This window comes from Paenibacillus pinisoli (assembly GCF_003605435.1).
Lineage (GTDB): Bacteria > Bacillota > Bacilli > Paenibacillales > Paenibacillaceae > Pristimantibacillus > Pristimantibacillus pinisoli.
Genome location: NZ_QXQB01000005.1, coordinates 1 through 115,343 on the forward strand (window position 1 = coordinate 1; position 115,343 = coordinate 115,343).

Genomic DNA, 115,343 nt, shown 5'->3' on the forward strand with positions numbered 1-115,343 from the left:
AGTTGGAATACAATCGCATCCGTATTCATTCTTCAATCGGTTACTTAACTCCACATTTGCGCGAAAAAAGGTACTATGAGCAACAACAGGTCGCTTAATTGGTGTCTACTTTCTTGACAGAAGTCCATTCCTCCCAGCACACATACTGTAACCCGAGTTTCCCGGCATACAGCACCAATTCCACCCAGACACACGCTCTAAGACGAGTTTCTCGTCTCACACGAGACAGTCTTAAAAGTCATCGTTAGATGACGGAGAGACGCACCTTCAAACGATTAACGGTGCGCGGCACAACTTTTTCGACCTTGGCGATTCTTCCAAGTATTTAACGTTGACTACAACACAACCACCAGACTCCGTTTTTTTTACGTTGATGAAGCACAACTAAGTGCTCTTGGGAGAGTTTCCTTATTTTTTGCAAACTCAAAGGAAATGGAAAAAGAAAGTCGAATTATAAGAGCAAGTTTCTATATCACCTTGTAAGCCAAATGACTATAAATGGAGGCGTTAAAGATGATCATGCGAAGCACCGATATCCAAATAGCGAGGGCAAGCGGGCAAGTGCTTAATGTGGAACGCCTCCAAATTAATGTATATAAAGATAAGACTATCCGTCCTTTGGTCCACGAGGTTTCATTCTCAATTGCACAGGGTGAGACTTTTGCGCTGGTAGGTGAAAGCGGCAGCGGAAAAAGTATGACGGCAAGCGCGATTGCAGGTTTGTTGCCTAAGTCGATCCGCGTGGCAAGCGGACATATCTTTTTTCATGGCGAAGAGGTGCAGTCATGGCCGGAGAAAACCAGGGCGAAGCTGAGGGGAACGCAAATCGGATGGATCTTTCAGAACTATCAGGGAAGCTTTACTCCGTTCTTTACCATTGGCGGGCAATTGAACGAGATGGTTCGCTCACACCGTGATCTCTCGCGGCGCGCTGCAAAGGATATGGTGTATTACTGGCTGGATCAAGCGGCATTGCCAGCGGAACGCATCTATGGGAGTTACCCGTTCCAGCTTAGCGGCGGGCAGCGCCAGAGGGCGGCGATCGCTGCGGCTTTGATGCTGGAGCCTTCACTAGTGATTGCAGATGAACCGACTACGGCATTAGACGTTCTGACAGGCGACCGGATATTGGAGTTGATTTCTCGCCTTCAAAGCCGGACAGGATGCTCCGTTCTATTTATTTCCCATGATCTGCGGCATGTATTGAAGCATTCAAGCCGAATCGGAGTGATGAGGGAAGGAAGAATCGTAGAGCAGGGAGACACTGCACAGATCCGGAGCAGTCCCCAACATCCCTATACAAAGATGCTGCTGGACGCTTGTCCAAGACTGGATGCACCCCCTCTATATTCATAAACAAACGTAAGCAGCGAGCTAAAATGAGCATTGAATTTGGACAAGGAGGGGTGAGGTTCATGCATTCTTTGTTAGAGGTAGACCGGTTATCCAAGTCATATGCGGGTACTGGCGGAGCAGTCAAGGCTGTGCAAAATGTGTCTTTTATAATCCGAGAAGGAGAATGTCTGGGGCTGGCAGGCGAGAGCGGCTGCGGCAAGAGCACCGTAGCCAGGCTGATACTGGCACTCGATCGACCGGATCAGGGAGATATTAGAATGGAGGGAAGCTCGCTATTCGCAATAAGCCCGAAGGAGCTTAGAAGGAAGCGGCGGTTGATTCAAGCCGTATTCCAAGACCCTTCCGCATCGCTTAATGACCGTCTGCCGGTCTGGCGCTCGGTGATGGAGCCTCTTGACAACTTTCCGGAAGAAACACCTCCTTTCCTATCGGATGTAAAGGGCAACAGGCGCAGCACGGCTGCCCGCTTGTTCGAAATGGTCGAGCTGGGACCGGAATATTTGGACCGGTATCCGCATGAGCTAAGCGGAGGCCAGCGCCAACGGGTGGCCATCGCTAGAGGAATTAGCCTCAGGCCTAAGCTGCTTGTCTGCGATGAGACAACCACTAGTCTGGATGTGACCGTTCAATCCCAAGTTCTCCGCATGTTGAAGCAGCTTCAAAGGGAGCTGTCCCTCTCCTTTCTGTTCATCTCTCATGATATTGCCGTTATTGAACAAATGAGCGATCGAATCATGGTCATGAAGGATGGCGCGGTTGTAGAGCAATTCCCCAAGGAGAAGATGTGGGACCGCAATCGTGCCTCCTATACCCGTCTTCTCATTTCCTCTGCATGCTTTTGACAAGCGGGACATGATAACTCTAATTAGTCTGGTTCACTCCTAGGGTGAGTCAGATTTTTTTGCGTTGACATGCTACTGAAATGACTCTTTCGAGTCATTTCATCCCCATTGAATTGGTGTATAATTCCGTTTGTAAAATGGATTTTTTGTGCTATTTTACCGAAAAACTGATGAAATGGAGGGAAAATGTTTGAAGCAGAAGTACGCTTTATTGCTTGCCCTGCAATCTTTTGAGTATGAGATTCATAGGTTAAAGGCTTATTCGGAAGAATGCTCGGAATGTTATGAGCTGCTGCAGCACAAGCTTGATGCCTTATGCAGCTTTATGACCTCCGACGAAAGCGAAGCATTGTGGGGAGAGTGGGGACACCGCGAAGAAATCAGGCTGCATGGCGAGAAGCTGCGTTCCGCTTCCAACCAAGCGCTCTGCAGGCTGGAGAAGTATCAGTCTTGCCAAGTGCTTGAGCAGAAAATGAATGTAAGCGAATATCTGTCGATACTCTCGGCTAACGTCCGACAAGAGCTTGGAATGTTCGGCATGGAAAGTACATCGCGGATTTTGTTTATCGGCTCGGGCGCTTTTCCAGTATCGGCTTTGACCATGGCTCGAGAGAGCGGTGCCGAGGTTTTTTGCCTGGATACGGATGAAGAAGCGGTGGCGCTAGGGCAAAGAGTGGCGGAGAAGGCAGGGCTTGGCAGCAAGTTAATGTTCTCCGGAAGCTACGAGTCCGGCATTATCTTCCTGGAGAAGGCAACCCATGTGGTCGTGGCATCCCTGGTCGGCAATAAGCCACAGCTGCTGGCAGAACTGAAGGATGCCGCCCGTGCGGAGACCAAAATCATTGTAAGGTACGGCAATGGATTGAAGTCGATCTTTAATTTCCCGCTGGAGCTGGATCTGTCCGATGAGTGGGAGATTACTTCCATTGTTGAGAGCAAGAGAATCTATGATACGGTTATGCTTCAGCGAAGAGGAATCAAGGAAGCGGAGGCGATGCAGCGATGAGCCAGAGATTGAACACGCCGTTCGGCAATACGCTAGTCATTGGCGCAGGGCCAGCGGGCATTCATGTAGCCATAGACTGGAGCAGACGTTCCGCATTAATAGGTTTGTTGAATCGTACAGGCACCCACGCTGACAAGGTTGCTAGAGAGCTCCACGAGCAAGGCTGCCGAATTGCTGTCGACATGCAGGTGCCAAGAGCAAGTCATCTGTCTGGCGAAGCGCAGTTGTTCCGCTTTTACAATGGATACGCGGGTATAGAGGATATATGGAATACGATTGTGTTTTGTACGCCAGGGGACAGCTACTTGGAAGCGATTCGGGAGCTGATGCTGGCAGGGATGCGGCAAGTCCGGACGATTATTCTCATCTCTCCTGGAATCGGCTCCAATCTTCTTGTGCAAAGCGTGCTTAACAGACAAGCCACATCGATTGAATTGATAAGCTTCTCCACTTATTATGCTTCATCTAGGTTTCCCTCCGATCAATCTACTGTGCTCAAAACAGTTGTAAACGGTCTCAAGCGCAAAGTATCTATCTCGTCTAATCATGCGAATAGCTCCGTTCTTCCTCTCATCCAAGCATTTCTTGAATCGCAACATATACGTTGCGAGATCGTTCCTACTCCGCTGGAAGCGGAAAGCAGAAGCATTACGACCTACGTGCATCCGCCCTTTTTTATGAATGAATTCTCGTTATACGAAGTGTTCGGACAGCACAGCTCTCGCAAATTTCTGTATAAGCTTTACCCTGAAGGACCGATTAGCCAGCATACGATTCGAACCATGGTTCTGCTCTGGAAGGAAATTTCCGTTTTGCTTCGCTTGTTGGGTGTACAGCCGCTGAATCTGTTGAAATTTCTGAATGACGATAATTACCCTGTCCATGAAGAAACGTTGTCGAGGGAGGATATCGAGACATTCCCCGTTGCAGATGAGATTAAACAGCAATATTTGCTGTATATTCGCTACTCGTCCATCTTAATCGATCCCTTCTCCGAACCGGATGAAGGAGGGAGGTATGCCGATTTTTCCGCCATTGCCTACCAACAAGCAAGAAAAAAGGACGGATATTGGACCATTCCGCGCATTCCTTATGAGGACTATAAGCGGCTGAAGCTGCTGCATGCTGTAGGGGAGAGGTTAGGGTTTCCAATGCTGCATGCGCTTTCACTAATTGAGATATTCGAGCATAAGCTCCATGCATTTATTGAGCAAGCAGGCAGAGACCATATACATCCTGATCTTTTCAGGGATGAAACCGAAGAGCATGCAGAGGCGATTACAGCTTTACATTCCAGACAGAATGGAAGAAAAATTGGGAATGAATGAGAAATCGGAGGGCTAGCTATGAATAGTCAACCCCAGATACAAGGCAGAAATTCGTTGTCACTTATGTTGATATGCCTGATTATGCTGATGGCTGGATGCAGTACCGATAAAGACGCGTCAGCTGGACAGGACGGCAGCAAAAAAGCAACCATCATACACAGCTTGCCGAATGAGACGATGGACCCGCATAACGAATGGATCGCATTAAGGGCAGGCGTAACCGAAACGCTTGTGCGGCTGAATGAGAGGATGGAGGTGGCACCTTGGCTGGCATCAAGCTGGGAAGCGAAGGATGAGCTGACCTGGAGCTTTACGCTGCGCGAGGGGATCACCTTCCATGATGGCACAAAGCTGGATGCGGCGGCGGCAAAAGCTTCCTTCGAGCGCGGAATTGCCGATAGCGGGGCGCTTGCAGCCGGTCTCAGGCTTGCATCCATTGAAGCAAGCGGACAGGAGCTGATCTTCAAGACGAAGGAGCCTCACCCAGCCTTCCCGACAGAGCTCGTCCATCCGACGGCAAGCATCATAAGCGTAACGGCAGAGAAGGAAGCAGGCAAGGAAGCGTTCAACAAGGCGCCTGTCGGAACCGGACCGTTCAAGGTCGTTCAGTTTATTCCAGGGCAAGAAATATCGCTTGAACGTTATGAAGGTTACTGGGACGGTATTGCGAAGCTGAATACAGTCAAATTTCAATTCAACGCAGACGCCAACGTTCGGACACTGGCCTTCCAGTCCAAACAAGCGGATATCGTCTACCATCTGGCTCCGGAAGCGCTAGCTGCGATTGAAGCGGATCCGCAGCTGGCGGTGCAATCGGTAACGAGCCTTCGCACGCATTATTTCACTTACAATCCGAAGAGCTCAAACGTTGCCGATGTTAAAGTAAGGAAGGCGATCGATATGCTGATCGACCGCGATACGATTGTACAGAATATTATGCTTGGACATGCTCTGCCAGCCAACGGCCCTTTCAACCCAAACCTTCCATTCGGCAATCAGGGCGAGTATCAGAAGCTGAATCAGAGTGAAGCGCTAAGGCTGCTGGAGAGCGCAGGATACAAACCGAATGCAGACGGAAAGCTTACGAAGAACGGTCAGCCGCTCGTTCTGAAGCTGGTTGCTTTCTCCGGCATCAATCCCGAGCTGCCGCTTATCCCGCTCATTGTGCAGTCCGAAGCGGCAAAAGCCGGGATCGCCATCGAAATTGTTTCCGCTGAATTCCCGGATGTGTATATTTTGGATCATTCGGACTGGGACCTGTCAACCTCCAGCTATTTGACCTCACCGCGCGGAGACGGAGGATCATTCCTGAATGCCGCTTACCTTCCCGGGGGTTCGTCAAATGCAGCAAACGTTCAAGTTAACGGACTTGAGCCCGTTCTTAAGGAGCTTAATGCAACCGGCGAGGTTGAGAAGCGCAACCAGCTTACGCGCGAAGCGGTGCGAATAATCAATGAAGCAAAAGTGCATTCATTTATTATTAATCCGAATATCCTGGTCGGGGTGAATAGCAGAATTACAGATTGGAGCCCGGGAGCAGAGGAGTTCTATATTGTGACCAATCAGCTGGATGTGAAGTGAAATGCTGAAGCACGCAGCAACCAGGCTGCTTCAGCTCATGCTGATGCTCGTTGTACTCAGCATGATTACGTTTATTCTAATGAAGCTGGCTCCGGGAGATCCTGTTCGAACTATTCTGAAGGCGGATGAGGGGGCTGTAACAGAAGAGGATCAGCGTGAAGTCCGCGAGAAACTAGGTCTCGATATGCCGTTATACCAGCAATACGGCGTGTGGCTTGCAGGCGTTGCGCAGCTCGACCTGGGAAAGTCGTATACGACGAATCGGGATGTATGGCATTTGCTGATCGAACGCCTTCCCGCAACAGTGAGGCTGATGGCTGGCTCGGTTCTGGCTCTAATCATAATAGCGCTGCCTCTTGGAATGCTGGCGGCCAAATTTCAGAATCGCCTGCCTGATCATATCAGCAGGATGTTTGCACTGCTAGGCTCATCCATGCCAAGCTTCTGGCTAGGCTTGCTGCTCATCTATCTGTTCTCCTACAAGCTGAACTGGCTGCCGATGATGGGCGGAGGAACGATCGCCCACTTGATTCTTCCCTCCATCACCCTGGGTTTTGTCATGGCGCCTGAATATATCCGTCTGCTGCGCGCGGGCTTGCTGGACACGCTGTCTCAGGAATATATCCGGGCTGCCAGAGCAAGGGGGATCGCAGAGTGGCGAATCCTGTTCAGACATGCGCTGCAGGCAGCCTTACTGCCTGTCGTGTCGATAATGGGCATGAGCATGGGGGCATTGATGGCTGGCTCTGTCGTTACGGAATCGCTGTTCGGATGGCCCGGGCTTGGCAGTATGGCAATGGAGGCTATAACCCAACGGAACTATCCCGTCATTCAAGGCTATATTCTGCTCACAGGCCTGTTTATTGGCTTGGCCAACTGGATGTCGGATATTGGGCTTGGGTTGCTTGATCCCCGGATACGTCATGGGAAGGGGCAGGGCTTATGAAGAACGTCATCATGCCAGATTCGGCACCTGCCGGTGAGAAACGGAGTAGGAACTGGCGCATGATGCAACGGAGTCCGATGTTGTGCGCAGGAGCGGGTATTGGTGCCGTCGTGCTGCTGGTTGCATTGTTCAGTCCATGGCTGGTGCTGAACGATCCGCTGCTGATCCAGATGTCGGAGCGGCTGCAATCGCCGAGCTTGACTTACCCTCTAGGCACAGATCATCTGGGGCGATGTATATTCTCCAGATTGATGGCGGGTACCTCCGCGACGCTAGGATTATCTCTACTGGCTAGCTTCATCGTAGTGGCAATCGGCGTGCCAGTGGGGCTTATTGCAGGGTTTGCGAGCAGGCGGGCTGACGCCTTCCTCATGCGTCTGGCCGATGGGGCGGGAGCGCTTCCGGAGTTTTTGCTTGCCATTGCAGTCGCAGGCTTTCTGGGACCGGGTCTGACGAATGTGATTATCGCCATTGCAGCCGTGAAGTGGATCGGTTATGCACGGCTAGTCCGGGGAATCGTGCTAACCGAACGCAACAAGGATTATATACTGGCTTCCATCGTATCCGGCAGCGGTAAGTGGACGATAGTAAGGCTGCATTTGCTAAGGCAGGTCTATTCTCCGGCCGCAATTATGGCGGCAGCAGACGTAGGCAAGACGATCCTGCTCATCTCGGCCCTTTCGTATCTCGGGCTTGGCGCGCAGCCGCCTTCGCCAGAATGGGGAGCGATGCTCAGCGATGGCCGCCCATACTTCCAGACAGCCCCGGAGCTGATGGTCTATCCCGGGCTTTGCATCCTGATTGTTGTGCTTGCCTGCAACCTGTTAAGCGACGGATTGCGCGATGCGCTTGATATCAGATCCAGATCATGAGGTTGAAATATATGCAGAATCATCTGCAAGGATAATAGAGGTAGCCATGAAAAACGGTGTACTAATGGCATTGCTGTCCGCCTTTGTATTCAGCGTCATGAACGCGCTGGTCAAGGAGGTCAGCGGAACGATTCCCGCTGCTGAAATTGCTTTTTTCCGCGGATTAATCGGGACGATTCTGGTTGTTGCCTTGATGCGGCACCAACAGATCGCATTCTCCAGGAAAGGCATTCCTATGCTGGTCTTTCGCGGGATGATGGGAGGTCTTTATATGCTGGCATTTTTCTTCACGCTAGCTAAGCTGCCCTTAACCGATGCCAGCATACTGGCACAGCTCGCCCCTATCTTTGTCATTCTGCTGTCGGCTCTGTTTTTGAAGGAAAAGCTGAGCGCGAGAGCGAAGGCGATGCTTCTGATCATCTTTCTGGGCGCTTTCATCCTGCTGAAGCCTGGAGCCTACTCCAGTTATTCCGCTTACGCGCTTGTCGGCCTGCTCAGCGCATTGTTCTCCGCAGCAGCGAGCATTTCGATTCGCTATTTAAGCCAGAAGCATTCGGCTTACGAGATTGTATTCTATTTTACAGTGACATCTTCGCTTGTCGCTCTCCCGTTTGTGCATCTATTTGTGATGCCAGACACTCGGGAGCTTGTGCTGCTCTTGCTGATCGGCATTGTTTCATTGATCGGACAATTGTTTTTGACCAAAGCGTTCACCCATGAAAGCGCCGTTGTCGTCCAGGTAGTCAGTTACTTTGGGTTGATGCTTAACGCCATGTTCGGATATTTGTTTTGGAGCGAGACGCCTGATGCTGCGACAATTATAGGCGGCATCTTGATTGTCGCCGGCTGTATCGCTTTGACAGCTGCGAAGTCAGGAGGCGCCAAAGCCGCGGCAGCAAAACGATTTATAATACCACGCAAGGAGGAGCAGGAGGATGAAGAAAGAACCATTTTATGACGTATGGTGGCAGGAAGGCGATCAGAGCATGGAGGAAACTCATTTGCCCCATTGGAGGAAAGTGCTCCGGTTTATTCCCGAACAGGATTTGCGCGATTGCAGCGTGCTTGATTTTGGATGCAATCAGGGGGGCTTTCTGAGACTGCTGCATGAGCTTAGACCATTCCGGGAAGCAGTCGGCACCGACCTGGCGACCCGCTCCATTGAGCTGGCGAATAGCAGGAAAGGCGATCTGCCGATTGATTATCTACTGACGGATAGCCCGGACCAATTCGGACCGCGTTTTGATATCGCGTTCAGCTTGGCGGTTATCTATTTGCTTCCTGATTTGGAGGAGCATGCGCGGAAGATGAAGGCGGCTTTGAAATCAGGAGGCGTCTATTATGCCACATATGCGGATTACCCCAATAACTCCAGCTTCCCTATGATCAAGGAACGGATTAATGCCAACTCGGCAGTTCCGATGCAAGAGCATACGCTGGACGATATTGCGGCAGCTTTCTTCGGGCAAGGATTCAAGGTTGGCGTAAGACGAATGCCCCCTGCAGAGTTTGTGGAGTTGTCGCCGGAATCGGTCTGGTATCGGAATGTGGCAGATCATCTGCAATTTGCTCATGAACAGGCGTATTTATTTCAATTCACCGCGCCGTAAATGTTGAGGAGCATCCTGGGACATTCTGCATCCGTCATTTATTTTCCATCTAGCCTAACGTTTAATGGGGAGGGCAGGGCATGGACAGGACACATTATTTGTCGCAGACACCTGGGCTATATATCTATGAATCTATGATATTATACTGATGTATTGGCGATTGTTTCTTGGTAATTTCCGAGAAACAATCGCCTTTTCCTAAAGTGAGGCATCAACATATATACTTGCTAGTATTATCCAAGCTGCTTTGGCACGAGTTAATATGATTAACCTAGTTGCAGCGAACCATTGAGCCACACAGATTTGATCGACAACGTATCGGATATCGTAGTGGTCGGATCACCGTTTACGAGAATAAGATCAGCGCGCGCACCTTCGGCAATGCGTCCGCGATCATGAAGGCCAAAGCAACGGGCAGGCTTGGCAGTAGCCGACTGAAGAGCTTCGATCGGAGTGAACCCGGCCTTCACCAGCAGTTGCATTTCATGGTGGACGCTGGCTCCATGAGCAAGGCCGCCAAGGTTCGGTACGGGAACCGGTGCGACATCTGTGCCTACCAGAATATCAACTCCGGCACGGTGAAGGTCCATCACATTCTTATAGCTGTTTTCCATATTGCCTTGCGGAAACGTATTGAAGCTGGAGTTCAAGATCCCGATCCAGTCCGAGCTTAATTTGGAGTGAACACGCGGATCATTGGCCAATTCCGATGCCGGATTTCCAATAATCGATGAATTTAATACCAGACACGGTATAACAAAAGCGCCTGAATCCGCTATGGATTTCACTAAATCGGACGTGAAATCGGGTCTGTCGATAAACAAGTGGCCCAAACCGTCGACTCCATAATCGATAGCTTCTTGCGATGTAAGAGCCGTCAAGACGTGGGCGATAACCAGCTTATCGCACTTGTGGGCTTCTGCCACGGCTGCTTTTAGAATCTCGCCGTGCAGGACAGGCAAGCCCGGTGCACCCATGACCGTTCCTTCTTCAATCATGATTTTAATATAGTCGGCTCCATTCTCCAATTGGGTATGCACATGTTTAATCGCTTCTTGTACCGTCGTCACTTGCGGTATCTCTTCGTGATCGTGAGCGTAGGCGGCCAACATGGCTTCCCGGTCTTCCTCCGATAACTTCGCAAGTTCCTTTAATACAAACTCCGGTATTTCATCTCCATCAGGCAGTAATTCATCCGGGTGTCCGCCTGGAGCGGTGATCGCCGTGCCAGCAGAACGGACGTCTGCGACGTCATTCACATTTTTCAACTGAATCTCGCGGCCTCTTTTAGTAAAATCGCCGTTCATTTCGAGTTCTGTTGTCACGCCGAATTGTAAGGCATCTCGCAGCCCGCCGATAGAGGTATGGACATGCGCATCTATGAGACCAGGCATTAAAGTTGCATTTTCTCCATCAATAATCGTTGCATCGGCCGGAAGCTCTCCGCCTACTGAAATAATGGATTCCCCTTTAATGACAACATGTCTGTGTGGAATCATTTGCTCTCCATCGAAGATACGTACATTCGTAATCGCAGTTACTTGTTCTAACGCAGCATGTTGAGTTATTTTATCCATCAGAATTCCTCCCAAGTGTTTGTCATCCAACAATTCGGAGTATAACTATTAGAAAACTAACTGTCAAGAAGCTAATATTTATTTGACATGACTATTGGATCGCTGTATAGTTAATTTGCATACAATTAGGCTTCTAACAATCGGAGGAGGGATGATCATGCAAGCCCGGAAGGATACGCCTTATCTGGATTTGTTCCAAATTATCGGTCTTAAGTTAAAGAAAAGAGCAGACGAGAGTATAAAGGAACTAGGGTTAAACGCTCAACAAGGGAAAGTAATCGACTACATTTACCAGAATCAAAATAATCATATTATTCAAAAGGATCTTGCCGATCGTTTTCATCTGCGTGGAGCCAGCATTACAACCATGCTTCAAGGTCTAGAGCAGAAAGGGTTCATCGAGCGCAAAATCCCGGCTAATAATGAACGTCAAAAAAATATATATGTATTGCCAAAAGCCGTTGAATTGATTGAAGAGTTTCAAGACTCATTCCAAAAGGTAGAGGAAGAAATCGTCCAAGTCCTTACCGAAGAGGAGAGGCAAGTCTTAAAGAGCTTGTTGATCAAAATCAATGAGCGCATATGAAGAAATTTGAAGTTAGATGAACGCTATAACTGAAGACATGCCAAAGCTCCTATAAGCACTAGGAGTTTTTTATTTGCTTTAATACTATAAAATGCTCTTTATATATCTTGACGTGTATATACACATATATGTATATTATGAACATGAGAACATCAGCCATGCAGTTAACGTTGCTCACTCTTGCCGAGCCAAATCGATTCAACATTGTTGAGTTGCTTAAAAAAGGACCCAAATCGGTAGGGGAAATCGTCCAAGCCCTAGGCATCAGCCAGCCGCATGTATCCCGCCATTTACGCATATTGAGCGAGGCAGGGATGGTGCGCTCACGCAGCAAAGCGCAGCTGCGAATCTACAGTCTCGAAGCGGCGCCGTTCCAAGAACTGGATGAATGGTTTGATTCCTTCAGCATTCTATGGGAAGAACGTCTCGACAGCTTTGAGGAGTATATGCTGGATTACAAGAAGAAGGAGGATCTATAACAGGTATCAACAGCTTGAAAACTACCTGAAAAGGATGACTGCAGATGAAAAGAAAAACAACCATTCGTAAAAACCGAGAGCGTAGAGAGCTCACTGTCGAACGGAACGTTGCATTACCTGCTCAGCTTGCATGGGAAGGCTGGACAGAACCCAAACATATAACAAAATGGTGGGGACCGAAAGGATGGACGACAACCGTATATGAAATGGATGTGCGGCCAGGCGGAGTGTGGCGATACAGCTTAAAAGCGGATGACAATAGCGGAGAAGAGGCTTACTGTAGAGCCCTCTATGATGAAGTAGAAGCGCCGCACAAACTGGTATATACAGACACTTTTGCCGACAGTGAGTGGAATATGGTACCGGATAGCGAAATGTACACGACCGTATTGTTCGAGGGGAAAAGCGGGTGTACAAGGATTAGCATCGTCACACAATTTGCTACCGCCGAACAATTGGACCATGCAGAAGCAATGGGGATGATTGAAGGATTTACGGATGCCTACGACAGACTGGAAGAATACTTAGAAAATCTAATGGGAGGCAATGCTACGATGGAGACTGTTACTTCAAAGGATGGAACAAAGATTGCTTATACCAAACAAGGGACTGGACCCGCGCTCATCTTGATTTCTTCGGCAGCCGCTGACCATCAAGATGCTTCGCAGTTAGCCGAGCACTTGTCAGCTCATTATACCGTATACAATTACGATCGTCGTGGCCGTGGCCGCAGTTCGGATACCGCTCCTTACGCAGTCGCAAGAGAAGTGGAGGATATCGATGCACTGATTGAAGGCGCAGGGGGACAGGCTTGCCTGTTCGGCAGCTCTTCCGGAGCTGTATTGGCACTTGAGGCAGCAAGCTTGCTTGGGAATCGAGTCGCAAAGCTCTATTTGTACGAGCCGCCGTTCATTATCAACGATAGCCGCAAGCCCGTGCCAAGTGACTATGTGGAACAATTGAATTCATTGATCAAAACCGGGAATAGATCGGAAGCCGTCGAATACTTCGCCTCTGAGGCTCTAGGTATTCCAGCTGAATACATCGGTTACATGAAGGCGGACCCTTCTTGGAGCAAGATGGAGTCTCTGGCACATACGCTTGCTTATGATGGACAGATTATGGGAACAACCCAGTCCGGGAACCCGCTTCCAGCCAACAGATGGAGCATTGACGTTCCAATATTGATTGTGACGGGGGAAAACAGCGAGCCTCTCTTCCATGACGCAGCACGTGCGCTTGTCGAGATGCTGCCACAGGCAACTGTACGTTCACTTGCCGGTCAAGACCATTCTGCTGTTATGATGGCTCCTAATGTATTGGCAAAGGCTGTAGTTGATTTTAAATCATAAGAGATATTGCCCGCGATGGTGAGAGTCTCGACAACAGGAGGGTTGAATAGTGGCTAAGCAGATAATCATTGCAAAACCTTTAACGGCGACTGCTTCCAGATTTGCGCTTGTGTCGATCTTATCAGGAGCCTTGTTCATTTTACTCCTTAGTATTCTTCATTTGCTGCAGCCTGAATTTGATCCGACATGGCGTTTTATTAGCGAATATGCCCTAGGCAATTTTGGTTGGATGATGCACTTGGCTTTTGGGTTGTTGGCTATTGCTCAAATTAGCGTGGCGATTACGATTTTTCCGCATATTCGTACGGTCACGGGATACATTGGACTTGTCATTCTAGGAATCAGTGCAATAGGTGTAATAATCGCGGGCATTTTCGTGACCGATCCCATCTCCATTAGTCCGGATGAAGCAACTTTTAGCGGCAGCATGCACTCTATTGGAGCGATGCTGGATTATACGCCGGCAGCCGCATTGTTAATCACTCTTTCATTATGCCGCCTTGATGCTTGGAAACCTATGAAGAAAGTGCTGCTCACAAGCTCGGTTATTGCAATCGTCGCCATGCTCGTATTTGTGCTTCAAATTCCGCAAGATGGGCAATTCGGGCCTGAGGTTCTGGCTGGATTGTATGGACGTTTCTTAATCCTGGCCGACATTGCGTGGCTGATCATTGTGGGGATCCATGCTGCCAAGCTGGGAGCTTCCAATAAGCAATAAGTGAGGATACAGATTGGATCGTATCTTCATAATTTCTTCAGAATTACTACAATAAGCAACTAAGAATTCTATACTAACATGAACTCATCAAACTTATTGCGAGGGTGTGATGAGCATGATTAGTGATTTTATTGTACAGTTGTTCAATCATTATGGTTATTTCATTTTCTTTCTTGCATTTTGCCTAGGACCTTTTGGCATCCCAGTCCCTAATGAGATCACTCTTTTAACAGGGGGATTTTTAAGCAACAACGAGAATTTGAATCCATGGATGTTGTATGGCTCTATTTTTATTGGTTATATTACAGCTATAACAATAGCTTATTTCTTGGGTAGACTTTTTGGAGAGAAGTTTAACGGTAAATTTCAATCGAACCGTTATTTTAAAAAAACAGAAGCAATCTCTTATAACTATGGGAATATCGCAATGTGTCTGGGTTTATTAATTCCGGTTGTCCGATATATTCTGCCCGTATTCATTGGAATCAATCGTTTTTCTTTTAAAAGATTCGCATTGATTTCTTATTCCTGTGCGTTCATTTGGACTGCTTTGATGTTTTCTCTTGGCAGATATTTCGGTCCAGCGGTATATAATTTTTTTAAATCAATGGATCCGAAGCTGCCCATGCTTGCTATCATTTTATTGAGCTGTTTTTTTATAATAAACAAACGAGCAAGGGATTATTTGAAACGAGTTCTTTCACGATCACAGACTTCCGATTAGGAATTTTGGAATAGCGGCAGCCAGGACAGTAGTATCTCGTCCTTTGGCTGTCGCTGTTTCTATTTTGGGGTTATGTGTATCGCCAAAGATTCGTTTTATTCGGAGCGATTCTTCGTCGAACATCTTACTCCATGACTTATTATATTTCGTTACTACAACGTGCATTTTCCAGGAACCTCCTCAACGTCAGTACTTCATATTGTTTAAATTTCCTATCAGAAATTTCGGTCCACGGATAAATATAGCTCTCTTGCAGTCTGAAGAAATAATTTCACTCCGTGTGAAGCCTCTTTTATTGAAGGTACCGCCAAATGAATGTCTCTAAAGGGCTCGGGATCAATGGTCCGGATACGGACATTAGGCGGAAGAGTGGATAGCGACAAAGAGGTTTTCGATACAATCGAGACGCCTAACCCTTCTTGAATCATGCCCAACGCCGTGTTGATATTGTGGCCGTTATATTTGGCATGCAAAGTGGCTCCGTATTGCTTGAACAGCTCGGAAATAGGCGTTACAAATCCGCCTTTGCACACAATCATAGGTTCATTGTCCAAATCTGTAATATGAATGGTTTGTTTGCTTTGCAATGGATGATCATCCCGATGGATCAGACATAATTCATCTCGGAAGAACGGGATCGTGTCAAGTTCGTTGCCCGGCGGAATGATCCAGCCGACATCGATTATTCTGGAATACAGCCAATTCTTAATCTCGTCGATATTCCCTTCGTAAAGTTCGAATGTAAGGCCAGGATGCTTATCCGCAATCCTCCGCAATATTTTTGGCAAAAAGTGTGCGGACACAATCGGGAATACCCCGACACGAATGGTGCCGACTTCAAACCCTTTTTCAGCAGTTACTTCTTGTTCCACCTTATTGTACCCGTTCAAAATCTCTCTGAATATGGCAAGCAGGCGCTTGCCAATATCGGTGAGAATAACGCCGCTTTTTCGTTCCCGTATCAAGAGAGTGACTCCTAATTCCGCTTCAAGCGTTGAGATAGCGCGGCTTACGGCAGGCTGTGTCATGTTTAATTGCTCTCCAGCTTTAGTAAAGCTGCCAGTCTCGACGATTTTGACAAACAACATCAATTGCGAATGTGTCATAACAATTATGTTATCTCCTTCATAATAAACATGCATTTTATTTATCTATTGTTCTACTGTACCATTGTAAACACATCATTGAAAGGAGCTTGAATATACATGCAGCTTTCGAGAACACAAACCTTTTTTCTATTAACCTTTTTAGTTGCCATGTGGGGGGTGAACTGGCCGCTTTCCAAATATGCGCTCGAATTCGCGACGCCGTTGCTTTTCGCCGGCTTGAGAATCACGATTGGAGGTCTCATTTTGCTGTTTTTCGCTTTACCACGTTATAGAAATCTGAATCTGAAGCGTACTTGGCATATTTACCTAATCTCCGGGTTGCTGAATATCATTCTCTTTTTTGGATTTCAAACGTTCGGGCTGAGTATGATGCCTGCCGGTTTATTCTCAACGATCGTGTTCATGCAGCCCGTTCTGCTCGGAATCGGAGGTTGGCTGTGGTTAGGAGAATCCATGAACGGCTTCAAAATCACCGGCTTGATATTAGGCTTCATAGGAGTCGCCGTTATCAGCCTAAACGATGGCTCAGGCCATATTTCGACCATTGGAATCTTGCTCGGTTTGGCAAGTACGATTACATGGACATTCGGTACGATTTATATGAAGAAAACATCTGCCAAAGTAGATGCGCTCTGGTTGACCACTCTTCAGATGATCTTTGGCGGAATTGTATTATTGATTGCGGGAACAACCGTTGAAAATTGGACGGATATCGTGTGGAACCAGACGTTCATCTCGATGTTGTCGGTTATTGCAATCTTCTGCACGGCCTTGGCCTGGCTCGTTTTCTTTCTGCTTGTCAGATCGGGCGAAGCCGGCAAAATCGGATCGTTTAATTTTCTGGTGCCGCTTATTGCAATCGTGATCAGCGTTCTCTTTTTAGGAGAAACGATTACTGCCAAGATGGTGGTGGGGCTCATTCTAATTATTATTGGTATTGCACTGGTAAACCTCAAAATGAAATCACTCCAAAAGCGGGGCAAGCATAGGGCACATCCATTATGATCTGATTCACTTTGCGGCTCCTCATTATATAGAAGCATGAAGGCGATGGAGGAGCTTTATGCAGAACAGAAGATTAAGTGAATAACTTGATCCAGACAAGACGGCAGCCGGCTGATAGATAACCGGTTGTCGTTTCTGTCTAGTTAAACGCGAATCGAAATACTTGATCCTTATAACTAAATGAGGTATATTGTTTTTACATTGACATTACAGCAGGTCAAAAAAAGGAGGAGCCATGTCACCACGTACCAAAGAACAAAATGATGCGATCCGTGAGATGCGAATGAATCAAATTATGCGAGCGGCTGCAGAAGTCTATTTGGAGAAGGGCATTCAATTGGAGGTACGCGATGTTGCCGTCAAGGCAGAGCTCGGCTACGGAACCGTATATCATTACTATAAAAATAAGCTCATGCTATTGGAAGATTTATTATGGGATGCCCTGAATCGTACGGAGTCGGCAGTGCTGCCCGTTATACAAGGGGACGGAGGCGGCTTGCTTAAAGCGGAATCGTTCTCGAAGCTGCTCCTGCAGTCTTGCATTCAGGATCCCTCCGTATTTATTTTGCTTAAAACCGTTGCGGATAACTTTCATCACTTCCCGGGCAACCGGTTCAGCAAGTTGTTTGCCGAATTTCAGCAGCGGGTCTATTTGCCGTTTGCAGGGATGATTCGTGAGGGAACTGATACCCGATTATCGGAGCAAAGGGCTAATCTGATATTTGGTTCGCTTGTAGGCTACGCAGCATTGAACATCCACCACAATATGCGGAGCGAGATGGATGCGGACGGAATCGTCGATATGATTTTTTCGGGCATACGGTCAAAGGAGAGTAAAGGAAATGGTCATACTTAAATCAAAAGAAGAAATTGAACAAATGAGGATAGCCGGCCAAATTGTTGCCGCTTTCCATCATGCCATAGCAGATATGATCCGACCTGGTGCCACAACGCACGATATTGAGGCGTTCGCGGTGCAGTTCCTGAAGGAGAATGGCGCCAAGGCTTATACGATAGGGTACAACGGCTATCCGTATGCGACATGTGCGTCCGTCAATGATGTCATTGCGCATGGTTTTCCAAGCCGGGAGCCTCTCAAGGAGGGGGACATCGTCACAATTGATATTGTAGCGGAAGCGGGCGGCTGGATCGGGGATTCAGCTTGGAGTTATGCGGTAGGCGAGGTGTCGGAGGAAGCAAAGAAATTGATGCGGGTAACGAAGGAATGCCTGTATCTTGGGATCGAAAAAGCCGTCCCTGGCAACCGGATCGGCGATGTGATGCACGCAGTTCAAGCCCATGCTGAGCGTAACGGATTCTCAGTGGTGCGCGACCTGCTCGCTCATGGCGTGGGAAGGGAGATGCACGAGGAGCCTAATTTCCCTCATGTCGGGAAGCCGGGCAAAGGGTTCCGTCTGAAGGAAGGGATGGTTTTTACAATCGAGCCGATGCTTAATGCCGGAGGAGCGATGATGACGATTGATGCCGACGGGTGGACCGCCAGAACAGCTGACGGCTCGTTGTCCGCACAGTACGAGCATACCATCGCCATTACTGCGGACGGCCCGGTTATATTGACTGCCCAATAGATTATCGCGCTGCTATCATTCATCCCGAATACGAAGGCGGTAGCCTACTCCAGGCTCCGTAATAATCCATCTCGGCTGCGCAGAATCTTCCTCCAGCTTCTTGCGCAGATGGCCGATATACACCCGAATATAGTGATTGTCGGTCGACTGATGCTGCTCGCCCCACACCTGCTGCAATAGCTGTCTTTGGGTTACGACCTTTCCTTCGCTAATCGCAAGTACCCGGAGAAGGTCATATTCCGTTGGCGTGAGCTTGATCCGTTCACCGTGCCATTCGACGCTCCGTTGTACGAGATCTATGGTTAAACCTCCGATTCGAAGGATGGGGTCATGCTGTGAAGAGCCTGCATGCCGCAAAGCTGCCCGAATTCGTGCCAGGAGCTCACCCATGGCGAAGGGCTTTGTTACATAGTCATCGGCACCGTTATCGAGCGCCATAATTTTATCGTCCTCTCTATCCTTGGCCGTAAGCACAATGATAGGAACATTCGACCAATTCCTGAGCAGGCTCAATACTTCCATGCCGCTTATGCCTGGCAGACCTAGATCGAGAATAACCAGATCCGGGCAAAGCGAAGAGGCTTGCTGTACGCCTTCCTCACCGGTAGAGGCTTCGTGAATGGCATACTGATGGGCCTGCAACGTTACTTTCAGCAGCTTTCGAATTTGAGGCTCGTCATCAATGATTAATATCGAGGTTTGCATTGCATTCATACCCGATGTCCCCCCATTCAAGAGTTAAGAATGTTTTGATTGCTATATGATTGGAGAGGGAACGAAAGCGTCATGATCGTGCCTCTCGGGGAATTGCGGCTTCCTTTTATGCTGCCGCCGTGAAGCTCCATAATGCTTTTGCAAATCGCGAGTCCTAATCCCGTCCCCGTCACATGCTTGGTGGCTTGAGAGCGATAGAACTTTTCGAATATCCGCTCGTACTCTTCGTTATCGAGTCCGATGCCTTGGTCCGCGACAACGATGTCAAGGCTTGATGGGTGAACATGAACATGGATGCGGATCTCGCTATGATCAGGACTGTATTTGATGGCATTGCTGATTACGTTAACGAATACTTGCTCCAGAAGCGTCTCATCACCTACGAGCAGCGGAGTATGATCAGGCAATTGCACCTGAATGACCCGATGCTGCTGGAAGTCCTTCATTTGAGCCAAGGCTACCCCAATAAGATCCTCTGCATCGCACCAATTTTTGCGCAGATGAGGCATTCCGCTTTCCAATTTCGCCATGTTAAGGAGATTCATGACGAGCCGATTCATCCGGAGAGCGCCTTCCCGAATCGTCAAGAGTAATTCGGAGCGGTCTTCCGGAGTGAAAATAGGATCATTCTCCATGAGCCCGGTTGCCGACCCGATTATGGCAGCCAGCGGCGTCCTCAGTTCATGAGAGACGGAGTCCAAGATGGCGGCACGAAGCCGTTCCGACTCTGCACTCAATTGAGCAATTCTTGCTTCATCTGCAAGCTTGACCCGATCAATGGCACTGGCTGCAAGACCGCAGATCGCTTCCAGCATATTCTGCTGTTCCATCGTAAGCCCGCGCTTTAATTTCTCTAGATGCACTCCCAGTACGCCGAGCACACGGCTTTCGGTTCGGAGCGGCAAATAATAACCGGGAGCTTCTCTTAAGGTGCGGCTCCCATAACCAACCGCCTCGCCATAATCGAATGCTAGCTTAGCCATTGCCTTCTCCGCTTCGCCATGCCCCCATTTTTCTTGACTGTCTGAACCTTGAAACAATGCTAATTGATTTTTGTGATCCGGCAAATAGATAGCGATATCGGTGCCGCTGACTCTCGAGACGTGACTCAATATATTTTTTAACAAGGAGGGGACGTCCGTCATATCGCTAATCTGCCGGCTAAGCTCGTAAAGGGCGGCAGTATGCGCCTCCTTTTGCTTGGAGTACTGCAGCTGACGCTTCAGTCTTGCGGACAAGGATGCCGTCAATATTGCAACGGCCAAATAAACCCCGAACGAAATCAAATATCGCAGATCTTCGACTGCAAAACTCAGCACCGGGCTCACAAAGAAGAAATCGAAGCAAAGCGATCCAAGAGCAGCAGCGTAGACGGCGGAACCCATGTTCCACAACACGGAGCTTAACAGTACGGGCACCAAAAAAAGCAGAGCAATATTCACTAGGTCGAGCGATAAGCCAATCGAGTAGAATATCGCTGTCATAATGCCGATAAGAATCGTTACGCTGCCATACGGCATCGCCTTCATACCCGCCTGTTTGATCGTACTCATGTCATGCGCACCTCGTAATCCGGAGTTCATTATCTCTCCTATAATCTAAACCAACTCGTTGTAAAAAAGATATAAAAGAAATCTGCCTCGATGTAAAAATTGCATAAAAATCGCGTATGGTCTCTTATTTAAGAGAATTAAGAAGAAAACAAGGCATTAATCCTTGAAATCAATGAAAATTAGTCATGAATGGCTGGTTTTCATCTCAATTTGGGTTTGGTTCATTTTACAGTGCATGAATCCGGGAGTAAGATACATTCAGGAATTGAACCCTAATCGGATTCAAAACCATGGTTTGCCGACAAGATGGGGAGTCGCTGGCGATAAGGAATTGTGTGGGAGCAATCAGCCATATAGCCAACGAATGATCTACTGAAAGCTGGCGATCAGAAGCCGCAGCGCCTCTCACCGCTTCGGACGAATGTATGAATGAGAACGTTCATAACGACGCTTAATCCTTCAACAGAAGGAACGGGGGAACCAATAGAAGCCGCAAGCCGGCTTCACGGGGTGAATCGCACGGTCATGTCCAAGGCCGGCGTAGGGCGACTCTCGCGCCCGAATCCGACAGCTAACCTCGTAAGCGTACGATGAGGCAACACTTGTCGCTAGCCTGTCAATGACGACTACGTCATGAAGAAGAAGCTGCGGAAGAGGTTCCTCTTTTCCATGGCTTCTTTTTGTTGCCTTCTTTCCAAATACGGAGGAGGAGCATATGAAAAACGGTCATGTTTTGGTAGCGGCATCTACGGAGGCTGGCAGAAATTTTATTCGGCTCTTGCTTTACAGACAAGTGCCGGTAGCGGCATTAACCAATAACAAGCGGGAGGAGCGGCTGCTTCAGGGTATCGGAGTGAAAGAGATTATGCGTGTAGATACGCTCTTCAACAAAACTGAAATAAGGCCGGCATTTCCCGTTGATCGGGTATTCATTTTTGAAGTCAGCCTGCCGCTTACTTGTGCCTACCTTCAGGTTGTATCCCGCTGGTGCTGCCGGTCCGTGACGGTCGTAACGACGATGTGGCATCCTCAGGTCATTTACAAAAAACTTGGCGCTTCTATAGTCTTGCTCACGCAAACCGGCGAGGTTGGCTTTCTGCTCGATCCTCAATTCAATGATAGAGGAGGAATGCCATGATGATGGAGATTTGGATGGTACTGATCCTGGCTGCAGCTTTTTTGCTCGTAGCCGGATTTATTATCTGGTGCGGCAAAACGGCAGAAGACAGGGAGGCGTAACCATATGTTGTTTGTTCTGATTTTGACAGGCGTATTGCTGCTTTACCTGATATACGCCTTGCTTCACCCGGAAAAGTTTTAGTTGGAGCCGCTTATGGCTTAGGAGGAACGGAAATGGACATCTTGCAAATCGTGATCGTTATTGGCTTACTGGTGCTGATCGCCAGACCGCTTGGACATTATATGCACCGCGTGTTTTCGAATGAGCCGAGTCGTACGGACCGCCTGTTTGGGTGGTGCGAAAAACCGATTTTTGCACTTATCGGGTTAAAGCAGCGCACAGGCATGAGCTGGAAGAGATATGCGTGCAGCTTTCTTGTCACCAACTTCGTGCTTGTCGCTCTCGGCTATATCTTGTTGCGGCTGCAAAGCGGCTTGCCGCTTAATCCCAACGGCATCCCCAATATGGAGACGACGCTCGCGCTTAATACGATCATCAGTTTTATGACGAACACCAACTTGCAGCATTACAGCGGCGAGAGCGGACTAACCTATTTCACGCAGATGGCTGTCATTACCATGATGATGTTTACGTCCGCTGCCAGCGGGTTTTCGGTTGCGGCGGCATTTGTAAGGGGGATAACAAGCAAAGGAAATACGCTGGGCAATTTCTTCGAGGATTTCGTCAAGGCTCATACACGGATATTCCTTCCGCTCGCGACGATCGTCACGCTAGTGCTCGTAGCGCTTCAGGTCCCGCAAACGCTGGATCCTACGCTGACTGTTACTACGCTGCAAGGCGCAACGCAGCAAATCGCGATAGGGCCCGTCGCATCGCTCGAGTCCATCAAGCACCTTGGGACGAACGGCGGCGGATTTTTCGGCGTGAACTCGGCACACCCGTTCGAGAACCCGAATGCGATGACGAATATTATTCAGATTTTATCGATGTGGTCATTGCCCGCAGCGCTCCCATTCATGTATGGCCGATTCGCGAAAAGCGGCAAGCAAGCCTGGGTTATTTTCTCCGCGATGATGCTCTTGTTCTTGGTATTCCTTACCGTAGCGTATACGGCAGAGAGGAGCGGAAATCCGTTATTGAACGACATCGGAATCGATGCTTCGCAAGGCAGTATGGAGGGCAAGGAAGTTCGATTTGGCATTGCCGGTTCCGCCTTGTTCACGACTGTGACCACGGCTGCGACGACCGGTTCGGTCAACAATATGCATGATACGCTGACGCCGCTCGGCGGTATGGTGCCGCTTGTGGAGATGATGCTGAATGTCGTATTTGGCGGCAAAGGCGTAGGGCTAATGAATATGCTGATTTACGCTATTCTCGCCGTATTCATATGCGGTCTAATGGTTGGACGGACTCCGGAGTTTCTGGGCCGCAAGATCGAGCCGCGCGAGATGAAGCTGATCGCCATTGCGATTCTGGCCCATCCGTTCATTATTCTGGCTCCAACGGCGTTAACGTTCGTCAGCGATCTTGGCATGGGCTCCATCTCGAACTCCGGCTTCCATGGCATCACGCAAGTTCTGTACGAATATGTGTCCGCGGCCGCCAATAACGGTTCCGGCTTCGAAGGACTTGCGGACAATACGCCGTTCTGGAATATATCTACCGGTCTCGTCATGTTTTTCGGTCGGTACATCTCCATCATTGCCATGCTGGCCGTCGCAGGATCGTTGGCGCGGAAGCAATGGGTTCCGGAGACAATCGGCACATTCCGCACGGATAACGCGCTGTTTACGTTTCTATTGATCGGAACCGTAGTCTTAATTGGCGCCTTGACGTTTTTGCCGGTTCTTGCACTGGGCCCAATCGCTGAATACTTGACGATCCGTTAATAAGAAGAGAGGTCATGCAGCCATGAACAATAAACGCAGTAAAAGCTTATTCTCCGGTACGCTTGTCGCTCAAGCTCTGAAAGCGAGCATAATCAAGCTCAATCCGGCAGTGATGATCAAAAATCCCGTCATGTTCGTTGTTGAGCTTGGAGCAGCTATTGTGCTGCTGATGACGGTATTCCCCGGATATTTTAATGCGGAGGAGACAGTCGGATTTAACCTTGCGGTGTTTTTCATCCTGTTGTTTACAGTGCTGTTTGCGAACTTCGCCGAAGCGTTGGCGGAGGGCAGAGGCAAGGCGCAAGCCGATACGTTAAAGCGGACAAAGGAAGAGATAACGGCCAACAAGATTATCGGCAGCAGCGTCAAGACCGTCGCCTCGAGCGAGCTCCGCAAGGGCGATGTCGTCGTCGTCTCGCAAGGCGAGATGATTCCCGGGGATGGCGAAGTGATCGATGGGTTAGCATCCGTCGACGAATCCGCTATAACCGGCGAGTCCGCTCCGGTGATCAAAGAAGCAGGCGGTGATTTCAACTCCGTTACAGGGGGGACCCGCGTCATTAGCGATAGCATCAAGGTCCGGATTACAAGTGACCCCGGCGAGACGTTCATCGACCGAATGATCGCGTTGGTCGAGGGGGCGAGGCGTCAGAAGACACCGAATGAAATCGCCCTTAATACGCTTCTGATCAGCCTTACGATTATATTTCTAATCGTTGTCGTAACGCTGCGGCCGATTGCGGCTTATGTTGGGATTGAGCTGGAGGTTCCGGTACTAATCGCCCTGCTTGTCTGTTTGATTCCAACTACGATAGGGGGGCTGCTCTCCGCCATCGGTATCGCCGGCATGGATCGGGTCACTCAATTCAACGTGCTGGCGATGTCAGGAAAAGCGGTGGAAGCGGCTGGCGACATCAATACCATGATTTTGGATAAGACCGGAACAATAACTTACGGGAACCGAATGGCCAGCGATATCGTGCCGGTCGGCGGAGCAAGCCTTGAGGAGACTGCTGCATGGGCAGCGATCTCCTCCTTGCAAGACGAGACGCCGGAAGGCCGTTCCGTTGTGGAATGGATAAAGCAAAACGGCATATCGTATGACTTGTCTATTGGCGAGGACGGCAGCTTCGTCGAATTTAAAGCAGAAACACGCATGAGCGGCATTGACTTAAGGGACGGGCGCAAAGTGCGTAAAGGAGCGGTCGACTCTGTACGGAAATGGGTATTGGCGCAAGGCGGAGCCATTCCGCATGACTTGGAGCGTCAAGCGAATCGTATCGCCTCGGATGGAGGCACCCCGCTCGCTGTAGCCGCCGATAACCGAATAGTCGGAGTCATTTATTTGAAGGATACGGTGAAGCCTGGCATGAGGGAGCGGTTCAGCCTGCTTCGCGAGATGGGAATCAAGACCATCATGTGCACCGGGGACAATCCTCTGACGGCAGCTACGATCGCTAGAGAAGCCGGAGTAGACGGCTTTATCGCAGAGAGCAAGCCGGAAGATAAAATCGCCGTTATTCGCCGCGAGCAGGCGGAAGGAAAGCTGGTTGCGATGACGGGGGACGGTACGAACGATGCGCCGGCGCTGGCTCAGGCCGATGTGGGGCTGGCGATGAACAGCGGCACGACGGCAGCCAAGGAAGCAGCGAATATGGTCGATTTGGACTCTGATCCATCCAAGATTATCGAAGTCGTAGCGATTGGCAAGCAGCTCCTCATGACGCGAGGCGCCTTGACGACCTTCAGTATCGCCAACGACATTGCAAAATATTTTGCAATTATTCCTGCGATGTTCATGCTGGCCATTCCAGAAATGGAAGCCTTGAACATTATGAGTCTCGGATCACCGTTGTCAGCAGTGCTATCGGCGCTTATCTTCAATGCCATCATCATTCCTATGCTCATTCCGCTAGCGATGAAAGGTGTCGCTTACCGCCCGATGAACGCATCGCGCTTGCTTAGCCGCAATTTGATTATTTATGGACTTGGAGGGGTTATAGCCCCATTCATCGGTATCAAGCTGATCGACTTGATTGTCCATGTATGGATTTGAACATAGTACAAAGGAAAGAAGGAATCAGCCATGAGTACAACGGTTCAAGAAGGAACGGAGGGACGGTCCAGAGCAGAAGTCGTATGGATCGCCTTGCGTGCCGGCGTGTTGTTCATTGTATTGTGCGGATTGGTATATCCGCTTGTTAGCACAGGACTCGCGCAGTTGGTATTTCCCCATCAGGCTAACGGAAGCTTGTTAAAGGATAGCGACGGGAGGATTGTAGGCTCCGAATTGATCGGGCAGTCTTTTAGCGCTGACCCGGGAGCCTTTCATGGACGAGTTTCGAGCATCGATTATATGGCTGAAGCATCGGGTTCCAACAATTTTGCGCCCTCCAATCCCGATCTGATTGCGCGTATGGAAGCATCGATAGCCGATTGGCAGGCCAATAATCCGGATATCCCTGTCTCTGAGCTGCCGATTGCCCTTATTACCAACTCAGGATCAGGATTGGATCCGCATATTACGCCGCAATCGGCTTTTGTGCAGATTCCTAGAATCAGCAAAGTTACAGGAATCCCGGAGGTTGAGCTGGCATCGCTAGTGAATGAACACACGGAGAAACGGGAATGGGGCATTTTCGGAGAAACACGTGTGAACGTGCTGAAGCTGAATCTGGCAATGATAGAAAAACAACGAGCTTAGAGTGCTTTAAAGCCCTGTCCGCCAAAAGAAGCGGACGGGGCAATTCCATTTCATGACTATAGCACGTACAGGAGCAAGAAGGGAGGAGAGGGAGCTTGAACACTTTTCGCCGAAAGACAGCAGAGGAAGTGTTGCATTCGATTTCCAAGTGGCATCGAGGCAGGCTTATCATCCTCATCGGGGCCGTAAGCGGATCCGGCAAGACATACCATATGCTGCGCGAAGGGCAGGCTTTGAAAAAGCAGGGAATCGATGTCGTTATTTGCGCCGTGACTACCAGGCAAAGACCGGAGACGGTGGAGCAGATTGGAGATTTGGAACGAATTCCAAGCATCCACTGGTTCGACCATAGCGTAGAGCGAAAAGATTTAAATCTGGATGCCTTAATCGAGCGTAATCCCGAGGTCGTTCTCGTGGACGATTTGGCGCATTCCAATCGGGAGAGTGCCCGCTTTCCTGCTAGATGGGATGATATTCAATATTTGCTGAGCCATGGCATTAGCGTCTTCACAACGGTTAATGTCTTTGAGCTGGAGGGGGCTAATGAATTAGCAAAAGCATACGCAGGCATAGAAACAAAAGAAGCCGTGCCTGTGAACGTGCTGGAGTGGGCGGATGAGGTTCGGCTTATCGACGTTACGCCAGAAACTATTCTTAAGCGATACGCCGACGGCCACCTGCGCGGCAATCCGGGCCAATTCGTGTTCGAACGTGGCAATCTTGGTATTCTGCGAGAATTAGCGCTGCGGCTTGTGGCTGAAGGCGTGAATGATTCGCTGGACAAACACCGGGAAGAAACAGGGCTTATAGGCCCTTCTGGCGTGAGCGAGCGTATTCTTGTATCGGCCCAGTATCATTGGAATGGCTCGATCCACATCCGCCGCGGGCAGCAGATCGCCAAGCGGTTGGGAGGCGACTTGCTAATCGTTGCATTCGTAAATCGCAAGCAGGCGTTGACCAAGGAAGCTGAAGCATTCAAGCGATCGATATTGAAACTGGCAGAGAAAGTCGGAGGAGAGTTCCTGGAGCTGCCCCTTATCTCGCGTCGGGCTCTTCCAGGCAAGCTAATTCGATACGCGTTGGAACAGAACGTCACGCGCATCGTGATGGGACATTCCAAGCAGTCCCGATGGCAGGAGTTCCGGCACGGCTCCATCGTCAACGATATTTTGCGGACAACCAAAAATATCGATATTTTTCTTGTCGCCGATCGAATCGAACATGATGGGGAACGCATCTTGCCTGCGAAAGTGACTGAACCTGCAACCAACGACATGTACAAAAGGCCTTCATTTCCGGAAGCGGAACAGATGATTAGCCGGATTCGCAGAGGGAAATTAAAGGTTTACATCGGTGCCGCTCCAGGAGTAGGGAAGACTTATGCGATGCTTCGGGAAGGCAATTATCTGCTCAAGAAAGGGATCGATGTTGTTATAGGCCTTCTGGAGACGCACGGCCGTCAGGAGACGGCAGATCAGATCGGGCAATTGTCGGCCATAGAGCGTCGAATGATTGACTACCGCGGAACCGCTCTTAAGGAGATGGATACGGAGGCGATTATCAGACGTAATCCCGAGGTCGTGTTAATTGATGAATTGGCCCATACCAATGTGCCTGGCAGCAAGCACAAAAAAAGGTATGAGGACGTATTGGAAGTTCTGAACGCCGGTATCTCAGTCATTACTACGGTTAATGTGCAGCATTTGGAAAGCCTGAATGACGCGGTCGAACAAATTACTGGGATACGGGTTAAGGAGACGGTACCGGATGCGATCTTGCGTATGGCTGACGAGGCAGAACTGATCGACGCGACGGCGCAGACGCTCAGGCAGCGGATGAGGGATGGGAAGGTTTATGCCAGAGAGAAGATTCAGCAAGCGCTCGGACACTTCTTCAAGACGGGCAATCTCATAGCCCTGCGCGAGCTTGCGCTGCGCGAGATAGCGGATGATGTCGATGAAAGGCTGGAATCTTGGGAGCAGCGCTCCTCGCTGCGAGGTCCGTGGCGGAGGCAGGAGATGATATTCGTCTGCGTGAACCTCGGTCCAAACGCGGAGCGGCTCATTCGGCGGGGATTTCGTATTGCTTATCGGCTCAAGGCGCCATGGGTTGTAACCTATGTATGTGGTCATAACCGGCAGACCGGAGAGGAGAAGAAGGTCGAAGCCTTGGAGACACTGACCGGCCGATTGGGAGGCAAATTTGAAGTCATAAGCGAAACGAGCCCCCGTGACATCGCAGGAGCTATTCGTTCCAAAGCGAAGGAGTATCAGGCCACTCAGATTATTATAGGCCAATCAAAACGTTCCCGGTGGCTCCGACTGAGACAGGGATCTGTTGTATCCAGATTATTGCGTTTGGCGCGGGATACGGATGTGCTGGTTGTAGCTCATTTTGACCCCCATGTGGGGATGGAGTAGTAAGGGATCAAACGAGAGTCATACACCAGGAATGACGGCTTAAACTCTGCCCGAGTAAACCGTCATTTCCTGTTCATGTGAGCTCTAATCTAAAACAAACTGATATAGTTTGTTGCACGTTCCATTAATAGCTTTCGTGTCTCCAGACAGTTAAAGATGGAAGTCCGGTCGGTTAACCGTTGCAGTGCGCTATGGACTAATTGTTGATGAGAGCTGTGTCCCCGTAATTGATGTGCCAGCCAGATCGTGTCATGAGGCGTCTTGTCATCTAGAATTTTTCTGAAAATATATGACCAAATCACCCAATCGTTAGGTTTATTCTGCGCATCCAGGATGATCATGCCGGCTAACGGACCGGCATCGGTTATTAACAATAGATTGACCTCATAGCCAAGGTTACCCTTTTCTCTCCCTGGTACAATGAATAGCTCCAAGCTTCTGGTTTTGACAAACGTAATGGGGCTTAGGTTTGTTGCGATCGGCAACGGTTCGGTCATCTGAACAGGCATCTTAGAAACTCTCTCCTTTTGCGCTTACGAGGTTAGCTGCCGGATTCGGACATGAGAGTCGCCCTACCGGAACAATTGCGGGTCCCGGATTCACCCCATGAACTAGACAAGGAACGTTCAAGTTGGTTCCCCCGCTGCTTCCTTTCAGAAGCATTCAGCGAATAGTTATCGCCAACGTTGGCTTAGAACCAATATTAGGCTGTTCCGGTTATTCTGTAAAATGCCGCGAAGCTTAATAAACCTTTCATGAAGTCAAAAGGATCATTGGCCGTGAAGTATGAGCTTAAAAACTACTCATTTTGAGTTTAAGCTCAATCATGCTCTTGAAATCAGATATATCTGGAATAATTATCAACCATGTTAAGCAGATAACTTCTAAACTCGTCAAGATAGGATTTAGGTTCTGTAATGATCAGATTAGTGCCGAAGCCTGCTAAAAATTGAAAGCCAATGCTGTTTTGAGGAATACGAAAGGCAGCCAAGAAATAGTCAGAGCTATAGCTTTTAATACTCTTTCGACCGAACCTTTCAATAAATTGATCTTTGATATTAGGTGAAATCAACGCTTTGACCGCAATTAATTGCGGCTGATAACCGGATTCTTTTTGTTCTAATTCATAATCTCTGGGGCGGAATGTGGCTTCATCTCTTTTGAGGTTGTCGATCCTGGATAATTTAAACGTCCGAAATTCCTGACGATGCAGGCAGAACCCCTTTAAATACCAGCTTGTTTCGCTAAAATGAAGTTGATAGGGCTCGACCATTCTATTTGTTATAGTGCCATCTTTATCTATGTAATCAAATGAAATGATCTTGCTCTCTACTATTGATTTTTGGCACAGTTTTAAAGTTTCAAGAATTTCCGAACGGCCCTCCCAGGCATAAAATGACAGTTGGATTGAGCCTTTCAGAGACAATGGGTTCACCATGGCCTCCATTTTTTTGATCGTTAATTCAACTTCTTCGCTGATTAGAATTTTTTCTAATCCGCTGAGGGCAATCAATATATTTTCCACGTCGGAACTGTTTAAAAGACGCTTGTCAACCTTGTATTCATCCATAATACCGTATCCGCCGTTCACTCCATGGACAGAGTAGATGGGAATGTTGGATAAACTCAGTGTCTCCATATCGCGAAGAATCGTTCGTTTGGACACGCCAAATAACTGAGTGAATTCTTTAGTTGAAACGAGATCCTTTTTCAGCAAAATCATAATAATGGAGATGAGTCTCTCTACTTTGTCCATCGGTATCACTCTTTCTTACCTATTTGTAATGGTGACACACAGTTGTCACCACTCATATATTATACTTCTTTTATACCAAAAAGGAGGAATTAATATATGCCAGCAATTGTGTATTTGAATTTTGATGGAACTGCGGAACAAGCGATTGATTTTTATGCGGAGGCTCTAAGTGCGAAAGAAGTTAAAAAGGTTAAATTTAAGGATATCCCGTAAGACCCTAATTTTCCATTGCCGGAAAATGAATTAAATATGATCATGGAGTCTTCAATCGAATTTGCAGGCGAAAAAATCATGATGTCGGATATTTTGCCTTCCATGATAGCAGCAACAGGAGAAGTGGTGAAAGGAAATAATGCCATAATCAGTTTAATCAATGAGGATCGGCAGACACTAGCAGAGTACTTTGCACGTTTGTCCGTTGGCGGACAAGTTATGATGCCGTTGTCTGATGTGCCTTGGTCATCGTGCTTTGGAATGCTGGTTGATAAGTTCGGAGTTTCCTGGAAATTTAATAGTGATGCTGATAAGTTTCTTGATAACGTCATTTCAAACAAACAATAATCATTCAAAAAATGGTCTTGCAGTTAAAGGCCATTTTTTTAATGTTCTTATTATCTGGATTATACTTTGCTGCTTCAATAATGAGAGAAGAGGGGAGAGAGGCGCTTCCTGACATGGATCCGGAATCCTTTGGGATTGATGCGGTGATTGAGCAGAGATTAAGAGAGGAACAGCAAGTATATGAGAACTTCATGGCTTTTCCAGATCTATATAAAAGGGTTCGAATTGACACCATACAAAGCGTCAAAAAACAGCCAGAATTATTTAAGAGCAGATGATTAGGCGGTTTAGTTAGCAATACAAACAATGGAATATCTGTTTTTCGGAACTTACGAATATGCCATTTGACAAACCTACCTACCAGAAGGTAGACTAATGATATGAAAAATTTATCTACTACCTCTGATAACATTTTGTCTTGTGCACGATCTCTGATCGTCGCTGGCGGCTACAACGGTTTCAGTTATGCCGACATCGCTGATGTGGTTGGGATCCGCAAGGCGAGCATCCATCACCATTTCCCAAGTAAAGTTGATCTGGTCCGAACGCTGGTTGAGCGATACCGGAAAGAAGCAGAAGCGGGGTTCGAGCGGATCGAACTTCAGGTATCCGATCCGCTTGAACAGCTTCGAAGCTATGTCGGTTATTGGGAAGCCTGCATCGCGGACGCCAGCGCTCCGATTTGTATCTGTGCGCTGTTGGCAGGCCAGCTCCCCGTCCTGCCCGAGGAAGTCAGACTTGAGGTCCAAGCGCATTTCCGCTACCTGTCGGCTTGGTTGACATCCGTGCTGGAGAGCGGCGCGCAGCAGGGGCAACTTCAACTTACGACCACCCCTCGTGCCGAGGCCGAAGCGTTCATGGCAACGGTTCACGGCGCGATGCTTTCGGCGCGGGCTTATAACGATCCGAAGATATTCGGACTCGTGACAGGACCGCACTTGGAGCGACTCCGTTCTCATCATAATTGAGAGGACATGAGGTCAACATGGTTTCTTAGCTTGAATCATCTGGAGAGGAGGCTACATAATTTGATCATGAAGTCCAGCCAGGCGAGTTACCAGATCACTGCTTATCGACACGGGATACCAGGTATATTCGCAGTGAACCGACAGGAACTTGCACGGCGTCATGGTCTTTGAAATTCGGCACCACAACCTATCGACCTCACTGGACCGATCAGAGTTGCTGCCAGCTGCTAGTTCTGGCCTGCGCTAACCACAAACTACATTTGTCCTGGAAGGAGACTATTTATGTTCGGAATTTCAACACTCGGCTGGGTACATACGTTCAGCAGCTTGCCCGCCATTCCGCTGGCTATCTATATGTTTGCCCGCCACGGTCGAATTGTGCCTCGATCAAAGCCTGGTGTTGTCTACTTCATTTCAATGCTGATTGGCGCTGTCACGGTATTTCCCATCGCAAAGCAGTCAGTCAGTTATGTCATTGGCGCGGCAACGCTCCTGTTTTTACTCGCCGGCTATGGCATGAGGCGTATCTCGAGCATTGGAGGTGCGGGCAAGTACCTCGAAACGATCTTCCTCAGCCTGACGGCGTTTCTGCTGTTTGTACCGACCGTTACCGAAACTCTGACCCGTGTTCCAAACGGAAACCCCATAGTCACCGATCTGAATTCACCAATTCTCCTCGCCGCTCAAGCCGGTCTCCTTGTCATTCTGATCATTGGTTTATCAGCCCAAATCATCCATTTGCGCAGGCAAGACAGGCTCGCAATAGTCGATTCTGCACTCACTTCGCCTGCTGAATAATGCAGGGGAGCCAACAATGCAGTGGCGTTCAATAACTTTCATCAAGTGGAGGAATATTACATGTCATTAACACAAGCTCTAGCCGAAGCCAGACAGGAGTTTATCACGCATACCCCTTTGGAGATTCAATCCGAGATGTTCCGACAGATCCGAGAGCAACAGGAATCCGGCATTGTATACGGACGGCAGGAGGGGCAGAAGGCCAAGGATTTTACACTCAAGAATGCTTTGGGAGAAACAGTTAACCTTTATGATGAACTGTCCAAAGGACCCGTAGTCCTGACTTTCTACCGAGGTGGCTGGTGCCCGTTCTGCAACACACAGCTTAAGGCCTATCAGAAGATTCTGCCTAATATCGAAGCCCTTGGGGGCCAGTTGATCGCCGTCAGCCCGCAAAGCCCGGACAACACACTTTCACAGCAGGAGAAAGAAGAGTTGACCTTCCAAGTCCTTAGCGATACCAACGGTCTCGTAGCCGCTTTGTATAACATCCTTTACGATGTTCCGGATTATATCCAGGCCATTATGAAACAAATTGGCATGGACCTAGCGGAATACAATGCGACGAGCAGCTATATCTTGCCAATTCCCTCCACTTTTATGATTGACGAATCCGGTATTATCCGTTCAGCCTATGTGAATCCGGACTTTATGCAGCGGTTGGATCCGGAGATTATTCTCAATGAATTGAAAAAAATTTAGTTTTTAGTCTTAACGTAAATATTCATTTAATTACATAGGATGAAATGATTGAAAGGGACTGTCCCAATAGCGAATTGTTGTGCCACTCACTGCATTGTTAATCGTAAGCAGAGGCATTCCTCAGTCATCTAACGATACCTATTCGGACAGTATCGTGTGAGCTGAAAGGCAATCTTCGCTACATGCCGAGAATCTCGGCTTAGAGCACATCGCAGTGCGGAAATCAAAGCTGCATGCCGAGAAACTCGGCTTAGAGCGCGTCGCCGTGCGGAAAGCAGAGCTGCATGCCGAGAAACTCGGCTTAGCGCGCGTCGCCGTGCGTAAAACAGAGCTGCATGCCGAGATATTCGGCTTAGCGCCGGCGTGGAGCCGCTTTTGCAAGCGGTGAACGCGGCGGGCGGTCCGGCCGCGCTAGCGCAGGAGCCGGTTTGCAATCCGCGGCATGATCCGCCTCATCCGAAAGAACCTTGCCGCCCTGCCGACATCACCGGGTACTCGCGGATTCGTTAACAGCTGTATGCATACTTCAGGGTCCGCTTTGGAAGATCAAGAGGAGTCAAGCGATAAATTATAATAAGAAAAGAGGCATCAGGAGAGTTATCCTGATGCCTCTTCTCTAAGGTTCTAAGCAGGCTTGATGGTAACCGTAAAGTTTTTCTTTTGATTAGCGGGGGTATTTACCTTGCAAATATAGAAAGTGTTAGAGCTAACATAGGCTAGCCTGGAGCCATTTCTGACCTCAGAAAATTTCAATTCATCATTGCCGCCTTTGTCGATTGCCATGCTGAATGTAATATCATTGTTAGCTACGCCGTCAACCGTCACCTCAATGTCCATGGAGGAGCAGGAGCTAAACCATTTCGTTGAAAAATTTCCGCTTGCGCGGCTCCTTTGATCTGTTAATACCGTATAACTAGAAACTACGACTGCAATAGGTCTGCTCATTTTTTGTTCCTCCTACTCAATATTTAAATCTATTTAGCCCACGTATGGATTAATGGTAACTTTAAAATTTTTGTTCGGCGGACACTGTTTGACTATAATATATAGTGAATTGCTCTCGATATACGATAATTGTGTGTTGTTGCGCACATTATCAGCTCTTACAGGATCGCCGCCGCTTTTGTCTTCCGCGATTTTGAATACGATTGAATCATCAATCTTACCGTCTACCGTAACCTCCACGACCATTTGATGAGCACCTCCAAACCATACAGTCGAGAAGTTGCCGCTTGCACGACTGCCTTGGCCCGGTAGAGGCTTGGGCTCTGATACAATGATGCCTATAGGTCTATCTGCCATAAATAATCCTCCTTCTACTTGTGGTTAATACACTTCGAGTGTATTCGCCGTAATAACCAGATATTACATAAAATGGATCGTTTTCGAAGTGGCAGACAGGGCTGACCAGTCATAGACCAGATTCAATTAGAAGAATTGTACTAGTAGCTGATAATAATGTCTATGGCGATAAAGGCAATGACAAAGAAAAGCAAATGTTCTTGTTCCAATTAGAAGATAGCAAGTGGAAGCTGCAAGGAATAACAGATAGATGGTAGAAAAATAAAATTGATTTAATTGTATCGTGTTATAGAAGGTGATGTTTCTTTTGCATTTTTTGTACAAGAACTGCAAAGCAGCAGTTTATTTTTCTGTTAGACTTTAATTTGGAAGGAGGAGCATTAGTGGATTGGCTGGATCGAATGAATGCTGCGATCGACTATATTGAGAACAATCTGGCTGGGGAAATAGATTATAGGCAAGTCGCACAAGCTGCTTGCTGCCCGAATTATCATTTTCAACGAATGTTTGCGTTTTTATCAGAGGTAACGCTTTCCGATTACATCAGAAGAAGACGGCTGACACTTGCAGCCTTTGAGCTGCAGCAAAGCAACAAAAGCGTGATTGAGATTGCATCGATTTATGGCTATACGTCCCATGCTTCATTTACGCGAGCATTTCGTGAGCTGCATGGGATTGCGCCGACATCAGCTCGAAAATCAGGAGTCAACCTGAAAGCTTATCCACGTATGTCTTTCCACATTTCGATTAAGGGGAGGACAGAAATGAACTACAGAATTGAAAAAAATCCGGGATTTTTAGCAGCAGGCTTCAGGAATTGCGTAAATACGGATCATGCGCACAATTCCATACCTAAGATCTGGCAAGAAGCGCGAAGGAACGGCATGGGTGACAAATTACTTGGTCTAATGGATGAAAGCTCAGAAAAAGCGCCTAATGGCATATTGGGCATTTTATCCGGAGGTGATTGGGGGGAGAATGATACTTTTTTCTATTACTTGGCGGTACCCTATGAGGGAGAAGCTCCTGCGGATATGGAAAAGCTGACATTCCCGGAAAGCCAATGGGTTGTATTCGAAGCCGAAAATCCTGCCGACCTCATAAGCGCTTGGAAGTGTTTATATACGGATTGGGTTCCTACATCAGACTATGCGCTGGCAGACTTGCCAGCAGTGGAATGCTTCTATCCACCGGGACACGACCCTCAAAATGAACTATGGGTTCCTATAATGGCGAAAGGAAAGTGACAATGGCTAATTTAAAAAAAATTGAATTTGTTGATTTTGGTCCGTACAAGATGGTCGGCAAAGAAATTAGAACCAAGATTGAAGGCTTTAATCCTATTTTTCCATCCAAATATCCAACGATTCCATCGTTGTGGCAGCAGTGCTTTTCCGATGGCACATTTGATAAGCTTGAAAACATGACAGATTATTGTCCCGTCGAAACACCGGACGGTTACGAGGGCTATATAAGAGATTTCAACAAAGAGGATGGAACATTTACATACGTTGCAGGTTTTTTTATGAAAGCAGATACTCCTGTGCCTGATGGGTATGCAGCATATGACATACCAGCGTGTACCATTGCAAAAGCCTGGATCGAAGGCGAAGAGCATGAGATCTACCCGAATGCAGATCAATTAACGATGGAAGCCATTCATCAGCATGGATATGAACCGGATTGGCAAAATTATTTTAAATGTGAAGTTTATACGGAGCAAAGATTTGGAATGCCCCAAAGAAGCGGGCAAAAGGTACTGATACTTGATATTTATATACCGGTTAAGCAAGATTAGCTATAAACGAAGACATTAGTTTAACAAACGACACAAGAGCTCTCCAGAAGCGGAGGGTTCTTTTTTTATCTCGATTTGCGAAACAGGCATTTTACAGAGGATTCTTATCCCTATCAATCTATTGTTAAACTTCATAATCTATTTTATCACAGATATGGAGGTTGATAGAGTTGGCAAATCGAGATGTAAGATTGGAGCTGTTTAGGGATAATAACTTTTCAGGGAGAAGGATTCAATTTAGACGCGGCGGAGTAGCTATCAGAGACTTAAACGCATTTGTTTTCAATGATGAGCTTTCTAGCTTTAGATTACGCAATGTTGTAAATAGAAGACAAGTCACGCTTGTATTATTCTCAGATATTAATTTCCGAGGCTCTTTCCGTGTTTTCCGCGGTAATCAGAGCGTAGCAAGTCTGGGGGATTTTAACGATTTAACTTCTTCCCTTGTTCTCGTGGGGCGTAGACTGACGAATGCTCAGATTAACGAGATTCGCCGTACGGGCATACCGCCAAGAGATATTGTAGTCATTCGCCCATAAATTTGTTGCCAAGCGTCAACGGTTGTTGGCTCCCTTAAGGCAACACGTTCGTGTTCAAACAAAAAGCGATTCCTGACAGCTGCTGTCGGAATCGCTTTTTTTCACGAAAACCATCGGTCACAACAAAGACGGAGGGCCGACATCGTGCAAGACGCGTCGATCCAAGCGTCATAACGATCCAGCCAATGGCGCGTTGCAGATTAAGCCGGAATATTGCCAGATGCCGAAAAATGAAAACCTGCCTGAGGAAATTAATCAAACCCTTGAAGAGCTATGGTTGTTACTTGAAACAAAAGAAAGAGATTATTTGAATTTTCAATTAAATAATCAGCAATATTCTTTGTTAACATTAATTATTCGGCACCCATCCTCCACTCCTACAGAATTAGCAGAAAAAATGAAGATTACCAAAAGCGCTGTCAGTCAACAGTTGGTTAAACTTGAGCTGGAAGGATACATTTACAGAAAGCAACATTCAGAAGACAAGCGTACATTTTCAGTTGAATTAGGAGAAAAAGGATTACTATATAAAAATGAAATGGATAGATTTATGCAGCAAATTTCCGAGAAATATTATGCAATTTTAACACCCGACGAATTAACAAACTTATTATCCGCCCTTCAAAAGTTAACAAAAGTAATGGATAAATCTTGGAAAAGGAATTGATGATTTTTTTTAAGATTGTTTAATGACTACATAGATTTTATAAATACGAAATGCTCAAATATTGAATCAGTTCATAGTGAAGAGGCTCAGGTTTCAACCGATATCATGATCGATTCAACCTTGAGGCCGAACGAATGCGCTAATTTGATATTAGATTTTATTAGGTCAAATCGTGAATGCTCTGCATTTAAGAAGTTAGCATTGGACAGAGCTCACCATTGTGTTGTGCCTAACCAGGTTCTAAGATTTACAATATTAGTATAGCACTTCGACACAAGAATACAAAAGCTCTTGATATACTACAAATTAACATCATTTACATCTATTACCTTTTAGATTATGCTAGATTGCATCATCCTATTTATGCAATTGGTGATAACAAATCCTTTAGGAGGTAGTAGTATGTCTTGTATCAAAAAGAAGTTTCTCTCTCTAGCTCTTCTATTTTCTCTCTTAGCTACAACGTTGTTGACTACTCCCGCTCAAGCAGCCGCATGTGTTCTCACTCCTATGACTGATCCGCTGGCACTTCGTATGGAGGCAGGAGAGACGCTTATTTGGGACAACGTTACAGCTGATCTGCTAGCAGCAAAGAGCCGCTACGAGAGCCTGCTGAAAGAGAAAGGGTGGAAGATCGAATATACTTCCGCTTACCGCCCTTATCAATATCAAAAGCACTTCTGGGAGATCACTCAAAACCCGACTGGATGCAAAGCAGAAATGCAAAAGCATAGTCTAACCGGGTTAGCAGCAGCGCCTTCCATGGATGCTCCTCACACTGCCGGCAAAGCTTTTGATGCAATCGTTAAAAATGCTAGTGGAACTCCGCTTAATGGCAGAGACTTTGTAAGCAGCTCGCTGGTTACTGTTGCTGGGCAAGCTGGTCTTTCCCTGCCGCATCCAACAGACGACGGAGTACATCATACAGTGTCAACGAATGGATCTGTATTAAGTGTGGGAAGCACAGGGCCAGCGGTCTCCACCTTACAAACAAACTTGAATAAGGTTGGTTACACAGTAGCAGTGGATGGAATCTTTGGTACTGGCACTGAAACGATTGTGAAACAATTCCAGTCCGCTCATGGTCTAACAGCAGATGGAAAAGTAGGATCGGCGACTTCAACCAAACTCAGTACTTTGGCCACTGCAACGACTACTCTTCAAAATGGCAGTACTGGCGACGAAGTTAAGGTCCTGCAACGACTGCTGACTAAAAAAGGTTATCCGGTCACGGCCGATGGAGTGTTTGGTTCTGGTACACTAGCTGAGGTTAAAAAGTTCCAGCAGGCAAAAGGTCTAACGGTGGACGGTATCGTGGGTTCAGCGACTTGGAGCAAGTTACGAGCATAGCACAGGAATACGAGTTTACGTTAATAATAAACCAAAAAACAGGAATGGCGATGCAGGATTTAACTCCCTGAGCATCGCCATTCCTGTTTTATGCTGTTTTTAATCAATCAAGCGATCCCATAGAAAAAACAAGAAGGCGATGGTGTTTTAACCCCTAATTGTGGATGCTGGCCATCACATGCCAGCTGCCGGGAGCGGACAACGTATAGAAATATTGACCTGCTGCCGTTCCTGTAACGATAGGGATTAGAGGCGCGCCTGATGCGCCAGGATAGGTGTATTGCTGTGAGGATAGGGAAATGGTTTTTGATCCGACCCATATGTTCGTGCAGGATGAGGTTGTGGTACATTCCTTTTTGTATACGTTGACGGTAAGGGTGTCGTAATATTGGCCGGTGTTGACGATTACGCCGTTGCCGAAATAGATGGTACCGCCACTGAGATTGTAGATCGGGCTTGTATACGAAAAAGCAGCGGAAGCCGATGGAACAAATGAAACCAACAGGGCGACCATCAGCAGGACGGAGATATAAGCTCTTTTCATCACATTACCTCGATCAGCACTCACTTGCTGTTGCATCATCATTTACGATTCCTCCTTAGAATTGACTAACGGTTCAGCGAATGGATTCCAATTCGAATCATCTTGCAAATACATGATAATTCAACAAGTTCCAGATTCTCTTCTCCTTTCCAAAGAGTTTGAAGCTCATTGTCCAACCCACAATGGATAGGGAAGAGTCTTATCTATGCTGAAAGAGTGAAAGGAGGACGCTTACATAGATTCTATTTTATGTATGCTATTTACTCAATAGGAATGCAGACATATTTTTACCTTTAGAGAAAGTAAGGAGCACGGTATATCGTTATCATACTCATAGAAAACAGCGCCTGGTCATAAAAACCAAGCGCTTTCCTCTGAATCGCTATTCTGCACATGAATGGATTAACGCAATTTCAATTTCGCTAAGTCATGTTGTAGTACATTATTTCCTTCCTGCGGGTCAAATGAAATATCGCTAAGTCCAAACACATTTGTAACAACATCTTTATCTTTGGGATGAATGATTCTTACTTCATAAGCAAATGTCGCAGGAGGAAGCTCAAATGATCTAAATGTTCTGTATTGATTAGGTGGTATCGTTTGAGTTGTAGGATCAACCATCGGTAATAAAACAGGTGAGCCGGATGACCAGTCAAACATTTGAACAGTTACGGACCGGGAATCATTAGGATCGGCATTCAACGCCTCAACAGTAAGAAATTTCGTACTCGAGTGCCTTCTTAATACACCCGTTGATAATATTTTACTTTTGTGACTCATAAAATCCCCCCTTTCATTTTCGATTAAGGACAAGTTTCAATACACTACTATATGATTCCAAAAAGAAAGTGATATGGGACAAATAGAGGAATTATTTATAAATAGGTAATTTTCAGTACACGCTTACGCCGCTATGGCAACGGCTGTAGGATTCGGGGCGTTGTTTGCGGTACAATAGATGTCCTTTATTCGCGGTTCGTATCTTTGAATTTCTGATAGTGCGCCCAAACCTATTAAAATATGGTATACTATACCATATTTATTCATTGATGGAGGAACCTATGAAGCTGTTGATTGTAGAGGACGATATTGGGATATCTTATACAATTGCAAGAGTTATGCAGGATGAGGGGCACAAGGTTACGGAGTGTTATAACGGAGAAGAGGGCTTGCATCACGCATTGTACGGCGAGTTCGATTTAATTATATTAGATATTATGCTGCCAAAGGTTGATGGATTTACGTTCATCCAAGAGCTGAGGAAACAAAGAGTGGATACTCCGATTCTTTGTCTGACGGCAAAAGACGGATTGAACGACCGGATAAAGGGCCTAACCATCGGAGCGGACGATTATGTGGTGAAGCCTTTCGAGATTCCAGAGCTGATCGTCAGAGCTAAAGTGCTGCTGCGCCGTTACGGCAAGGTTAATCTAGAAGAGCAGATTAGCTACGGTCCGATTGTTATTCAAGTTAGAAATCGGGTCATCACGGTTATGGGGGAAGAGCTGACTTTAACAGAAAAGGAATATGAGCTGCTTGAGTACCTGCTTATGAATAAAGAACAAATTGTGACGAAGGAGCAAATCTATAACCGGATTTGGGGACTAGATTCGGAAGCAGGAATTGGCATCGTGGAGCTTTATGTCCATTATCTTCGGAAGAAGCTGACTTCTTGGCATGCCGATCAATATATCCAAACCGTAAGAGGTTTGGGCTACATACTCAGAATAAAAGGGTAGTTTTTCAAAGGGAAATCAAAGCTTCATCTTATATATTCTTCTTACACTCTATAGAGGGGAGATTCATGCATGAGCTTTGTAAAACAGATGGTTAAGAACACCAGATTGACAATTTTTTTGACAGCAGGATTACTTGTTTTGCTGATTGCAGGCGGTTCGTTTTGGTGGGCTGATCAGCAGCAGTCAAAGGACTTCGCCGCCCTGATGCAAAAGATAGCGGTTGCCAGCCTGATTGAGGACCCCGAGTCACAGCTTTATTTTGGTGTAGAAGACATAAATGGTCTTGAATGGGATCCCACTAAGCTTTCCGTGTACTCAGATGACTATTACCAACAAAGAAACAATGATATCGAACAATTTTTACAAGAATTGAATACATATGAGGCTGCCAAGCTGTCCTCGAAAGACAAACTTACCTATGATATCGTCAAATGGCAACTCATCACGTCACAACAATTGAATCAAAACTCGGATATGGACACAGACGGATATCTTTCCTTAATCAATTTCTCGCCGGTTTTCGCTAACAATTATCCGATTCGTAACCAAGCTGATGCCGAAAATTATATTGTTGCACTGAATGGATTTTCGGACAAGGTCGCACGTATCATCGACAGGGTTCAGGACAAACGAGAGAAAGGGTTCATTCCCACTTCTGAATTTTTGAAGGAAATACGCACGAGCTACAATAATTTGAAGAACACGAAACCGGAGCAATCGGTTTTGTACACTTCATATGTAGAGAAATTGTCGGAGATAAAGATTCAGCCGTCCAAAGAACAGGAACTGAAAAAGGAGCTATTACAGACTTTAAGCGATCATGTACTGCCTTCTTATGTCAAACTTGCCGATTTGATCGAAAACGATTTTCTGAAACAAGCATCCTTGGGTCAGGGACTTTGGAGTCAGCCGGGCGGCGACGAATATTATTCTGCCCAACTTAGATATTATACGAGCACAGACTTTAGTCCTCTGGAAATTCACGAGATCGCCAAACGCAGAGCAGAAGAGAATGTAATGGGGGAAAGAGGCCCTGTCTCGTGGAACACAGTAAAAGGAGATGAATTACTGCAAACCGTTATCGACAGTATGTCGGAAGTAAAGCCCATATTATCTGATTGGTTTGAAGAAGCGCTTATTCCGGGCAATCCAGTGGATGCACAGTTATATCCGGCACCGCTATCTAATGTAGGCGCGTTTTATATCCGCCCATCTCTTAATGGCGATAGGAATGGAAGGTTTTTCTTTCCGCCCGACACACGGTCTTTTGAAGAGGACGCTAAAATGTTTGCGTTGCATGAGGGCGTTCCAGGTCACCATTTTCAATATTCCATTCAATATAACCAATCGGAAATTCCATTAGTCCGGAAAATGGCTAGTTTACCCGGATTCACAGAAGGATGGGCCACCTATGTGGAAACTTTAGGCGTAGAGATGGGTTTGCTTAATCAGAAGACGGTTCAAGAACATCTGCTATACTTTCATATTGGAACCGTTATCGACACGGGCATTAATGGGTTGAAATGGACAAGAGAACAAGCTAATGATTACCTGATAAGCATGACCGGAAGGAAATCTGATGCCTTTATTGACAACGTCATTGCTTTTCCTGGACAGACAACGAGCTATGCCATCGGATATGATCAATTTCTATCCCTTCGAGAGAAAGCGGAAAGCGAGCTCGGGGATCGTTTCGACATTAAAACTTTTCATTCCGTTCTTCTTCGAGACGGCAGTATGCCATTTCCGATATTGGAGCAGCAAGTGAATCAGTATATCAAGTCCGCCAAATAAAAGGAGAAGAGTCCCCAATATGATCAAACGCACGCTAGTACGAATGACGATATGGAACAGCGCGGTCGTATTTTGCCTGCTCATCATACTGGGGGGAGCGTTATACGGGCTGGCGCGTCATCGGATCTATTCCGACATTGACCGTCATCTAGTGTTTAATATGGACAACTTGTATCAATATACGCTACCCAACGGGGAACATGTCCTTAACGTTAACTGGGATGATCCGGAACGATTTTTCATGACATTTTATTGGGATTCCAACGATACCTTGCTTCAAAGCATCTATTATAAATCGCCATATGACAAATTAGCTTTCAAACTTCGGAAAAAACAAGGGCAGTTGGAACCGGAGTCGATACGTGTGGGTAAGAGAACCTTTCGATTCGTGAGCAGACCCTATCTAGGCAATCTGCCAATGCTCGAAAAACTGTCTGATAAGGCGCCTTTGAAAACACTTCAGGCAATGACGGAAATTTCTACAGAGATCCATTATTTGAAACTGTTATTAATGAGTATTAGTACCGGAATTGGTATCGGCGCGTTATTATCTGTCATCGCAGGTTACGCATTGGCTAGACGGGCGCTTATTCCGATTCAGAAGGCTTGGGACAAGCAGCAGCAATTTGTTGCAGATGCCTCTCACGAGCTGAGGAGCCCGCTTTCGGTCATCCGGGGTCAAACCCAAATATTGTTACGCCATCCTGTTCATACGATCGAGGAAGAAAGCGCTCCAATATCAGCTATTCTGAAAGAAACCAAAAGAATGAGAAACATGGTAGACGGGCTGCTGCTTCTGGCAAGAGGAGATTCACATGAGGAAGTCATCTTATGCCAGTCTGTGCGAATTGACGGCATCCTTAAAGAGATTGCCAAAAAAATGGAGCCGGTAATGGAGTACAAGAAGCTGCGGTTAGGGCTTCATGTCGAAGGCTCGGAATTGCTCATAAATGGAGATGAGGATCGTCTCATCCAGTTGTTCATGATTTTGCTGGACAATGCCATTAAATTTACGCAGGCGGATGGGCAAATTGATCTTGAGTGCCTTAGGCAGGGGAAATCCGTTCTTGTAACCGTCAAGGACAACGGAGCGGGTATTCCGGAACATGATTTGCCGCTCGTATTTAATCGTTTTTACAAGGGAGATGCCTCTAGAAATAGAGGGTATCATGGAGCGGGTCTAGGGCTATCGATCGCGCATTGGATCATTGATCAACATCAAGGTTCTGTCCACATTAGCAGCTCGGTAGGGCATGGTACGACGGTTATGATTCGTTTTCCGGCGATGAGCTAAATAATAATAGAGTAGATAGGATACCGCGGCAGCCGACCAGACCATCGGCTGCCGTTTTCATTTAGCCAATGGGTAAATAAGTCGACAATCGATTGCGATGAATCTTACCTCACTGAACCGAAGAATTATAATATCTATTTTCATATCTTTTTATAGGAATATAGTACTAATTTTATTTATAGGAATTTAGTACCAATTTAATAGAATAGAGAAAGCACCCTTTAAAGTAAAGGATGGTAATTTTATAAAAATCAATAATTTTTCTTCAAAAATATAAAAAGTGGATACTACTTACCGATATAGTAAGTGTGACAATAAAATACATCTATATGGATCGCGTGAATCGATAGTCTTATATAAATAGTTCATTCGCAGGCTTTCTAATCATGATATGGACGGTATGTTAGGCTATTATTGCTACATATATGATTATATGATCATAAATAATATAAAAAGATGGTTGAAAAGCAGCGCAAAGAAGCGTGCTCTACATCCTACATATTGGAGTTGGCTGTCCCATTGAAGGGGGTGATTAAAAAGAGGGACCCAGTTAGTTCTGCAAGGCAAAAGCAATAACATCATGAATTTAGGAGGAGAAATATGCGTACTCAATTGAAAAAATGGTCCGTTTTGTTGTTGACGACAATCATGTGCTTTTCGATTTATGGGGCATCCGCCGGTGCAGCTAATCGACCTACGACGATGGCGCCGAACGGTATCGTTACAACACCTCATTATTTAGCTTCTGCGGCAGCGCTCGAAGTGCTTCAGAATGGCGGCAATGCGGTTGATGCAGCGATTGCTGCACAGGCGACGCTCGCGGTCGTATATCCGCAATACACAGGTATAGGCGGGGATGCATTCTGGCTTATCTACAACGCGAAGACGAAAGAGATTAAAGCGTTGAATGCAAGCGGTCGTTCCGGTGAGAAGACAACCATTGAATTTTATAAAAATCAGGGCTTTGATAAAATTCCTTCCCGCGGTTACTTGGCAGCTAACACAGTTCCAGGGACAGTATCAGGCTGGGGCGAAGCTTACAGCTATGCTGAAAAAACGATGAAATCGTCCATGGACTGGTATGATTTGTTGAAACGCGCAATCCAGTATGCGGAGAAAGGCTATCCTGTAACCCCTAACCAAGAAAGATGGACAAACACGGCTATCGATCCAACGGATCAAGAGTTAAAGGATTTGGGACGGTTCGAAACGTTCCGTAAAATTTTCTTGAAGAAGGACGGCACGCCTTTCAAAGCAGGTGAGATGATGGTGCAAAAAGATTTGGCCAAGACGTTGAAACGTATTGCCATTAACGGCGCCAGTGAATTTTATGAAGGTGAAACGGGCAAGAAGATTGCCGCTGACATTCAAGCAAATGGCGGCTCCCTGACCCATAAGGATTTTATTAATCACAAAGCGGATTGGGTTAAACCAATCTCTGTCGACTATCGCGGCTACCAAGCTTACAACGTTCCACCGAATTCTCAAGGCATGGCTTCCTTGTCTATCTTGAACATTTTGAACAACTTTGACTTGAAGAAAATGGGCGAGGGCACAGCTGACTACTACCACGTTATGGTGGAAGCTACGAAGCAAGCATTTGCTGATCGCGACAAGTGGCTCACTGATCCAGACTTCGTAAAAATTCCGGTTGATGAGTTGTTGTCTAAAGAGCATGGCAAAAAATTGGCGGCACGCATTGATATGAAGAAAGCTGCAACAAACGTAAAGCCGCTTGATCCTAAAGGCGACACCGTATGGCTAGGTATCGTTGATAAAGATGGCAACGCCGTATCCGTTATTCAAAGTCATTACTTTGACTGGGGTGCAGGTGTAGTTGCGAAAGACACAGGCGTTCTATTGCAAAACCGCGGCAGCTTCTTCTCCTTAGATAAAACTAACATTAACCACTTGGAGCCTAAGAAGCGCACATTCCATACGCTCAATCCTGCAATGCTGATGAAAGACGGCAAGCCGTATATGTTATATGGCACACAAGGCGGCGAGGGACAGCCACAGACGCAAGCAGCGTTAGTTACACGCTTTGTCGACTTTGGCATGACGGTTCAAGATGCCATTGAAGCTCCTAGATGGTTGCATGGCCGCAACTGGGGAGAGACTGCTAACGGATTAAGAATGGAAGGCCGTATTCCTCAATCCGTTATGGATGAATTGATTCGCCGCGGCCATCCTGTGCAGAAGATTGACGACTACACAGACCAGGTTGGTCAATCCGGTATGGTTGTAATAGATCCAATCACAAAAGTTAAGTTTGCTGGCGCTGACCCGCGTGGTGAAGGTGCCGCTTTAGGCTATTAATCACTTTAAGGTTTAATGAATTCACTATAGGGATGAAGAGGTTGTCAAAAAGGCAATAAGGGGTAGATTGCCTTGGCGACCTCTTCACCATGCTCAAATTTGCTTGAATCGATTTTACGCTATTTATTTGTTCACAACATGGAGGTATGAGGTAATGAAAAAGCAGGCAGAACCGAAAGAGAAGGATGCATCCACATTTGCTTTAGCGGGCAAGGTGTTTAAGGGGAAGCTTAATAATCGACTTATAGCTTGGTTTCTTATTGTTTCCCTGATTCCCCTTGTTCTCACCTCAATATTCATATATAGCACAGCATCCTCCAAATTGATTGAGAAACAAAGTGATGCCTATGTTTCGCTGGTGAAAAGCAGAGCGGATATGATGGATCAGTTCTTGAAAGAACGTATGAGCGAAATGCGGATACTCGCTTCTACATCTGATATTCGCACAGATGATAACACGAAGAAGATGACATTTATCCAAAGCTTAAAAGAGAACGCCCCGCACTATGACGGTAACACATTTATCGGTATGGACGGGATTGTGAAAGCAGACACATTTGAAGGGAGTGTCGGCATTGATCTAGGCATGCGTCCTTTCTATCAAAATGCAATGGAAGGAAAAGAAACCTTTACAGAAGTTCTGTTAGCTAAGACGACTGGACAACGCTCGATCATTGTAGCCGTACCTGTAAAGCAGGCGGATGGTAAAGTGACGGGTGCCTTAACTGGACTTGTCAATTTCGAAGAATTCACGAATGAGATTTTTCAGAGCTTGTACATTGATAATGGGGTTGGGTATCCGATCGTCGTAGACAATCAAGGGATGATTCAACTCCACAATGATAAAGAACTAATCGGAAAGACGGCGGAAGAAGCGAATTTGGCGTCCGGATTAGTGCAAATTTTGGGTCAAAACAAGTCTGAAGCAACGTCTTTTGACTACTCGGATGCCGGAAAAAAATATATGGTTGCATATGCTTCAGTCCCTACCGCAGGATACAACATCTATATGCACCTTCCCGAAGATTCGATTACAGCAGCCGTTTCTTCTATTAAATGGACGGTGTTCTTTATCGTACTTGCCGTCAGTTTAGTTGTCATCCTTCTGGCCTACTTTATCGCACAGCAGATTACGCGTCCGATCGTTGCGGTTGCGGAAGCGGCGGAAAGAGTATCTAACGGTGATCTGAATCAAGCGGAATTAGCCGTGAAGTCGAAGGATGAGGTCGGCAAGCTGACGAGTGCAGTAAATACGATGATTCGTACGCTGCGCCAGTTTATTCAACAAGTCAGCCGTACATCTGAGAATGTAGCGGTATCTGCAGAGGAGCTGTCTGCTAATGCGGAGCATACGAGCAAGGCGACAGAGCATATTGCCATATCGATTCAAGAGGTGGCAGACGGTTCTGAGCAGCAGGTACATAACGTGGAGCAAAGCGTGCGCTCAATCCACCAGGTTGCCGAAGGGGTACAGCAAATATCAAACAATGCTCAGAGCGTTGCTCTTTCTGCTTTGAATGCCTCGGAAAGTGCTGAAATGGGTAACCGCAGGCTACAATCGGTTATGCAGCAAATGCAATCGATTCAAAGTACGGTTAATACGATCAATGGTACTGTTAATCAGCTTGGACAGCGCTCGGCTGCCATCGACAATATCGTACAGGTCATCTCTGGTATTGCGGCTCAAACCAACTTGTTGGCGCTTAATGCTGCGATTGAGGCGGCGCGTGCCGGCGAGCATGGACGCGGCTTTGCAGTCGTAGCAGGCGAGGTGCGCAAGCTATCTGAGCAATCGGCTCAATCGACGAATCAGATCGCCGAGCTGCTCGCTTCCATTCAAAGCGAGACCGCTCTTGCGATTGATTCAATAGAAGAAGGCACGCGTGAAGTTGCGATTGGAATGGAAGTCGTGAACCAAGCAGGCGCTGCGTTTACTGAGATCTTAGATTCTGTTCAGCAAGTAGCTGCACAAATTCAAGAGGTAACGTCTTATTCCATCCAGATGAACAGCAACACTGAACACGCTGTTGATCAGGTCAATGTGATTACCGAAATTGCAGGACGTTCTGCAGAGGGTACGCAAAATGTATCGGCTGCAACTGAGGAGCAATTGGCGGCAATGGAGCAGGTCAGTGCTTCGGCAACATCATTGGCACAGATGGCAGAGGATTTACAATCTTACTTGCGTCAATTTAAAGTGTAATAGAACAATTAAAATAACCAGTCGCCTGTTGAATACAGACGACTGGCCGCACTTGTTCCCTGTCTCACAAACGGGGTGCATACCCTTATAAGTCACTCAATCGAGTGGCTTTTTATTTATGAGCTTTCTCCATATCGGAAGATATTGTTACCTGATTTCCTTCCGTCCACACATTCGCCTGTAATACTTCTTTAAAGAAGTCAGCAGGCACATACATGGTTCCCTCTTTTATGATAGGGGCAGCACCTAGAGGCTTCGCCTGCTTGTTCACGTTATATTGATCCTTCCCAACCTGTACAAGCGTCGAGATTGGTGACTTCGGCTTAGTCAGCTCTGCCGACCTGTTCTCGGCATTCCAAGTAATCGTGAACCCGAGGCCTTCCGACAGTTCACGAAGCGGCAGCATGATCCGGTTGCCGGTTTCGTTCATAAACCCTGGTTGGAGAGCTTTTTTGCCGTTGATGACGATGGCAATGGCATCGCCAGGCTTTGCGCCTTCTTCGGCCTTCGACTCCTCCAGCGGGATCCGGAACTCCGGTGTCCCTGTCGAGCCTGGTGCGATCGCGTATTTCGGGAATACAACTACAGCCTGCTTGTTTTCAACATAAAAGCTTTGTTCTTCGTGAATGCCCTTGAATTCATCTGCAAAATAGGCATCCTGTTGCTCATTAATCGTTTTCGAGATTTGCTCATCAATCTTCTTTTTATAATCGGCTCCAAATAAGTCCTGCAGCGTAACACGCGCGGCTTCCTGAACATTGCGCACGTTGTAAGTGTCCACACGCGGCATGCTCGTGCCATCGGCAGCACCTTCAGTTGTGACGACTAACGAAACGATGCCTTCCTCGGTTCCATTGGATTTCAATTCATAATGAATGGTCAACTCATACGGATGGTATGTAAACCCATCCTCATTCGCTTTCTGAGCAGCTGCTAACGCTTCTTTTTCCCAATGCTTCAAGTCTTTGTGAGCGTGAGACAAGATAATATCGTTGAGCTGGTCTTGATATCGAGTATCCTGCATGCTTGATAATTGGGGAACGCGTATATCCGTTTTTAGGTAGGTTGTGCTCGAAGTTAGGATTTCTTCTTTAACCGTAACGGGATTCGTGATCTTCGCTGAGATTGGGACAGTTGGAAGGGCGGATCCGGCTGCTGCGGAAACCATACCTCCGAAACTTGCTCCACCTAACAAAACACTGCATGCGACGCCAACTTTTAGAATACGATAAGCACTCTTTTTCATAGCTTTCCATCTCCTTGTTTTCGTTTTCTAGTTTGCATGGTAAAGACGGACGATGCATATGAAAAAGTTTTCCTGACACAAAACATTCACATTTTTCGAATAAAAGGCTCTTTTAAGTTGAAATCTCTCCGCAATTCAAGTTTTGCACCGAGATCAAACTTTTTTTGCGCCCCGCACGTCTTGTACTCGTCACGTTTAACAACTAGGCATCAATACGCAAAACAGCTGGAGGTTACATTCAATGAACAAAGCACAAAAACCTGACATCTGTGTAGGAACAGCTCATTACATGCCAGGACTGGACGGATTGAGAGCTTTATCGGTATTGGCTGTCATCGCATACCATCTCAATATTTCCTGGGCGCCCGGCGGTCTTCTTGGGGTAGGTGTTTTTTTCACGTTGTCCGGTTACCTTATTACCGATCAACTGATGGTGCAATGGCAAAGCAAAAGACGGATCGATCTGAGGGATTTCTGGGTGCGGCGCATTCGCAGACTAATGCCGGCGATGTTGTTCATGCTTGCCGTTGTGGGAACTTGGCTAATGTTGTTTGATCGTCCGCGACTCGATGCGCTGCAGGGCGATTTTTTATCCTCAGTACTATACTTCAATAACTGGTGGCTTATTTTCCATGAGGTGTCTTACTTTGAAAGCTTTGGCCCGCCATCCCCGATCGGTCATCTCTGGTCGCTGGCTATTGAAGAACAATTTTATTTCGTATGGCCCTTGATCTTAGCAATCGGACTGCATATAGCGCCGCGACGAGGCAAATTGATGCTGTTCATGCTGTTCGGCGCAGCGGCTTCGGCTCTCGCGATGGCAATGATCTACGTTCCCGGAGCAGATCCAAGCCGGGTCTACTATGGTACAGATACGAGAGCGTTCGCTCTGCTTGTTGGCGCGGCTTTAGCGGTGGCATGGCCTAGCCGTAATCTATCCGGAGAGGTATCCGGCAAATCTCGTTTGCTGCTAGATATCGTTGGCGGGGTTGGGCTGTTAGCAATGATCTGGCTGGTATGGAGATCGAATGAATATAATCCATTTTTATATCAAGGCGGGTTGATGCTTTTCTCCATTCTGTCAGCCATAGTCACGGCAGTGCTTGCTCATCCGGCAAGCATCGTTGCCAAAGTCATGGGCAGCAAGCCGCTTCGATGGATCGGCAAACGTTCATACAGTCTATACCTCTGGCACTTTCCCGTAATTATTCTGACGAGTCCGAGCGTGAATACGGATGGATTTAATGGAGGCAGAGCCATTCTTCAGCTCATGTTGAGCTTACTGTTGGCCGCTATCTCTTGGAAATATATCGAGGAGCCAATCCGTCGTGGTTCAGGAGTAACTCTTTTGAGGAAAATTCCTTTTAGCCCTCGATACGGGTTTACAATAGCTCTCTTTGTTTTGATTTTATTTCTTATCTCTTGTTCCAGCAGCATAAATGCCGAGAAACCAATGATCACCGAGACGACAATCCACACTGTGACTCCGGAGATTGCAATAGAAGGTACATCGCCAACTGTGGTTCCCAAGGAACCGTCAGCCGTTAAGCCGATAGAAATACCCGATGAGTCGAAAACGGAGACAAGCAAAGGAGTAACCGCGATAGGCGATTCCGTCATTCTGGATGCTGCACCGCATTTGGAGAAGCTGCTGCCCGGTATTGTGATTGATGGCAAAGTAGGCAGGCAAATGTCCCAGGCTCAAGACGTCGTAGACCAACTGAGAGCGGAAGGAAAGCTTGGGGATCGAATAATCATCGAACTAGGGACCAACGGTGCCTTCAGCAAAAAGAAATTGCGTGAATTGCTGACCTCCCTCAGAGATAGGGAACAGATTTTGCTAGTGAACACACGAGTTCCTCGAAAATGGCAAAATACGGTCAATTCTACCTTAGAAGAGGTAGCAGCGGAGTTTCCAAAAGCGAAGATTGTGGATTGGTATTCCGCCAGCGAAAATAAAGGCTCATTTTTCACTAATGATGGCGTCCATTTGAAGCTGGAAGGTGCAAAATATTATGCCTCAATTGTTTTTGAAGCCATACAACAGGAGGAGTGATGAGAAATTGTGAGAAATATCGATGAAAAGTCCATGGTCATGCAATTTATTTCGCTTAATAAAGATAGCATTTATCGGCTGGCTTACAGCTATGTAAGAAATAAAGACGACGCTCTGGATGTCGTTCAAGATGCCATCTATAAAGCGATGAAAACTAAGGCATCACTTAAAGATCCAAGTGCCGTTAAGAGTTGGTTTTACCGTATTGTCGTTCATACTTCTTTGGACTTTTTGAGAAAACGCAAGAAGGTTCAGCCGATGGAGGATGAGAAGCTTCAGACGTTTATGGACGGAGCAGAAGATGTGTATTCGGACATTGATATCGAAAAAACGCTTGAAGAACTACCTGAAAAATACAGAAGTGTAATTGTGCTCCGGTTTTTCGAAGACTTAAAGATCGAAGAAGTGGCAGACGTGTTAAATGAGAATGTGAATACGATCAAGACCAGATTGTATCAGGCGCTGCATGTATTAAAAGGTGAGATGAAAGATTACATTTCCAAGGAGGAGCGATAAGAATGGATGATCAACTGGAGAAGTTAAAGCAACAATATAAGCAAATTCCGATTCCAGATGAATTAGATTTCATCGTTAATCAAGCTTTAAAGAAAAGCTATAGGAGAAAAATGCGTTCCAGGTGGATATCCGCCGCAAGTGCAGCGGTCCTGCTTTTTTTAATTGGAATCAACGTCAGTACGTCCGTAGCCAATGCCTTTTCTGCAATTCCTGGAGTCGGACCCTTAATTAAAGTACTTACCATTAGGGAGTATATCGTGAATGATGACAGTCACAACGCCAATATAAAAGTTCCGGGTATCACGAATCTCAAGGATAAAGCGTTAGAGCTTGGCTTGAATGAAAAATATTTAGAGGAGGCCAAAGCGCTATACGATCAATTCCAGGAAGAGTCAAGCAAAGCTGCTCTAGGAGTGGATGCGGGTTATACCGTCATGACCGATACAGACGATATATTCGCCATCGCCCGGTACGTCGTCGAGACAACCGGTTCATCCTCCGAGAATATGAAGTATGATACCATCGATAAGAAGAATCAAATCTTATTGACTCTTCCTTTGCTATTTAAGGATGATCAGTATATTGAAGTGATTAGCAACAACATTAAGGAACAAATGAAAGAGCGTGTGAAGGCCGACCCCGATAAGACTTACTGGATAGAGAACGAAGAGGGTGACTCTTCAATTGAAGTGTTCCAAAGCATTCGCGCCAATCAAAATTTTTACATTAACGCAGATAATCAACTTGTCATTTCATTTGATAAATATGAAGTAGCGCCCGGATACATGGGAGTTCAAGAGTTCGTCATTCCGGCCAAAGTTCTTTCTGACATTCTAATCAGCCACAATTATGTGAACTAAGCTTATTTAATGTATAGGAACAAATTCTTGCCCATTACAAAGGTCAAGAATTTGTTCCTATTGACGACTGTGACAATTTGTCTTTGTTACCAGTTCAAATTTTTATTTTCCTTCTTTCAGGAAAGTCTCAATTCGATTCTTAATAGAATCTCTAACATTACGGAATTGCTCCATGATTTCCTCTTCTGTACCGGTTGCTTTAGCAGGATCGTCAAAGCCCCAATGCCATTTCACAACGTTCTTATTCATGATAACCGGACAATGCTCATCGGCATGACCGCAAAGTGTAATGACATAATCTGCACGATTCAATAGTTCAGGGTCGATTACATCAGATGTGTTATTACTAATGTCAATGCCAGCTTCTTTCATTACCTGTACAGCTCTAGGGTTCAATCCATGCGCTTCAAGTCCAGCGCTTTTCACTTCGTAATGATCACTGCCGAGTGCCTTCAAAAAGCCATCGGCGATCTGGCTCCTGCAAGAGTTCCCCGTACATAAGAAGTACACTAATTTCTTTTCCATCGTTATCATTCTCCTTTGTTAGTTTTATTGGATAATGCTCAGCCAAAAGTAGAGGCCAGTAAGTGTAATGAAAAGAACAGGAATCGTTAGAACGATACCGACTTTGAAATAGTATCCCCATGTGATTTTGACCCCTTTTTTCGAGAGGACGTGGAGCCAAAGCAAGGTAGCGAGTGATCCGATTGGCGTAATTTTTGGCCCAAGGTCAGATCCGATTACATTCGCGTAAATCAGTGCTTCACGCAGAGTGCCTGTCGTATTCGTTCCTTGAATCGCCAATGCATCGATCATGACTGTCGGCATGTTATTCATAACAGACGAGAGTAGAGCTGCGATAAAACCTGTCCCCATGGTGGCCATGAACAAACCTTGATCTGCAGTCCATTGAAATACCTTGCCGAGTTGATCGGTTAGGCCCACGTTGCGCAGTCCATAGACAACAACGTACATTCCTATAGAGAACACTACGACCGACCATGGCGCACCTTTGATTACAGTGCCGGTTTTAATGGCTGTACTTTTGCGGGATGCAAGAATAAAGAGCAGGGCGGCAACACCTGCAACAATGGAAACCGGGATTTCAACAAACTCACTAAGAAGATAGGCGATCAAAAGAACCGCTAAAATGATCCATGAAAGCTTGAACATACGAGGATCTTTGATTGCTTCTTTTGGTTGCTTTAACTGAGCGATGTCGTATTTCTTTGGTATGCTTTTTCGGAACAAAAGGAATAGAACGAGTAAGCTTGCTCCTACTGCGAAGAAGTTTGGAACAATCATGCGCGATGCATATTCAACAAATCCGATGCCGAAGAAATCAGAAGATACGATGTTCACCAGGTTACTGACTACAAGCGGCAACGATGCAGTATCCGATATAAATCCGCTCGCCATAATAAAAGGCAAAATCATTCGATCATCGAACTTCAAGGCTCTCACCATCGCTAGAACGATCGGCGTTAGAATTAATGCAGCGCCATCATTGGCGAAGAATGCGGCAACTGCAGCTCCTAGCAGGACAACATAAGTGAACATGAGATAACCGTTCCCTTTTGCAAATCGAGCCATATGCAAAGCTGACCATTCAAAGAATCCAATCTCGTCTAATATCAAAGAGATTAAAATAACGGCTACGAAAGCCAATGTCGCATTCCAGACAATGGACGTAACATCCATCACATCTTGGAGGTTAACAACACCCAATAATAAGGCAAGTAGAGCACCTCCGACAGCTGAATAGCCAATATTCAATCCTTTCGGCTGCCAAATAACGAATATCAATGTGATAATGAAAATGACTGAAGCGAGAACTACCATTAGATCATTTGATCCCCCTGACTAATTACAACGGTTACTGTCTTTGCTTAAATGTTCTAGTCTGTTAGCCATTGAAGGTAAGGATTGAATGAACTCATGCAGATATTCCTTATCCTCCATATTCAAAGAATAATAAATCCACTGCGCTTTGCGGCTCTCTGTCACAAGACCGCCGGTTTTTAATTTTCTAAGATGCTGGCTCACATTAGGCTGGGTAGTTTCCAGCAACTCAGCGATATCACATACACAGAGTTCACGTTCTTTTAATAAGGCAATGATCGTTAGTCTTGATTTATCTCCAAGTAATTTCATTGTCTCCGCCAATTGTTCAATGGACATGTTAAGAAGAGGCCTCCTTTTTTTAGCCGAATTATTCTGTCACCGACTACTATATAATCAATCAGTTATATTAGCAAGTGATTATTTAAGTAGTGAAAATAAAGATTACTTGAATGTTGACATTTGGAAAAGGGGTTGATACGATGAATCCATAAATCAAAAAAAGTTGATTAATAAGAGCGACAAGGATTGGAGGTGGGCAACCATGATTAAAAGGCTTCAGATTTTAGAGCAGCATGGAGCTGAAGTGGATTTTGCAAAGTATGAAGCGAAGTTTAAGGCACTCGCCGATCAGAAGAGACTTCAAATCATGTATGAGCTTACACAACGAGGCAACACATGTGTATGTGATCTTACAGAGATCGTCGATATGCCGCAATCTAAATTATCGTATCATCTCAAAATCTTGCTTGATGCCGGGTTAATTCGTCGTGAGACAAGAGGAACTTGGAGTTATTACGAGTTGAACTCATCTGAAGTTAATAATCTGTTGTCTTCTGAGTTATGCTGTATATTTCGTTTGAATGAAACAAAGTCAAACGATTGCTGTTAAAGGCAATCGTATGATCAATAAATCAAAAAAAGTTGATTTACAATTTTTACATTGTGGCGATTATAAATGAACTATTGGAGGGATATCTATGAGTCCATGTTGTGGTTCAAAATCAGTTCCTGTTCAAATCTCAATGACTTCTTCAAAATATGTTAAGTCCGATGATTTGCCTGTCGCTATTATAGGTGGAGGGCCTATAGGACTCGCAGCTGCCGCTCATCTAGTTACAAAGGGTGAATCCTTTGTTCTTTTCGAAGCTGCTGTACATATAGCAGGGAATGTGAACCAATGGGGGCATGTGCGTGTATTTTCACCATGGCAGTTTAATATGGATAAAGCAGCTAAACAGTTGCTGGAGGCTTCGGAATGGAAGTCCCCTAATGAACAGGCATTCCCAACAGGTAGAGAATTAATTGAAGAGTATTTGGCTCCATTGTCGGAGCTTCCGGAGATTAAGCCCTTTGTACATTATAATGCCAAAGTAGTCGCAGTAACTCGCAAGGGATTAAGTAAAGTGAAAACAGCTGGTCGTGCTGAGCTGCCCTTTGTTCTTCATGTGCAACAAGGGGAGCAATTGTTAAAATATGAGGCTAAGGCCGTAATCGATGCATCCGGAACGTGGTCTAGTCCTAATCCAGCCGTTTCTGATGGTGTTTGGACAAAAGGGGAGCAAGCATTAAGCAGCCAGATTTCTTATGGAATTCCAGATATATTAGGTAAGGACAGGGACAGATATGCAGGAAAGAATGTCCTAATAGTCGGTAGTGGCCACTCAGCAATTAATGCGTTGTTAGACATGGAACGGCTCCAGGAGCAGGAGCCGCATACATCTATATCCTGGGTTATCCGAAAATCAAATGTAGCCCATGTTTATGGTGGTCAGGAAAGCGACGCACTTCGTGAACGTGGTGTACTTGGAGTTCGATTACAACAGCTAGTGGAATCGGGAAAGATAGCCATTTACACTTCATTCCTAATTGACCATATTGAAAAAAATGAATCTCAAGTCAATGTGGTGGGTATGGTCAATGGTGAGAAGGTTCGCATCAATGGGCTGGATGAAGTGATTTGTAATACGGGATCACGTCCAGATTTATCTTTCCTTAGAGAAGTAAGGACCAATATCGACTCTGACATTGAGAGTGTAGGTGCGCTCGCACCATTAATCGATCCTAACGTCCATAGCTGCGGAACAGTTAGACCTCATGGTGAAAAAGAATTACGCCACCCTGACCACAACTTTTACATTGTGGGATCGAAAAGCTATGGACGTGCACCAACGTTCCTCATGGCAACAGGCTATGAACAAGTAAGGTCCATCGTTGCAGCACTTACAGGGGACTGGGAGGGAGCTGAGAACGTGGAATTGAATCTTCCGGAAACAGGCGTGTGCAGTGTTAATAAATCAGTACAATTTAGCGATAACCTTTCTTCAAAACAGCCTGCTGATGTTCAGACTGAGAGCAGTTGTTCTACAGTGCCTAGCGCAAGCAAGTCGGCATGCTGCGGCTAAGAAGTCTTAAAATCAATTTCGAGTTAGCCTTAATAGCTACTGAACATACAAGCCATAAAAGCAATGGCCTTCAAAGTATTCCAACAGCTTAAAGGTGGCCGTATTGGTTCACTTACAACATATCAAACCCGCAGACCAATTGTTTCTGCGGGTTTGATAAGAAAATTGAAATATAAGTGAAAAGACGATGCATATGACACCGTTCATGCAGATTGACTTTTTTGGCGCAGGAGATTTATTACCAGTTAGCTTCTTCAGCCCAGCTCAGGCTGATCGACAAACTGCAGCGTATGGCTGTCCGTGCCATCTACATCAAATACGATAATTTCATTGCGTCCCACTTGAAGAAGCGGAGCAGGAACATAGAGGGTTTGTTGAGGGCCAACCTTCCAGTACCTTCCGAGATTAAAGCCGTTGATGAAGACAACCCCCTTGGACCAGCCTTCCAGCTTCAGGAACGTGTCCGCGGGAGCAGTTGCAAGCTCCAATTCCGCACGGTAAAAGGCCGGACCCGATATTGCTTCCGCATCGATGTCTGTGAAGCGCAGCGGACTAAGATCTTGGAGCGGCAGCGTCCATACCGTCCAGCCATACAGGTATTGGTTGCCATGGCGAATGCCTTCCGTTACCCCTTTGCGATCAGCAAGATATGGACCATAGTTGATTCTCCCCATATTTTCTATAAGAACGCGAAGACGCGCACCGCCTTCCGGTATGTCAAAAGAAACCTTCTTGCTTGAATCCCATCGTTCGACAACCCCTTTAAAGTCATCGTTCAAGAAGACTAGCGCTCTGTCATGGCAGTCCTGAATGATAAGCTCCCGTTCTTCACGAGGTCCCGTAATAAAGGTTTCGTATACAATAAAACCATCATTTTGCCCGTAACGCTCCATCGGCTCGGGTGTAACCGATTGGACCGGCTTAGTCAGCTTTTCCATTTGATTGAACAACGGAGCGCGCTCGACTGCTGTTATGGCGCCGTACGCTATCTTAGGTGAAGGAGGAGGTACTTCCATCGATGGCAGCTCCGCATATTTCGATATAATCTCACGAATGGCAAAGTACTTCTCGGTAGGATCGCCAGCCTCATTCAAAGGGGCATTGTAATCATAGCTTGTTATGGTAGGCTCATAGTGATCACGTTCCAAGCCGTTCGCTCCGCTCGTAAAACCGAAATTAGTGCCTCCATGGAACATATAGAAGTTAACAGAAGCGCCAAGCGCCAGCATATCCTCAAACACCTCTGCAACCTCATTCCCATCGCGGACATGATGCTCCTCTCCCCAATGATCAAACCAGCCATTCCAATATTCCATACACATTAGCGGGCCTTGCGGCTGATAGCGTTGCAACATCTGGAAGGCCTCTTCGGCTCTTGAACCGAAATTCGCGGTCTCCAGCACTCGGGGAACCATTCCTCCTTGAAGCATATGATGCTCCGGTCCGTCAGAGGTGAACAGCAGCACATCTATTCCCCGGTTAATCATCGCCTGCTCCAAATACTGAAGATATGCCGTATCGTTTCCATAGCTTCCGTATTCGTTTTCGATTTGCATCGCAATAATAGGACCGCCTTGTGTGGATAGGAGAGACTTCAAGCGCGGCATGAGCTCGTCGTAATAATGATCGACTTTATTCAGGTAAGAACGATTCATACAACGCAGCTGGATATCCCGGTCTGCAAGCAGCCATGCCGGCAATCCGCCAAATTCCCATTCAGCACATATATAAGGACTTGGCCGTACAATGACATGCAAGCCCAGCTCGCCGGCGATTGTAATAAAGCGTTCAACATCTGCCATGCCTTCAAAATGGAATGTTCCGGGCGAGGATTCATGGAAATTCCATGGAATATACGTTTCAACCGTGTTAAAGCCGCATGCCTTCAGCTTCAATAATCGGTCCTCCCAATACTCAGGTACGATTCTGAAGTAATGAATTGCGCCGGACAGCAAGCGAATCGGCTTATTATCGTAATAAAATTGATTCTGTTGCACCGTTAAGATTGCCATTGCCATAACCTCCAAAATAGTTGTGATGGATAATATCTTGATTCTCCACATTGTATGAGGAATGCATCAATAAACAAATGGACAAAAGAGGTTAATATTTGACCTTTTGTATAATGGTCGTTAAGCTATAAATGCTGCTACAAATGAGTGTGAGTTAGGAGGCGCCTTCGTCATGGATCTTCAATATTCTCTCCCGGATATTACAAGTACGCTGCAAATTATAGGCTGCCATATGGGGAGCTTTCCTCCGGGATGGTCTTTTCCAAGGCATCATCATAATTTATTTGAATTGCTATATTGCACAAGCGGACAAATCCGGCAGACCGTAGGCAAACAGAGCTTTGCGTTCCGCGCCGGAGACTGGTTATTGATCAAGTCGGGTATCGTGCATGCTTCTGATAATAGCTCAGAGGAGCATTACGGATTTTTCAATTTGCATTTTGATCTGGATGATCCCATCATTCGCGAGCGGCTGTGCAGGGAGGATTATGTCATGATTCCCGAAGAAGAGGCTGCGGAGTGTGCTTTGCCCGTGCACTTCAAGGCGATTGAGCATGCGTTGCTGCAATTCAGTCGCAACGATATCGATCATGCCGACAAAGCGATGAACCGCCTCGTCATCCAAGCCCATACACTGGGCACGATTACGGAATTTATGAGGTATGGGGAGCAGGTACCTTCGGCGGAGAGCGGCAATAGGGGGCCGAACCTTGCTACTGTATCCGAGACAGAGCTGGCTCATGCGATTGAAGATCAATTGCGGAATGCTGCGCATCGCAGCATCAATGAAATTGCAGCTTCCTTGGGGATGAGTCGCGGACGATGCACGAGTATTTTCTCGAAGGTATACGGGCAATCGCCGCGACAGTATAGAAGCAGCCTTATATTGAATCAAGCCAAGCATTTGCTTGTGCATTCAACGCATACGATGGAGGAGCTGGCAGAGCAGCTTGGCTTTCAGTCTGCCAGCCACTTCTCAAGACAATTTCGACGCTGGACGGGAATGCCGCCAAGTGCTTTTCGCCCGAAATTCATGTCTTCTCAACAAAAAGGGTAGGAGTAAACATCTGCCGCTGATTTTCCTATGGAGTGCCCATGTTGGCTTGAATATCGGCAAAGGCAGCTTCTACTTGATCCATCCATTCCTCCGTTGTCATTCTGCCAGTCATAATCGGAGTAATCGCATTTTTAAACAATTGATTGCGGATGTCTTCCTTAGACTGCTTGGGAACCACATTCCACTCTTGCGTAATGGCCGTCGCTCCTTCATAGGCGCTGAACATCTCATAGACACCGGCTGTCAACTTGTCCTGGGAAAGCTCTTGAGCTCCCTTAAGCGCAAAGGTTCCGTTGGCTTTCTCGGCAAACAAGATGAGGGATTGCTCGGTATATAAAAACTTCAGAAATGCTTTGGCAAGTTCCGGGTTTTTTGCTTTGGCAGGAATGGAAAATTGTTCGTAGCTGGACAGGATATATCGTTCATCCCCCTTGTTGAATACCGGAACAGGAATCATTCCGAATTGAAAGCCTGCTTCTCTGGGCGCATCCTTCATTTCATTTTCCATCCATGAGCCGTTGACAATAAAGACGGCCTTGCCAAGCATCATATCGGATTGAGACTGGGTATGATTAAGTCCGACGGTTCCCTCCATGAGATAGCCGCCGCTGCCAAGCTTCGCTAAGGTGTCGAGCACTTTTTTTACAGATTCGGTCCGAAATGAGCCCGGCTCATAAGAAAATATTCGTTTCAGCTCGTGAATGCCGGCAGAATTGGCAAGTGCCGGATACAGAATTTCCTCCAAATATTCGGGGTAGATGCCCTGATACGTAAATAATGCTCGTTTGACAAGCTGCCCACGTTCATCCTTCACATAATTTTCTTTCTTCTTCAATTCCTCTTCCAGCGCAAAAAAATCATCCCAGGTTTCCGGGAGCTTCCAGCCCTTTTCTTGAAACAGGTTTTTATTGTAAATCAGGCCCATTGGTGCGGCGTTAAATGGGGCCAAGTAGATTTTTCCATCCTGATATGGAGCAAATCGCTTGCTTTCAAGAATTCCTGGAAGAATCATATCCTTTAACCGCTGATCGCTGTCCAAAGAGAACTCGTCGAATACGCCGGTTATATCCATTAATCCTTTTTCTTTTATTAACGAGGTCATGATCCCGCTTTGCTCCGTATCTGAAATTACGAGAAAATCTGGGGGATTGCCGGCCACTAGCTGAGGCCGGATAACATCACCTATTCGGGGACTGATCGTCAAATGAACGAGCACGCCTGGATAAGCAGCCTCGAAGGTTTCAATAATTTCTTTCCAGTATTCTTGTCCATAGCCGCCTTGAAACACAGCGATATGCAGCTCCTTGTTCTTGAAGGCGTTTGCATTTTGGGCGAAAGGCTCGCGGATAGGAGACTCCTCATCGGAAGACGCACGATTCGTATATATGATGAATATAGAAACGGCTATCAGTCCAATAACTGTGATCGTGATCCACGTAAGACGCGAGTAAGTTTTCATCGTCTTCACTCCCTCTCCAGAACTAAGGTACAGATCCTTAACAGACTAATTATGAACATTTTCAATGTAGAAGTACATGAATATTATTGCACAAGTTATATATCATTTTAGCTTTTTGACTGAAAACGGATACATCTCATTGAAAACGTTTTAGCGGTAGATGGCGAAGGTTATGCCAGACTGGTTCGATCGGATAGATAATTTTTGCACACTGATGTTGAATTCTATCTACTTGGCCAAATGCTCTTGAACACCGGGACGTCTAGTCGTTAAGCTGAATGCGTGAAAGGCAATGTAAAGGAATGATGGATGCCGCTAGTATCCACAAATTTTAGGAGGGGTTAAAAGATGAAGAAAATGGTATGCTTGGCGCTTGCGGTTATGATGGCATTTACTCTGGCTGCATGCGGATCTTCCAACGAAAGCAACAAGCAAAATAACGCTGCGGGGACAGGCGCTTCTTCGGGCGAGACGCGTACGCTGAAATTTGCTGCACTCGAAACGGCCTATGGGAAAGCAATCTGGGAAGAGGTTGCTGCGGCATTTGAGAAACAAGTGCCTAATGTAAAAGTGGACATGACGATTGAGAAAAACATTGAGGACGTCATCGGGCCATCGATGAAATCCGGCGAGTTTCCTGACGTCATTCATTTGGCAGTCGGTCAACCGAAAGGGCTTACAGAAACCTTTGTAAAAGATAACAATATGACAGAGCTTACAGATGTGCTGTCGATGACAATTCCGGGTGAAGAGGGCAAGGTAGGTGAAAAAATTATTCCGGGTTTTGTAGATACGACAATTACGAATCCATATAACGATGGGAAAACGTATTTGATGCCGATGTTCTACAGCCCGACAGGCTTGTTCTACAACGCAGGCTTGTTCGAGCAAAAGGGCTGGGACGTTCCGGCAACATGGGATGAAATGTGGACACTCGGAGATCAAGCCAAAGCGGAAGGCATTGCATTGTTTGCTTATCCTACAACAGGCTACTTCGATTCATTTTTCTATGCATTGCTGAATGAGGTTGGCGGTCCCGAATTTTTTACGAAAGCGATGAACTATACAGAAGGAATTTGGCAATCAGGTGAAGCGGGCCAAGCGTTCGATATTATTTCCAAGCTGGCGGCATATACCGAAAAAACGGTTCCTGCCAATGGAAATAAAGATAACTTCACAAAAAATCAACAGCTGATTTTGGATAATAAAGCGCTGTTTATGCCTAACGGCACATGGGTTGTCAATGAAATGGGCAATGCTCCTCGCGCAGAAGGATTCCAGTGGGGCTTTACAGCTCTTCCGGCTGTAACCGATGGCGGAGATCGTTATTCGTACACCTTCTTCGAGCAAATCTGGGTTCCTGCCAAAGCTGAAAATGCGGATCTGGCAAAGCAGTTTATTGCATATCTGTATTCCGATGAAGCCGCACAGATTTTTGCCAAGTCCGGTGCAGTTCAACCGATAAGCGGAATGTCGGACAAGCTCGATGGCGACAACAAGCTATTCTACAGCATTTATGACCAGGGAGCAAAAGCTGCAATGGGGGCATTTGTCTCTACGGCTCCGGTTGAAGGCGTTAATATTTCGGATACCGTATTCGGAAGCATAGATTCTCTCGTTACAGGCGCGAAAACAAGGCAGGATTGGGTAGAGGCGATTACGAAAGCAAGCGATGCGCTGCGCAGCGCACAATAAGCATCACGCTTCGACTCGCACTTCTCAATCAAAATGGAACATGATAGCTGCGGACAGTATGAACTGGCCGCAGCAACGCTGCACCCAGGAAGGAGCTTAAGGAATGCCATCTACCAGCGGGAGGTCCCGTTTCATATTTTTTTGTTTGGCTCCGGCCGTCGTATTGTTCGTTGTTTTCTTGTTCATTCCAAGCATCGACGTATTTCGAATGTCCCTGTACAAGTGGGGAGGGTACACCGATACCAAAACGTTTGTGGGATTGAATAATTTCAGCAAGCTGTTTCAAAGTGAAAAGTTCTATCAAGTGTTTCAAAACAGCATTTTGTTAATTGTCGTTGTCACGATCATTACATTTGCGCTGGCTCTGTTGTTTGCAGCCTTGTTGTCAAGAGGCAAATTAAAGGGCACGAATGGCTATCGCGTTGTTTTTTATATTCCGAATATTTTGTCTGTTGTCGTCATTAGCGCCATTTTCTCAGCTATTTATGATCCGAGCAATGGACTTCTCAACTCGATTCTTCAATTGTTCCGAGTGATAGATGAACCCGTATTATGGCTGGGCGATCAAAAAATTGTGATTTACAGTCTTGCCGGCGCCATGATCTGGCAAGCGGTTGGCTATTATATGGTCATGTACATGGCGAGTATGGCCAACATTCCGGAGAGCCTGTACGAATCCGCCAATCTTGAAGGCGCTTCGCCGGCGCATCAGTTTTTCACCATTACAATACCTCTGATTTGGACCAACATTCGTACAACGCTTACCTTTTTCATCATTAGTACCATCAATATGAGCTTTCTGTTCGTTACAGCGATGACTAGCGGCGGTCCCGACGGGGCAACCGAAGTGTTTCTAAGCTATATGTACAAAGAAGCCTATACGAATTCGTCTTATGGCTACGGCATGGCAATAGGTGTGGTTGTGTTCCTGTTCTCGTTTGCTCTAGCCGGCATTCTTAATGCCGTTACGAAGCGTGATCACCTGGAGTATTGAGGAGGGAAGAAGAGGATGAGCAGCTATTCTGCTATGCAAGAACGTAAAGGGAAAGGTGTATTATACAAATTTATTTCCTATATCCCGTTGCTACTGCTAACGGTTATTATTGTGATTCCGGTAGGCTGGGCATTCACAGCTTCCATTAAAGAAAATGCCGAGTTTTACGGCAGTCCATGGGCGCTGCCCAAAGGGGTTTATCTTCAAAACTTTGCAGATTCCTGGTTAAAGGCGAATATGGGCGATTATATGCTGAACTCGGTTCTGGTGACAGCAATGTCCATCGCATTGCTGCTCGCAATCGCACTACCCGCGGCGTATGTGCTTGCTCGTTACCGCTTTAGAGGAAATGTGCTGTGGAATACGATGTTTATGGCTGGCTTGTTCATCAATGTCAATTATATCGTCGTCCCTATCTTTCTAATGCTGAATGAAGGAGACAAGCTGTCCAGAACGTTTTTTGGTCAGCCTATTCTATTAAACAACATGGTTGTGCTTGCGCTGGTATATGCGGCTATGGCTTTGCCATTTACGATCTATTTGCTAGCAGGCTATTTTAAGTCTCTATCGAAGGAATACGAAGAGGCTGCGGCTGTCGATGGCGCGGGACATTTTAGAACGATGATTCAAGTCATAATGCCGATGGCGAGACCCGCTATCATAACTATCATTTTATTCAATTTTTTATCTTTCTGGAACGAATACATCATCTCGATGACGCTGCTTACGAAGCCGGAATTCAAAACCCTTCCTGTTGGCTTAATGAATCTGATGGCCGCTCAAAAATCAGCTGTTGAGTATGGACAACTTTATGCCGGACTCGTAATCGTCATGCTGCCAACCCTGCTAATCTATATACTGGTGCAAAAGAAATTAACCCAAGGCATGACCATGGGCGGTTTGAAAGGATGATATAATCGTATGGGCAAATTTTTTTATGCAGTTCTGTTCCTTGGCGGGATCCTGCTTACAGTGTTTGGTCATCGATCCATTGGCCCGTTGGGGCTTTTCACGATGCTGCTGGGACTTGGGATGCTTATAAGCGTCTTGTGGATGTATAATCGAAAATATAGATAAATGAATGAAGAGAAGATGTTTCTGCATTGTGGATACCATCTTCTTTTCCATGTGTTATGGTATGCGTTATGTTAAAATATACAGACTACCTTCAAGGAGTTTTGCTATGCTGCGTAAATTTAAGATTCAGCATCGATTAATTGGAACCTTTCTTATTGTATCGGTCATTCCAATTATTTTTCTCGGATTTTACGCATACAAGCTGTATTCGCAGTCGATTAGCGATAAACTCTTTGCATCAACCTATCAGGCCATAACGCTAGTGAATAAAAACTTGCTGACTGAGCTGCAAAGTTATCAATTTCTCAATGGCTCTATCTCGACGAATGAATTCGTACAAGCAAATCTGGCGAATAAACGTGATCAGCATCTGGTTCCATCAACCTCGAAGGAAGCGGCGATGGATGCGATCTTTAGAACCACGTTTCCTTCACATGTTGTAACCGTTAGCATTTTGAATACGGATCATACTCCATTTTATGAACTTGGATATGAAACGATCAACAAAAGAGATATTGAGAAAGCCATAGCCGATGTAGACGCGAATGCGCCATACGATGGACTAACCTATGTAAGAACGACGAGAGCTTACGAAACGATTGCGGTAGGGAGAAGGATCCATGCCGAGCATGACAGCTCTGAGCAGATCGGGTATGCTTTCGTTTATGTCAGCACAGACTTGTTCTCTAAGAATATATTGTCAAGCGTTGATCTAGGAGAAGGCTCGCAGCTTCTTATTATGGGACGTGACGGCACAATCTTCTCTTCGAGCGACAAGGAAACAGCCTTAGGAGAGCCGTACCGGGACCCTGCTCTCTTGTCCATGCTAAGACAGGCGCAGCAAAACAATCGATCCTCATTCTCAGGCACCGTGAACAACGCAAATCAGCAAGTATCCTATATTTATAACGAGCAAATCGGCTGGTATTTGATTTCCTTGATCCCGTATTCCTATATTAATTCTGAAATCAGTCAGATTACACTGAGTATTTTCTTTATTGTCATTTTGATTGTAATTATTTGTATCATCATTATTTATTTTATGAACAACAGTATTGTAAAGCCGATAAAAGGCATTATTGCCTATACGAATCAAATTTCAAATCGGGAGTTTTCTAATCGGATACAGGACGATAACGATGATGAGATGAGTGTTCTCTCTCGTAAAATAAACAGCATGGTCAGCGAAATTGAATCGTTGATGGATGCACAAAAGCTCAATGACAAGCGCAAGCGGGAGTTGGAGCTGCAAATGCTTCAATCGCAGATCAATCCGCATTTCTTGTTCAATACGTTAAATACTCTGCGCTGGCTAGCGGTCATTAATCATGTTCCGGTACTTAACAGCGGAATCAGTTCACTGTCAGAGCTATTGAGAAGCACCATCTTAGATCACAATGAAGAAATTACGCTTGATCAAGAGCTTCAAAACCTTGCCCATTATTTTGAAATCCAGAACATCCGTTATGCCAACCGCTTTCAGGTTAGCTATGACATTAATGACGAACTTCGTTCCGTATTCATTCCCAAGTTCATCTTGCAGCCAGTCGCGGAAAACGCGATTATTCACGGGATTTCTGAAAATGGGAAGTCGATCGATATCCGCATTCGCGTTCAGCAGGCCGCGGAGCAGCTTCATATTGAGATAGCGGATAACGGGAAGGGCTTTGATATGAAGCTTCAACGCGCTTCTGAGCATCGGGACAAGCTGTCAGGAATCGGCATCCATAATGTGAATGAACGTATCAGGCTCCATTACGGAGAACCATACGGCTTATTTATTTCGAGTGAGGTAGGGGAAGGTACGCGCTGTATAATCATCATTCCAATTCAGAAGTCAGTGGGAGGTTAATCTATAGATGCTCCATGTGTTGCTGGTAGATGATGAGCCTATTGTGAAAATTGCTTTACGAACGATGATGGATTGGGAAGAATTAGGATTTTCGATCTGCGGGACAGCCTCGGACGGAATAGAAGCGTTAGCCCTGGTTAAGGAATTGCAGCCGGATATTATTATTACTGATCTCAAGATGCCCAATATGAACGGACTCCAGCTGATAAGAGAGCTGAACGAGCTTGAATATAAAGGTAAAATTATTGTCGCAAGCAATTTTGGCGAATACGAGCTTGTACGGGAAGCGCTATTGCTTGGAGCGGTCGATTATATGCTGAAAATCAGCATCAAAACGGAGACGTTAATTGAACAGCTGCAAAAAACGGCAAAGCTGCTTAAAGAACAACAGGTCACGCTGCAAGAGCAAGAGACGCGAGAGCAAGTGCTGAGAAGCAATTTGAAAAGTGTAAAAAATACAATGCTGAAAGAGTATTTTACGAACCCATATTCCGAAGCGGATGAGGTTTTTGAGCATCAGGAGATACACTGGAATTTTTTGAACCGGGCGTGTTATTTATTCTACATTAATCTGGAGGGAGCTTCCCTCAAAGCGGCTCAAAAAATAAGCCTGACGTTGTCATTTATTGAAAATATGATTTTGGACTTGATTGAATCCGAGCAGGATGCAGAGGTCATTCAGGCAGAGGCTCATTCGATCCTTGTGCTGATAGAGAAGGAACGGCTGCATCTATGCGGCTTTGAGCCGCAGGGCTTTGCGCAGCGAATACAAAAGCTGATTCGAATGTACATGACGATGGAGCCGGTTATCGTATATTCCCCGGAAATATGCGGCTATCCGGAAGCGAAAGAAGCGTATGCTGCTTGCAAGGATGCGATCGATATTAACTTTTACGAGGAGCATTCCTTGATCTGCAGCAATGACATCAAGCTGAAGCATGACATAGAATTCGCAAACTATGTAGACTTCTCCAATGCGATTCTGCGCTTATTATATGAAGAGGATCATGTTTCAATCGCGCGTCTATTAACAGATTTTGTTGAACAAGCCAAGCATAACGGCGTGCATCCGGCAGCACTCAAAAGCTTTGTCTATAAATGTCTGGATTATTTGCCGTTATGCGATCCTAAATTGAAGATTAAAAATCCTGAAGAGTATGAGGCAAACTGGAGCAAAATCCTGGAATGTAAAAGCTCTGAAACGTTATTAGCGTTCACGATGGCTGCACTCGAGGAGCTGAGATTATGGACAGAGATTTCCAGTGTACAGAATGTCCCCGTGACCAGAAAAGAAATTGCTGAAGTTGTTCAATATATAGGTAGCCGCTATCAGGACAAAATTACTTTGGAAATGATCGCTGACCATGTCAATTTCAGCGAAAACTACCTGTGCCGCGTATTTCGAGATCAGATGGGAGTCAGCCTGATTCATTACCTGAATACGGTTCGAATGAACAAAGCGGCAGAGTTAATTATGAAAGGGCATACTTATATAAAGGAGATTGCAGCATTAGTAGGCATCGGCGATCAATTTTATTTTAGTCGAATGTTCAAGAAACAATTTGGCGTATCTCCAACCGATTATAAAAGCCATGTGCTGGCATCCCATTCTCAGCATAAGCAAAAAAGTTTTCCTGGATAGATGGGGCTCACAGCCACCATGAATTGTTGTAAGACGTGCAGCAGCGTGATCGCTCTAGAAACAGAATACATTTCCATTTTGAAGAGGAAGCTATTGAACTAACGGGACACTATAGTTGAACATAAAGGGTTTCACTATTAGTCATGACTAATATGTGAAACCCTTTAATATATCTATCTTTCTTAAATTAGGTGTGCGATTAACAGACGCATAGCTGCAAGGATAGGATTATTGAAAATCCAGACTAGCCGATCCGAGTCTTGAAATCTTTGAAAATAAAATGGCCATTTCACGTGGAGATAAATCAAAATCACGTTGTATCCAAAGCTGTAACGAACCAATATATGCTGACGCCAAATAGGAAAATAAATAGAGCTGTTTCACAGGAATGTCAGTTGGTTTGATTTGATGATGCTTAAGTAAATACGCGGATTGAAATTGTTTTTTCAGAAGTTCAGACATTTGTTTAGTGAACCCAGTAGAATCTACTGAACCCATAAAAATCCGAAAGAAACGCTCGTGTAACTGAATAAACTCAAAGGGACGAATAAACCCGACAGGTGGTTCAACGAATGGCTCACGTTCTCCGGTCCGATAGCCTAGTTTCTTAATAATACTTTGATACTCTTCTAAAATCCCATTTTTAAGTTGTTCCAAAAAATCGCCCATATCCTGAAATTGTACATAAAATGTACCTCTATTTAATCCCGCTCGATCAGTAAGTTCTTTAACCGTAATATCCTCCAGAGGTTTACTCGATGCTATATCAAACAAGGCTTCCCTTAGAATTTCGCGAGTGCGTAAACTTCGTCGATCCATTTTTACGTTCATGACTTCCTCCTGGATTACTAAAAAATTAAGTATTTATTAATCGCAATGACGCAGAGTGTTGATTATTGAACATATCGACGATTGATGAACATTACAAAGGATTACTTTTACATTATAATAGCTCAAGGCAAAAATGTTCAACACGATGTTCAATAAGGGGGAAGAAAAAATGAATGCATCGATATCAAAAAAAGAAAGCAGACAACTTATATTTGCTCTCCTGGCTATCATTCCAGGCATGATGATGGTTATGATCAATAGTACAGCTATGAATGTGGCTATTCCAAGTTTGAGTGACAGCTTTAATGTATCCTTTGGAACTCTTCAATGGATCATTACTGGTTACATGCTAGCCATGTCAGTGACTATACCATTAGCGGGTTGGTTTTCGGATAGATTTGGTTCTGGGAAAGCCTTTCTTTATACTGTTATATTGTTCATTTTAGGATCGTTATTATGTGCTATGGCTCAGGATATTCATCAATTAATTATCTTTAGAATTGTTCAAGGTTTAGGGGGCGGCATGATCCAACCTATGGGTATGGCGATGATTTTTCGTTTGGCGCCAGCCGATCGAAAAGGTCAAGTGATGGGGATGTTAGGTATACCCATGTTAATAGCACCGGCCTCAGGTCCCATACTTTCCGGATGGTTGCTTGAATTCATCAGTTGGCATTGGATTTTCTTGATTAACCTTCCTGTAGGCCTCATCACCATTGGGCTGAACCTGCGTTTTCTTTTAAAGAAAGATTCGGTACAGAAGATCAAAACAAACAGCAAAAGCTTAGATGTTGTAGGACTTTTCCTAGCTCCAATATCATTTGTATTACTGGCGTTAAGCATTAATTTGAATTTGGATGCCTGGATTATGTGGGGAATGGGATTAATAGGCATTGTTCTGTTAGTATGGCTATGGTTTCATGAAACGAATCATCCTAATCCTTTGATAGAGCTCCGTGCATTCCGAGAAACTCGTTTCAGAAGAGGGATGTTTGTGAGTTGGATACAATACCTTGCGTTGAACGGCTCCTTTGTATTTATTCCGCAATATTTACAACAGTTTAAAGGGTATAGTCCTCTCGATGCTGGAATTGTCATGAGCATGCTGGCAGTAACTTCAGGTCTGCTCATGCCGATTGGAGGGAAGTTGTTCGACCGTATTGGAATTCGACTACTCGCAAGCTCGGGATTGGGAATCATAGGGGTGGCTCTAATTATCCTGTCGCAAGTTTCTGCTGAGGCAAATGGTTTATACATTGGAGGCATCGTAGGATTACTTGGCATCGGAATGGGGCTATGTATGATGTCGTTGAACACGTATATTTTACAATCGGCTCCATCTGAATCGGTCAATCGAGTCACCCCATTAACATCAGCCAGCGCTAACTTTATTATTCCTCTCTCGATTGCTGGCTTGGGGCAATTTTTTGCCCTCCGCTCAAGAATATCAGACGTAGACAATATATCTCCCTATGCTGATACATTCTTGTTAGCCGCTTGTGTTGCTTTAGGCGGGGCATTCTTCAGTCTGCTGCTTCAGCCAAACATAAAAAATAAAGAAAGTAGCCGTTCGTTGGAGAAAAGCAGTTGAAGTATATGTAAGGACTTGGCATAAGAGAAGCACTTATTAAATTCATCGATTTTTTCATGAATAGTGGTTTAATCGTATCATCAACGCATTGTAGCAAAACTAAATGTATGTTTGGTAAAATTCAGCTGGGTAGGGACGCCAGCTTTGACTACAATAGCGGGTTGACTGAACCCGTCTGAAGCAACATCCACTGAGATGACGATAACACCGCCTTTTTTCTGTAGTATGTTGTTCTGTATGTTCTGAGAAAGCGGAAGAGACCTGATGATCTTGAAGCTGATCAAACAAAAATAGCCCGACATTAAAGAAGAGCAACCGAGGTGGGTGTAATCGAAATTGTTGCGCACAAAGACATCTATGGGAAGGAGAAAGAGGTTTTAGAAGAGTGGAAACGTTTAATAAAAACAAGCTTTACACTAGATGGTTCCGTTGGATAATGTAGAATTTGAAGGAGGGTTACATTTTTTGAATATGTACAGAAATATATGACAAACTCGTAAGCCACAAATTTCACTGGTTATTAAACGGGCAGCTTGTAATTGACTAAGCTAGCTGAGTATGAAAACGAATGATATCGTCATCAAAAAATATAATTGTTGACTATTCCAATATATGTTTTATAATAGTGTAAAATAGTTGAATGGTGGGATATGTGCAGTGATGATGATGATGATGATGGTGTTTCTGACGGAAATTAAAGGTTAATCTAACCTAATATTACATGAGCGTGACTGAAGCACTCTACTTAACTAGGTAGGGTAAGCTTTGACTTGTCGTCGTTCGTGTACTCCGTTATGAAATAAATCATCATCACTGCTTCCGTATGGAATGCTTTAGGACGGCGCAGCCGTTTCTTTTTAGGCATGTATACGGAATGAAAGCCGTGGGTGAACGATTGTTCATCCACGGCTTTTTCTATTTCCATTTACTATTTTTTTTCAATTGTACCCCCTTGAATGAATGGTTTCATACAAACATTCCAAAGAGCTGCATCTGCTAGAATGTGTCTGTCTAGGCCATAGATTTGGTATGAAGCCTTCCCAGCGTGTAAAAAAGATGTTAATGCGTGGAGAAAACTGAAAACCTTAAGGAGGAAGTAGAATGAGACCTAATAAGCCAGATATATCTATTACAACTGTTCAAACTGTATTGCAAGAACACTGGGGGTGTCCTGCTCAGGAAGTATCCGCAGTTGTCGAAAATGGAAATTTTAGTACCGTCTATTACTTTAAAATGAAAGGGTCTGAGTATGTCATTCTGTTTAATCAAGCCGAGGAGGGAGGCTACCTAAGGGAGCAATACATTGCTGAGTTACTCTCCTCTCAAGGCGTACGCTATCCAAAAATGCTAGGGCAAGGGACTGTGGGGAGTTATCGTTACTGCATTTCAGAGCGTATACCAGGTAATGTGTTGGCTGATTGTTTACCCGAACAGAAGGTTAATGTGCTTTCCGATTTGGTTCAATCGATTACTGTAATGAATCAAGTTCGATTGCCTGAAACAACAACCGGATTCGGGGCAGTGAGGGATGACGGCAACGGCGAATTCCCCTCATGGCTAGATTATATTCAGTCATTTTTTGCTGAAGATCAGACAGGGACCTTCTGGGAAAACTGGCACGATCTCTTTCATACCACTTGCTTGGAACGAGACGTCTTCGAAGAATGCTTCGGCCGGCTGCTAACGTTTAGCCAATACAATGCGCCGTACCGTTACTTTGTCCATAACGATTGTCATGCTTGGAACATTCTATCAGATGGTAAAAGGATCACGGGCATTATCGATTCCAATCCATTATACGGAGATTTTCTCATTGATATAGCGACGATTGAAGATGCTATACCAGGAAGAGATTTGGCAGAGGCATTCCGTATTCATGCCGTGCAGATAGGCAAACCGATTCACAACTTTGGAGCGAGACTGACCGGAGCCAGGTACTTCAAGGGTCTGGATGGCATGCGATTTTATGCCAAAATGGGCTATACGGATGCCTATGCCGAGCTCCGCGATAACCTGCTAGCCCTTCCAACGAAGTCTTGATAATGAAGTACTTGCACGAGAAATACGACCATAATTATGAAGACTTCGCAAGTGGTAGGGTACTGTACAATGCCCACGGCACAACTTCGTTTCCTGTCAGACTAGCCAGTGAAATCACTCACTAATGGAGAAAAAAATACCTCTATTTATTGTAACTGGTTCGAGTGGTTCTGGAAAAACCTACGTTATTAATGAGCTTCGAAAAATATTACCTGATTTTGATATCTTTGATATCGATAATCTCCGCGAAGTGGGTATTTCTGACGAGCAACAAATACGAGAGGTTTGGCTTAGGGTTGCGCGAAATACAGCTGAAAGTGGAAGGATGACATTAATATGTGGAGCAGCAATGACATGGGATATTGAAAAATGTGTTGACTATCCATATTTTAAGCATGTATATTATTTGAATTTACATTGTAATGATGAAACCCGTGAGAAGCGATTACGTGAAAGAAATTGGCCAGAAGAAATGATTCAAGACTATAAGGAATTTGCAAAATGGTTGATTGATAATGCAGATAAAGAATATAGCCCACAAATGCCTATTGTCGATACTACGATTGCCGACGTAGCTGATGTAGCAGCTCAAATTAAGGAATGGGTTCTACAATACACATGAACTTAATTCAATAGTTTCAGTAAAAGATGGACAGCTAGCCCGCAGCTGTCCATCTTTATTTTAACTAATAATTGCCTCATCAAATTGATACAATAAAATGTGAGTGGGCAAGTAGGGAAATGACGGCATACGTCAACGAGCAAACCGCGATCTTGTCATTTATAGGAACGCATTCTTGACATCCGACAAGACCAAAACCAGTCGTGGTAAGGCTTTGAGTCTAATTGTATACATATGTACAAAATACGAGTTTTGTGAAAAAGTCTGAAGTGAAATTACGAAAATGAACTTTAGATCCTCATCTTAGAAATGTCTCCATGATGACTCGAGATTTGTGAACATGTAAATTAATTTATCTCTTCCTTCTTCATATAGCGTTCTAATCTTGTTTTTACATCTTCCCATTCTGTATTAAGAATGCTGTACAAGTTTGAGTTACGCAAGTAACCATCTGGCATAATCATGTCTTGTCGCAGTACTCCTTCGAACTGCGCTCCAATTCTAAGAATAGCGCGAATGGATCGTTCATTTCTTGAATCAGTACGGAATTGAATACGTACTAAGTTTAATTTTTCAAAACCATGTTTCAGCAATAAGAATTTACACTCCGTATTAATTCGTGTTCGCCACACCTTAGGATCTAACCAAGTTCCACCTATTTCAAGTTTTCTATTTTGTAAAGATATTTCCATATAACTTGTACTACCAACAATCTCATTTGAGCTTTTATCAATTATTACAAATGGATATCTTAATCCTTGCTCTTTTGACATTATCCAATTCCTCATTGTCGTATGCAAGTCATCTTGGTTATTAATTATTGATGGACTGTACGTCCAAATATCGCTATGATAACTTGCCTTAAATAATCCATCCAAATGCTCAAGTGACGCCGGTAATAGCCTGACTCGCTCACCTTCAAGAGATAAGTTATCTTTAAATAAAGTCACCACAATCTCTCCTCTCTGAGTTAAATAAACTGGATAAGAATAATAAGCCTACAAAGAAAATACTTTGTTGGGGCACGGGGAGAATTTCGCATTTTTCGATTTATGAGTAATATATGGGGAAAATGGTTTTTTGTAAGAATCTTGATGCATTTAGTGTAAAACTTACAATGCATTACACAGATAACCAAACTTTTGTTCTTGAAAATTACTTTGTTACAATACTTATTGAACTTCGTCAGGATGAATCTGTGTGCCATGAAGTTTGTGCAAACAATCCATCATACATTGAATTTTCTCCTGATTATTCCCATAAAACAAAATAAAAATGCGATAAATCGTTTTATTATCATCCGGTATAGTGTAGGATGCAAACGTGTAAATCAAAAAGTGATTAGATGTATCAGGTCTTAACCTTTGTTTCAACATTGTATAGACCTCATTGAATCTATACCTATGTTCAGATCCAAGATTAATAAAACTGCTTATCACATAGCTGTAATCATGAGATAAATAATCTACCATCGGAAGAATATAGGTTACCTGAGTGAATCTAGCGTTGATTTCAATAATGGGGTATAATATATCATCTTCCCCAATGATCGAATCCACACCACATAGACCGTTATATCCTAGGTCCCTTAAGATACTACCTAACCGTAGAATTTCATCACTATATTGCTGAATAATTCCCGAATCATGTCTCGGAGTGAAATTTGTGCCCAAATACATACCGTTAGCATCTATTTTTTGTTCAGTGATTGCTAATACGAGAACTTTTTCTCGATCAATCCATAATTGACAGTTTAAATTATTCCGAACTGGATGCCAGCCTTCCAATAAAAGCTCAAAAGAATGATTACGTCTTGAAATAAATCCTATAATCATTTCAAGAGACTTTTCGCTATCGATGACTTTAAGTCCCTTTCCTGAAGATCCGTATGGTATTTTAATAACCATATTCTTAAATCCCTGATCCCTTAAATTCTTATATGCACATCTTAATGCCTCACTGCTATTGCAGAAGAACCCTTTAGTCACCTGAAATCCATGTGACTCGGCTAATCTTCTCGTCTCAAACTTGTTATTAATACGTTTTATCAAATTAATATCTGAGCCGAACAGTTTTATAGAGGATTTATCTGAATGATACGAGCTCAACTCCTCCGAAACAATGTATGGTATAAGCAAAGAAGGATCAGTGTCCTTAAAGGCAATGCGATGTACATCCCCCCATGGCAGGATTTTGGGAATATTCACCCCCTCTTCAGACAAATAATCCATAAATTCTTCTTCAGGTTGATGACGAAAAAACAAAGTATCCTCTGGTTCTGCAATAAAAAGTAATTGTTGTTCTTGCTGTTTCACTAACTCCAATTGATGTAGATCATGTACTGAAGGAAAAAACGAATAATTGTTCCATTGTTGCTCTTGGTTAATATTGTAATACCAATATTTTCTTGTATGGTTCATACCAAATAATTGCTTCGGATTAATCACTATTGTATCACCAATCTTTTGTGAATTATAAGTACACTAACACTCATTTGGATTGTTTATTCTTCCGAATCAACCTGTCAAGGGTTTTCAAAATATCTGAAATTAACTATAGTAAACTAACGCTTCTATAAACAGTTATTATTTATAACACATATTCGTAGTGTTCTGTAGCGTTAACCACTCATACGCAAACAATCATTTGTTCCTTAACTCAGGTGCTCTGTCTAGAAGAGTTGTTGATTCCTATACTCTGAAGGAGTTAGATTATAATATCTTTTGAAATAGGCGCTAAATTGTGAACTAGATATGTATCCGAGCTGATTAGCAATTTCAATAACAGGAATATTACTAGCGGTGAGAAGCTCCTTAGCTTTCTTCATTCTTAGATACTGCACATATCTCATAGGTGAAATACCAAATACTTTGGAGTATGTATTACTCAAATAGATGTGGTTACAATGAATTAATTCCGCTAATTGGTGAAGAGACAATTGTTGTTCATAGTTTTTACGAATAAAGCGATGTATAAGGATTAATCTGGGATCAATTTTTCCAATGATCTCTTTTCCATGGGATGGGCTAGAGTTGTTACTAATTGTCGTTAAAACCATCGGAATCAAGATCGAGAGGCTTTGATATAGTTGTGAAGGGGACACGACATTGTCAAACAAATCAGTTATGTCTGAATATATATCACTACTTCTAGATCTTTCTTTTAAAATGAATGTTTTTTGTAAAGGAACATTAGGATTCAAACGAAAAATGACACCACGCACAGATGTTACTTGTGCACTCATATTAACCAATTTAAATCTCCTGCCGACTACAATATTACTAGATTCTAAAGCATCGCTATTTTGTCCCCACTTCACGACAAGGTTGCCCATACTTTCAAAATACGCGCAATCATCGTTTTTTTGACCCCATTGCAAAGTATGCCCTGGTGCAATTAATTCATTAATCTTTATGCAGCTGATGGTTAGTGTCATATTACCATCCTTCACTAGCTTTGCATCTATGTTCTTTAAATCTTCACACTGTAATCGAATGACCTTGAACTATTCTTGAATAGCACATGTAAAAAATTAATAAATTACGTATATTATACCAAGTTTTGTGGCGTTTATCAACATCCTAATGATGAGGCACCACACGTTCTTTATTTCTGGGTATCGTTCAAATGCAAACATTTCTTTGCGAAAGCTAACTCAGCTGGTTCCACTCTTTTCTCAAGAAGGTCAAAACACGATGTAGGCAACCGATCATATTGATCAAGTTTGACAGACAATACATATGCAAAAGTGCTGACTTGGTTCCATGGCTTTACAATGGTTTCATAAAACTCATTTATTAAACTAACGGTGTTCATTTTGCTGTCAATATAGCTCATCCACTTATGATAATTGACCCTAGCTCTTGCTGTTAGCCAGCATGAATAGACAAACTGATCCAAATACTCCCGAGACATAAATCGCTCTTTATAGTAAGAAGAGAATTTACTGATAGTTTGTTCTTCCCCTACTTTTTGTATAATTCTCTCACTATTGATGTTCATTATTATTTCATTACCCAAAGATGTCTGTGGACCGATTTTATTTAATAGGTAATAGCTCTTTCTTTTTGTTGTTTGAAGTTTCTCAATTGCCTCGATCAGCACAGTAAGAGATATTTCTTTCTTCTGACGGTGTATTGTTCCCCATGGAGTTAAGTTCTGAAAAGCGTCGATAATTGCGATCTTTTTTGTTGCAGAGTTTATTCCGGCAATAATTATCGTATGCTCGTGATGCTCTCTTGAATAATAATGAAGCCAGGGCATATAAAAGGCATCGCCAAATACAATTAACGGATTTCCTTGTGCTAGAAGATCGGTAATCGTACTAATGTAATCCCCTTCTCTAAATTTTTTCTCAGTTAATTCGAATCCTGCATAAGATATTCTTTCTGGGAGTGCAAGGTAATCTAATTTAGGCACAATTGGCGTCACAGCCGTTTCATCTGCTATAAAATCAAAGTACCAAGTAGAAGCAAAAATATGATCGGCATTTAGAATTCCACCATGATGTAGAAGCACTGCAATATTATCGTGTATGCAGTCCAAGTTGCTTGTGTCAACGCCATCCATGCTAATCTCCAATTGAGATAGAATCACCCGCTTCACACTCCTTTTTTGCTTTTTCACTAATGAAACAAATTAGATCAATTTTATCAATAAAATAGTCTTCATCACGACATACCCCATATTTCGATACTTCTTGCCGCACGGCATCTATCCCTTTCTCAATCACCGCATCGCTAAATCGATGGAATCTGGGGAACGTTCGGTCTTTAAACGTTTGAACAAAATCTCCGAGGAACATTTTCTTTTCGAAACTTGCCAGACGTTCTTTACGTGTAGTAATTCCTCTACGCTGCATATGAAGAAGCATTTTTTTGCGAGCATCAGCATAGTTTTTGGTAATGTATGGTTCGTTTATGATTTTACTCACTGTATGATGAAAAATATTTGTTAAACGAGTTTGAAGTAAATCTTCTTGCCAAAATTCATTAATTCGTATAAACAAACCATCCGGCTTTAACATACTAAAAATTTGATCAACAACTCTGAATGGGTCCAGAGCAAATTGAATTGCGCTGTTCTCAAAGATAACATCATATTCATCAGGACACAATTCAACGAGTTTCATCATATCACCATGAATTAATTTGGTGTTCATGTGCCCCTTTTTGTCAATTTTACTCTTTAGGAAATTAAGCATAGGCAAGGAATATTCGATTCCAACATATTCCTTTGCAAATGGCAGCACTTCCATTGTAACTCTGCCCGTACCTGGACCTAATTCCATAATTTTTTTATTTAACATTAACAACTGCCCTAATTTTTGAAAGCCGATCTGCATTTCTTGAGGTACAGGACGATTTTTATCATATGTACTTGCAATTTCGACGTCATACAATAAAAGGTCAGTACGACCAACTTCTTTATAGCTGTTCCAACCAAAGCGATCTTTCATAAACCTTTGTATAGCATCAACCTTATGGCGCGGATAAGCACTATACAAAACATCATAATCAGACAATAAGATCGTAAATATTTCAAATAATCGCTTAACCGCCTCACCAATCTTCACGCTATCACTTCCTGAGTCATCTTTCTCCAGAAAGTCCTGACTATAAGTATTCATAAATAATTTTTTAATCTCTTCATGTAGATAGATTTCAATTCGATTATTATCAAATATGTTTCCACACTTAGAGATTATTAGACTCGCATTGAGTAAGCAGCTTCTCATTTTTTCAATAGCAAGTTGAATTACAAATAAATCATTTCTTCCCAGTCCAGCTTCTATCGTTTTGAAAGCTCCTAAAAACCCATCAAAATACCGTACTAGTTTTTCCTTTATCCTCTCTTGATCTTTCCAATGGCTAATGAGTTTATAAGGTGAGGTTTTGCTGAGTACGTCCTCAATATCAACATTACGGTCTTTTAAATCAATACATTTATATGGCCGAGTTGTTTCATCCTGAACAATGAATATATGAAACCACACGGAATCCTTATATAAACCGAGCATTTGATGAATTTTTGATGTCGTTAGGTTTTCTTCAATAATGACGATCCCTAAACGATTTAGTAATGAAACACTGTCATGATTTTTTAGTTCAAACGCAAACTTAATGTATAAGTTAACGTCTGAATATGAATCATAAGTCCCCTCGACTAAGCTACCAGCCACCCAAGCTTTTGAAATGCAGGGATTATCCTGAACATGGCCATATAAGTCACAAAGTGCAACCTTAAATTTCATAATGGATTTATTTTCGATATCCATATGGATCCCCTTTTTATAAAGTTGTTTGTTTATCTTTCCCGCTCACATCTTCCAGAATGCCTTGGAGCAGTTTAGTATGGCCTCAAAAGGAGAAAATAATTGTACGACATCGGGATAACTTACCCCGATGCCATACTTTACAGCGGTAATGTATTAATGGTTTTCTTGTCAGCTTCACCTACTATTTACAACCATAACGTGTTCACATGTCATAACGATTTCTTTATCCTGATTTATCAACTCGACATATTCCGTTATAACGCCAGTTTTCTCTCGTAATGGATTCACTTTTTTATCTTTTAACAATACTCTTGCATATAGGGTATCCCCGATAAAAACCGGTTTCCGAAAACGGATGTGTTCAAAACCAATAGAATAGAGAATTAAAGGGTTAATCTCTATCACAGAAAGTCCAATTCCGATGCTAAACACAAGCGTTCCATGTGCAATTCTGCGTTTAAATTCACGATCTTTGCACCAATCCTCATTCATATGATGAGGATAAAAGTCTCCTATTTGTCCTCCATGAATTACAAAATCCGCTTCAGTTATTGTTCTTCCATAAGATATTTGTTCGGCGCCAAGTTCGTATTCTTCGAAATATTTATCCCTGTACATTTAATGCATCCTCCCGATCAACCCTTTACACGAATAGTCGATTACTAACGTTATCCACGATACGTTCAATTGAAGAATAGTTTTGTAACAACAACTCATCGTCAGCGAATTCGATGTCAAACATCATTTCAAGCTCAACAACAAGCGAAACCGACTTAAAGGAATCTAATCCGAGCATTATTAAGTCTTCTTGCGGTTCAACGTTTCTATTCTGATCCAACTCTAATATCTCTATAACTTTCTGCTTTATTTGATTTTCAATTTCTTCTCTTTTCATTTTTGAACACTCCTTAATTGAATAGTGTATAGCACATCAGCGATAGTCTTCGGTGTACGGAACGTTTCAGGTACAAGCACTTCCGGCGGTACCGCATTGCCGAGTACTTCCTCAATATCGCCTATAAGACCTACAACAGAGAGAGAATCATAAGCAGGCAAGTCGGATAATAACGTATCAGCTGTAACAGGTTGATTCGATTCGAAAGATTTATTAACAATATTGCAAATTTCTTGTAAAAGATGCTCGTAAATCAATTTTATCACCCTCATCTCTTAGTGATATCATAAATGGCTTGGTACGAAATATCCTTCAAATCCATTCTTGAAACTTTCCCACCACTTGTCCTAGGTAAGCTATCGTGTACAATGATTTCCTTTGGATTCATGTAGTTGAGCATTTGGGTTTGGCAATATTGGCGTAGCAATTCTAACTTATTCCCTGCATCTCGAAACACGATATGAGCAACTAACAGATGAGAATATTCCGAATGCGGTACGGCTACTACCGCCGCCTCGACAACTTCCGGAAATCGCAGCAACGCTCTTTCTACCTCGCCCAATTCAACCCTAAATCCCCTGGTTTTTATGAGAAAATCTTTGCGTCCTGCAAAATGCAATCTGTCATGTTCGTCCCACCATCCATAATCGCCGGTGGCAAAGCATACATATGTTTGACCGTTCATATCTAGCGATTGATCAAATTTTTTATTCGAATCTAATAAATTTAAATAACCCGGAGAGACAGAAGGACCAGAAACCCAAATTTCTCCTTCCGTATTCGGATTCTCTATAACTTTTTTATTTTCATCTACAATAAATATTTTTGCTCCAGATATCCTGTCCCATTTATGACCGATCGGGATATCACTTTTCAAGTGTTCCCCAGGTTGCACAATATGCGACGTTATAACATTTGTTTCTAGCGGCCCATACATGTTGTAAATAATTGCACCAGGTGCAATTTTCCTCAGACCCAATAATACGTCGGGAGACAATGTTTCGCCTGCGGACAATATATGTTTTAATTCAGGGAGCCCGGATTCCCTGACAGAACTTCTTTTTATTAGTGATAAATACGCCGTTGGAACCGTATATATAACAGTAATGCTGTTTATATTAAGAAAACGGTAAATCGCTTCAGGCATTATCGAGGTAGCCTCTTCTACAAGGAATAACGTGCAACCGCCTCCTAGACCGACAAAGATATCGAACAAGCTTAAATCGAAATGAAAAGGTGACAACAACGCAATTCGATCTTCCGACGTTAATGAAAAATAGTCCAATGCCCATAAAATAAAGACATTCAGGTTTTCATGTGTGAGCATAACTCCTTTAGGTTGTCCGGTAGAACCAGAAGTATATAGAATTAATGCCAGTCCATCGTCCTCTACATTGTTTTGTATATAGACAGCAGGGTCTGCGACAGGAATATCTACATTTAGAAAATGATAAAGATCAATCACGTTAGGGATCGCGGTTTCTGGATCGACCCAATACTGCTTTGTCTTGTCATCGATGAACACCAAATCTGCTTGACTATCATTTGCAATAAAATGAGCCCTCTCCCTTGGAGATTTAGGATCGATAGGAACATATATAATCCCCGTCATTATACAGGCATACATCATAATTAAATAGCGATCCGACTTGTGCATATGCAAACATATCCTGCTCCCTTTTGTCACGTGACTAGACAAAATAGTTGCCGCACGCACACACTCTTTGTAGAGCTCTGAATATGTGTAATGCTTGTCATTCCAACAAAGGGCAATATGATCGGGCTGTGTAAGTACTCGTTTATAGAAAACTTCTAAAGAAGTCATCTCTTTTCCTCCCCTAACAAAACTTGTCCGAGTAAATGATTCAGCTTTTGGGCATGAGTGTTTTCTGCGAAGGAGATTTTCTCTGAAAGCAACCTGAAACATATGTCTGGAACTACTTCATACTTGTGAATAGATCGGGATAATACATATGCATAAGCACTGACATTCTTCCAAGGCTTTACTACGGTTTCATGAAATTCTTCGATCAGTTCCTTTGTCATAAGAGGTGACTCAATATCACGCAACCACTTGTGATAACAAGCTCTATCTCTTGCAATTTTATTGGTAGACGATACGAACTTCCGAGTATACCTTGGATCTTTAAAGTGTGATTTATAAAAATTAGCGTACTTGACAACTGGCTGCTCATCTTCGATCTTCAGCATATACTCTAAGTTGGTTGTTATTTTCTTTTCATTATTAATAAAAGGAATAGTATCCTTTCTGCTTAAATAAAAATAGCTCATCGGTTTAGGTCCGTAGTAACTCATTGGCTTTGTCGTCTGCAGCATCTCAATGCTTCGGATCATCACGTCAATGTCGACCTCTGTCCTCTGCGGCGCAATTTCTCCCCATGGAGTTATTATTTTTAAAGCGTCGATTATCGTTACCCGCCCAGTATTCGTATTGATTCCCGAAACAATAAAGCTGTGCTGATTATGGTCATTCTCATAATATGTGAGCCAGGGCATATAATAAGCATCACCGAGTACGATAATCGGAGTGTTATTCAACAAATGATTCGTAATTATTTCTTTGTAATCACCATTTGTAAAACTATCTTCATGAATCATAAATCCTGTTTCAGTGTATATTCTATCTTTCAATGTTAAGTAATCTAATTTGGGTAATAAATTAACGTCTTGATCGCAAAAATCAAAGTACCAGGTAGATGCAAAAACACGGTTTGCGTTCTGGATCCCATTATGATCAAGCAGGACTGCAATGTTATCTTCAAAACAATCTAAAAATTCCGTGTCTACAGGTTCGAAATTAACATCCACTACGATATTCTGATCCATTTCTTTAAACATCCTCTCTGCTTCATACCCAACGCATTCGAACAGGAAGAACTTGTAATACTTTCTTCCCGATTACTTCCTTCAATAAATCTTCCGCTGGCGGATGAAAGGTCGCGGCCCTTATGTCTCTATGCAGCCGTTCCAACAGATGCCCCTGGCTCAAGGATCTCATCCCAACGATTTGCATAGCAGACCAAATAATTTCGTTGACAGTCTTAGTCACAAACTGCTTAGTCACAAGTGTCTCGATATATAAATCATTCTGATTTGTTCCCTCTTTCAATAATTCATCCGCTAACTTGGCACAGTACGTAATTTGAGATCGACAGACATCCAGCTTAATTTTTAGATCGGCAACCGCAAATTGCACGCCCGGTAGAAATGATATCGGACGATTTGATATATGATCCTTTTGCGTATGCACGACGCTCTTTATATATTCATAGGCAGCAACTGCCATTCCATAATAAACAGATACTTGCGACAGTCTAAACCAATATATAAGATCCTGTGTGTCATCTATACCGTAGCCTTCTCGTCCAATCACCATTTCGTTTGGAACGAATACATTTGTAAATCGTATGTTATGACTAGCTGTCGTACGCATTGCATTCAGGTTCCACGTATTTTGTACTTCAATGCCGGGATCGTTAATTCGGCACATCATTGCGGAAATCCCATACGAGTATTTGTTACTGCTGTCAGTCACACAATAAATCGGCAAATAGCTAATTGCTGGGCTCCCTGATACAAATCTTTTCTCGCCATTTACAATAAAGCCACCTTCGACTTTTTCACCTTTTAAGTTAGTTACTTGCTGAATGTCTCTTTTATCTTTCAATAGTAGAATATTAGGATTACTAATGGATGCCATGAATTTGCCATTATAAGCAATATCCCTTAAAACTTTCTCTTTCATTGTTTCGGAAAAAATTTTCTTGAACCCTCCCAAAGAATAGTAATGCATCGCAAGAGAAAGGGTTGTCTGTCCGCATCCCATTGCTAAACGTGACAATAATTTCGTTGTTTCCTCAATACCTAAGTCCAGTCCTCCATATTGCTCTGGCAAATTAATAGCATGCAAATGGTTTTCAACAATCAGGTTATAATTTTCGAAAGGAAATTCGCGGGTTTCGTCAAAATGTCCAGCACGGTCCGCAAAAATACCGCTAACACTATCAACCAATTCCCATAACTTCATTTTTACTCCGCTTACCATCTGGCACCTCGCTTTTCAACTCTTGAAAGTCCATTACTTGATTTAAAAACAAATCACACTCCGTACCTCTTTGTCGAATCACAATAATCTCATTTTCATTAAGCAATAGTTCCCAAGGTGTTGCATGACCTAGAAACTGTTGCGGGCTGTACGCCAGTCCGTACGCGCCCGATTTGAACCAAACAATTCTATCACCCGGTTCGGCGGCCGGAAGGTCTACACCTAACGCCATACAATCCTCAGGCGTACAAAGTACTCCTGTAATGTTGACTCTCTCTGACAGAGCAGCCTCATGACGTTTACTACTGGATATGAGCTTCAGCGGAAAGTTGTTTCTCATTGTTCTCCCCCGAAAAGTGGAGGAAACATGGTGATGCATACCGCCGTCCGTAACGAGGAAAGTTTGGCCTTTTGATATTTTTTTATATAATATAGTAGCGACATAAATACCATAATCAGCTAATAGGAATCTTCCGCTTTCGATAATGAATTTGGTATCTTCGTTTATTTTCGTGTAGTCAATTATCAAAGCATTGATTTCCTCAAGAAGCTTTTTTATATCCAGCGGTTGCTCGTGAGGAAAATATGGTACCCCAAATCCCCCTCCGAGGTTGATGAGGGTAGAGGTAAATCCATAGGTTTCCTTAATCAAGCTAGCCAACTCTATCGTATACTTCATAGATTCGACTATTGTTTCACTTAATAAAATTTGAGTACCCAAATAAATATGAATCCCCAAAAACTTCAAGTTATGCAATGACGTTAGTGACTCGAAAAAGACATTAAGCTGCGATTCATCCACACCGAACTGCCGTGGATTACCTCCCATGCTTATTGTAGGTTTTTTAGCTTTGAAATCAGGATTAATCCTCACCGATACTGGAACTATTTTTTCTTTTTTTGTCGCGATTTGCGATATAATATGCAGCTCGTCAATAGATTCAACATTAATGCTTCTAATCCCGATGTCTACTGCTGTCGTCAAGTCATTCACTGTTTTTCCAGGGCCAGACATAATTATTCTGTCCGGGGAAAAACCTGCCTTCAGTGCTAAGGTTAATTCTCCACTTGACGCCACCTCGACTCCGCTGCCCGCTTGCTGAAAGAGATTGGCGAGATATATGTTGTTGTTTGTCTTTAATGAAAGATATATGTTCACCGAGTCATGCAAATTGCTAAATAACCACTCATAATTCCCCATTAATTGGCTTTGATTATATAAATAAAAAGGCGTTTGGTATGCAGCGCATGCTTCCTGTATCTTTTGCTCTGACCAATCCACTTTCCATCCCTACTCTCAACTATTAATACTAAAGAATATGGATGCCGCTCAAGACTTCCTCGTTTCTCAGCGCGGCCCAATCCATATATATATTGGCTTGTTGATTTAACTTTAAGAGATCGTACTCGGATTTACTAATAGTTACTCTACTCCAATATTGATTTTGATTCCCGTTCTTTTGCACGAACAGTAGAGCATCAAGTCCATCCGCATCCCACGAAATGGAAATATTTTGTTTAATCTCTTCAAGCCAATCTATATCTTCCAAAACAGCGAAAATTAGATGACTAGAGTCTTCGCTAATATTATCGAGCATTTTTGAATCCAGAAGTTCTGGTTTAATTCTCCAAAAGTTGGCTATCCAAACCCTTACAGCTCTTCGCATCCCGTGACTGATACTCGGTGAGAAAACGATTTTAACTTTACTTGACCATAATGGATTCTCACATGCTCCCAATGGTCCGATAAAACCTGCTGGCTCTTTTAGTAATGGAGCCACCTCTTTGATCCATAATAAGCATAACTCTCTTAATCTCATGCCCTTTAAGGCGGGTTCTAATATTTGGGAGAACCAGTCGATTTGGAATCTTCCTAGCGAATAGTACCATTTTCTTTTTTCCTGATATGCATGTTCGCCCCCAACCTCTTTTTCACACATCAATCTGGTAGCAAAGACCAAATTATCGATTGCATAGTCATACCAGTCTTTATACTCGGATATTACGAAGTTTGAGATGTCCACTTTAACGATATTCGCTTCTTTTAATAAACCATAAGCATCCCCCAACAAGCCGCTATCTATGGGTTCGTACCCATCCATTTTTCTTGTCCAATATGAGCGGGCAAGAAAATGCCAAACACCGTTGCGAAACCATTGATTCCAATTCGGATAATTGGTGGCTGTGTCTTCGTTAATGGGACCCGTACATCCAAAAACTAATGTCATATCGTAACCATCTGAGAATTCCAAAAATCCTGTCTGACCTCGCGGAGCAGGAAGCATAAAGACACTTGGAATAAGATTAAGTTGAATACTATTCCCTTCGAGTAGTTTATGAAGGTATGAAGTTTCCCAAAACAAGCTTCCGTTGTACAGGTTTTTGATTTTATCCAGCCTAATACCATACTGCTCATACATAATATCTAGCTGCCCCATTACTCGATTGTTGAATTGAGGGTTACGACTAAGCGAATAAAGTGGACCAAGCTCCTCGTTATCGTAATTTCCAGATATGAACCCAAACTGTAGAACCCTATAAAGGTTCCAACTCTTCAAAGCATTCTTCAATAAACAATACTCGGATGGCTCAATACACTGGTCAATAAATTGTTGTGTTTGCGCTTTCCCGACTACAGGCTGTCGGGGACCCGGTTGTTCATCAAGTGACTGCTCTATGCGCCAGACTGCAGCAACGGCTTCTACAAATGGTGAATAGGTTACGGTCTGTCTTGGAATATCAATAGAATTCATTCACTCCCCCCTTACTTTACTCAGGCAACAAATGCGTATTTAAATGCTTAATAAGTCTTTCATTAGACTCCCACCATATGGATAACAAGATCATTCCATCTTCATTCTTACCTGTATTACTAATGTAATGCTCACAATTAGGCTTTAAATATATAACATCCCCCTCCGATACTTGATACGTTGTATCGGAGTCTATGTGCACCATTCCCTCACCCTTAGTAATAAAAAGCAACTCGGCGACCCGATGAGAATGCTTTGTTGAGATTTCACCGGGTAATAGTCTTGCCCAAGCCGAACCAAACGGGGCCATGTCCCGGTTTTCAAGTAAAGGAAATAAATGTTGCAACTTTATTCCATAATCGTCAACCCAACTATGTTCATCCCTTGTAAGCAGCAAATTATCCACTCCTCTCAATCAAATTACTGTTAGACTACTAACCTCGGGCCATTCGTAAATCGAAAATCTTTCGCCCAACGTTCGACTCTCGATTGCAAACCTCCGCAAATCCTTCGCTTTGTTTATGATTGCGATATCTTCAGATTTTTCTGCAATCCGAATCATCCAGTCGAAACAGGCTTCAATTGGTACTTTTTTCTGAAAATGCACCTTTGCCAAAAGAAATATCATGTCTCTAAAATTATACCGGGAGACAATTTGGGAGAGTGACGAAATCAAATTGTTCTCCATATTGATATCAGGTTCTTCCAAACTAGCAATAAACGGTGTGTATCTGCCTGGATTGTAATTTTCTTTATTGACAAAAACATCGGCAGGGTTAAATAAACCTGGAAAAGCGTAGTCCAAACAAAGCATAATTCTGCTATTCGTTGAAAAATTTGCAGCGGCATGATAAATAGCTGCATCAATAAACCAGACTTCGCCTTTTCTCATTCTGAACACATGATCTCTGTCGGAATGAAATGCATATTCATTATCTTCCAAGGGTATTAGCAATCTGAAGTAATTATCTTTTGGCTTATCAAGTTCAACAAAATCAACATGGGGAATAACCATTCCGTTGACCAAATTTCTTGTACGAACCATTTTTAAGTTGTCTAGTGAAAAATTTTTTTCTAATAATTCACTAATGTAAGGTAGTTGTTCTCCATAAGCCGTCTTTTTTAATGGATCGTTGTGGTCCTTGTACATTGTGTCGTGGATATCGCTTGAATAGCTCCATAGCGAGCAATTTTGCCATATACCAATACTGAATTCATCATACTCCTCTTGTATAAGAGGAAACTTCTTATGTGTCTTAAGATCATTGCTCAACTTATGTTCATCAATGATAATTTTTCCAATAATACCAGTAGGCATAACATAGATCCTCCAATCATTTATTGTTTATTGATACAGCCCGGTTCCATAACGAAATGTTTAGAGACAGTTGTGAAAATACGAGACGATCTCTTCACTTATATATCCGATTTCTGATCCCGTATCCGTGCTGGCTAGTATGAAGTTACTAAACCCTAATTCCAGATATCGTTTTAGCGAGTTTCGAACCTCCTCAGTTGAACCTACAAGAAACGGTACACTTCCAGTTTTACCAACCGAGATGTTAGACCACAAGCATGTATCGTGTACACCTCCTTCCAGTGCCAATGCCATCATTTTCTTTTGACCAACTGAATCCGAGTGAATATTTACAAGCTCAATAAGACGTCTGGAGTTAGAACGATCTTGAATTGTTGCATTGGCGGCTTCAATTGCCTCCTGCTTGTTTTTTCTTACGATAATATTCACTCGGAGGGAATAATCCAGAACTTTATCATGTTGCTCAAATTGTAGTAACTGTTGTTTAGTAGACTCAATAGGCTGTGCCCACATTAAGTAAAAGTCGCCGAATGATTTTGCGACCTTAACAGCATCAGCAGAAGCTCCGGCTATATAGAATTTAGGATGAATCAAGTCGGGTATCTTCGGGAATAAAGTTGCATTTGTTATGTTGTAAAACTGTCCATTAAAGCTATAAGGTTTGGTTTCTTTCAGGAGATTAGATATTACCTCCATATACTCATAGGTTCTCCTGTACCGTTCTTCATGCGAAAGACGGCATCCTTCTTTTGCTAGCTCCAGGGTAGATCCCCCTGTGACTATATTGAAATCGGCTCGCCCTCCGCTTAGCTGTTGAAGCGTGGCGATCATACGCGCAGTATAAACAGGGGCAATAAATCCAGGTCTAAGTGCAATAATGGGTCTGATCTTCTGAGTCTTCGATATGATTTGCATAGATAACATCCAAGGGTCATATGAATTTGAATCTGCCGGTGTCAATATAGCGTCAAACCCCATATTTTCGGCGATTATGGCACTGTCGATAATATCATTTAGGCTTAAATCGCTTCGTAGTCCGTTAGATCCTGGCCCATAGTTGGGACAAAACCAAGAGAAACATGGCTGTCGTAACATCACGAATATCCCTTCTTCCCAACTCTCTATGAAAACTAACAATCACAATAATTCATAAAGTGTTCAAAATAATCTAACTAATTAATAAATCGTTAGAAACATCCTTAAGGTTGGATAATAAATCCTGCCAATGAGTAAACAGATAAGTCATCAACCATTACCACTAATTTTTCTAAATCCACTCCGAATTCAGACTCAAGATATACTACGAATTCCATAAACGCCAACGAGTCGAAACCGAGGTCCCCAAACAGTCTGGAGTCGCTGTTTATTGATATATTGCTGCCTTTTATCTGTTTAATCGCATTAATTATTCGCTGTTCCGCTTCGTACTGATTCATTTCCTCTCTCCTTTATATAGTTCTCCGTTAATAGCCTCCGGTCGATTTTTCCGGAGGTGGTCAGAGGGAATTTTTCCATAATAAATACTTCTTCAGGTTGTTTCCATGGTTCAAGTAATAACTGACAGCTCTCAATGATACTTTGCATCAAATGTTCCTTGTCCACATGGGGAGATGTGCGCGCAAACAGAATTATCTTCATCCCATCCCGAGGATTCGGAACACCTATGGCTATCGCATCAGCCACTTCAGTGAAATTATCAGTTACCGAATTCTCGATCTCCAATGGGTCAATTCGATAGCCCTTGGACTTAAACATCTTATCTCGTCTGCCAACGTAATATAAATAACCTTCATCGTCGAGATAACAAATATCTCCTGTTTTGAGGAGCCTTACCCCATTATCCGTTGTCAAAAAAGTGTCCTTTGTCTCTTCTTCTCTCCCCCAATAGCCTGCGCAGATATGTTGCCCTTCAACAACAAGTTCTCCTTCAACAAAAGGAGCACAAAGTTGACCTAAGTCATCCACTATTCTCACTGAGGTTCCACGCAACGGCAATCCGACAGAATTGGGCTTTCGCTGTAAATCTGCTGGCGGCAATATAGATACTCTCTTGCACTCCGATAGACCATACATCAAATACACTTTGGATTGAGGGAACGTGCTTTGCAGTTGCTGTACGAGATTGGGGGGAAGTGCATCTCCGGTGTTTGTCACATAACGAATGCTTTCGAAAGTTTCTTTTTTAGAAAGGAGGAAATACGCAAACAAACTTCTAAGCCCAGGAAGACCTGTTATCTGTTCTGTTCGCAACAGGGTTGAAATCTCTACTGCGAACTTTCTAGAGTCTCTCAAATATAATGTTGCCCCACTGCTGATCGTCAAGAACAGCTGATACAAACCATAATCAAAAGACAAAGGTAGATAGCTTAACACTCTATCATCATAACCATGCATCAAAAACTGATTAATTGCCTTGGTAGAAAATAATATATTGTTTCTTGTACTGATAATTCCCTTTGGGCTGCCAGTACTTCCTGAAGTATAAATTAGCGCTAGATGTTCTCCCTCATTCAACGGAGCATTGATGTTTTCAATCCGAACCCAATCCCAGAGGGATGTCCAACTCCGCTGCTGTTCCGTAACGTTATTATTAATATGAACTGCTAATTTTATTTTAATTTGTAAGTCATCTTCTATATAATGATCAGCGACAATTATTTGAGCTCCTGAATCTGACAATATCTGCTTTAGTTTGGGGACAGGTGTCCTTGGGCTAATACATACAATCATGCCACCAGCTCTAATCACACCGAAAATAGCTATTACTGCTTCAAGGGTATTGCTTAAATAAAGGATCACTCGATCACCACGGTGCATCCCATTTGAACGACACGAATTGCAAAATGCTTGCACGTAATTAAATAACTGTGAATACGTGACTTGATATTGACGTGTATTCACTGCCACCTTTTCAGGCCATAACCTTGCTCCGCTTTCCAACCATTCCGACACGTACATTCCCCGAAATCACCTGCCCGCATTCTATTTTTTTCATATTCTGTATGCCATTACCTCAACAACTGAATTAATACCTGAAATAAGTGGAGAATCCGTTTCTAGGAAACGGTTATGTCATGTAGTTCTATCTGGGACTGCTTTGCCAGACCAAGATGGAAGGGCTCCCCACCGATAAGTTGATTCAAACGAGCAAGTCTTGTTACAAGTAATGCCGATCTGTATATTCGCTGTGAAGATCAATTGGAAAACAAGGCGTTCGGATTGCTTTTGTCCATAATGAAAGCAAGATGGGATGACAACACGAACTCAGGTATTATACTACTTAAACATCTTTTGTAAATCAATACTATAATAGGTTTAAATTAATAATTAAGTACTATATGTAAAATTGAGTATATCATTAAGAGTCGTATCCTTTTATAATTAACTAGTATTCTAATCTAACCTCGAAGGAGGACCTACATGTCTTTAATTTCAGTCAATAATTTGACTAAGCAATTTCAACGCCCAATACGACAAGAAGGATTCACTGGTGCTGTAAAGGATCTATTCCACAGACAATATGAATATAAAACAGCAGTTAATGATATTTCCTTTCAAATCAATCAAGGTGAAATTGTGGGGTATCTTGGGCCAAATGGAGCAGGAAAGTCGACCACTATTAAAATGATGGTTGGAATTCTAGTGCCCACTGCGGGGAGTGTTACCGTTAACGAATTGATTCCTTATAAAAATAGAAAAATCCATGCGAAGAACATCGGAGTCGTTTTTGGTCAACGCACGCAACTTTGGTGGGATATTCCAGTTACCGAATCCCTTCTACTTATGAAATACATGTATAAAATTCCGAACGATCAGTATCGTAAAAATATTGAGCTATTCTCAGACATATTGGATCTACATGAATTTAAAAATACAGCCGTACGCCAGTTAAGTCTTGGTCAGCGGATGCGTGCCGATTTATGCGCTGCACTGTTGCATGATCCCAAAATCTTATTTCTGGACGAACCGACAATAGGACTCGATGTTGTTGTTAAAGAAAAAATCCGAGAGTTTATTAAAGAAATCAACAAAGTCAGACAGACAACTGTCGTACTAACGACACATGATATGGACGACGTTGAAAAATTATGTTCCAGGGTTATTGTTATTGATCATGGCCAAATCATGTATGACGGTAATATTTCACACCTTAAGGACAAGTATGGATCGGACGAAATTATAACAATTGAACCAGAACATAATCATGACTTGATTAGTCTAAGAGACAAACTATTATCGTTAAACGTTATGGATACCAAAATAAAAGATTTAAAACTACAGATTACTTACAACAAAGGTGATATAAATTCCATGCAGATATTAAGTAAGATTATGAGCGAATCTTCAATCATTGACTTTACGATTCAGCCATGTGAGATAGATGAAGTTATACGGAGAATGTATACAGAGAATTCGTTAAAAGGAAAACTAAAAATATGAAACTATATCTACGGATGTTAGGAAACTCATATCAACAGAATATTGCCTACAAAGCTAATGTATTGATGAATTTGATGGGCCAGATTCTTGGTTTATTCATACAAATCTCAGTATGGGTCGCATTATATGGTGGAAGCCAAGGTGTCAATTCAAATATTGGTTTTGTTTCTATTCAAGAAATGATTTACTATGTGATCTTGAGTACAGGAATATCTATGATCATAGGTAATCAGGTCATTGAACAAATGGATGGGAAAATAAAATCAGGCATTATAGCCATGGATTTAATTAAACCAATGAATTTTTTCGTGAATATTCTCTGTGAAACTTTAGGTAATAATTTCTTTCGTATTACATTCCAATTAACACCACTTATCTTAATCGGTTTTTTTATATTTGATATGACTATTCCCTCTTTCACTAATATGATGCTATTTATTATTTCATTAATAAACTCTTTCATTCTTAATTTCATTATATCTTTTATCCTAGGTATTATCGGTTTCTGGTATTTATCAGTTTGGCATTTTAGCCGATTACTGGAGGATGTGGTACGGCTTTTCGGAGGTATCTGGATACCTTTATGGTTTTTCCCAAAGTCGTTAGTCGTAGTATCGAGCTTTTTGCCATTTCAATATATTTACTATGTCCCCATTAATATTTATCTAGAGAAACTATCCCTTAACAAATCATTCGAAATGCTCACAAGCCAATATATTTGGATCCTTCTGCTCAGTGGATTAACTTATGTATTATGGAGAAAAGGAATAAACTCGCTTGTTATTCAGGGAGGATAACCATGCATTATATCCAATTATATTCTAGATTCATATTGATTTACTTGAAGACACGTCTAGAATACAGGTTTGCATTTTTTATGGATATTCTAATTCAAATAATCACTTTTTTTGTGATGTTTTTAGGCCTTTGGATCATGCTTAATCATTTTCAAACGATACGTGGCTGGACCTTTTATGAGGTGTTGTTTTTATACAATCTGAATATCCTTTCCCACGGCATTAGCGGGATGTTTTTTATGTCGCCTATGAGGCAATTGGAAGCAATGGTACAGAATGGAGAATTTGACGGCATTCTTACACGCCCAATAAATCCCCTCCCGCTCTTAATCTTTAAACAGTTCCAGCATGCCTATATTGGCCATGTCCTTTTAGGTATAGGTTCTCTTATTTTATGCATAAATAAACTTAATTTGGAATTGTCTGGCTTGAATATCGTCATGCTTATCCTTGTATTAATCGGGGCAACGTTGATTCAATCGGCAATTATGATAATGACCGGATGTGTAAGTTTTTGGTTTGTAAAAGCAACCTCATTAAGCAATACAATTATTTATGATTTAAGACGTTTCCTTAATTACCCTCTCTCGATCTACAACAAATTCATTCAATTTTTATTAACATTTGTAATTCCTTATGGTTTTATTAACTTCTATCCGTCCCTACTATTTTTAAACAAAGAGGGAGAAGTACTTTTTACGGCCAGTTTTCAGTATGGTACCTTGATTGTTGGTCTGCTTCTTTATATGCTCTCGATAACTATTTGGTCGGTTGCGGTGAACAAATATCAAAGTACGGGTTCTTAAACTATCTACTACCTACTCGTTTGTTTTGGATATATCTGAAGAGATTCTAGAGGGGGTTTGAAACTCCGGATGGTGCAGATTTTCCGAATATAAGTTCCAGGCAAGGAGTTTTTTGCTGGTATACGGAGTACGTCACGCAACAGATAGCAATAAGGAGGTGCAAGATTCTAATGTAACAACGTAAATTTGATAAAAGCTTTATTTTAACCTGAATTACGAAAGTCTCTAGAATCAGTGTTTGAGAAATAGTGACTTTTAATTCCCAACCAAATTTATGGAGAAATGAGCAGTCGCCTTTCCTATATGAAGTAGGAACGGGAGTATTAAAAACAAATTAAACTACATATAAAATTCTTCTGATGGTCGACAAAGCGCAAATTCGCCAGTCCGAGGTAGGAAACATTAGTTTTACCCGCAAAAACTAATGCCCTCTAACTCTTCCTAATTTACGGATGACGAAGATACTTGTAGCCTGCCTTCTCAAGTTCGGCAATCTGCCTGTTCCTCGTTTAATAACTCGATAACTCGACCGATAAAGATATGCGGGACGTAGAACTAGTTGGCTTGATCGGAAACTAGGCAGTCGTTCTCCAACGATCGATCGGCTGCCTATGGTTGGTGCAGGTGGTTATCAAAGCCTTTCTGTACCGACGAGCGTAATGAATTGTTTCGCAAGAAAATCTACCGTCTTTATGTGCACTGCCTTCACAAAGCTGAACTTTTATGTGATACCCTTCTCGGCTAAGTTAATCGAAGATCGGAGTGTTGCCGAAAGTTCCCTTATACGTAAGAAACGCTTTCTTTGTCCGTACCAGAGTTGTCAAAAGCGATACGTCAAAGCCTCGCGAAATGAAGGTATGTTTACCCTTGATGCCCCCGGTTGCCGCGACATTTACGTTGCGGATCTTGCCGGCAGATTACAATTAGCAACTTCAGCGTCTAGACGCTAACGAATAGTAATGCTCGATGGCACTTTTCGAATGCCTATACATGTTTGATACACTGAATCTTTGCGTAAGAGCATGATCGAAATCGCTATGCCTTGTCAAAGCAGATTGAGATAACTCTTCATGACAATCGAGTTTCAATGTATCGGATACTCCATTCTCTTCACGACAAATCGATTAAGACGTTGCGGCAATTGTGTATGGGAAAAAGACGCACCAACCAAGGCGAGCCCTGCATACGTCGTCGAAAAAAAACATTAAATTGGGTGGAGCTGATTTTTACATTCACCTCACAGTTGACAGTAGAGAATCATCGATTATCTAACATGTCGTGATCAGAGGTTTTTGCTTTCATCTTCACGCGTTAGCACGGATTCAATCGCTATTGAAGAGCGTCAAATTCGGGAATTGGCTACACTTTGCGATAGAAGCCTTTAAGTATCAGGTAATATTGAACCTACTAGGGAATATGATTATTCTGATGAATTCCCCTTTGTTGTTGATAAATTGAGTAATTCACTAACCGTTATAATACTGTAACCTTTTTTAAGTATAACAGGTATTACTTCCCTTATTGTTTGTACCGTTTGATCTCTGTTTCCTCCACCGTCGTGAAGCAGAATAATTGCACCGTTTTTCAAATGTCGAGTTATTGTGTTAACCATAATATCTACGCCCGGTAGTTCCCAATCTTTTACTAACATAGTTCTCGACCATAATACAAACTTATATCCCAATTTTCGAACATTCTCTACTGTATCAGCAGAAAAGACTCCGTAGGTAGGTCTGAATAATTTACACTTCTCATTTTCTATAACAGAAGCAATTTCAGTTTCTGTCCGAAGCAGTTCCGATAGGAGCTCTGATTGAGAGAGGTTATGCAATTCGGGATGTGAAAAAGTATGATTAGCGATTTCATGGCCCTCTTCAATAATCCTTCGAGCCACCTCTGGAAAATAACTTACAAATTCGCCTAGAACAAAAAAAGTAGCATGAACATTATGTTCTCTTAAGATGTCAAGAATTTGAGGAGTATATTCAATACTAGGCCCATCATCAAATGTTAGACAAACATATCGTTCTTTATCGTTCAATCCAGTTACCTCAGTAATAATTTGTACATCTAAGTTCATTTCGAGTTTTTGGTCATGACAGAACTTGCGATAGTCTATTATTTGATTCATTTACTCTTCTCCTTATCTCTTTTTTTATAATAATGTACTCTCTAAAAATACCGGCATAAAAGAAGAAACAAACACCAATAAGCATCATATTCCCCGCAATAGGCATCTCAATAATAAACGTAAATGACAGATGCAACACTTGCAGAATTACGTCCGGGTTATGAACCGACTCATTAAGCAAGTCCAGAAAGTTGCCCTCCTATGCCACACAAAGTTCCAAGGATAAAAGCAGTAAGGACAAACAAAAATCCTCTCCATTGCAAAACTAGTTCGTAGTCGTAATCAGCAAATGCCATTACTGATTTGGTAGCACAAAATAACGGAAGACGTAAATGTGTAAGTTGAATAGACAACTGAGACCATACGAGACATAGGGAAACGACTGTCACTATACTCAAATTCAAGCTAACCACCGCGGATACCTTAACCCTAAAACTTCCGAGGTAAGCACAAAAATTATACGGTACTCTTAACATTCCAAACCAAACCGGATCGAAGCCAGACACAATCGAGAAAGACAAGGTAATCCGGTAGACGATGATTTGCCGAGTCCGCAGTTGAGCAATATATCAAATGATTCTGTACTGCACTGAATATTGTGGCGACGGATCTTGGCTTAGCTAATAGGATATCTACTTGAATACTGAGATATTCCACAAGGAGTACCCAAAAGGCGTTCCTTTTTCCTCACAATAAATACGCAAGTATTTTCCTTCTCCGTGAACATTAATAGTCACTTTACCGCCAACCCCCTCACCATTGGAATAGATTTCGACCCAGTTGCTAGAATCATATGATGTTTGCAATCTGTATTTTTTCGCATATGCGGCTTCCCAATGCAAGATAATCTTGGAAAATATTATTACCTTGTTGAAATCAATGCAGATCCAAGCGATAGCTTCATCCGCGTTGCTGCTCCATCTTGTGTCAAGTTTACCGTCGACGATACTCTCTTTGCAGAAAAAAGTATTTTCGTCCGACGAAGAAAATACTTCTTTAAATAAAGCAAGATTATTATTCTCTTGTGGATCAAAATAGACATGCAAAGCCTCGCTAAGTTCACTTTTATGACCAAAAATATCTTTGGCTTTCACCGCTATTTCGTATGTATTTTTGGGTTCAACGCCTTTGATTACAAAATATCGCGAGGCTGTTGTCCCAACCAGTGCCCCATTTTTGAAAACTTCATATGAATTGGACCAAACGTTGTCGAGTTGTTCTTCCCAACCGATTTTCAATGTCGAATCGCTGGATCCAAGGAGAATGGGTTTTGGACGCACTTTTTGAAGCTGATAGGAATTGATTTTTAGTAAATGATCATCTCCATTTTTTAATATATTTATTGCATCAAACTCCATCGTCTTTATTCTGCAAACTTGATGAACGAAGTGTTGCCTCGAGATTTCCCCTTTCAAGTTTGCCTTGGCTAATGATAGTTTTAATCCTTCAACCCGTTTTGATATCTCTATATATAATTGTGGATATAACTTATTTATCTCGAATGCTTCCAAAGACTTTGCAAATAAGTGTCTAGACCCGGCAATTATGCTGAACGCATCATCCAAATATGGAAACAGTTCGTCAAGTCTGGACTCAATGGCATCTTCAGAACTGAAAAAATCAACTAAATAATCATAGAATGATAGTTTATCTTCATAACTATGAATAAATCGAACCAGAAGCTCTTCGAATCGACTAACAACCTCAGTATTTATCTCGTAGTTATGAAAATCCAAATAATACAGATACTTCTTGTGAGGCTTGGCGTTGTCGCAACATAATTCTATTTCGTGAAAGTTGTAAGAGATTCCTTGAATAGTTGGAATGTCATCGATCAAATATGTGTGATCATCTATACTCGATACTATCTGGAGGGAGTGATTCAAGTTCGGGTCTAAATTAAGATTGTGAGAAACGTGTTTGTTATCTACCCAAATAAACACTGAAGTATGATGAATTAATAGGTCGTTTAGTATTTCTTTAACGTTGATTAACTTTTCGAAGGGAAGGAAATATGCTGCTATTCCACATGCTTCCCAACTATTTGGCAAATTTGAGGAGAAAGTCCATTTTCGTTTTCGGTTAATTATGATTTCCGTAAACACGTTGTCTGAGCTTTCGAGCGCATTGTAGTAGAAATATTCAATCGATATTCCATTCTGAAGCAGATGGTTGTAAAGCTGTATCTTCCTACAGCTTAAATAATTTAATGAGGGATTTTTAAAGACATTTTCCACAGACACACCACCCACGGATAAATATTTATTACACAATTCATAAAACCATCAATTAAATACATATCGAACTAAGAACGATTTAAATGAATCGAATTACATAAACGTAAGTATGTTGAAAAGTATATTTGTTCTATGAATAAATGACTTTCCTTAAAATATTAATTCTTGTAATTAATTCTAGCATATTTTGTGAAACCTTTGAATATCAGAAATCAACTTTTTTTTATAAAAATCTACTGTAAATATGAAATAATACAAATATAAACAAAATATGAACTTTGATCCATTGCGAGCGTTGTTATTATATCTATAAATAATAATAGACTTTTTAGCTTGATTCGACCTTATCAACAACAACTGCACAATGCTGCTATAATGCGCTTTCATTCAAAATTATTCATGCTATTTATTGCGTCATCATAACATGTTGTCAACAGCTTTCATGACGAAAGCTGCTTTTCATTTGATTGAATTTGAAAACGCTTACGTATTATGATGACTACAGATTTAAGAAACCCTACTGATTTATAAACCCTACAAGGAGGTTAACTGATCATGAGTCAACAACAGCAATCAGCTTCCGAACAAGGCGGAGCCAAAGTTGCCATTCAGAAATTCGGACGATTTTTGAGCGGCATGGTTATGCCCAATATCGGCGCTTTTATTGCTTGGGGCTTGATCACTGCCCTATTCATCCCAACGGGATGGTTCCCGAATGAAAGTCTGGCGGCGCTCGTCGGACCTATGATTACCTATCTCCTTCCGATTCTGATCGGATATACGGGCGGTCAGATGATCCATGGCACGCGGGGCGGTGTCATCGGCGCTGTAGCTACAATGGGCGTCATTGTCGGCTCGGATATACCGATGTTCCTGGGAGCCATGATTATCGGTCCGCTGGCCGCATGGATTCTTAAGAAGTTCGATCAGTCGATTGAAGGCAAAATTCCTTCCGGATTCGAGATGCTGATCAACAACTTCTCCTCCGGCATTATCGGCGGTCTGCTGGCGCTCGGCGCATACAAAGGCATCGGACCAGTCGTTGAGATGATCAGCAAAGGACTCGCGAACGGCGTTCAATGGCTGATTGACGCGGGACTGCTGCCGCTCACGAATGTCATTATCGAGCCGGCTAAAGTATTGTTCCTGAACAATGCCATCAACCACGGCGTGCTAGGTCCGATCGCACTGGATCAGGCGACAAAGGCTGGACAATCGATCATCTTCATGCTTGAATCGAATCCGGGTCCTGGCCTTGGCATCTTGCTCGCGTTCTGGCTGTTCGGACGCGGTGCTGCCAAGCAATCCGCTCCAGGCGCGGTTGTCATTCACTTCTTGGGCGGTATTCACGAGATTTACTTCCCGTATATCTTGATGAACCCAAGACTGATTCTGGCAGCGATTGCCGGCGGTGTTGCCGGTACATTCACCTTTGTCCTGTTCGGCGCAGGCCTTGTTGCTACCCCTTCACCGGGCAGCATCTTCGCTTACTTTGCCATGACGCCTAAGGGCGGCTGGCTGCCGATGCTTAGCGGCGTTGTTGTAGCAACGGTCGTATCGTTCCTCGTGGCTGCCCTGCTGATGAAGACATCCAAGCAGAAGGACGGCGAAGAAGACCTGGAATCCGCACAGGCTAAAATGAAAGAAATGAAAGCTCAATCCAAAGGTACAGCAGCAGTTGCAACGCCTGCTCCAGAAGCTGCGCCAAGAACTGCACAGAATGTACAAAAGATCGTATTTGCTTGCGACGCAGGCATGGGTTCAAGCGCGATGGGCGCCTCGATCTTGCGCAAGAAGATGACGAAAGCCGGCATCGATGTAACGGTGATCAACACGGCGATCAATGATCTTCCTGGCGACGCGGATATCGTCATTACCCATAAGACGCTGACAGACCGTGCGCGTCTGAAGGTCCCTGCAGCGGAGCATATCTCGATCGATGATTTCTTGAAAAGCCCTGAGTACGACGAGTTAGTAAGCCGTTTAGGCACATAATAAGAATCCGTAACGCTGGCGTCTATGAACGCCCGCGTTACGTTAATTTTCCGTAAAGGAGGCCGCCGGACTATGAAAGTATCCAATAGACAGCGCAAAATATTGGAGCTGCTGCTTAGCCGGCAGGACGAAATGACAGCTGAACAGCTGGGCCAAATGATTGGCATCAGCTCCAGAACAGTTCATCGCGAGCTCCAAATCCTGGATCCGGTATTGGCCGGTTACGATCTTGCTCTGGTGAGGAAATCCGGCTCAGGCATCAGGCTTATGGGCGATCAGCGCAGCCTTGGCCAGTTCCAGGAACAACTGCGGAGATCCGATACCGAGACGTATTCGCCGGAAGAACGCAAGGTGCTTATTCTGTGCCATCTGCTCAGCAATGACGAGCCGATCAAGCTCTTCTCCCTTGCAAGCGAGGTTCAAGCTGCAATCCCAACTGTCAGCAGAGATCTGGAGGAGCTGGAGTCGTCGTTGGCCAGCAGCGGTCTTGCCCTGGTTCGCAGACGCGGTTACGGCATCGAGATAACCGGCGAAGAATCTGACCGCCGCAATTTTATCGTTAAGCTGGCGGAGGAATATATAGATGATTTTTTGGGCGCATTATCCCGGAAAGAGATTTGGCCCACCACTCACGAGCTGCTGAAGCTCGTTGGCCACGATGCTTTGTTTTCAGTTGAACGCACCTTATGGCAGCTGGATGAGAATTGGGTCAGGCGCTTAAGAGAAGCCGATTATAACCGGCTTCTTGTTCGGCTCTCTGTGGCCTTTATCCGTATCCAAAAAGGAGATTTGATCTCATCAACGAGCCGTATGTCCTCTGTCATTCTTAGCGAAGAAAGCAAGCAAAAGCTGAATGCCCTCGCCTCTTCCCTAGGCATCGATGAATTGCCTGATGAAGAGCTTATATATATGCAATCGCTGCTGGATCAGGCCAAAGAAAAAGAAAGGCGCAGCGCATCTGCACTGTTGGAGCAATATGGACTCGGTCTCGCTGAGCGTGCGATTTCACTTATTCGCCTGATGGAAGAAGAATCGGGAACTCCCTTTCACAAGGATCGAACGCTGCTTGAAGGCTTAATCAGTCATCTGGGCCATGCGCTTGAGCGACTGCAACAAGGTGAGACGATTCGGAACCCCCTGCTTGCGCAGATCAAAAACGATTACGAATCCCTATTGGAATCAACCATTGGCAGCGCAGCCAAAGCATGGCCCGACATCGTTATCCCCGAAGAAGAAGCCGGATACTTGGCGATGCACTTCGGAGCAGCCATCGAACGCTGGAAGCTGGTCCCCCGTCAAGTAAGGGCGCTGCTGGTCTGCACGAGCGGAATCGGTTCCTCCAAGCTGCTAGCCGTTCGTATCGTGAAGGAAGTCCCTCAAGTCGATCTGCTTGGCCACTACTCCTGGTATGAAGCATCCCGCATGCCGAGTGAGAAATATGACTTGATTATTTCTACGGTGGATTTGCCTATTGAGCCGGACCGTTACATTAAGCTCAGTCCCCTTCTGACCAAAGACGAAGCTGAACGGCTGCGAGGGCATATCCGCGAACTCTCCTTCACACCTGAGATTGCGGCTCATGAGGAGCAGCAGCAGGATGCTTGGCAGCGGCTTAATTTGCTCAACCGTTATGCGATGGAGACCGTCATGATTTTAGAGACGTTCCATGTCTATGAATTGGACAGCGGGCGCTCGCCAAGGCTTGAGCAGCTTCTGAAGGATGCGCTGCCGATTATGCTTCAGGACCACGGACAGGAGCACGCCAATGCGATTGCCGATCTGCTCATCCAGCGTGAGCAACAAGGCAGCGTCTTCATACCCGATACGAGCCTCGCGATGTTCCATACTCGCAGCGAGCTTGTTGCAAAGCCAATGATATCGTTGTTCCGCCTGCATGAGCCTCTTCTTCTTAATGATCAGGAAGGGCAAATCGCCACGCAGTTTCTGATCATGCTTGCTCCTGCAGGGCTTAACCGGATTGGATTGGAGCTGCTTAGCGAGATTAGCGCAATGCTGCTGCAGTCCGAGATGAACCAGCTATTGATCGAAGGAGAATCGGAGAAGATCCGCTCCTTCATGTCCCGCCAACTAGAGATATACATGAAATCCAAATTGGAATGGAGAGAATCAACATGAGCATACTGACAACTAACACCATTATCTTGAACGCAACCGCAGCCGATAAATTCGAAGCGATCCGCCTTGCCGGCCAATTGCTGGTCGATGCAGGCCATGTGCCGCCGGCGTATGTAGACAAGATGATTGAACGTGAAGAGGTCTCCTCTACCTACCTGGGCGGCGGCCTGGCTATGCCCCATGGCACTAATGATTCCAAGAGCCTGATTCAATCGACTGGCATCTCTGTAGTTGTCCTTGCAAGCGAAGTCGACTTCGGCGGCGAAGCGGCCCGCCTTGTTATCGGCCTTGCCGCTGTCGGCGACGAGCATCTGGACCTGCTGTCCAGCCTTGCTGTGCTTGTATCGGATGAAGATGATATGGAGCGAATCTTGAACGCTTCCAGCAAAGAAGAACTCCTTCGCATCTTCGAAGAAGGTATGGAATCATGAAGGCCGTTCATTTTGGCGGAGGCAACATCGGGCGCGGCTTTATCGGCCTGTTGTTGTCTCAATCCGGGTATGAAGTCACATTTGTTGATGTGGATCAAGAGCTTGTGCGGCTTCTTCAGGAGCGTAAGCAATACTCCGTAGTGTATGCCGGCGATCAGCAGCAAACCTTTACAGTAGACCATGTCACCGCCATTCATGGCAGCGACCAATCACGAGTAGCCGAAGCGATTGCCTCAGCCGATCTGGTCACAACAGCAGTAGGCGTAAATGTGCTGCAGCATATTGCGGGCACAATTGCCGCTGGCATCGCAAGTAGGCTAGAGCAAGGGGGCAGCCCGTTAGTAATCATCGCTTGCGAGAATGCCATTGGCGGCAGCACACAGCTGCAATCGCTTGTCTATGGGCATCTAACAGAGCAGCAGCAAGCAGAGGCTAGCCGCATGGCGTTCTTCCCAGATGCTGCTGTAGACCGCATTGTTCCTCTGCAACAGCATGAGGATCGGCTGAAGGTGCTTGTCGAGCCCTATTATGAGTGGGTTGTAGATCGCTCTTCCCTGCCCTATAATCATATCGAGATTCCAGGCGTGCACTATGCGGATCAACTCCTGCCCTACATTGAGCGCAAGCTGTTTACCGTGAATACCGGACATTGCTGTGCGGCCTATCATGGCTATTTGCGGGGCTTTGACACCATTCAAGAGGTGATGAAGCAGCCATCTATTGTGGCGCAAGTAGAAGGTGCCTTACGCGAGACAGGCAGCGCTCTAATAGCTCAATATGGCTTTAATGCGGAAGAGCATGCAAGGTATATTCAAAAAATTCTGGAGCGGTTCCGAAATCCGCATCTGACGGACGAGGTTGTTCGTGTGGGCCGTTCGCCGATCCGCAAGCTATCTCCGAATGATAGACTAGTAAGGCCCGCCCTAGCGGCTTTTGAGCGCGGAATAGAAACGCCGTACCTGGCAAGGGCAATGGCAGCAGCGCTGCTATTTGACTATCAGGATGATCCTGAGGCCGTACAGATCCAACAGGCATTAAGCCGGGACGGGATTTCCTCTGCTGTAACTAAGTTCACGGCTCTTGCAGAGAATCACCCGCTTCATGCAGCTGTACGGGAAGCTTACGAAACCTTGAAGACGGAAAGGAGTGACCGCGTATGACACGGTTGTTGCACGGCATCAACGCATCGCCAGGCATGGCCGCCGCGCCAATCCTGATCTATAGCAACAGTCAACCCGTCATTGAAGAAAGTACCGTTGCAGATACAGCAGCAGAAATCGAGCGTCTTCAAGTCGCGCTGCAGGGTGCACGAACCGAGCTGGAGCAGCTCCGCGACACGGTCAAAGCCAAGCTGGGTGAAGAAAAAGCGGAAATATTCGAGGGTCACTTGATGATATTAGAGGACCCCGATCTCATAGATGCCGTAATCGAAGCGATTCAAACTGAATCAATTAATGCCGAATACGCCGTACAGACAGCCTCCTCTTCCTTCATCGAAGCGCTGAAGCAAATGGATGACGAATATCTGAGAGAACGTGCGGCTGACGTGAGCGACGTATCCGGCAAAATTATCAGACATCTGAGCGGCGCTGCTCAGACCGATCTATCGCAACTAACGGAGCCTTGCATAATAGTAGCTAATGATCTTGCCCCATCTGATACGGCCAAGCTGGATATGGAGATTGTCAAAGGCTTTATTACTGAAATTGGCAGCCGCACCTCGCATTCGGCCATTATGGCGCGTTCGCTAGGCATTCCTGCTATTGTAGGCGTTGGCACATTAAGTGGCGACATTAAGACTGGAACATTGGCCCTGCTTGATGCAGTCAGCGGATCAGTTATTCTCGATCCAAGCGAAGATCAGAAGCAAGAGTTTGCAGGCAAAAAGGAACAATATGACCGGCAGCAAGCGGAGCTGGCCAAGTGGGTGAACCGCCCTTCCCTATCGGCTGACGGTCACCGTGTAGAACTTGCTGCGAATATCGGCAAGCTGGAGGATGTCCAGAAGGCGCTCGATAACGGCGCTGAAGCGATCGGTTTGTTCCGGACCGAGTTTCTCTACATGGGCCGGAGCTCCCTGCCTACAGAAGAAGAACAATTTATCAGCTACAAATATGTGCTCGAGAAAATGAACGGCAAGCCGGTAGTGATCCGGACGCTCGATATCGGCGGCGACAAAGAGCTCCCTTATATGGAATTGCCGAAGGAAGCGAATCCGTTCCTTGGACAGCGTGCGCTGCGCTTATGTCTGGAGCGACCCCACATATTCCGCACACAGCTGCGCGCGCTGCTGCGGGCAAGCAGCTACGGCAATTTGAAGATAATGTTCCCCATGATTGCTGTGTTAAGCGAATTGCGGGACGCTAAAGCGCTTCTAGAAGAAGAAAAAGCGAAGCTGCAGGGGGAAGGCATTGTTGTATCCGATACAATCGAAATCGGGATGATGGTCGAGATTCCCGCCGCAGCGGTATCCGCTGATCTGTTCGCCAAAGAGGTCGATTTCTTTAGCATCGGAACCAACGATTTGATCCAATATACGATGGCAGCCGATCGTATGAACGAGACGGTCTCTTATCTCTATCAGCCATGCAACCCGTCGGTCCTCCGCCTTGTCCGCATGGTCATTGAAGCGGCGCGCAAGGAAGGCAAATGGGTCGGCATGTGCGGCGAGATGGCTGGCGATGAGTCCGCCATTCCCCTGCTTCTTGGTCTTGGGCTCCACGAATTCAGCATGAGCGCAAGCTCCATATTGCCGGCAAGAGCTCAGATCGGCGGACTTGATCGCAAGCGTTGGTCGGAGCTGGCTGAGCAAGCATTAACAATGGCTGCACAGGATGAGATTCAAGACTTCGTTAGAAGCCAATCTTAAGGAGGCAAAGCGATATGATTAGCAAAACGTTTACGATTATTAATCCGACAGGATTCCACGTGCGTCCCACCAAAGCATTCGTTCAGGCGGCATCCGCCTTCCCTTGCACAATCAATGTTGAAAACAAAGGGAAAAAGGTGAACGGCAAAAGCTCGCTCAGCATGCTTACGCTTGGCATAGCGGCACAAGATGAGGTTACGCTTGAGATTGACGGCGAACAAGAGCAAGAAGCCATGGAGCAGCTCGGCAAGCTGCTCACTGACATTTACGAATAATGCAAGGAAACCTCCAACTAGTCGCTGAGCAGCGGCGTTGGAGGTTTTTTTTACCAGAACTCTTCATTCCATAAAATGATAACATAAATTTAATTACGTAAACTTTATGATATTAATTTTATGTAGTTAAAAAATAACGAACCGCATTATGCGGTCCGCTCGGTATAAGCTTGTTCATTCAAGGCGGTTAATTGGCTGCTGCCTCGCTCATAAAAGCTCTGAGTTGCTCTGCGATTTCTTTGGAATGCTGGTGATGCAAGTAATGGGTCCCGTCGATCGTTACGATTTTTCCGTGAACGGAGTCCTTAATCTGCTCCTCATGCATCGGAATCCAGTTTTCTACATCCGTCGAATTGCTGACGAGGAACAATATAAGCGGCAAATCCGCTGGGAATCGCTTAGCCTCCATCGCTTTAAAGTTATCGTTAAAGCGCTTAGCTTCATTCGTTATGCTGTCATTAAACATGTTTTTGTGAGTAAGGATGCGGATTTGCTCCACTGTCTCAGTATCAACGTCCGGCGCAATGACTTGATCTGGCGATATCTTGAGCAGTAACCGGTACAAGCCCGAGTCTCTCAACACTTTCAAGGCATCTACCGGCAATTCCTCTCCCCCGCCTTGTGCTGGAACGCTGGTATCGATCCCTGCAAAGGCGCTGACTTCATCTCGATATTGGTCGATGTACTCCAAGCTGTAGATACCGGCAATGGAATGCCCCATCAGAATATAACGGTCAATATTTAGCTGCTGAAGAGCTTCATGAATCTCGGAAGCAATATTCGCTGCTGTGCGCTCCTTGTCCGTAATATCGCTTAATCCGTAACCGAACGGCTCGACGACTACAACCTTATAGAATGGAGCGAGCTCGTCTACTAACGGTTTGAAGTCAAGCCCAGGCGCAGCGGTGGCGAATCCGGGCAGCAGCACGACCGTTTCTTCCCCGCTTCCTTGAATAAGGACATTCATGTTTTTCCCGTCTACCGCAACATGCTGGCCATACGATTGTATTTTGGCATTCTCTGAACGGTTGCTGACCGCGTTAACGGAATACATAATGACTAATAATGCGATGAGGACAAACAGAATGATCCCCAGTACCATTAACACAACTTTAAGCGGCTTCTTCATAAGCAATTCCTCCCTGTAACGCATCTGTGAGTCTCTAATGTAACAGCATGGCTTAAAGACAATTGAAACGGAAGCTTAACTGTGTCTTAATTCTCCTCATAAAATTTAGATCTTGTAAAAAAGGCGCAGGCATAAAAAAATGAGCGCCTCCCGCTCCGGCGCTCATTCCAATCATTTCATACTCCAAGCCTATTAAGCTTTCTCTCTAATCCAGATCAAACCGATCAGAGCCATTCCGATACTTAATGCCATGAAATAAATCGGCATAGTCATCAATGCTCCGTTATGGAGCAGCCCCATCCCCATCGTAATGAGGCTGACGAGCACATAATAGCCCGAACTGAATACCGCTCCTGCCGTTCCCGCCACATCACGGAAATCTACGAGCGCCAAGCTTAGGCAATTCGGCAAAGCCATGCCTGCGCCTAGCAGCATAATGAACAATGAGAGTATCATGGACCAGAACAAGAGATCATCAACGGTTACGACGGCATTTGCAATAACGAGCAGCAATGCCCCGACAGTCATGACGCCTAATCCGAGATGGATAATGGTCTCCGGACGATAACGGGCCAATAATCCTTTTGACCACATTGCCCCTGCCGCTGACGCTAAGGCAACCATAATGCCTAGAAAGCCATATAAGCCTGGCGAAAGCCCAAAGTAGCCGATGAAAATAAACGGCGCTTCAGCATAATAGCTGAACAGAATGCCGTTAATTCCCCCGATCAGCAGTGCAAAAGAGATGACCCTCGGCTTGGCGAGCATTCTCTTGCATACAGGCCATACAGCTGCCCGCACTCTGGCTTCCGGCGGATGCGTCTCCGGTAAGCTGGTGTAAGCATAGGCGAACAGCCCTGCGCTCAAAGCAACCAAAACGAAGAATATGGCTTCGAATCCCCAAATCTGATCCACCCAGCCGCCAATAAGCGGCCCTGCCGCCGGTGTAAAAGCGATGACGGCCGAGATCTGGGCAAACACGGTATTGCGTTCGTTCCCTGATAGGCTCTCGCGCAGGATCGTCTGTGTAATAATAGACCCAGTCGCAGCGCCAAAGGCCTGCACGAGCCTGCTTACTAACAGCCACTCCATCGTTGGCGAGAGCAAGCACATCAGGCTGCCTATGCCATAACAGATAAGCCCGGCCAGCATGGCAGGTCTTCTGCCGATGAGGTCCGAGATCCAGCCCCAGCAGAATACGCCTAGCGCAAAGCCGATGAAATAAATGCTTAACGTCATTTGAACCAAGGTATTCGCTACCCCGAAAGCAGCCGAGATATCAGGCAATGACGGCGTATAGATCGTTTCGCTAATTTGCGGAAATGCGACTAAAACTATCATTAACAATAAAGATGGTACTGCCCTTTTTTTCACTCTATATGCCCTCCTACAAGCATGGTTTATACGGCTGTTATAGGAGGAGCGCAGCTAGGGAAATGGCGGGACCATCGTTAAGATGCGTTCATACGATGTCATTGTCTATCACCTTGTTGGAATGTTTTTTAGGAGGGCTTGCTCATTTAAGCTACTATACCTCAAATCCCATTAGATGAACAGCCGGACAAGCTTTTTGGCGGTCCCTGCCTCCTCCCGATTTAACTTAACGAATGCCAGGCATGAACTTCAACAATGTGCAATATGATGAACTGTTGCTCCCGCTTAACTCCTTGTCCGGAGCGGCTATTGTTTAAGATTGACAACATCCATAATGAAAGGAGGTGAAGGGATGAAAAAAACGGTATTGCTCATTATGATAGCTCTATTCGCATTTGCCACATCTGCTTCCGCCAATACGGAGCAGTGGTCCGCATCTGTATATCAATCCGGCAATCAAACCTTAAGCATTGACATCTGGAGCTACTACAACGGCCATGCCTACATAACCGTATATGCGAAGGGTGCTAACGATCAGCTGACAGAGGTGTATAGCAACACCGTTAGCTTGAATCAGAGCAGCTACACGACGCATCGTTTCAATGTAGGCTACCTGCCTGTCGGCGATTATGTCGTAAAAGCGGAATTCAGCACATTAGGTTTGCTTGACGGGGCGTACTTTTTTGTAACGCCATGACCTTACTTACGATTTATCTTCCTGATTGAACCTGTCAGCTCTCTTATTCATCTTTCACATTGGTCTGTAAAAGGGGAAAATGTGAGGCGGCAATGTACACTTTTTCTCCTTTCCATCTTGACGCATAATGGAAGCATGACAAGAGAAAAGGGAGTTGGCAACCATGTTCATGAATGACTACGTGTCGCATCAGCTGTGGAAAGTTCGTGAAGCCGAATGGGAGAAACAAGCCCGCTTTACAGGTACTTGGTTTATGAACCTGAAGCGCAAGCTCATCGCATAACGTTCATGGAGCTGTCTCAGATCGTTCAGACATAGATAAAGGAAGGCATTCGTTCCAGCACAAAGCCGCCGCATAGGCGACGGCTTTTTCTTCATATTCGGCGGACTTGCGATGCTATCCTAGTCATATAAATCCATAAACAGAACAATTGTTCTCCTACCGTGTTTTGCGCTATCCTAAGCTACTCATAGCTTCGTTGAAGCCGTTCCATCAGATTAGCGCGAACTGCGGGCCATTCCTCGGCCAGGATGGAGTAATAGGCTGTATCCCTTATGCCGCCATGACTGGCAGGCACATGAGCTCTTCGGATTCCTTCGAACAACGCGCCGATCCGTTCAATCGCTCCTCGGGATCGCATATTGCGCGCATCCGTCTTGAGCGTCACACGAACCGAACCCCACCCCTCGAATGCATGGGTGAGCAGAAGCAGCTTGCACTCTGTATTGACCCCTGTCCGCTGGGCTGAAGCCGAATACCAGGTGCTGCCGATTTCCGCTACGGTTGGCGGGTTTTCATCGGAAGGCGACAAGCCTTTCGCAACGCCTGGCGGCCAAGGCGGTGGCCAGCTGAATACGTCCAGATCCAGAAAACGCGTCGACCCGATAATCCGGCCGGTCTCTAGCTGGCGAACGACAAACGGCAGCATACGGCCCGCTTTCCACCCTGACAAAGCACCCTGTATGTAGGCCTCTGCCTCCTCCATACTCTCCGGTACATTGGTATACGAATAGGTTGACCGATCCTGGACAGCCGCGGCAAGCAGATCGCCCGCATGCTCGAGGGTCATAGGCTCTAGCCGTACAATTTTTCCTTGAAGCGTAACTGGTGTCAGCATGCAACCCCCCTGCTTTCCTGTTGAGTTTTCATTATCAATCCTATCTCCACAGTAACATGTGCGCTTGTCCTCCGCTACTCTTTTATCTCCATTTGCAAATAACCGATAGAGTGCTCTGAACTTGCTTACCGGAGCCAAGATTAGGCAACAATAAGAACAAACTAGAGACGAAGGATGAACAATATGGCCTTATTAATCGGTTCCCATGTATCCATGTCCGGCAAAAAAATGCTGCTTCAAGCCAGTGAGGAAGCGGCTTCCTATGGCGCGAATACATTCCTGATCTATTCGGGCGCTCCGCATAATACGCGGCGCAAGCCGTTAACTGAGCTTAATGTGGAGGCTGGGCATGCGCATATGAAGGAGCATGGCATTAGCCATATCGTGGTCCATGCCCCATTCATTATTAACCTGGGCAACACGACAGATCCCGGGCGTTTTGCGCACGGAGTTGAATTTCTGCGATCGGAGATTGAGCGGACAGAATATATTGGCTCGAATCAGATTGTCGTCCACCCTGGCTCTCATGGCGGAGCGGGTACCGTTCCCGGATTGCTAAGAATTATCGAGGGCTTGAATGAAGTCTTGGCCGAGAAGCGGGATGTGCAGATTGCCCTGGAGACGATGGCGGGCAAAGGGACGGAATGCGGCCGTACCTTCGAGGAGATCGCCGCCATCATGATGGGCGTTAAGCATAATGACCGCCTATCCGTATGTATGGACACTTGCCACATCCACGATGCGGGATACAAGGTGAAGGAGGATTTCGACGGCGTGCTGGAGGAGTTTGACCGGATTATTGGAGTGGAGCGGATTAAAGTGATTCATGTCAATGATTCCAAAAATCCACGCGGCTCCCACAAGGACCGCCATGAGAACATAGGCCATGGCTATATCGGGCTTGAAGCGCTCCGATACATTGTTCATCATCCGCAGCTCAACAATATCCCTAAGCTGCTGGAGACTCCATCGATTGGCGAGAAGAAATACAGCGATCCGCCTTATAAGCACGAGATCGCCCTGCTGCGCGGCGAAGTGGACGAGCCGGTGCGCAAACCGCGACTGAAGAATACTGACTAAGGATTTGTTTGGTTGTATTTGATCGACCAATAAAGCCGTTCGCGTAATTGACTCAAACTGTCAAATTCACTTAGCTGGCCTACATGTTGTTCGATAATATCACCGCCAAAGTCATGTATCAATAATCCGTTAAAAACAAGTTCGGTTATTTCATCAATATTGTAATTGCCAAAGTAGCCTGTCATAAATGCTTTATCAAATTGAAATAATTCACACGCAATCAATGCATGTTCATAGATAACGGGAGCAAGTACGGCATCGGCAAAATCAATGATATACAGCTTTTGATCATGGGTAAGCAATAGGTTATCGCCATTCATGTCCCCATGAACAAATACTTTTTCTCCAAAATCATGAGAATGAATATAATTAAGCCGTTCATTTCTGAAATGCTCTGTATATTTCCCCCATTTTTTTTGCCTGTCTTTATCGTGGATAACATCAATACCATTAAAGAAACGGCAAGGCGTGTTAAGTGCATCAGTTATTAAACGCAGCCTCTGACCTATAGTAATCTTCTCTTCAAAAGTAAGGTTTTTATTTAACCTATTTATTTCTGTACCATTGACATAATCCATAATCATATATGAAAATCTGTAGTTGTCTTGTATATATCCGCTTGTGACAAGTTTTGGTACAGAGACACCAAGCGTAATAGCTCTATATATAGCGAATGATTCTGTTTCAAAATCTGTTGTGCTGTCTATGTCGGATTCCTTCGGCGCAAATATTTTGATCACATAATCTCCCACTTTAAATACAGCATTCGTACCGGGAGTACAATGTTCTATTTTTGTAAATTGAAGCTTTTCTTTGGCGAATATACATTTTATCAAAGGTTCAAAGGCAGGGATAGATTGATATAATTTGCCCCATGAATCCCATCCGTTAATTTCGGCCGCAAATAAATTCATACTCCTTTACTCCTCAATTCTGCCCGAATCAGCATTTCTCCATTTCCATTCTTTAAAATGGGTTCTTGTTCTTTAGATAGTTTAACTGTGTTCTAAAAGCGGTTTCCAGGTATTGTTTGGTTTTAGACAATCATGCGGAGCTAACATCAAGCTGTTAGTGGATGTTAAAGTGACGGAATGAGGGCTATGTCACGAAATGTCCTTTTCACTCCTATTACAGCCCCTTTTGCCCGTAAAAAAGGTATGTTAAAATTGCATTAAATCTATATTTAATGCAACTTTGATTGTAAACAACGAGAACAGGTGTGACTTGATGACTTATTCAGCTGAATCGTATGAGCGGGAGCTTCAATTGTTCCAAATGTACATG

106 protein-coding genes, 2 pseudogenes and 2 riboswitches (1 of these 110 running past the window's edge) are annotated in these 115,343 nt (G+C 44.4%); of the genes and pseudogenes, 67 read left to right on the forward strand and 41 right to left on the reverse strand.

What is annotated here, in order from left to right; genetic code table 11:
- Window positions 1-513 precede the first annotated feature (513 nt).
- From D3P09_RS20910 to D3P09_RS20950, 9 genes are all read left to right on the forward strand, one after another.
- Window positions 514-1,356 carry an ATP-binding cassette domain-containing protein gene (locus D3P09_RS20910; RefSeq protein ID WP_165867523.1) on the forward strand — a complete coding sequence of 281 codons (843 nt, stop codon included), beginning with the start codon at window positions 514-516 and terminating at the stop codon, window positions 1,354-1,356.
- A gap of 59 nt (window positions 1,357-1,415) precedes the next feature.
- On the forward strand, window positions 1,416-2,198 hold the full coding sequence (locus tag D3P09_RS20915; protein ID WP_120113376.1) for an ATP-binding cassette domain-containing protein: 783 nt from the start codon (window positions 1,416-1,418) through the stop codon (window positions 2,196-2,198).
- Window positions 2,199-2,388: 190 nt separating this feature from the next.
- The gene (locus D3P09_RS20920; protein ID WP_120113377.1) at window positions 2,389-3,204 is read left to right on the forward strand and encodes a nicotianamine synthase family protein; all 816 of its coding nucleotides are present in this window, start codon (window positions 2,389-2,391) and stop codon (window positions 3,202-3,204) included.
- On the forward strand, window positions 3,201-4,532 hold the full coding sequence (locus tag D3P09_RS20925) for an opine metallophore biosynthesis dehydrogenase (protein ID WP_120113378.1): 1,332 nt from the start codon (window positions 3,201-3,203) through the stop codon (window positions 4,530-4,532). Before D3P09_RS20920 ends, D3P09_RS20925 begins: the two co-directional genes overlap by 4 nt.
- Window positions 4,533-4,550: 18 nt before the next feature.
- The gene (gene nikA, locus D3P09_RS20930) at window positions 4,551-6,113 is read left to right on the forward strand and encodes a nickel ABC transporter substrate-binding protein (RefSeq protein WP_120113379.1); all 1,563 of its coding nucleotides are present in this window, start codon (window positions 4,551-4,553) and stop codon (window positions 6,111-6,113) included.
- A gap of 1 nt (window position 6,114) precedes the next feature.
- The gene (gene nikB / locus D3P09_RS20935) at window positions 6,115-7,059 is read left to right on the forward strand and encodes a nickel ABC transporter permease (RefSeq protein ID WP_120113380.1); all 945 of its coding nucleotides are present in this window, start codon (window positions 6,115-6,117) and stop codon (window positions 7,057-7,059) included.
- On the forward strand, window positions 7,056-7,931 hold the full coding sequence (nikC, locus tag D3P09_RS20940) for a nickel transporter permease (RefSeq protein WP_243644357.1): 876 nt from the start codon (window positions 7,056-7,058) through the stop codon (window positions 7,929-7,931). Before nikB ends, nikC begins: the two co-directional genes overlap by 4 nt.
- Before the next feature lie 46 nt (window positions 7,932-7,977).
- Entirely contained in the window at window positions 7,978-8,889 is a 912-nt protein-coding gene (locus D3P09_RS20945; RefSeq protein ID WP_279387141.1) for a DMT family transporter, read from the forward strand.
- Window positions 8,867-9,541 (forward strand): class I SAM-dependent methyltransferase, encoded by a 675-nt coding sequence (locus D3P09_RS20950; RefSeq protein ID WP_120113381.1) that lies wholly within the window; start codon window positions 8,867-8,869, stop codon window positions 9,539-9,541. Before D3P09_RS20945 ends, D3P09_RS20950 begins: the two co-directional genes overlap by 23 nt.
- Before the next feature lie 266 nt (window positions 9,542-9,807).
- On the opposite strand, the gene D3P09_RS20955 is transcribed toward D3P09_RS20950, so the two are convergent.
- A complete protein-coding gene (locus D3P09_RS20955) occupies window positions 9,808-11,118 on the reverse strand; it encodes an amidohydrolase family protein (RefSeq protein ID WP_120113382.1) in 1,311 nt (436 codons plus the stop codon).
- A gap of 157 nt (window positions 11,119-11,275) precedes the next feature.
- Here D3P09_RS20955 and D3P09_RS20960 point away from each other — a divergent pair, with 157 nt between their 5' ends.
- The 5 genes from D3P09_RS20960 (at window position 11,276) to D3P09_RS20980 (ending at window position 14,977) form a co-directional block, all read left to right on the forward strand.
- Window positions 11,276-11,704: a MarR family winged helix-turn-helix transcriptional regulator gene (locus tag D3P09_RS20960; RefSeq protein ID WP_120113383.1), complete on the forward strand. Its 429-nt coding sequence runs from the start codon at window positions 11,276-11,278 to the stop codon at window positions 11,702-11,704.
- A 158-nt stretch (window positions 11,705-11,862) separates the two neighbouring features.
- Window positions 11,863-12,183: an ArsR/SmtB family transcription factor gene (locus D3P09_RS20965; protein ID WP_120113384.1), complete on the forward strand. Its 321-nt coding sequence runs from the start codon at window positions 11,863-11,865 to the stop codon at window positions 12,181-12,183.
- Window positions 12,184-12,227: 44 nt separating this feature from the next.
- Entirely contained in the window at window positions 12,228-13,535 is a 1,308-nt protein-coding gene (locus D3P09_RS28225) for an alpha/beta fold hydrolase (RefSeq protein WP_120113385.1), read from the forward strand.
- A 49-nt stretch (window positions 13,536-13,584) separates the two neighbouring features.
- Entirely contained in the window at window positions 13,585-14,253 is a 669-nt protein-coding gene (locus tag D3P09_RS20975) for a DUF998 domain-containing protein (protein WP_120113386.1), read from the forward strand.
- Between the two features lie 115 nt (window positions 14,254-14,368).
- Window positions 14,369-14,977, forward strand: coding sequence for a DedA family protein (locus tag D3P09_RS20980; RefSeq protein WP_120113387.1), 609 nt, complete (start codon window positions 14,369-14,371; stop codon window positions 14,975-14,977).
- 215 nt (window positions 14,978-15,192) lie between these two features.
- On the opposite strand, the gene D3P09_RS20990 is transcribed toward D3P09_RS20980, so the two are convergent.
- The gene (locus D3P09_RS20990) at window positions 15,193-16,083 is read right to left on the reverse strand and encodes a LysR family transcriptional regulator (protein ID WP_120113389.1); all 891 of its coding nucleotides are present in this window, start codon (window positions 16,081-16,083) and stop codon (window positions 15,193-15,195) included.
- A gap of 99 nt (window positions 16,084-16,182) precedes the next feature.
- On the opposite strand from D3P09_RS20990, the gene D3P09_RS20995 reads away from it, so the two are divergent.
- From D3P09_RS20995 to map, 3 genes are all read left to right on the forward strand, one after another.
- Window positions 16,183-17,091, forward strand: a complete 909-nt coding sequence (locus tag D3P09_RS20995) for a DMT family transporter (protein ID WP_120113390.1) — start codon at window positions 16,183-16,185, stop codon at window positions 17,089-17,091.
- 235 nt (window positions 17,092-17,326) lie between these two features.
- Window positions 17,327-17,947, forward strand: coding sequence for a TetR/AcrR family transcriptional regulator (locus D3P09_RS21000; RefSeq protein WP_120113391.1), 621 nt, complete (start codon window positions 17,327-17,329; stop codon window positions 17,945-17,947).
- A complete protein-coding gene (gene map / locus D3P09_RS21005) occupies window positions 17,934-18,680 on the forward strand; it encodes a type I methionyl aminopeptidase (RefSeq protein WP_120113392.1) in 747 nt (248 codons plus the stop codon). The genes D3P09_RS21000 and map overlap by 14 nt, the downstream gene beginning before the upstream one ends.
- A gap of 15 nt (window positions 18,681-18,695) precedes the next feature.
- Here the strand turns inward: map and D3P09_RS21010 are convergent, their stop codons facing one another.
- Window positions 18,696-19,394 carry a response regulator gene (locus D3P09_RS21010; RefSeq protein ID WP_120113393.1) on the reverse strand — a complete coding sequence of 233 codons (699 nt, stop codon included), beginning with the start codon at window positions 19,392-19,394 and terminating at the stop codon, window positions 18,696-18,698.
- A gap of 17 nt (window positions 19,395-19,411) precedes the next feature.
- Window positions 19,412-20,947 (reverse strand): ATP-binding protein, encoded by a 1,536-nt coding sequence (locus D3P09_RS21015; protein WP_243644360.1) that lies wholly within the window; start codon window positions 20,945-20,947, stop codon window positions 19,412-19,414.
- Between the two features lie 438 nt (window positions 20,948-21,385).
- Window positions 21,386-21,548: riboswitch (cyclic di-AMP (ydaO/yuaA leader) on the forward strand.
- Between the two features lie 114 nt (window positions 21,549-21,662).
- Between D3P09_RS21015 and D3P09_RS21020 the strand changes: the two genes are divergently transcribed.
- The 6 genes from D3P09_RS21020 (at window position 21,663) to D3P09_RS21045 (ending at window position 29,104) form a co-directional block, all read left to right on the forward strand.
- On the forward strand, window positions 21,663-22,085 hold the full coding sequence (locus D3P09_RS21020) for a hypothetical protein (protein ID WP_120113394.1): 423 nt from the start codon (window positions 21,663-21,665) through the stop codon (window positions 22,083-22,085).
- Between the two features lie 105 nt (window positions 22,086-22,190).
- Window positions 22,191-22,268 carry a K(+)-transporting ATPase subunit F gene (gene kdpF, locus D3P09_RS28510; RefSeq protein ID WP_120113729.1) on the forward strand — a complete coding sequence of 26 codons (78 nt, stop codon included), beginning with the start codon at window positions 22,191-22,193 and terminating at the stop codon, window positions 22,266-22,268.
- A gap of 32 nt (window positions 22,269-22,300) precedes the next feature.
- A complete protein-coding gene (kdpA, locus tag D3P09_RS21030; protein ID WP_120113395.1) occupies window positions 22,301-23,980 on the forward strand; it encodes a potassium-transporting ATPase subunit KdpA in 1,680 nt (559 codons plus the stop codon).
- 22 nt (window positions 23,981-24,002) lie between these two features.
- Window positions 24,003-26,036, forward strand: coding sequence for a potassium-transporting ATPase subunit KdpB (gene kdpB, locus D3P09_RS21035; RefSeq protein WP_120113396.1), 2,034 nt, complete (start codon window positions 24,003-24,005; stop codon window positions 26,034-26,036).
- Window positions 26,037-26,066: 30 nt separating this feature from the next.
- A complete protein-coding gene (kdpC, locus tag D3P09_RS21040; protein WP_120113397.1) occupies window positions 26,067-26,684 on the forward strand; it encodes a potassium-transporting ATPase subunit KdpC in 618 nt (205 codons plus the stop codon).
- 95 nt (window positions 26,685-26,779) lie between these two features.
- Window positions 26,780-29,104: a universal stress protein gene (locus tag D3P09_RS21045; protein ID WP_120113398.1), complete on the forward strand. Its 2,325-nt coding sequence runs from the start codon at window positions 26,780-26,782 to the stop codon at window positions 29,102-29,104.
- Between the two features lie 89 nt (window positions 29,105-29,193).
- On the opposite strand, the gene D3P09_RS21050 is transcribed toward D3P09_RS21045, so the two are convergent.
- Both D3P09_RS21050 and D3P09_RS21055 read right to left on the reverse strand, forming a co-directional pair.
- Complete coding sequence (locus D3P09_RS21050; RefSeq protein WP_120113399.1) at window positions 29,194-29,613, reverse strand: hypothetical protein; 420 nt, start codon at window positions 29,611-29,613, stop codon at window positions 29,194-29,196.
- Between the two features lie 6 nt (window positions 29,614-29,619).
- Window positions 29,620-29,783: riboswitch (cyclic di-AMP (ydaO/yuaA leader) on the reverse strand.
- 159 nt (window positions 29,784-29,942) lie between these two features.
- Window positions 29,943-30,860 (reverse strand): helix-turn-helix transcriptional regulator, encoded by a 918-nt coding sequence (locus D3P09_RS21055; protein ID WP_120113400.1) that lies wholly within the window; start codon window positions 30,858-30,860, stop codon window positions 29,943-29,945.
- 96 nt (window positions 30,861-30,956) lie between these two features.
- On the opposite strand from D3P09_RS21055, the pseudogene D3P09_RS21060 reads away from it, so the two are divergent.
- The 6 genes and pseudogenes from D3P09_RS21060 to D3P09_RS27810 all read left to right on the forward strand — a co-directional run bounded on the left by D3P09_RS21060 (window position 30,957) and on the right by D3P09_RS27810 (window position 34,277).
- A pseudogene (locus D3P09_RS21060) lies at window positions 30,957-31,421 on the forward strand (VOC family protein).
- 77 nt (window positions 31,422-31,498) lie between these two features.
- A pseudogene (locus D3P09_RS21065) lies at window positions 31,499-31,696 on the forward strand (YdeI/OmpD-associated family protein); the annotation flags it as partial.
- Window positions 31,697-31,801: 105 nt separating this feature from the next.
- On the forward strand, window positions 31,802-32,389 hold the full coding sequence (locus tag D3P09_RS21070; RefSeq protein ID WP_120113402.1) for a TetR/AcrR family transcriptional regulator: 588 nt from the start codon (window positions 31,802-31,804) through the stop codon (window positions 32,387-32,389).
- Between the two features lie 282 nt (window positions 32,390-32,671).
- Window positions 32,672-33,187, forward strand: coding sequence for a hypothetical protein (locus D3P09_RS21075; protein ID WP_120113403.1), 516 nt, complete (start codon window positions 32,672-32,674; stop codon window positions 33,185-33,187).
- Between the two features lie 60 nt (window positions 33,188-33,247).
- Window positions 33,248-33,889: a peroxiredoxin-like family protein gene (locus D3P09_RS21080; protein ID WP_120113404.1), complete on the forward strand. Its 642-nt coding sequence runs from the start codon at window positions 33,248-33,250 to the stop codon at window positions 33,887-33,889.
- A 214-nt stretch (window positions 33,890-34,103) separates the two neighbouring features.
- Window positions 34,104-34,277 carry a hypothetical protein gene (locus D3P09_RS27810; protein WP_165867524.1) on the forward strand — a complete coding sequence of 58 codons (174 nt, stop codon included), beginning with the start codon at window positions 34,104-34,106 and terminating at the stop codon, window positions 34,275-34,277.
- Between the two features lie 236 nt (window positions 34,278-34,513).
- Here the strand turns inward: D3P09_RS27810 and D3P09_RS21085 are convergent, their stop codons facing one another.
- Both D3P09_RS21085 and D3P09_RS21090 read right to left on the reverse strand, forming a co-directional pair.
- Complete coding sequence (locus D3P09_RS21085) at window positions 34,514-34,834, reverse strand: hypothetical protein (RefSeq protein WP_120113405.1); 321 nt, start codon at window positions 34,832-34,834, stop codon at window positions 34,514-34,516.
- A 33-nt stretch (window positions 34,835-34,867) separates the two neighbouring features.
- On the reverse strand, window positions 34,868-35,191 hold the full coding sequence (locus D3P09_RS21090) for a hypothetical protein (RefSeq protein WP_120113406.1): 324 nt from the start codon (window positions 35,189-35,191) through the stop codon (window positions 34,868-34,870).
- A 383-nt stretch (window positions 35,192-35,574) separates the two neighbouring features.
- Between D3P09_RS21090 and D3P09_RS21095 the strand changes: the two genes are divergently transcribed.
- The 5 genes from D3P09_RS21095 to D3P09_RS21115 all read left to right on the forward strand — a co-directional run bounded on the left by D3P09_RS21095 (window position 35,575) and on the right by D3P09_RS21115 (window position 39,545).
- The gene (locus tag D3P09_RS21095; RefSeq protein ID WP_207892535.1) at window positions 35,575-36,438 is read left to right on the forward strand and encodes an AraC family transcriptional regulator; all 864 of its coding nucleotides are present in this window, start codon (window positions 35,575-35,577) and stop codon (window positions 36,436-36,438) included.
- 2 nt (window positions 36,439-36,440) lie between these two features.
- Window positions 36,441-36,989 carry a GyrI-like domain-containing protein gene (locus D3P09_RS21100; protein WP_120113407.1) on the forward strand — a complete coding sequence of 183 codons (549 nt, stop codon included), beginning with the start codon at window positions 36,441-36,443 and terminating at the stop codon, window positions 36,987-36,989.
- 170 nt (window positions 36,990-37,159) lie between these two features.
- Window positions 37,160-37,528 carry a hypothetical protein gene (locus tag D3P09_RS21105; protein WP_120113408.1) on the forward strand — a complete coding sequence of 123 codons (369 nt, stop codon included), beginning with the start codon at window positions 37,160-37,162 and terminating at the stop codon, window positions 37,526-37,528.
- Window positions 37,529-37,748: 220 nt separating this feature from the next.
- Entirely contained in the window at window positions 37,749-38,195 is a 447-nt protein-coding gene (locus D3P09_RS21110; RefSeq protein ID WP_120113409.1) for a MarR family winged helix-turn-helix transcriptional regulator, read from the forward strand.
- 402 nt (window positions 38,196-38,597) lie between these two features.
- Window positions 38,598-39,545 (forward strand): peptidoglycan-binding protein, encoded by a 948-nt coding sequence (locus D3P09_RS21115; protein ID WP_120113410.1) that lies wholly within the window; start codon window positions 38,598-38,600, stop codon window positions 39,543-39,545.
- Window positions 39,546-39,699: 154 nt separating this feature from the next.
- Here D3P09_RS21115 and D3P09_RS21120 read toward each other — a convergent pair whose 3' ends face one another.
- Both D3P09_RS21120 and D3P09_RS21125 read right to left on the reverse strand, forming a co-directional pair.
- The gene (locus D3P09_RS21120; RefSeq protein ID WP_120113411.1) at window positions 39,700-40,131 is read right to left on the reverse strand and encodes a hypothetical protein; all 432 of its coding nucleotides are present in this window, start codon (window positions 40,129-40,131) and stop codon (window positions 39,700-39,702) included.
- Between the two features lie 360 nt (window positions 40,132-40,491).
- Entirely contained in the window at window positions 40,492-40,869 is a 378-nt protein-coding gene (locus D3P09_RS21125; RefSeq protein WP_120113412.1) for a hypothetical protein, read from the reverse strand.
- A gap of 281 nt (window positions 40,870-41,150) precedes the next feature.
- Between D3P09_RS21125 and D3P09_RS21130 the strand changes: the two genes are divergently transcribed.
- The 5 genes from D3P09_RS21130 (at window position 41,151) to D3P09_RS21150 (ending at window position 49,438) form a co-directional block, all read left to right on the forward strand.
- Complete coding sequence (locus tag D3P09_RS21130; RefSeq protein WP_120113413.1) at window positions 41,151-41,828, forward strand: response regulator transcription factor; 678 nt, start codon at window positions 41,151-41,153, stop codon at window positions 41,826-41,828.
- 69 nt (window positions 41,829-41,897) lie between these two features.
- Window positions 41,898-43,622: a DUF885 domain-containing protein gene (locus D3P09_RS21135; protein ID WP_120113414.1), complete on the forward strand. Its 1,725-nt coding sequence runs from the start codon at window positions 41,898-41,900 to the stop codon at window positions 43,620-43,622.
- Window positions 43,623-43,782: 160 nt separating this feature from the next.
- Window positions 43,783-44,916 (forward strand): sensor histidine kinase, encoded by a 1,134-nt coding sequence (locus tag D3P09_RS21140; protein ID WP_165867525.1) that lies wholly within the window; start codon window positions 43,783-43,785, stop codon window positions 44,914-44,916.
- 600 nt (window positions 44,917-45,516) lie between these two features.
- The gene (ggt, locus tag D3P09_RS21145) at window positions 45,517-47,235 is read left to right on the forward strand and encodes a gamma-glutamyltransferase (protein ID WP_120113416.1); all 1,719 of its coding nucleotides are present in this window, start codon (window positions 45,517-45,519) and stop codon (window positions 47,233-47,235) included.
- Between the two features lie 154 nt (window positions 47,236-47,389).
- The gene (locus tag D3P09_RS21150) at window positions 47,390-49,438 is read left to right on the forward strand and encodes a methyl-accepting chemotaxis protein (RefSeq protein WP_120113417.1); all 2,049 of its coding nucleotides are present in this window, start codon (window positions 47,390-47,392) and stop codon (window positions 49,436-49,438) included.
- 112 nt (window positions 49,439-49,550) lie between these two features.
- Here D3P09_RS21150 and D3P09_RS21155 read toward each other — a convergent pair whose 3' ends face one another.
- Window positions 49,551-50,684 (reverse strand): stalk domain-containing protein, encoded by a 1,134-nt coding sequence (locus tag D3P09_RS21155; RefSeq protein ID WP_120113418.1) that lies wholly within the window; start codon window positions 50,682-50,684, stop codon window positions 49,551-49,553.
- Window positions 50,685-50,925: 241 nt separating this feature from the next.
- Between D3P09_RS21155 and D3P09_RS21160 the strand changes: the two genes are divergently transcribed.
- The 3 genes from D3P09_RS21160 to rsiV are packed head-to-tail and all read left to right on the forward strand — an operon-like array spanning window position 50,926 to window position 54,116.
- Complete coding sequence (locus tag D3P09_RS21160; RefSeq protein WP_120113419.1) at window positions 50,926-52,740, forward strand: acyltransferase family protein; 1,815 nt, start codon at window positions 50,926-50,928, stop codon at window positions 52,738-52,740.
- A gap of 9 nt (window positions 52,741-52,749) precedes the next feature.
- Window positions 52,750-53,256 carry an RNA polymerase sigma factor gene (locus tag D3P09_RS21165; RefSeq protein WP_243644363.1) on the forward strand — a complete coding sequence of 169 codons (507 nt, stop codon included), beginning with the start codon at window positions 52,750-52,752 and terminating at the stop codon, window positions 53,254-53,256.
- Window positions 53,257-53,258: 2 nt separating this feature from the next.
- Window positions 53,259-54,116 carry an anti-sigma-V factor RsiV gene (gene rsiV / locus D3P09_RS21170; RefSeq protein WP_120113420.1) on the forward strand — a complete coding sequence of 286 codons (858 nt, stop codon included), beginning with the start codon at window positions 53,259-53,261 and terminating at the stop codon, window positions 54,114-54,116.
- A 102-nt stretch (window positions 54,117-54,218) separates the two neighbouring features.
- Here rsiV and arsC read toward each other — a convergent pair whose 3' ends face one another.
- From arsC to D3P09_RS21185, 3 genes are read right to left on the reverse strand one after another with little or no spacing between them, the layout of a single operon-like run.
- Window positions 54,219-54,641 (reverse strand): arsenate reductase (thioredoxin), encoded by a 423-nt coding sequence (gene arsC, locus D3P09_RS21175; RefSeq protein WP_120113421.1) that lies wholly within the window; start codon window positions 54,639-54,641, stop codon window positions 54,219-54,221.
- A 24-nt stretch (window positions 54,642-54,665) separates the two neighbouring features.
- On the reverse strand, window positions 54,666-55,958 hold the full coding sequence (locus D3P09_RS21180) for an arsenic transporter (RefSeq protein ID WP_120113422.1): 1,293 nt from the start codon (window positions 55,956-55,958) through the stop codon (window positions 54,666-54,668).
- Window positions 55,959-55,979: 21 nt separating this feature from the next.
- Entirely contained in the window at window positions 55,980-56,297 is a 318-nt protein-coding gene (locus D3P09_RS21185; RefSeq protein WP_120113423.1) for an ArsR/SmtB family transcription factor, read from the reverse strand.
- Between the two features lie 205 nt (window positions 56,298-56,502).
- Here D3P09_RS21185 and D3P09_RS21190 point away from each other — a divergent pair, with 205 nt between their 5' ends.
- Together D3P09_RS21190 and D3P09_RS21195 are read left to right on the forward strand one after the other, a co-directional pair.
- Window positions 56,503-56,850 carry an ArsR/SmtB family transcription factor gene (locus tag D3P09_RS21190; RefSeq protein WP_120113424.1) on the forward strand — a complete coding sequence of 116 codons (348 nt, stop codon included), beginning with the start codon at window positions 56,503-56,505 and terminating at the stop codon, window positions 56,848-56,850.
- Between the two features lie 88 nt (window positions 56,851-56,938).
- A complete protein-coding gene (locus D3P09_RS21195; RefSeq protein ID WP_120113425.1) occupies window positions 56,939-58,363 on the forward strand; it encodes an NAD(P)-binding domain-containing protein in 1,425 nt (474 codons plus the stop codon).
- A gap of 254 nt (window positions 58,364-58,617) precedes the next feature.
- Here the strand turns inward: D3P09_RS21195 and D3P09_RS21200 are convergent, their stop codons facing one another.
- Window positions 58,618-60,375 carry a glycoside hydrolase family 35 protein gene (locus D3P09_RS21200; RefSeq protein ID WP_120113426.1) on the reverse strand — a complete coding sequence of 586 codons (1,758 nt, stop codon included), beginning with the start codon at window positions 60,373-60,375 and terminating at the stop codon, window positions 58,618-58,620.
- Window positions 60,376-60,547: 172 nt separating this feature from the next.
- Between D3P09_RS21200 and D3P09_RS21205 the strand changes: the two genes are divergently transcribed.
- Window positions 60,548-61,432, forward strand: a complete 885-nt coding sequence (locus D3P09_RS21205) for a helix-turn-helix domain-containing protein (protein ID WP_120113427.1) — start codon at window positions 60,548-60,550, stop codon at window positions 61,430-61,432.
- A 25-nt stretch (window positions 61,433-61,457) separates the two neighbouring features.
- Here the strand turns inward: D3P09_RS21205 and D3P09_RS21210 are convergent, their stop codons facing one another.
- Complete coding sequence (locus D3P09_RS21210; RefSeq protein ID WP_120113428.1) at window positions 61,458-62,891, reverse strand: carbohydrate ABC transporter substrate-binding protein; 1,434 nt, start codon at window positions 62,889-62,891, stop codon at window positions 61,458-61,460.
- A gap of 348 nt (window positions 62,892-63,239) precedes the next feature.
- On the opposite strand from D3P09_RS21210, the gene D3P09_RS21215 reads away from it, so the two are divergent.
- The 6 genes from D3P09_RS21215 (at window position 63,240) to D3P09_RS21235 (ending at window position 70,151) form a co-directional block, all read left to right on the forward strand.
- Entirely contained in the window at window positions 63,240-64,586 is a 1,347-nt protein-coding gene (locus D3P09_RS21215) for a carbohydrate ABC transporter substrate-binding protein (RefSeq protein WP_120113429.1), read from the forward strand.
- A gap of 103 nt (window positions 64,587-64,689) precedes the next feature.
- The gene (locus tag D3P09_RS21220) at window positions 64,690-65,580 is read left to right on the forward strand and encodes a carbohydrate ABC transporter permease (RefSeq protein WP_120113430.1); all 891 of its coding nucleotides are present in this window, start codon (window positions 64,690-64,692) and stop codon (window positions 65,578-65,580) included.
- 15 nt (window positions 65,581-65,595) lie between these two features.
- The gene (locus tag D3P09_RS21225) at window positions 65,596-66,492 is read left to right on the forward strand and encodes a carbohydrate ABC transporter permease (RefSeq protein ID WP_243644365.1); all 897 of its coding nucleotides are present in this window, start codon (window positions 65,596-65,598) and stop codon (window positions 66,490-66,492) included.
- A 9-nt stretch (window positions 66,493-66,501) separates the two neighbouring features.
- Window positions 66,502-66,657 (forward strand): DUF6903 family protein, encoded by a 156-nt coding sequence (locus D3P09_RS28515; protein ID WP_424452462.1) that lies wholly within the window; start codon window positions 66,502-66,504, stop codon window positions 66,655-66,657.
- Between the two features lie 106 nt (window positions 66,658-66,763).
- A complete protein-coding gene (locus D3P09_RS21230; RefSeq protein WP_165867526.1) occupies window positions 66,764-68,509 on the forward strand; it encodes a sensor histidine kinase in 1,746 nt (581 codons plus the stop codon).
- Between the two features lie 7 nt (window positions 68,510-68,516).
- Window positions 68,517-70,151 carry a response regulator gene (locus D3P09_RS21235; protein WP_120113432.1) on the forward strand — a complete coding sequence of 545 codons (1,635 nt, stop codon included), beginning with the start codon at window positions 68,517-68,519 and terminating at the stop codon, window positions 70,149-70,151.
- Window positions 70,152-70,379: 228 nt separating this feature from the next.
- Here the strand turns inward: D3P09_RS21235 and D3P09_RS21240 are convergent, their stop codons facing one another.
- Window positions 70,380-70,982 carry a TetR/AcrR family transcriptional regulator gene (locus D3P09_RS21240; RefSeq protein ID WP_120113433.1) on the reverse strand — a complete coding sequence of 201 codons (603 nt, stop codon included), beginning with the start codon at window positions 70,980-70,982 and terminating at the stop codon, window positions 70,380-70,382.
- 169 nt (window positions 70,983-71,151) lie between these two features.
- Between D3P09_RS21240 and D3P09_RS21245 the strand changes: the two genes are divergently transcribed.
- The 4 genes from D3P09_RS21245 (at window position 71,152) to D3P09_RS21265 (ending at window position 75,235) form a co-directional block, all read left to right on the forward strand.
- Complete coding sequence (locus D3P09_RS21245; protein WP_243644367.1) at window positions 71,152-72,573, forward strand: DHA2 family efflux MFS transporter permease subunit; 1,422 nt, start codon at window positions 71,152-71,154, stop codon at window positions 72,571-72,573.
- 1,101 nt (window positions 72,574-73,674) lie between these two features.
- Window positions 73,675-74,613 (forward strand): phosphotransferase family protein, encoded by a 939-nt coding sequence (locus tag D3P09_RS21255; RefSeq protein ID WP_120113435.1) that lies wholly within the window; start codon window positions 73,675-73,677, stop codon window positions 74,611-74,613.
- A gap of 2 nt (window positions 74,614-74,615) precedes the next feature.
- On the forward strand, window positions 74,616-74,738 hold the full coding sequence (locus tag D3P09_RS21260; protein WP_120113436.1) for a hypothetical protein: 123 nt from the start codon (window positions 74,616-74,618) through the stop codon (window positions 74,736-74,738).
- A complete protein-coding gene (locus tag D3P09_RS21265) occupies window positions 74,738-75,235 on the forward strand; it encodes an AAA family ATPase (RefSeq protein ID WP_120113437.1) in 498 nt (165 codons plus the stop codon). The genes D3P09_RS21260 and D3P09_RS21265 overlap by 1 nt, the downstream gene beginning before the upstream one ends.
- A 347-nt stretch (window positions 75,236-75,582) precedes the next feature.
- Here D3P09_RS21265 and D3P09_RS21270 read toward each other — a convergent pair whose 3' ends face one another.
- From D3P09_RS21270 to D3P09_RS21355, 18 genes are all read right to left on the reverse strand, one after another.
- A complete protein-coding gene (locus tag D3P09_RS21270) occupies window positions 75,583-76,185 on the reverse strand; it encodes a GNAT family N-acetyltransferase (RefSeq protein WP_165867527.1) in 603 nt (200 codons plus the stop codon).
- A 222-nt stretch (window positions 76,186-76,407) separates the two neighbouring features.
- Window positions 76,408-77,682, reverse strand: a complete 1,275-nt coding sequence (locus D3P09_RS21275; protein ID WP_133305040.1) for an ATP-grasp domain-containing protein — start codon at window positions 77,680-77,682, stop codon at window positions 76,408-76,410.
- Window positions 77,683-77,906: 224 nt separating this feature from the next.
- Window positions 77,907-78,671 (reverse strand): helix-turn-helix transcriptional regulator, encoded by a 765-nt coding sequence (locus D3P09_RS21280; protein WP_120113440.1) that lies wholly within the window; start codon window positions 78,669-78,671, stop codon window positions 77,907-77,909.
- Between the two features lie 170 nt (window positions 78,672-78,841).
- Window positions 78,842-79,804, reverse strand: a complete 963-nt coding sequence (locus tag D3P09_RS21285; protein ID WP_120113441.1) for a BtrH N-terminal domain-containing protein — start codon at window positions 79,802-79,804, stop codon at window positions 78,842-78,844.
- 1 nt (window position 79,805) lies between these two features.
- The gene (locus tag D3P09_RS21290; protein ID WP_120113442.1) at window positions 79,806-81,512 is read right to left on the reverse strand and encodes a class I SAM-dependent methyltransferase; all 1,707 of its coding nucleotides are present in this window, start codon (window positions 81,510-81,512) and stop codon (window positions 79,806-79,808) included.
- 174 nt (window positions 81,513-81,686) lie between these two features.
- Window positions 81,687-82,130: a MaoC family dehydratase gene (locus D3P09_RS21295; RefSeq protein WP_120113443.1), complete on the reverse strand. Its 444-nt coding sequence runs from the start codon at window positions 82,128-82,130 to the stop codon at window positions 81,687-81,689.
- A 25-nt stretch (window positions 82,131-82,155) separates the two neighbouring features.
- Window positions 82,156-82,407, reverse strand: coding sequence for an acyl carrier protein (locus tag D3P09_RS21300; RefSeq protein ID WP_120113444.1), 252 nt, complete (start codon window positions 82,405-82,407; stop codon window positions 82,156-82,158).
- Window positions 82,404-82,673, reverse strand: a complete 270-nt coding sequence (locus tag D3P09_RS21305) for an acyl carrier protein (protein WP_165867528.1) — start codon at window positions 82,671-82,673, stop codon at window positions 82,404-82,406. Before D3P09_RS21305 ends, D3P09_RS21300 begins: the two co-directional genes overlap by 4 nt.
- Before the next feature lie 2 nt (window positions 82,674-82,675).
- On the reverse strand, window positions 82,676-84,232 hold the full coding sequence (locus D3P09_RS21310; RefSeq protein WP_165867529.1) for an AMP-binding protein: 1,557 nt from the start codon (window positions 84,230-84,232) through the stop codon (window positions 82,676-82,678).
- The gene (locus D3P09_RS21315; RefSeq protein ID WP_120113447.1) at window positions 84,229-85,254 is read right to left on the reverse strand and encodes a hypothetical protein; all 1,026 of its coding nucleotides are present in this window, start codon (window positions 85,252-85,254) and stop codon (window positions 84,229-84,231) included. The genes D3P09_RS21310 and D3P09_RS21315 overlap by 4 nt, the downstream gene beginning before the upstream one ends.
- Window positions 85,255-85,276: 22 nt before the next feature.
- Window positions 85,277-86,455: an acyl-CoA dehydrogenase family protein gene (locus tag D3P09_RS21320; protein ID WP_165867530.1), complete on the reverse strand. Its 1,179-nt coding sequence runs from the start codon at window positions 86,453-86,455 to the stop codon at window positions 85,277-85,279.
- Entirely contained in the window at window positions 86,433-87,755 is a 1,323-nt protein-coding gene (locus D3P09_RS21325) for a type III PLP-dependent enzyme domain-containing protein (protein ID WP_243644370.1), read from the reverse strand. Before D3P09_RS21325 ends, D3P09_RS21320 begins: the two co-directional genes overlap by 23 nt.
- 28 nt (window positions 87,756-87,783) lie before the next feature.
- A complete protein-coding gene (locus D3P09_RS21330; protein WP_120113449.1) occupies window positions 87,784-89,226 on the reverse strand; it encodes a hypothetical protein in 1,443 nt (480 codons plus the stop codon).
- Between the two features lie 16 nt (window positions 89,227-89,242).
- Window positions 89,243-89,623, reverse strand: coding sequence for a cupin domain-containing protein (locus tag D3P09_RS21335; RefSeq protein ID WP_120113450.1), 381 nt, complete (start codon window positions 89,621-89,623; stop codon window positions 89,243-89,245).
- A gap of 18 nt (window positions 89,624-89,641) precedes the next feature.
- Window positions 89,642-90,544, reverse strand: a complete 903-nt coding sequence (locus tag D3P09_RS21340) for an aspartyl/asparaginyl beta-hydroxylase domain-containing protein (RefSeq protein WP_120113451.1) — start codon at window positions 90,542-90,544, stop codon at window positions 89,642-89,644.
- Window positions 90,545-90,604: 60 nt separating this feature from the next.
- The gene (locus tag D3P09_RS21345) at window positions 90,605-91,639 is read right to left on the reverse strand and encodes an LLM class flavin-dependent oxidoreductase (RefSeq protein WP_120113452.1); all 1,035 of its coding nucleotides are present in this window, start codon (window positions 91,637-91,639) and stop codon (window positions 90,605-90,607) included.
- Between the two features lie 104 nt (window positions 91,640-91,743).
- On the reverse strand, window positions 91,744-91,980 hold the full coding sequence (locus D3P09_RS21350; protein ID WP_120113453.1) for an acyl carrier protein: 237 nt from the start codon (window positions 91,978-91,980) through the stop codon (window positions 91,744-91,746).
- Entirely contained in the window at window positions 91,946-93,496 is a 1,551-nt protein-coding gene (locus D3P09_RS21355) for a class I adenylate-forming enzyme family protein (RefSeq protein ID WP_165867531.1), read from the reverse strand. Before D3P09_RS21355 ends, D3P09_RS21350 begins: the two co-directional genes overlap by 35 nt.
- A gap of 468 nt (window positions 93,497-93,964) precedes the next feature.
- On the opposite strand from D3P09_RS21355, the gene D3P09_RS21360 reads away from it, so the two are divergent.
- The 3 genes from D3P09_RS21360 to D3P09_RS21370 all read left to right on the forward strand — a co-directional run bounded on the left by D3P09_RS21360 (window position 93,965) and on the right by D3P09_RS21370 (window position 96,587).
- On the forward strand, window positions 93,965-94,984 hold the full coding sequence (locus D3P09_RS21360; protein ID WP_120113455.1) for an ABC transporter ATP-binding protein: 1,020 nt from the start codon (window positions 93,965-93,967) through the stop codon (window positions 94,982-94,984).
- Window positions 94,981-95,781, forward strand: a complete 801-nt coding sequence (locus D3P09_RS21365; protein WP_120113456.1) for an ABC transporter permease — start codon at window positions 94,981-94,983, stop codon at window positions 95,779-95,781. Before D3P09_RS21360 ends, D3P09_RS21365 begins: the two co-directional genes overlap by 4 nt.
- A gap of 80 nt (window positions 95,782-95,861) precedes the next feature.
- On the forward strand, window positions 95,862-96,587 hold the full coding sequence (locus tag D3P09_RS21370; RefSeq protein ID WP_243644372.1) for an ABC transporter permease: 726 nt from the start codon (window positions 95,862-95,864) through the stop codon (window positions 96,585-96,587).
- 1,420 nt (window positions 96,588-98,007) lie between these two features.
- Here the strand turns inward: D3P09_RS21370 and D3P09_RS21375 are convergent.
- Together D3P09_RS21375 and D3P09_RS21380 are read right to left on the reverse strand one after the other, a co-directional pair.
- A complete protein-coding gene (locus tag D3P09_RS21375) occupies window positions 98,008-98,718 on the reverse strand; it encodes a polysaccharide deacetylase family protein (RefSeq protein WP_120113458.1) in 711 nt (236 codons plus the stop codon).
- Window positions 98,719-99,350: 632 nt separating this feature from the next.
- Complete coding sequence (locus tag D3P09_RS21380) at window positions 99,351-100,955, reverse strand: discoidin domain-containing protein (RefSeq protein WP_120113459.1); 1,605 nt, start codon at window positions 100,953-100,955, stop codon at window positions 99,351-99,353.
- A 555-nt stretch (window positions 100,956-101,510) separates the two neighbouring features.
- Here D3P09_RS21380 and D3P09_RS21385 point away from each other — a divergent pair.
- The 6 genes from D3P09_RS21385 (at window position 101,511) to D3P09_RS21410 (ending at window position 108,661) form a co-directional block, all read left to right on the forward strand.
- Entirely contained in the window at window positions 101,511-102,950 is a 1,440-nt protein-coding gene (locus D3P09_RS21385; RefSeq protein ID WP_120113460.1) for a PTS mannitol transporter subunit IIBC, read from the forward strand.
- Between the two features lie 72 nt (window positions 102,951-103,022).
- Window positions 103,023-105,086: a BglG family transcription antiterminator gene (locus D3P09_RS21390; protein ID WP_165867532.1), complete on the forward strand. Its 2,064-nt coding sequence runs from the start codon at window positions 103,023-103,025 to the stop codon at window positions 105,084-105,086.
- Window positions 105,083-105,517, forward strand: a complete 435-nt coding sequence (locus tag D3P09_RS21395; protein WP_120113462.1) for a PTS mannitol transporter subunit IIA — start codon at window positions 105,083-105,085, stop codon at window positions 105,515-105,517. The genes D3P09_RS21390 and D3P09_RS21395 overlap by 4 nt, the downstream gene beginning before the upstream one ends.
- Complete coding sequence (locus tag D3P09_RS21400; protein ID WP_120113463.1) at window positions 105,514-106,677, forward strand: mannitol-1-phosphate 5-dehydrogenase; 1,164 nt, start codon at window positions 105,514-105,516, stop codon at window positions 106,675-106,677. The genes D3P09_RS21395 and D3P09_RS21400 overlap by 4 nt, the downstream gene beginning before the upstream one ends.
- Window positions 106,674-108,386 carry a phosphoenolpyruvate--protein phosphotransferase gene (ptsP, locus tag D3P09_RS21405; protein WP_120113464.1) on the forward strand — a complete coding sequence of 571 codons (1,713 nt, stop codon included), beginning with the start codon at window positions 106,674-106,676 and terminating at the stop codon, window positions 108,384-108,386. Before D3P09_RS21400 ends, ptsP begins: the two co-directional genes overlap by 4 nt.
- A 14-nt stretch (window positions 108,387-108,400) precedes the next feature.
- Window positions 108,401-108,661 (forward strand): HPr family phosphocarrier protein, encoded by a 261-nt coding sequence (locus tag D3P09_RS21410; protein ID WP_120113465.1) that lies wholly within the window; start codon window positions 108,401-108,403, stop codon window positions 108,659-108,661.
- 187 nt (window positions 108,662-108,848) lie between these two features.
- Here D3P09_RS21410 and D3P09_RS21415 read toward each other — a convergent pair whose 3' ends face one another.
- Window positions 108,849-109,790 carry an alpha/beta fold hydrolase gene (locus D3P09_RS21415; RefSeq protein ID WP_120113466.1) on the reverse strand — a complete coding sequence of 314 codons (942 nt, stop codon included), beginning with the start codon at window positions 109,788-109,790 and terminating at the stop codon, window positions 108,849-108,851.
- A gap of 192 nt (window positions 109,791-109,982) precedes the next feature.
- On the reverse strand, window positions 109,983-111,164 hold the full coding sequence (locus D3P09_RS21420) for a multidrug effflux MFS transporter (RefSeq protein WP_120113467.1): 1,182 nt from the start codon (window positions 111,162-111,164) through the stop codon (window positions 109,983-109,985).
- A 352-nt stretch (window positions 111,165-111,516) separates the two neighbouring features.
- Between D3P09_RS21420 and D3P09_RS21425 the strand changes: the two genes are divergently transcribed.
- Window positions 111,517-111,861 carry a hypothetical protein gene (locus D3P09_RS21425; protein WP_120113468.1) on the forward strand — a complete coding sequence of 115 codons (345 nt, stop codon included), beginning with the start codon at window positions 111,517-111,519 and terminating at the stop codon, window positions 111,859-111,861.
- A 464-nt stretch (window positions 111,862-112,325) separates the two neighbouring features.
- On the opposite strand, the gene D3P09_RS21430 is transcribed toward D3P09_RS21425, so the two are convergent.
- A complete protein-coding gene (locus D3P09_RS21430; protein WP_120113469.1) occupies window positions 112,326-112,979 on the reverse strand; it encodes a GNAT family N-acetyltransferase in 654 nt (217 codons plus the stop codon).
- 183 nt (window positions 112,980-113,162) lie between these two features.
- Between D3P09_RS21430 and D3P09_RS21435 the strand changes: the two genes are divergently transcribed.
- A complete protein-coding gene (locus D3P09_RS21435) occupies window positions 113,163-114,059 on the forward strand; it encodes a deoxyribonuclease IV (protein ID WP_120113470.1) in 897 nt (298 codons plus the stop codon).
- Here D3P09_RS21435 and D3P09_RS21440 read toward each other — a convergent pair.
- Window positions 114,056-114,973 (reverse strand): aminoglycoside phosphotransferase family protein, encoded by a 918-nt coding sequence (locus D3P09_RS21440; protein WP_120113471.1) that lies wholly within the window; start codon window positions 114,971-114,973, stop codon window positions 114,056-114,058. The genes D3P09_RS21435 and D3P09_RS21440 overlap by 4 nt on opposite strands.
- Before the next feature lie 313 nt (window positions 114,974-115,286).
- On the opposite strand from D3P09_RS21440, the gene D3P09_RS21445 reads away from it, so the two are divergent.
- A protein-coding gene (locus D3P09_RS21445; protein WP_120113472.1) for a tyrosine-type recombinase/integrase crosses the window boundary here: on the forward strand, window positions 115,287-115,343 show its start. Its footprint extends 873 nt past the window's final position; the window shows 57 of its 930 coding nt (coding positions 1-57); the start codon lies at window positions 115,287-115,289; the stop codon falls past the right edge of the window.

Coding starts and splice junctions, on each gene's coding strand:
- D3P09_RS21015 (WP_243644360.1), bottom strand. CDS start 20,947: ATGAGTACGATCAAACAGGCGGGTATGAAGGCGATGCCGTATGGCAGC.
- D3P09_RS21245 (WP_243644367.1), top strand. CDS start 71,152: ATGAATGCATCGATATCAAAAAAAGAAAGCAGACAACTTATATTTGCT.
- D3P09_RS21400 (WP_120113463.1), top strand. CDS start 105,514: ATGAAGGCCGTTCATTTTGGCGGAGGCAACATCGGGCGCGGCTTTATC.
- D3P09_RS21075 (WP_120113403.1), top strand. CDS start 32,672: ATGTTCGGAATTTCAACACTCGGCTGGGTACATACGTTCAGCAGCTTG.
- D3P09_RS21345 (WP_120113452.1), bottom strand. CDS start 91,639: ATGTTACGACAGCCATGTTTCTCTTGGTTTTGTCCCAACTATGGGCCA.
- D3P09_RS21080 (WP_120113404.1), top strand. CDS start 33,248: ATGTCATTAACACAAGCTCTAGCCGAAGCCAGACAGGAGTTTATCACG.
- D3P09_RS21050 (WP_120113399.1), bottom strand. CDS start 29,613: ATGCCTGTTCAGATGACCGAACCGTTGCCGATCGCAACAAACCTAAGC.
- D3P09_RS21190 (WP_120113424.1), top strand. CDS start 56,503: ATGATTAAAAGGCTTCAGATTTTAGAGCAGCATGGAGCTGAAGTGGAT.
- rsiV (WP_120113420.1), top strand. CDS start 53,259: ATGGATGATCAACTGGAGAAGTTAAAGCAACAATATAAGCAAATTCCG.
- D3P09_RS21390 (WP_165867532.1), top strand. CDS start 103,023: ATGAAAGTATCCAATAGACAGCGCAAAATATTGGAGCTGCTGCTTAGC.
- D3P09_RS21350 (WP_120113453.1), bottom strand. CDS start 91,980: ATGAATCAGTACGAAGCGGAACAGCGAATAATTAATGCGATTAAACAG.
- D3P09_RS20925 (WP_120113378.1), top strand. CDS start 3,201: ATGAGCCAGAGATTGAACACGCCGTTCGGCAATACGCTAGTCATTGGC.
- D3P09_RS21410 (WP_120113465.1), top strand. CDS start 108,401: ATGATTAGCAAAACGTTTACGATTATTAATCCGACAGGATTCCACGTG.
- D3P09_RS21200 (WP_120113426.1), bottom strand. CDS start 60,375: ATGGCAATCTTAACGGTGCAACAGAATCAATTTTATTACGATAATAAG.
- D3P09_RS21440 (WP_120113471.1), bottom strand. CDS start 114,973: ATGAATTTATTTGCGGCCGAAATTAACGGATGGGATTCATGGGGCAAA.
- D3P09_RS21330 (WP_120113449.1), bottom strand. CDS start 89,226: ATGAATTCTATTGATATTCCAAGACAGACCGTAACCTATTCACCATTT.
- D3P09_RS21395 (WP_120113462.1), top strand. CDS start 105,083: ATGAGCATACTGACAACTAACACCATTATCTTGAACGCAACCGCAGCC.
- D3P09_RS28515 (WP_424452462.1), top strand. CDS start 66,502: ATGGGCAAATTTTTTTATGCAGTTCTGTTCCTTGGCGGGATCCTGCTT.
- D3P09_RS21090 (WP_120113406.1), bottom strand. CDS start 35,191: ATGGCAGATAGACCTATAGGCATCATTGTATCAGAGCCCAAGCCTCTA.
- D3P09_RS21185 (WP_120113423.1), bottom strand. CDS start 56,297: ATGTCCATTGAACAATTGGCGGAGACAATGAAATTACTTGGAGATAAA.
- D3P09_RS21135 (WP_120113414.1), top strand. CDS start 41,898: ATGAGCTTTGTAAAACAGATGGTTAAGAACACCAGATTGACAATTTTT.
- map (WP_120113392.1), top strand. CDS start 17,934: ATGGTCATACTTAAATCAAAAGAAGAAATTGAACAAATGAGGATAGCC.
- D3P09_RS21265 (WP_120113437.1), top strand. CDS start 74,738: ATGGAGAAAAAAATACCTCTATTTATTGTAACTGGTTCGAGTGGTTCT.
- kdpF (WP_120113729.1), top strand. CDS start 22,191: ATGTTGTTTGTTCTGATTTTGACAGGCGTATTGCTGCTTTACCTGATA.
- D3P09_RS21115 (WP_120113410.1), top strand. CDS start 38,598: ATGTCTTGTATCAAAAAGAAGTTTCTCTCTCTAGCTCTTCTATTTTCT.
- D3P09_RS21385 (WP_120113460.1), top strand. CDS start 101,511: ATGAGTCAACAACAGCAATCAGCTTCCGAACAAGGCGGAGCCAAAGTT.
- D3P09_RS21120 (WP_120113411.1), bottom strand. CDS start 40,131: ATGATGATGCAACAGCAAGTGAGTGCTGATCGAGGTAATGTGATGAAA.
- kdpA (WP_120113395.1), top strand. CDS start 22,301: ATGGACATCTTGCAAATCGTGATCGTTATTGGCTTACTGGTGCTGATC.
- D3P09_RS21180 (WP_120113422.1), bottom strand. CDS start 55,958: ATGGTAGTTCTCGCTTCAGTCATTTTCATTATCACATTGATATTCGTT.
- D3P09_RS21365 (WP_120113456.1), top strand. CDS start 94,981: ATGAAACTATATCTACGGATGTTAGGAAACTCATATCAACAGAATATT.
- D3P09_RS21290 (WP_120113442.1), bottom strand. CDS start 81,512: ATGGATATCGAAAATAAATCCATTATGAAATTTAAGGTTGCACTTTGT.
- D3P09_RS21020 (WP_120113394.1), top strand. CDS start 21,663: ATGAAAAACGGTCATGTTTTGGTAGCGGCATCTACGGAGGCTGGCAGA.
- D3P09_RS21215 (WP_120113429.1), top strand. CDS start 63,240: ATGAAGAAAATGGTATGCTTGGCGCTTGCGGTTATGATGGCATTTACT.
- kdpB (WP_120113396.1), top strand. CDS start 24,003: ATGAACAATAAACGCAGTAAAAGCTTATTCTCCGGTACGCTTGTCGCT.
- D3P09_RS21255 (WP_120113435.1), top strand. CDS start 73,675: ATGAGACCTAATAAGCCAGATATATCTATTACAACTGTTCAAACTGTA.
- D3P09_RS21415 (WP_120113466.1), bottom strand. CDS start 109,790: ATGAAGAAGCCGCTTAAAGTTGTGTTAATGGTACTGGGGATCATTCTG.
- D3P09_RS21235 (WP_120113432.1), top strand. CDS start 68,517: ATGCTCCATGTGTTGCTGGTAGATGATGAGCCTATTGTGAAAATTGCT.
- nikA (WP_120113379.1), top strand. CDS start 4,551: ATGAATAGTCAACCCCAGATACAAGGCAGAAATTCGTTGTCACTTATG.
- D3P09_RS20960 (WP_120113383.1), top strand. CDS start 11,276: ATGCAAGCCCGGAAGGATACGCCTTATCTGGATTTGTTCCAAATTATC.
- D3P09_RS21010 (WP_120113393.1), bottom strand. CDS start 19,394: ATGAATGCAATGCAAACCTCGATATTAATCATTGATGACGAGCCTCAA.
- D3P09_RS21085 (WP_120113405.1), bottom strand. CDS start 34,834: ATGAGCAGACCTATTGCAGTCGTAGTTTCTAGTTATACGGTATTAACA.
- D3P09_RS21280 (WP_120113440.1), bottom strand. CDS start 78,671: ATGACACTAACCATCAGCTGCATAAAGATTAATGAATTAATTGCACCA.
- nikC (WP_243644357.1), top strand. CDS start 7,056: ATGAAGAACGTCATCATGCCAGATTCGGCACCTGCCGGTGAGAAACGG.
- nikB (WP_120113380.1), top strand. CDS start 6,115: ATGCTGAAGCACGCAGCAACCAGGCTGCTTCAGCTCATGCTGATGCTC.
- D3P09_RS21070 (WP_120113402.1), top strand. CDS start 31,802: ATGAAAAATTTATCTACTACCTCTGATAACATTTTGTCTTGTGCACGA.
- D3P09_RS20910 (WP_165867523.1), top strand. CDS start 514: ATGATCATGCGAAGCACCGATATCCAAATAGCGAGGGCAAGCGGGCAA.
- ggt (WP_120113416.1), top strand. CDS start 45,517: ATGCGTACTCAATTGAAAAAATGGTCCGTTTTGTTGTTGACGACAATC.
- kdpC (WP_120113397.1), top strand. CDS start 26,067: ATGAGTACAACGGTTCAAGAAGGAACGGAGGGACGGTCCAGAGCAGAA.
- D3P09_RS21000 (WP_120113391.1), top strand. CDS start 17,327: ATGTCACCACGTACCAAAGAACAAAATGATGCGATCCGTGAGATGCGA.
- D3P09_RS21220 (WP_120113430.1), top strand. CDS start 64,690: ATGCCATCTACCAGCGGGAGGTCCCGTTTCATATTTTTTTGTTTGGCT.
- D3P09_RS21435 (WP_120113470.1), top strand. CDS start 113,163: ATGGCCTTATTAATCGGTTCCCATGTATCCATGTCCGGCAAAAAAATG.
- D3P09_RS21315 (WP_120113447.1), bottom strand. CDS start 85,254: ATGGATCAGAATATCGTAGTGGATGTTAATTTCGAACCTGTAGACACG.
- D3P09_RS21160 (WP_120113419.1), top strand. CDS start 50,926: ATGAACAAAGCACAAAAACCTGACATCTGTGTAGGAACAGCTCATTAC.
- D3P09_RS21150 (WP_120113417.1), top strand. CDS start 47,390: ATGAAAAAGCAGGCAGAACCGAAAGAGAAGGATGCATCCACATTTGCT.
- D3P09_RS21310 (WP_165867529.1), bottom strand. CDS start 84,232: ATGACTTCTTTAGAAGTTTTCTATAAACGAGTACTTACACAGCCCGAT.
- D3P09_RS21300 (WP_120113444.1), bottom strand. CDS start 82,407: ATGAAAAGAGAAGAAATTGAAAATCAAATAAAGCAGAAAGTTATAGAG.
- D3P09_RS20950 (WP_120113381.1), top strand. CDS start 8,867: ATGAAGAAAGAACCATTTTATGACGTATGGTGGCAGGAAGGCGATCAG.
- D3P09_RS21100 (WP_120113407.1), top strand. CDS start 36,441: ATGGCTAATTTAAAAAAAATTGAATTTGTTGATTTTGGTCCGTACAAG.
- D3P09_RS21240 (WP_120113433.1), bottom strand. CDS start 70,982: ATGAACGTAAAAATGGATCGACGAAGTTTACGCACTCGCGAAATTCTA.
- D3P09_RS20980 (WP_120113387.1), top strand. CDS start 14,369: ATGATTAGTGATTTTATTGTACAGTTGTTCAATCATTATGGTTATTTC.
- D3P09_RS21225 (WP_243644365.1), top strand. CDS start 65,596: ATGAGCAGCTATTCTGCTATGCAAGAACGTAAAGGGAAAGGTGTATTA.
- D3P09_RS21340 (WP_120113451.1), bottom strand. CDS start 90,544: ATGCCTACTGGTATTATTGGAAAAATTATCATTGATGAACATAAGTTG.
- D3P09_RS21295 (WP_120113443.1), bottom strand. CDS start 82,130: ATGTACAGGGATAAATATTTCGAAGAATACGAACTTGGCGCCGAACAA.
- D3P09_RS21130 (WP_120113413.1), top strand. CDS start 41,151: ATGAAGCTGTTGATTGTAGAGGACGATATTGGGATATCTTATACAATT.
- D3P09_RS21320 (WP_165867530.1), bottom strand. CDS start 86,455: ATGAAGTTATGGGAATTGGTTGATAGTGTTAGCGGTATTTTTGCGGAC.
- D3P09_RS20915 (WP_120113376.1), top strand. CDS start 1,416: ATGCATTCTTTGTTAGAGGTAGACCGGTTATCCAAGTCATATGCGGGT.
- D3P09_RS21425 (WP_120113468.1), top strand. CDS start 111,517: ATGAAAAAAACGGTATTGCTCATTATGATAGCTCTATTCGCATTTGCC.
- D3P09_RS20995 (WP_120113390.1), top strand. CDS start 16,183: ATGCAGCTTTCGAGAACACAAACCTTTTTTCTATTAACCTTTTTAGTT.
- D3P09_RS21375 (WP_120113458.1), bottom strand. CDS start 98,718: ATGAATCAAATAATAGACTATCGCAAGTTCTGTCATGACCAAAAACTC.
- D3P09_RS21360 (WP_120113455.1), top strand. CDS start 93,965: ATGTCTTTAATTTCAGTCAATAATTTGACTAAGCAATTTCAACGCCCA.
- D3P09_RS20965 (WP_120113384.1), top strand. CDS start 11,863: ATGCAGTTAACGTTGCTCACTCTTGCCGAGCCAAATCGATTCAACATT.
- D3P09_RS21140 (WP_165867525.1), top strand. CDS start 43,783: ATGGACAACTTGTATCAATATACGCTACCCAACGGGGAACATGTCCTT.
- D3P09_RS21210 (WP_120113428.1), bottom strand. CDS start 62,891: ATGAAAACTTACTCGCGTCTTACGTGGATCACGATCACAGTTATTGGA.
- D3P09_RS21125 (WP_120113412.1), bottom strand. CDS start 40,869: ATGAGTCACAAAAGTAAAATATTATCAACGGGTGTATTAAGAAGGCAC.
- D3P09_RS20945 (WP_279387141.1), top strand. CDS start 7,978: ATGAAAAACGGTGTACTAATGGCATTGCTGTCCGCCTTTGTATTCAGC.
- D3P09_RS28225 (WP_120113385.1), top strand. CDS start 12,228: ATGAAAAGAAAAACAACCATTCGTAAAAACCGAGAGCGTAGAGAGCTC.
- D3P09_RS21055 (WP_120113400.1), bottom strand. CDS start 30,860: ATGGACAAAGTAGAGAGACTCATCTCCATTATTATGATTTTGCTGAAA.
- D3P09_RS21260 (WP_120113436.1), top strand. CDS start 74,616: ATGAAGTACTTGCACGAGAAATACGACCATAATTATGAAGACTTCGCA.
- D3P09_RS21155 (WP_120113418.1), bottom strand. CDS start 50,684: ATGAAAAAGAGTGCTTATCGTATTCTAAAAGTTGGCGTCGCATGCAGT.
- ptsP (WP_120113464.1), top strand. CDS start 106,674: ATGACACGGTTGTTGCACGGCATCAACGCATCGCCAGGCATGGCCGCC.
- D3P09_RS20955 (WP_120113382.1), bottom strand. CDS start 11,118: ATGGATAAAATAACTCAACATGCTGCGTTAGAACAAGTAACTGCGATT.
- D3P09_RS21430 (WP_120113469.1), bottom strand. CDS start 112,979: ATGCTGACACCAGTTACGCTTCAAGGAAAAATTGTACGGCTAGAGCCT.
- D3P09_RS21205 (WP_120113427.1), top strand. CDS start 60,548: ATGGATCTTCAATATTCTCTCCCGGATATTACAAGTACGCTGCAAATT.
- arsC (WP_120113421.1), bottom strand. CDS start 54,641: ATGGAAAAGAAATTAGTGTACTTCTTATGTACGGGGAACTCTTGCAGG.
- D3P09_RS20990 (WP_120113389.1), bottom strand. CDS start 16,083: ATGACACATTCGCAATTGATGTTGTTTGTCAAAATCGTCGAGACTGGC.
- D3P09_RS21230 (WP_165867526.1), top strand. CDS start 66,764: ATGCTGCGTAAATTTAAGATTCAGCATCGATTAATTGGAACCTTTCTT.
- D3P09_RS21110 (WP_120113409.1), top strand. CDS start 37,749: ATGCCGAAAAATGAAAACCTGCCTGAGGAAATTAATCAAACCCTTGAA.
- D3P09_RS21370 (WP_243644372.1), top strand. CDS start 95,862: ATGGATATTCTAATTCAAATAATCACTTTTTTTGTGATGTTTTTAGGC.
- D3P09_RS21195 (WP_120113425.1), top strand. CDS start 56,939: ATGAGTCCATGTTGTGGTTCAAAATCAGTTCCTGTTCAAATCTCAATG.
- D3P09_RS21285 (WP_120113441.1), bottom strand. CDS start 79,804: ATGGATGGCGTTGACACAAGCAACTTGGACTGCATACACGATAATATT.